General features: G+C 70.9%; 80 protein-coding genes. 34 read left to right on the top strand and 46 right to left on the bottom strand.

What is annotated here, in order from left to right:
- Positions 1-85: 85 nt before the first annotated feature.
- Positions 86-1,369 carry a geranylgeranyl reductase family protein gene (locus ACO1BR_RS30760; protein ID WP_426798372.1) on the bottom strand — a complete coding sequence of 428 codons (1,284 nt, stop codon included), beginning with the start codon at positions 1,367-1,369 and terminating at the stop codon, positions 86-88.
- A gap of 541 nt (positions 1,370-1,910) precedes the next feature.
- On the opposite strand from ACO1BR_RS30760, the gene ACO1BR_RS30755 reads away from it, so the two are divergent.
- Positions 1,911-2,813: a D-alanyl-D-alanine carboxypeptidase family protein gene (locus ACO1BR_RS30755; RefSeq protein WP_426798363.1), complete on the top strand. Its 903-nt coding sequence runs from the start codon at positions 1,911-1,913 to the stop codon at positions 2,811-2,813.
- Positions 2,814-3,144: 331 nt separating this feature from the next.
- Here ACO1BR_RS30755 and ACO1BR_RS30750 read toward each other — a convergent pair whose 3' ends face one another.
- From ACO1BR_RS30750 to ACO1BR_RS30735, 4 genes are all read right to left on the bottom strand, one after another.
- Complete coding sequence (locus ACO1BR_RS30750) at positions 3,145-3,843, bottom strand: demethylmenaquinone methyltransferase (protein ID WP_426798362.1); 699 nt, start codon at positions 3,841-3,843, stop codon at positions 3,145-3,147.
- A gap of 835 nt (positions 3,844-4,678) precedes the next feature.
- Positions 4,679-5,269: an imidazolonepropionase-like domain-containing protein gene (locus tag ACO1BR_RS30745; RefSeq protein WP_426798361.1), complete on the bottom strand. Its 591-nt coding sequence runs from the start codon at positions 5,267-5,269 to the stop codon at positions 4,679-4,681.
- 411 nt (positions 5,270-5,680) lie between these two features.
- A complete protein-coding gene (gene mqnC / locus ACO1BR_RS30740; RefSeq protein WP_426798360.1) occupies positions 5,681-6,880 on the bottom strand; it encodes a cyclic dehypoxanthinyl futalosine synthase in 1,200 nt (399 codons plus the stop codon).
- A 230-nt stretch (positions 6,881-7,110) separates the two neighbouring features.
- Positions 7,111-9,183 (bottom strand): serine/threonine-protein kinase, encoded by a 2,073-nt coding sequence (locus tag ACO1BR_RS30735; protein WP_426798359.1) that lies wholly within the window; start codon positions 9,181-9,183, stop codon positions 7,111-7,113.
- Positions 9,184-9,620: 437 nt separating this feature from the next.
- On the opposite strand from ACO1BR_RS30735, the gene ACO1BR_RS30730 reads away from it, so the two are divergent.
- Entirely contained in the window at positions 9,621-10,709 is a 1,089-nt protein-coding gene (locus ACO1BR_RS30730) for an alpha/beta hydrolase (RefSeq protein ID WP_426798358.1), read from the top strand.
- A gap of 114 nt (positions 10,710-10,823) precedes the next feature.
- Here ACO1BR_RS30730 and ACO1BR_RS30725 read toward each other — a convergent pair whose 3' ends face one another.
- Complete coding sequence (locus ACO1BR_RS30725; RefSeq protein WP_426798357.1) at positions 10,824-11,738, bottom strand: menaquinone biosynthetic enzyme MqnA/MqnD family protein; 915 nt, start codon at positions 11,736-11,738, stop codon at positions 10,824-10,826.
- Positions 11,739-11,987: 249 nt separating this feature from the next.
- Here ACO1BR_RS30725 and ACO1BR_RS30720 point away from each other — a divergent pair, with 249 nt between their 5' ends.
- The 3 genes from ACO1BR_RS30720 to ACO1BR_RS30710 all read left to right on the top strand — a co-directional run bounded on the left by ACO1BR_RS30720 (position 11,988) and on the right by ACO1BR_RS30710 (position 13,066).
- Positions 11,988-12,191 carry a cold-shock protein gene (locus ACO1BR_RS30720; RefSeq protein ID WP_003984261.1) on the top strand — a complete coding sequence of 68 codons (204 nt, stop codon included), beginning with the start codon at positions 11,988-11,990 and terminating at the stop codon, positions 12,189-12,191.
- A 413-nt stretch (positions 12,192-12,604) separates the two neighbouring features.
- Positions 12,605-12,742, top strand: a complete 138-nt coding sequence (locus ACO1BR_RS30715; protein WP_158690127.1) for a hypothetical protein — start codon at positions 12,605-12,607, stop codon at positions 12,740-12,742.
- A gap of 12 nt (positions 12,743-12,754) precedes the next feature.
- The gene (locus tag ACO1BR_RS30710) at positions 12,755-13,066 is read left to right on the top strand and encodes a hypothetical protein (protein ID WP_426798356.1); all 312 of its coding nucleotides are present in this window, start codon (positions 12,755-12,757) and stop codon (positions 13,064-13,066) included.
- Between the two features lie 5 nt (positions 13,067-13,071).
- On the opposite strand, the gene ACO1BR_RS30705 is transcribed toward ACO1BR_RS30710, so the two are convergent.
- Both ACO1BR_RS30705 and ACO1BR_RS30700 read right to left on the bottom strand, forming a co-directional pair.
- Positions 13,072-13,284 (bottom strand): DUF397 domain-containing protein, encoded by a 213-nt coding sequence (locus ACO1BR_RS30705; protein ID WP_426798355.1) that lies wholly within the window; start codon positions 13,282-13,284, stop codon positions 13,072-13,074.
- Positions 13,265-14,119: a helix-turn-helix domain-containing protein gene (locus tag ACO1BR_RS30700; RefSeq protein WP_426798354.1), complete on the bottom strand. Its 855-nt coding sequence runs from the start codon at positions 14,117-14,119 to the stop codon at positions 13,265-13,267. The genes ACO1BR_RS30705 and ACO1BR_RS30700 overlap by 20 nt, the downstream gene beginning before the upstream one ends.
- Before the next feature lie 112 nt (positions 14,120-14,231).
- Here ACO1BR_RS30700 and ACO1BR_RS30695 point away from each other — a divergent pair, with 112 nt between their 5' ends.
- Together ACO1BR_RS30695 and ACO1BR_RS30690 are read left to right on the top strand one after the other, a co-directional pair.
- Positions 14,232-14,459 (top strand): hypothetical protein, encoded by a 228-nt coding sequence (locus ACO1BR_RS30695; protein ID WP_426798353.1) that lies wholly within the window; start codon positions 14,232-14,234, stop codon positions 14,457-14,459.
- 56 nt (positions 14,460-14,515) lie between these two features.
- A complete protein-coding gene (locus ACO1BR_RS30690) occupies positions 14,516-14,836 on the top strand; it encodes an ATP-binding protein (RefSeq protein WP_426798371.1) in 321 nt (106 codons plus the stop codon).
- 93 nt (positions 14,837-14,929) lie between these two features.
- On the opposite strand, the gene ACO1BR_RS30685 is transcribed toward ACO1BR_RS30690, so the two are convergent.
- Entirely contained in the window at positions 14,930-16,852 is a 1,923-nt protein-coding gene (locus tag ACO1BR_RS30685) for an AMP-dependent synthetase/ligase (protein WP_426798352.1), read from the bottom strand.
- Between the two features lie 470 nt (positions 16,853-17,322).
- On the opposite strand from ACO1BR_RS30685, the gene ACO1BR_RS30680 reads away from it, so the two are divergent.
- Entirely contained in the window at positions 17,323-18,264 is a 942-nt protein-coding gene (locus tag ACO1BR_RS30680) for a hypothetical protein (protein WP_426798351.1), read from the top strand.
- A gap of 45 nt (positions 18,265-18,309) precedes the next feature.
- Here ACO1BR_RS30680 and ACO1BR_RS30675 read toward each other — a convergent pair whose 3' ends face one another.
- The 4 genes from ACO1BR_RS30675 to ACO1BR_RS30660 form a co-directional block, all read right to left on the bottom strand.
- The gene (locus ACO1BR_RS30675; RefSeq protein WP_426798350.1) at positions 18,310-18,993 is read right to left on the bottom strand and encodes a TetR/AcrR family transcriptional regulator; all 684 of its coding nucleotides are present in this window, start codon (positions 18,991-18,993) and stop codon (positions 18,310-18,312) included.
- Between the two features lie 272 nt (positions 18,994-19,265).
- A complete protein-coding gene (locus tag ACO1BR_RS30670) occupies positions 19,266-19,604 on the bottom strand; it encodes a hypothetical protein (protein ID WP_426798349.1) in 339 nt (112 codons plus the stop codon).
- Positions 19,605-19,677: 73 nt separating this feature from the next.
- Positions 19,678-21,945: a PQQ-binding-like beta-propeller repeat protein gene (locus ACO1BR_RS30665; RefSeq protein WP_426798348.1), complete on the bottom strand. Its 2,268-nt coding sequence runs from the start codon at positions 21,943-21,945 to the stop codon at positions 19,678-19,680.
- Positions 21,946-22,120: 175 nt separating this feature from the next.
- A complete protein-coding gene (locus ACO1BR_RS30660) occupies positions 22,121-22,348 on the bottom strand; it encodes a hypothetical protein (RefSeq protein WP_426798347.1) in 228 nt (75 codons plus the stop codon).
- 415 nt (positions 22,349-22,763) lie between these two features.
- Between ACO1BR_RS30660 and ACO1BR_RS30655 the strand changes: the two genes are divergently transcribed.
- From ACO1BR_RS30655 to ACO1BR_RS30640, 4 genes are all read left to right on the top strand, one after another.
- On the top strand, positions 22,764-23,063 hold the full coding sequence (locus ACO1BR_RS30655; protein ID WP_426798346.1) for a hypothetical protein: 300 nt from the start codon (positions 22,764-22,766) through the stop codon (positions 23,061-23,063).
- A gap of 88 nt (positions 23,064-23,151) precedes the next feature.
- Positions 23,152-23,673 (top strand): NUDIX domain-containing protein, encoded by a 522-nt coding sequence (locus ACO1BR_RS30650; protein ID WP_426798345.1) that lies wholly within the window; start codon positions 23,152-23,154, stop codon positions 23,671-23,673.
- Between the two features lie 310 nt (positions 23,674-23,983).
- Positions 23,984-24,418: a hypothetical protein gene (locus ACO1BR_RS30645; RefSeq protein WP_426798344.1), complete on the top strand. Its 435-nt coding sequence runs from the start codon at positions 23,984-23,986 to the stop codon at positions 24,416-24,418.
- 211 nt (positions 24,419-24,629) lie between these two features.
- Entirely contained in the window at positions 24,630-24,842 is a 213-nt protein-coding gene (locus ACO1BR_RS30640; protein ID WP_426798343.1) for a hypothetical protein, read from the top strand.
- 108 nt (positions 24,843-24,950) lie between these two features.
- Here ACO1BR_RS30640 and ACO1BR_RS30635 read toward each other — a convergent pair whose 3' ends face one another.
- The 5 genes from ACO1BR_RS30635 to ACO1BR_RS30615 all read right to left on the bottom strand — a co-directional run bounded on the left by ACO1BR_RS30635 (position 24,951) and on the right by ACO1BR_RS30615 (position 29,599).
- Complete coding sequence (locus ACO1BR_RS30635) at positions 24,951-26,312, bottom strand: dicarboxylate/amino acid:cation symporter (protein WP_426798342.1); 1,362 nt, start codon at positions 26,310-26,312, stop codon at positions 24,951-24,953.
- Between the two features lie 516 nt (positions 26,313-26,828).
- Positions 26,829-27,116 carry a DUF4229 domain-containing protein gene (locus ACO1BR_RS30630; RefSeq protein WP_426798341.1) on the bottom strand — a complete coding sequence of 96 codons (288 nt, stop codon included), beginning with the start codon at positions 27,114-27,116 and terminating at the stop codon, positions 26,829-26,831.
- 96 nt (positions 27,117-27,212) lie between these two features.
- The gene (locus ACO1BR_RS30625) at positions 27,213-27,737 is read right to left on the bottom strand and encodes an N-acetyltransferase family protein (protein WP_426798340.1); all 525 of its coding nucleotides are present in this window, start codon (positions 27,735-27,737) and stop codon (positions 27,213-27,215) included.
- A gap of 32 nt (positions 27,738-27,769) precedes the next feature.
- Positions 27,770-28,933: an aminofutalosine synthase MqnE gene (gene mqnE / locus ACO1BR_RS30620; RefSeq protein WP_426798370.1), complete on the bottom strand. Its 1,164-nt coding sequence runs from the start codon at positions 28,931-28,933 to the stop codon at positions 27,770-27,772.
- 207 nt (positions 28,934-29,140) lie between these two features.
- Positions 29,141-29,599, bottom strand: a complete 459-nt coding sequence (locus ACO1BR_RS30615; RefSeq protein ID WP_159503081.1) for an Lrp/AsnC family transcriptional regulator — start codon at positions 29,597-29,599, stop codon at positions 29,141-29,143.
- A gap of 121 nt (positions 29,600-29,720) precedes the next feature.
- Here ACO1BR_RS30615 and ACO1BR_RS30610 point away from each other — a divergent pair, with 121 nt between their 5' ends.
- The gene (locus tag ACO1BR_RS30610) at positions 29,721-29,858 is read left to right on the top strand and encodes a hypothetical protein (protein ID WP_201305266.1); all 138 of its coding nucleotides are present in this window, start codon (positions 29,721-29,723) and stop codon (positions 29,856-29,858) included.
- Here the strand turns inward: ACO1BR_RS30610 and ACO1BR_RS30605 are convergent.
- The gene (locus tag ACO1BR_RS30605; RefSeq protein WP_426798339.1) at positions 29,855-30,592 is read right to left on the bottom strand and encodes a UbiX family flavin prenyltransferase; all 738 of its coding nucleotides are present in this window, start codon (positions 30,590-30,592) and stop codon (positions 29,855-29,857) included. The two genes, ACO1BR_RS30610 and ACO1BR_RS30605, sit on opposite strands and share 4 nt — an antisense overlap.
- Before the next feature lie 109 nt (positions 30,593-30,701).
- Here ACO1BR_RS30605 and ACO1BR_RS30600 point away from each other — a divergent pair, with 109 nt between their 5' ends.
- From ACO1BR_RS30600 to ACO1BR_RS30590, 3 genes are read left to right on the top strand one after another with little or no spacing between them, the layout of a single operon-like run.
- Positions 30,702-31,295: a rhomboid family intramembrane serine protease gene (locus tag ACO1BR_RS30600; protein WP_426798338.1), complete on the top strand. Its 594-nt coding sequence runs from the start codon at positions 30,702-30,704 to the stop codon at positions 31,293-31,295.
- A gap of 55 nt (positions 31,296-31,350) precedes the next feature.
- A complete protein-coding gene (locus ACO1BR_RS30595) occupies positions 31,351-31,608 on the top strand; it encodes a hypothetical protein (RefSeq protein ID WP_426798337.1) in 258 nt (85 codons plus the stop codon).
- Positions 31,605-31,985, top strand: a complete 381-nt coding sequence (locus tag ACO1BR_RS30590) for a hypothetical protein (protein ID WP_426798336.1) — start codon at positions 31,605-31,607, stop codon at positions 31,983-31,985. Before ACO1BR_RS30595 ends, ACO1BR_RS30590 begins: the two co-directional genes overlap by 4 nt.
- Positions 31,986-32,153: 168 nt before the next feature.
- Here ACO1BR_RS30590 and mqnP read toward each other — a convergent pair whose 3' ends face one another.
- Positions 32,154-33,074 (bottom strand): menaquinone biosynthesis prenyltransferase MqnP, encoded by a 921-nt coding sequence (gene mqnP / locus ACO1BR_RS30585; protein ID WP_159503079.1) that lies wholly within the window; start codon positions 33,072-33,074, stop codon positions 32,154-32,156.
- 73 nt (positions 33,075-33,147) lie between these two features.
- Positions 33,148-34,602 carry a menaquinone biosynthesis decarboxylase gene (locus ACO1BR_RS30580; RefSeq protein WP_426798335.1) on the bottom strand — a complete coding sequence of 485 codons (1,455 nt, stop codon included), beginning with the start codon at positions 34,600-34,602 and terminating at the stop codon, positions 33,148-33,150.
- 87 nt (positions 34,603-34,689) lie between these two features.
- Here ACO1BR_RS30580 and ACO1BR_RS30575 point away from each other — a divergent pair, with 87 nt between their 5' ends.
- The 4 genes from ACO1BR_RS30575 to ACO1BR_RS30560 all read left to right on the top strand — a co-directional run bounded on the left by ACO1BR_RS30575 (position 34,690) and on the right by ACO1BR_RS30560 (position 38,190).
- Complete coding sequence (locus ACO1BR_RS30575; RefSeq protein WP_426798334.1) at positions 34,690-35,193, top strand: PLD nuclease N-terminal domain-containing protein; 504 nt, start codon at positions 34,690-34,692, stop codon at positions 35,191-35,193.
- A gap of 88 nt (positions 35,194-35,281) precedes the next feature.
- Positions 35,282-35,842: a nucleoside deaminase gene (locus tag ACO1BR_RS30570; protein WP_426798333.1), complete on the top strand. Its 561-nt coding sequence runs from the start codon at positions 35,282-35,284 to the stop codon at positions 35,840-35,842.
- 98 nt (positions 35,843-35,940) lie between these two features.
- Complete coding sequence (locus ACO1BR_RS30565; protein ID WP_426798332.1) at positions 35,941-36,570, top strand: DUF4291 domain-containing protein; 630 nt, start codon at positions 35,941-35,943, stop codon at positions 36,568-36,570.
- A gap of 192 nt (positions 36,571-36,762) precedes the next feature.
- Positions 36,763-38,190, top strand: coding sequence for an alkaline phosphatase family protein (locus ACO1BR_RS30560; protein ID WP_426798331.1), 1,428 nt, complete (start codon positions 36,763-36,765; stop codon positions 38,188-38,190).
- Between the two features lie 180 nt (positions 38,191-38,370).
- On the opposite strand, the gene ccsB is transcribed toward ACO1BR_RS30560, so the two are convergent.
- The 7 genes from ccsB to hemL all read right to left on the bottom strand — a co-directional run bounded on the left by ccsB (position 38,371) and on the right by hemL (position 46,199).
- On the bottom strand, positions 38,371-39,204 hold the full coding sequence (gene ccsB / locus ACO1BR_RS30555; protein ID WP_426798330.1) for a c-type cytochrome biogenesis protein CcsB: 834 nt from the start codon (positions 39,202-39,204) through the stop codon (positions 38,371-38,373).
- A gap of 248 nt (positions 39,205-39,452) precedes the next feature.
- On the bottom strand, positions 39,453-41,297 hold the full coding sequence (gene resB, locus ACO1BR_RS30550) for a cytochrome c biogenesis protein ResB (protein WP_426798329.1): 1,845 nt from the start codon (positions 41,295-41,297) through the stop codon (positions 39,453-39,455).
- A 3-nt stretch (positions 41,298-41,300) separates the two neighbouring features.
- Positions 41,301-42,062: a cytochrome c biogenesis CcdA family protein gene (locus tag ACO1BR_RS30545; RefSeq protein ID WP_426798328.1), complete on the bottom strand. Its 762-nt coding sequence runs from the start codon at positions 42,060-42,062 to the stop codon at positions 41,301-41,303.
- A gap of 4 nt (positions 42,063-42,066) precedes the next feature.
- Positions 42,067-42,681 carry a TlpA family protein disulfide reductase gene (locus ACO1BR_RS30540; protein WP_159503070.1) on the bottom strand — a complete coding sequence of 205 codons (615 nt, stop codon included), beginning with the start codon at positions 42,679-42,681 and terminating at the stop codon, positions 42,067-42,069.
- 61 nt (positions 42,682-42,742) lie between these two features.
- Positions 42,743-44,038: a hypothetical protein gene (locus ACO1BR_RS30535; RefSeq protein WP_426798327.1), complete on the bottom strand. Its 1,296-nt coding sequence runs from the start codon at positions 44,036-44,038 to the stop codon at positions 42,743-42,745.
- Between the two features lie 146 nt (positions 44,039-44,184).
- A complete protein-coding gene (locus ACO1BR_RS30530; RefSeq protein WP_426798326.1) occupies positions 44,185-44,865 on the bottom strand; it encodes a histidine phosphatase family protein in 681 nt (226 codons plus the stop codon).
- Between the two features lie 26 nt (positions 44,866-44,891).
- Positions 44,892-46,199 (bottom strand): glutamate-1-semialdehyde 2,1-aminomutase, encoded by a 1,308-nt coding sequence (gene hemL / locus ACO1BR_RS30525; RefSeq protein ID WP_426798325.1) that lies wholly within the window; start codon positions 46,197-46,199, stop codon positions 44,892-44,894.
- Positions 46,200-46,524: 325 nt separating this feature from the next.
- Here hemL and ACO1BR_RS30520 point away from each other — a divergent pair, with 325 nt between their 5' ends.
- Complete coding sequence (locus ACO1BR_RS30520) at positions 46,525-47,118, top strand: hypothetical protein (RefSeq protein ID WP_159503067.1); 594 nt, start codon at positions 46,525-46,527, stop codon at positions 47,116-47,118.
- 281 nt (positions 47,119-47,399) lie between these two features.
- On the opposite strand, the gene ACO1BR_RS30515 is transcribed toward ACO1BR_RS30520, so the two are convergent.
- A complete protein-coding gene (locus ACO1BR_RS30515) occupies positions 47,400-48,149 on the bottom strand; it encodes an SDR family NAD(P)-dependent oxidoreductase (RefSeq protein WP_426798369.1) in 750 nt (249 codons plus the stop codon).
- Between the two features lie 221 nt (positions 48,150-48,370).
- Positions 48,371-48,949 (bottom strand): cupin domain-containing protein, encoded by a 579-nt coding sequence (locus ACO1BR_RS30510; RefSeq protein ID WP_426798324.1) that lies wholly within the window; start codon positions 48,947-48,949, stop codon positions 48,371-48,373.
- A 364-nt stretch (positions 48,950-49,313) separates the two neighbouring features.
- Between ACO1BR_RS30510 and ACO1BR_RS30505 the strand changes: the two genes are divergently transcribed.
- Entirely contained in the window at positions 49,314-49,607 is a 294-nt protein-coding gene (locus ACO1BR_RS30505) for a MazG-like family protein (RefSeq protein WP_426798368.1), read from the top strand.
- Positions 49,608-49,764: 157 nt separating this feature from the next.
- Here the strand turns inward: ACO1BR_RS30505 and ACO1BR_RS30500 are convergent, their stop codons facing one another.
- The gene (locus tag ACO1BR_RS30500) at positions 49,765-50,421 is read right to left on the bottom strand and encodes a TetR family transcriptional regulator (RefSeq protein ID WP_426798323.1); all 657 of its coding nucleotides are present in this window, start codon (positions 50,419-50,421) and stop codon (positions 49,765-49,767) included.
- 102 nt (positions 50,422-50,523) lie between these two features.
- Between ACO1BR_RS30500 and ACO1BR_RS30495 the strand changes: the two genes are divergently transcribed.
- The 3 genes from ACO1BR_RS30495 (at position 50,524) to ACO1BR_RS30485 (ending at position 53,801) form a co-directional block, all read left to right on the top strand.
- The gene (locus tag ACO1BR_RS30495; RefSeq protein ID WP_426798322.1) at positions 50,524-52,167 is read left to right on the top strand and encodes an FAD-dependent oxidoreductase; all 1,644 of its coding nucleotides are present in this window, start codon (positions 50,524-50,526) and stop codon (positions 52,165-52,167) included.
- Between the two features lie 138 nt (positions 52,168-52,305).
- Positions 52,306-52,641: a YnfA family protein gene (locus tag ACO1BR_RS30490; RefSeq protein ID WP_426798321.1), complete on the top strand. Its 336-nt coding sequence runs from the start codon at positions 52,306-52,308 to the stop codon at positions 52,639-52,641.
- A gap of 371 nt (positions 52,642-53,012) precedes the next feature.
- The gene (locus ACO1BR_RS30485) at positions 53,013-53,801 is read left to right on the top strand and encodes an SDR family oxidoreductase (protein WP_426798367.1); all 789 of its coding nucleotides are present in this window, start codon (positions 53,013-53,015) and stop codon (positions 53,799-53,801) included.
- A 386-nt stretch (positions 53,802-54,187) separates the two neighbouring features.
- On the opposite strand, the gene ACO1BR_RS30480 is transcribed toward ACO1BR_RS30485, so the two are convergent.
- On the bottom strand, positions 54,188-55,381 hold the full coding sequence (locus ACO1BR_RS30480) for an RtcB family protein (RefSeq protein WP_426798320.1): 1,194 nt from the start codon (positions 55,379-55,381) through the stop codon (positions 54,188-54,190).
- A 162-nt stretch (positions 55,382-55,543) separates the two neighbouring features.
- Between ACO1BR_RS30480 and ACO1BR_RS30475 the strand changes: the two genes are divergently transcribed.
- The 3 genes from ACO1BR_RS30475 (at position 55,544) to ACO1BR_RS30465 (ending at position 58,820) form a co-directional block, all read left to right on the top strand.
- A complete protein-coding gene (locus tag ACO1BR_RS30475) occupies positions 55,544-56,413 on the top strand; it encodes a hypothetical protein (RefSeq protein ID WP_426798319.1) in 870 nt (289 codons plus the stop codon).
- Positions 56,414-56,613: 200 nt separating this feature from the next.
- Positions 56,614-57,327 carry a DUF3558 family protein gene (locus ACO1BR_RS30470; protein ID WP_426798318.1) on the top strand — a complete coding sequence of 238 codons (714 nt, stop codon included), beginning with the start codon at positions 56,614-56,616 and terminating at the stop codon, positions 57,325-57,327.
- 92 nt (positions 57,328-57,419) lie between these two features.
- Positions 57,420-58,820, top strand: coding sequence for a DUF2637 domain-containing protein (locus ACO1BR_RS30465; protein WP_426798317.1), 1,401 nt, complete (start codon positions 57,420-57,422; stop codon positions 58,818-58,820).
- 88 nt (positions 58,821-58,908) lie between these two features.
- On the opposite strand, the gene lysS is transcribed toward ACO1BR_RS30465, so the two are convergent.
- Positions 58,909-60,642, bottom strand: a complete 1,734-nt coding sequence (gene lysS / locus ACO1BR_RS30460) for a lysine--tRNA ligase (RefSeq protein WP_426798316.1) — start codon at positions 60,640-60,642, stop codon at positions 58,909-58,911.
- A 281-nt stretch (positions 60,643-60,923) separates the two neighbouring features.
- Here lysS and argS point away from each other — a divergent pair, with 281 nt between their 5' ends.
- Together argS and ACO1BR_RS30450 are read left to right on the top strand one after the other, a co-directional pair.
- On the top strand, positions 60,924-62,678 hold the full coding sequence (gene argS, locus ACO1BR_RS30455) for an arginine--tRNA ligase (RefSeq protein ID WP_426798315.1): 1,755 nt from the start codon (positions 60,924-60,926) through the stop codon (positions 62,676-62,678).
- Between the two features lie 232 nt (positions 62,679-62,910).
- Entirely contained in the window at positions 62,911-63,870 is a 960-nt protein-coding gene (locus ACO1BR_RS30450) for a CinY protein (RefSeq protein WP_426798314.1), read from the top strand.
- Between the two features lie 51 nt (positions 63,871-63,921).
- Here ACO1BR_RS30450 and hemB read toward each other — a convergent pair whose 3' ends face one another.
- The 5 genes from hemB to ACO1BR_RS30425 form a co-directional block, all read right to left on the bottom strand.
- Complete coding sequence (gene hemB, locus ACO1BR_RS30445; RefSeq protein WP_426798313.1) at positions 63,922-64,917, bottom strand: porphobilinogen synthase; 996 nt, start codon at positions 64,915-64,917, stop codon at positions 63,922-63,924.
- A gap of 146 nt (positions 64,918-65,063) precedes the next feature.
- Positions 65,064-66,713: a uroporphyrinogen-III synthase gene (locus tag ACO1BR_RS30440; protein WP_426798312.1), complete on the bottom strand. Its 1,650-nt coding sequence runs from the start codon at positions 66,711-66,713 to the stop codon at positions 65,064-65,066.
- On the bottom strand, positions 66,710-67,726 hold the full coding sequence (hemC, locus tag ACO1BR_RS30435; RefSeq protein WP_426798311.1) for a hydroxymethylbilane synthase: 1,017 nt from the start codon (positions 67,724-67,726) through the stop codon (positions 66,710-66,712). The genes ACO1BR_RS30440 and hemC overlap by 4 nt, the downstream gene beginning before the upstream one ends.
- Positions 67,723-69,120: a glutamyl-tRNA reductase gene (locus ACO1BR_RS30430; RefSeq protein WP_426798310.1), complete on the bottom strand. Its 1,398-nt coding sequence runs from the start codon at positions 69,118-69,120 to the stop codon at positions 67,723-67,725. Before ACO1BR_RS30430 ends, hemC begins: the two co-directional genes overlap by 4 nt.
- A gap of 64 nt (positions 69,121-69,184) precedes the next feature.
- Entirely contained in the window at positions 69,185-69,955 is a 771-nt protein-coding gene (locus ACO1BR_RS30425; protein WP_426798309.1) for a redox-sensing transcriptional repressor Rex, read from the bottom strand.
- A gap of 332 nt (positions 69,956-70,287) precedes the next feature.
- Here ACO1BR_RS30425 and ACO1BR_RS30420 point away from each other — a divergent pair, with 332 nt between their 5' ends.
- The 4 genes from ACO1BR_RS30420 (at position 70,288) to ACO1BR_RS30405 (ending at position 74,290) form a co-directional block, all read left to right on the top strand.
- A complete protein-coding gene (locus ACO1BR_RS30420) occupies positions 70,288-70,575 on the top strand; it encodes a glutaredoxin family protein (protein WP_426798308.1) in 288 nt (95 codons plus the stop codon).
- Positions 70,576-70,834: 259 nt separating this feature from the next.
- The gene (locus ACO1BR_RS30415; protein ID WP_426798366.1) at positions 70,835-71,704 is read left to right on the top strand and encodes an HAD family hydrolase; all 870 of its coding nucleotides are present in this window, start codon (positions 70,835-70,837) and stop codon (positions 71,702-71,704) included.
- A gap of 330 nt (positions 71,705-72,034) precedes the next feature.
- Positions 72,035-72,823, top strand: coding sequence for an ECF subfamily RNA polymerase sigma factor, BldN family (locus ACO1BR_RS30410; protein ID WP_426798307.1), 789 nt, complete (start codon positions 72,035-72,037; stop codon positions 72,821-72,823).
- A gap of 267 nt (positions 72,824-73,090) precedes the next feature.
- Complete coding sequence (locus tag ACO1BR_RS30405; protein ID WP_426798306.1) at positions 73,091-74,290, top strand: DUF5667 domain-containing protein; 1,200 nt, start codon at positions 73,091-73,093, stop codon at positions 74,288-74,290.
- 69 nt (positions 74,291-74,359) lie between these two features.
- On the opposite strand, the gene ACO1BR_RS30400 is transcribed toward ACO1BR_RS30405, so the two are convergent.
- From ACO1BR_RS30400 to ACO1BR_RS30365, 8 genes are all read right to left on the bottom strand, one after another.
- Positions 74,360-75,346, bottom strand: coding sequence for a lysophospholipid acyltransferase family protein (locus ACO1BR_RS30400; RefSeq protein ID WP_426798305.1), 987 nt, complete (start codon positions 75,344-75,346; stop codon positions 74,360-74,362).
- Between the two features lie 14 nt (positions 75,347-75,360).
- A complete protein-coding gene (locus ACO1BR_RS30395; protein WP_426798304.1) occupies positions 75,361-76,410 on the bottom strand; it encodes an NAD-dependent epimerase/dehydratase family protein in 1,050 nt (349 codons plus the stop codon).
- A 201-nt stretch (positions 76,411-76,611) separates the two neighbouring features.
- On the bottom strand, positions 76,612-76,710 hold the full coding sequence (locus tag ACO1BR_RS30390; RefSeq protein WP_003948845.1) for a 30S ribosomal protein bS22: 99 nt from the start codon (positions 76,708-76,710) through the stop codon (positions 76,612-76,614).
- A gap of 119 nt (positions 76,711-76,829) precedes the next feature.
- Positions 76,830-77,039 carry a helix-turn-helix domain-containing protein gene (locus ACO1BR_RS30385; RefSeq protein ID WP_033271009.1) on the bottom strand — a complete coding sequence of 70 codons (210 nt, stop codon included), beginning with the start codon at positions 77,037-77,039 and terminating at the stop codon, positions 76,830-76,832.
- Positions 77,040-77,167: 128 nt separating this feature from the next.
- Positions 77,168-77,983, bottom strand: a complete 816-nt coding sequence (locus ACO1BR_RS30380) for a phosphatase (RefSeq protein ID WP_426798303.1) — start codon at positions 77,981-77,983, stop codon at positions 77,168-77,170.
- A gap of 132 nt (positions 77,984-78,115) precedes the next feature.
- A complete protein-coding gene (locus ACO1BR_RS30375; protein WP_426798302.1) occupies positions 78,116-79,291 on the bottom strand; it encodes an acetoin utilization protein AcuC in 1,176 nt (391 codons plus the stop codon).
- Entirely contained in the window at positions 79,242-80,495 is a 1,254-nt protein-coding gene (locus ACO1BR_RS30370; protein ID WP_426798301.1) for an MFS transporter, read from the bottom strand. The genes ACO1BR_RS30375 and ACO1BR_RS30370 overlap by 50 nt, the downstream gene beginning before the upstream one ends.
- 154 nt (positions 80,496-80,649) lie before the next feature.
- Positions 80,650-81,300 carry an HAD family hydrolase gene (locus ACO1BR_RS30365; RefSeq protein WP_426798300.1) on the bottom strand — a complete coding sequence of 217 codons (651 nt, stop codon included), beginning with the start codon at positions 81,298-81,300 and terminating at the stop codon, positions 80,650-80,652.
- Positions 81,301-81,529 lie beyond the last annotated feature (229 nt).

Raw genomic sequence — 81,529 nt, 5'->3', positions numbered from 1 at the left:
CTCGCGAGCCGCAGCCCGGTAAGTCACTGGGCGACGGACCGCCGCCCGGGAAGCCACTGAGCGGCCGGCCGCCGCCCGCGAGACGTCACGCCTTCGGCGCGACCTTGCTCAGCCCGTTGATGATCCGGTCCATCGCGTCGCCGCCCGTCGGGTCGGTGAGGTTGGCGAGCATCTTGAGCGTGAAGCGCATCAGCAGCGGATGGGTCAGACCGCGCTGGGTGGCGATCTGCATGACCTTCGGGTTGCCGATGAGCTTCACGAACGCGCGGCCGAGGGAGTAGTAGCCGCCGTAGGTGTCCTTGAGGACCTTCGGGTAGCGGTGCAGCGCCAGCTCGCGCTGGGCGTACGTGGCACGGGCCTGCGCCTGCACGATGACCTCGGCGGCGATGGCACCGGACTCCATCGCGTACGCGATGCCCTCCCCGTTGAACGGGTTGACCAGCCCGCCCGCGTCACCGACCAGCAGCAGGCCCTTGGTGTAGTGGGGCTGGCGGTTGAAGGCCATCGGGAGGGCCGCGCCGCGGATCGGCCCGGTCATGTTCTCCGGGGTGTAACCCCACTCGGCCGGCATCGAGGCGCACCACGCCTTGAGGACCTCCCGCCAGTCCAACTCCTTGAAGGAAACCGAGGTGTTCAGCACCCCCAGCCCCACATTGGAGGTGCCGTCGCCCATACCGAAGATCCAGCCGTACCCGGGCAGCAGCCGGTCCTGGGCGCCGCGGCGGTCCCACAGCTCCAGCCAGGACTCCAGGTAGTCGTCATCGTGCCGGGGCGAGGTGAAGTACGTACGGACCGCGACGCCCATCGGCCGGTCCTCGCGCCGGTGCAGCCCCATCGCCAGCGACAGCCGGGTGGAGTTGCCGTCGGCGGCGACCACGATCGGCGCGTGGAAGGTGACCGGGACCTTCTCCTCGCCGAGCTTGGCGTGCACACCGGTGATGTGACCGGTCAGCTCGTCGACGATGGGCGCGCCCACGTTGCAGCGCTCGTAGAGCCGCGCACCGGCCTTCTGCGCCTGGCGGGCCAACTGCTCGTCGAAGTCGTCGCGCTTGCGGACCAGCCCGTAGTCCGGGAAGGAGGCGAGGTCCGGCCAGTCCAGCTGGAGCCGCGAGCCGCCGCCGATGATGCGCAGGCCCTTGTTACGCAGCCAGCCGGCCTCTTCGGAGATGTCGATGCCCATCGCGACCAGCTGCTTGGTGGCGCGCGGGGTGAGCCCGTCGCCGCAGACCTTCTCGCGCGGGAACGCGGTCTTCTCCAGCAGGAGGACGTCCAGACCCGACTTGGCGAGGTGGTAGGCGGTGGCCGAGCCGGCCGGGCCGGCACCGACGACGATCACATCCGCGCGGTGCTCCGATCGCGGCGTTGTCACGGACGCGGTGACGGTCTCGGTCTCGGACGCGCACCCGGACGCGGACTCGGACTCGGTCACGGACGCGGACTCAGACTCGGACGCGGACTCGGTCACGGCATTGTCTCCCGGAAGTCGATATCTGGATATCTGGGTGCCGACCGGCACTGGGCACATGCAGTCTATGGGGGCCTTGGTGATCGGAAACTGAAGGGTTGTCCCCTGAAGCCCGAGCCCGGCCGGACCGGTGACCGACCCGGCCAGTGCAGCCGCCGAACGGGCAGGGGCAGAACAGGCGGTCGCCGAGCGAGAAGGAGTCGCCGGGGCAGTCGCCGAACGAGCAGAGGCCGAACGAACAAGGGCCGAACGAACAAAGGCCGTAACCCGGCGAACACAGCCAACACAGCCGACACAGCCGACATGACCAACACGGCGACAAGGCAGCGACAAGGCAGCGAAAAATACCGCCCGACGGCGTGCATCCATTGCTCTGCCCCGCACGTCTCATCAGTGAGCGGCATTCTCAAGTGACCGCACTGCAGGGGTATTTGGAGCATTCACTTTGAAAATCGGCATCAAAGGCATTAAGGGCATTCGTCGCGCTTCCGCGGTCGTCGTCACCGCCGGAGCCGTCCTGACCGCCGGGGCGTTCACCTCCCAGGCACAGGCCGCCGCCCTCCCGACGCCCACGATCAACGCCCCCGGCGGGTTCGTGATGAACAACGGCACCGGGGCGACCCTCTTCAGCAAGACTGCGGACACCCGGCGCGCCACGGGGTCCACCACCAAGATCATGACGGCCCGGGTGGTGCTCGCGCAGAAGAACCTCGACCTGGATTCGAAGGTCACGATCCAGAAGGCGTACAGCGACTACATCGTCAACAACAACTGGGCCTCGTCGGCGCATCTGATCGTCGGCGACAAGGTGACGGTCCGTCAGCTCCTCTACGGGCTGATGCTCCCGTCCGGCTGCGACGCCGCGTACGCGCTGGCCGACAAGTTCGGCAGCGGCTCGACCCGGGAGGCCCGGGTGACGTCGTTCATCGGCCAGATGAACGCCACCGCCAAGAGCCTGGGGTTGAAGAACACCCACTTCGACTCGTTCGACGGCATAGGGCGTGGCAAGAACTACTCGACGCCACGCGATCTGACCAAGATCGCCAGCAGCGCGATGAAGTTCTCCACGTTCCGCACCGTCGTGGGCACCAAGTCGACGAAGCAGAAGGTCACGACGCAGAGCGGCGGCTACCGCTACATGTCGTGGACCAACACGAACAACCTGCTCAGCAGCTACAAGGGCACCATCGGCGTCAAGACCGGCTCGGGCCCGGAGGCCAAGTACTGCCTGGTGTTCGCCGCCACCCGCGGCGGCAAGACGGTCATCGGCACGGTCCTCGCCTCGTCCTCGATCGACACCCGCACCGCGGACGCGAAGAAGCTGATGGACTACGCGTTCAAGAAGTAGCCCTGAGGCTCCCGGGAGCCCCGGGGGAACCCGGCTCCCGGGAGTCGCGACACACGGGGCTCCGGGGGGACTCCCGGTAGCCCGGACAACTCAAAACCGGGGCCCGCTCGTCACGTACCTCCGGTACGCACACGAGCGGGCCCCAGCACGGTGGCGCGTCGACACACCGACACACCGGCCCGTTGACGACACCGACACACCAACGCATCGACACACTGACGCATCGACGCATCGGAACGTTTCAGAACATTGACGACGTATCGACACTTGCCGGAACAATCGGTACGTTGGCTGACGGCACGATCCGTACGTTGACGCGCCGGCCGGCGGATCAGCCAGCGGGCTTCGTCCCCCGATGGAGCGCCACGACGCCACCGGTCAGATTGCGCCAGGCGACCTTGGTCCAGCCCACCGCCTGGAGCCGCGCGGCCAGTTCGGGCTGGTTGGGCCAGGTGCGGATGGACTCCGCGAGATAGACATAGGCGTCCGGGTTGCTGCTGACCGCCCGGGCCACCGGCGGCAGCGCCCGCATCAGGTACTCGGTGTACACGGTCCGGAACGGCGCCCACGTCGGCTCGCTGAACTCGCAGATCACCACCCGCCCACCGGGTTTGGTCACGCGGTACAACTCGGCCAGCGCCGCGTCGGTGTCCTGGATGTTGCGCAGCCCGAAGGAGATCGTGACGGCGTCGAACACGTCGTCCGCAAACGGCAGCCGCGTCCCGTCCCCCGCGGCGAACGGCAGCCACGGGTGCCGCTTCTTGCCCTCGGCCAGCATCCCGACGGAGAAGTCGCACGGCACGACGTACGCACCGCGGGCCGCGAACGGCAGCGAGGAGGTGCCGGTACCGGCTGCGAGGTCGAGCACCCGCTCGGCCGGGCGAGCGGCCACCGCGCGGTCCACCTCCTTGCGCCACAGCCGCGCCTGCCCCAGGGAGAGCACGTCGTTGGTGAGGTCGTACCGTGCCGCCACGTCGTCGAACATCGCGGCGACTTCGTGCGGCTGCTTGTCCAGGGATGCTCGGGTCACCCGGCCATTGTCCACCGTGCGACGACCGCCCCCCGCACCGGGCGGCACACAGCACCCGGACCCCACCGCGCTCGCGATCCCGCCGTCGTACCGGAACCGACCCGCGCCCGCATCCCATCCTCGCACCGGACCTCGTACCGGCCCCACCCGCGCCCACGCCCACGCGATCCCACCCGCAGACCGGATCGCCCCCCGCACCGGGTGGCAGCCACGACCTGCGGGCGGCGGATGGTCGGCCGGAGGGCCGTCGGCCGGTGGACAGTCGGCCGGCGAGCAGTCGACCGGAGGCCAGACGGTGGTCGGCCAGAGGCCAGTCGAGCGGCGACCAGCGACCAGCGACCAGCGACCAGCGGACGTTCGGCCAGAGGTCAGAGCGCGGCCGTCCGGCGATCGGTCAGTCGGGTACGGCCGAACCGCGCGCACACTGCTGGCCTGGGACTGGTCGGGGACGGCCGTATGCCCCCCTCAGAACATCCGGGCGGTCCAGCGGTGCGTAGCGCATCGTGAGCGGCCGGTCCGGCCGTCCCCGCGCTTACGATCTTGCAGGGCTGAATCCCTCGCTCCGCTTCCCTTGATGCCGCCCTGACGGGCGACAAGTCGGCGCTAATGGATCCCTAACGCCCAAATGTCTGATCGCAGCTCCGCACCCTTGGCGCCTACCCCTGCACCCTTGGCGCCCACCTCCGCATTCTTGACACCCACTCGGCGCCACGGGCCGCGCTCGCCGCCTCCCTATATTCCGGCAACGATTACTTAGAGTGACTAGTTCCTTGCATTATTACACTCTGTGATGTCGGTGCGTGGTGGTTTTGTGATGTGGCTCCGTGACGCGGGGTCAGCGGCGGCGGTGGACGAGGCGGCCGGCGATGACCGTGGCGAGGCAGGTGCCGTCCGGGGCGAAGATCGCGAAGTTGGCCGGGCCCCCGGCGGTCAGGGGGCGCGGGCGGGGGCCGGGCAGTTCTTCGATGCCGGATCGCCGGACGGCCGTGCGTACCGCGGGCCGGGCGAACGGGCCGGTCAACGAGGTCGTTCCGGTCGCCAGCAGGCGTTGCAGGCCGCGGCGGGCGCTGGCGCCCCAGCGGGTCTCCGGCATGTCGAGTGCGGCCAGGGCGGCCCCGGACAGCGGCTCGCTGCCGAGTTCGGCGGCCTCGCGCGGGTCGGGGTAGTAGGCCGCCTCCAGGAGCGCGGCGCCGTCCGGTTCGTGGCGGCCCGGGGTGAGCACGCCGTCCCACTCCCGAACCCGCGCCCTCCCCCAAGCTCCCGGCTTCGCTTGAGCAGGGGGGACCCCCATGCCGTAGGCCGCCAGCAGTTCCTCGTACGGGCCGATGGCGGCCAGCCGGGCGCCGTCGACGACGACCGCGTACCCGGAGGCCGGTTCGCCGCCCTCGGCGAGCCGGACGGCGCGCACCCGGTGGAGCGTCAACACCCGTGGTCCAGCGGTCGGTTCGGGAGAAGCGTGGGGAAGCGGGGGTGCGTGTGGAGGTGGTGGAGCGCGTGGAGGTGGTTGAGCGCGTGGAAGCAGTGGAGCGCGTGGTGGCGGGGGTGCGTGTGGCGGCGGGGGTGCGTAAAGAAACGGGGGAGCGTGTGGCGGCGGATCGGCGCCGCACGGTGCGCGCCCGTTGGCCGGCCCCCGCGCCGGCGGCAAGGCCGGCGTCGCGTCGGCTCGGGGTCGGTCACGGTCGGCTCGCCTCTGCTGCGTGGCCCAGTTGGTTACGGGTTCAGTTGGTTGCTGGGACCGGTTGGTTACGGGGACCGGTTGGTTACGGGGACCGGTTGGTTACGGGGTTCAGCCGGCTACTGGGCCCAGTTGGTTGCGGGGCTCAGTTGGTTGCGGGGCTCAGTTGGTCTCGATCAGCTTCAGTTCAGGGTGGGCGGTGCCGCCCTCGATGGCCGTGGACGAGAGGTGCGAGACGACGCGGTCGTCCACCGGGTCGTTGGCCGGGTCGTCGTGGACGACCAGGTGCTCGTACGTCGTCGCGCGCTGTGCCGGGACCCGGTCCGCCTTGCGGATCAGGTCGATGATCTCCAGGCGGTTGGAACGGTGCTTGGCGCCGGCCGAGGAGACGACGTTCTCCTCCAGCATGATCGAGCCGAGGTCGTCCGCGCCGTAGTGCAGCGACAGCTGGCCGATCTCCTTGCCGGTGGTCAGCCACGAGCCCTGGATGTGCGCGACGTTGTCGAAGAAGATCCGGGCGATGGCGATCATGCGCAGGTACTCGAAGAGGGTGGCCTGCGTCTGGCCCTTCAGGTGGTTGTTCTCCGGCTGGTAGGTGTACGGGATGAAGGCGCGGAAGCCGCCCGTACGGTCCTGGACGTCGCGGATCATCCGCAGGTGCTCGATGCGCTCGGCGTTGGTCTCGCCGGTGCCCATCAGCATGGTGGAGGTGGACTCGACGCCCAGCTTGTGCGCCGTCTCCATGATCTCCAGCCAGCGCTCGCCGGACTCCTTGAGCGGCGCGATGGCCTTGCGGGGGCGGGCGGGGAGGAGTTCGGCGCCGGCGCCGGCGAAGGAGTCGAGGCCCGCGGCGTGGATCCGGGAGATGGCCTCCTCGACGGAGACCTTGGAGATCCGCGCCATGTGCTCGACCTCGGAGGCACCGAGGGAGTGGATGACCAGCTGCGGGAACGCCTTCTTGATGGCCGAGAAGTGCTCTTCGTAGTACTCGACGCCGTAGTCCGGGTGGTGGCCGCCCTGGAACATGATCTGGGTGCCGCCCAGTTCGACGGTCTCCGCGCAGCGGCGCAGGATGTCGTCGAGGTCGCGGGTCCAGCCCTTGGCGGTGTCCTTGGGGGCGGCGTAGAACGCGCAGAACTTGCAGGCCGTCACGCAGACGTTGGTGTAGTTGATGTTGCGCTCGATGATGTACGTCGCGATGTGCTCGGTGCCGGCGTAGCGGCGGCGGCGTACGGCGTCGGCGGCCTGGCCCAGCGCGTGCAGCGGCGCGGAGCGGTAGAGGTCGAGCGCCTCCTCCGGCGTGATACGGCCGCCCTGTGCGGCGCGGTCGAGTACGGACTGGAGGTCGGCGTTCTCGGTCACCGGGGCGTCCCTTTCGGAGGCGGACAGACAGCGGACAGGCAGTGGGCACGGTGAGCGCGGTGAGTGGGGCGCTCCGTACTCAAGGACTGAACCAGCGTACGCCAGGGGGCCGACAGCCTCGGGGGCGGCCGGGAGCCCCCTTCCGGCCGCCCCGCGCCACGGCCTCCGATGCCCCGCGCCACGGCCTCGGACACCCGCGCCACAGCCCCGGCCGCCCACGCGCCACCGCCTCAGCCGCTCTTCTCCAAGGTCGCCTTCGGGGTGCCGCCCCGCTTGTCGTCGGAGGTGAAGGTGAGCGCGCCGTCCTTGCCGAGGGTGTACGTCACCGTGGACGTGTTGCCCGTGCAGCCCGGCCCTTGTGTGCCGTCCGAGCTCTCCTGGAGCACCAGTCTGGTGTCGGTGGCCGAGAGCAGCTTCGCCTTCGCCCGGCAGCGCACCAGCAGCGCGTCATAGGTCGTACGGACCACGAACTCCCCTTGGTGGCCGGCCTTGATGACGCTGGTCATGGATCCGTTGGGGATGCCGTTGGCCATCGTGATGCCGCCGCTCCAGGTGCCGAGGAAGGGGTGCGGGACGTCACCGACCGCTTCGCCGGTTCCTTGGGCCGGCTCGGAGGGATGTGCCGACGCGGTGTGCCCGGGGGGCGGCTGGGTGGCGGTGGCGCCGTTGCCGCCGCCGTTCCTCAGCAGGGTGAAGACGAACCCGGCGGTCGTCGCGGCGGCCAGTGCGCCGGCCACCGACAGCACCAGCGTGCAGCTCACCCGCCGCGGCCGGTCCCTGCCGCCGACGGCACCGGCGAGCGCGATCCGCCGCTCCTTGGGGGCGGACGGCGCCGACGGGAACGGGGACGACGACGGGGGCCCGGTCGGCAGATCGGCGACGGCGGCGGCATCGGGCGCACCCGCGACGACGGCGGCATCGGAGGCGCTCGCTACGGCGGCAGCGCCGGAGGGATCCGCGCGGTCGGCAGCCACGGCGCTGTCAGCGGCACCGGAGGCGTGCGGAGTCGCCGGCGGCGCGCCGGCGGACGGCCAGGCGGACGACCAGGCGGTCTCCGGCGGTGCCGCGGACGGAGACATGGACGAAGACGCGGAGGGAGGCGTGGGGGGAGGCGTGGGCGTGGGCGGTACGGAGGGTGGGGCGGCCGGGGCCGGGGCTGGGGGCGGCGTGCCGGGGCCGCCGGGCCGGTCCGCGGGGGCCTCGGCCTCGACCTGTGCCGGCGCGTCGAAGGGGATCAGCCCGGACACCGCCCCGTACGACGGGTCCGGCGGCCCGAACGTCCCGCTGGGCACCCCTGCCGTCCCCGCCGTCCTCGGAGCCCCCGCTCCCTCTTCCCGGTCCTCCCGGTGTTCCCGAACCTCTCCCTGCTCCCGTTGCTCCCCCTGCTCCCGCTGCTCCACCTCAAGGTTCAGCAGTTCCACGGCCTGCCGGCTGACCTGCTCGACGACGGGTGCGGGCAGCCAGCCGTCGCGCACCAGCCCGGCCGCGCCGCCGATCCTGTCCCCCGCGAGCCGGGCCGCGACCCCCTCGGGGGCGGGCCGCCGCGCCGGGTCCTTGGCGAGGCAGCCGGCCACCAATTCCCTTAGTTCGCCGTAGAGTTGGGGTCCCAGTTCCGGTTCCTCGTGGACCACCTTGTAGAGCAGGGCGGCGGACGAGTCCCCGGGGAACGGGGGGACGCCGGTGGCCGCGAAGGCCAGTACCGCCCCGAGTGAGAAGACGTCGGCGGCGCCCGTCGCGCCCTTGCCCAGGATCTGCTCGGGCGCCATGTAGCCCGGTGACCCGACCGACACCCCGGTGGCCGTCAGGGAGGCGGTGCCGTCCGTCGCGCGGGCGATGCCGAAGTCGATCAACAGCGGCCCGTCCAGGGTCAGCAGGACGTTGGAGGGTTTGACGTCGCGGTGGACGAGCCCGAGGGCGTGCACCGCGGTCAGCGCCTCGGCCAGTCCGGCACCCAGGGCGCGTACGGAGTGCTCGGCCAGCGGCCCGAACGCGCCGACCGCCTGTGCCAGTGAGGGGCCCGCCGCGTAGCCGGTGGCGATCCACGGAACGGAGGCGTCCGGATCGGCGTCCAGTACGGGCGCGGTCCAGGCGGCGCCCACCCGCCGCGCCGACTCGATCTCCCGCCGGAAGCGCGCCCGGAACTGCTCGTCGGCGGCGAACTGCGCGTGCACGACCTTGACCGCGACGGTCCGGCCGCCCACGCTGCGCCCCAGGTAGACCCGCCCCATGCCGCCCGCGCCGAGCCGGCCGAGCAGCCGGTATCCGCCCAGGACCCGTGGGTCGTCCCCTGCCAGCGGCTCCATCGCGCCTCCCCCTCATGACGGCGCCCCCAGCTTATGGCCCGCGCCCTGCCCCGGACCGGAAACGCCGATGACGCACGCGAGCTCTGATCACCGAAGCCAGCACTGATCACCCACGCGAGCACTGATCACAGACGCCAGCACCGACCACCAACGCCAACACTGATCACCAACGCCAACGCCGATCACCAACTCCGCTGGCGCTCACCAACGCGAGCGATGCTCACCGACGCCAGCGGTGCTCACCGACGTCAACGCCGTACACGCCGATCACCCGCGTACACGCTTATGACCCACGTCATGCCCCGTTGCGGAAACCTTCGCCCCGTTTTCCGCATCAAACAGGACACAAGTCGGCCCTCCCGCCCGACCTTTCCGCCCCCAGCGGTCCTGCCCTGCGACAGCGCCCCACGCCGCCGCGCGACCCTCCGGAGAACGCCGTGCACCACCGCCCGCGCCCGAAGTTCCGCCGCCGGGGTCGCCGTACGTCCGAGAGCCCCCGGCCCAAGTGGCGGCTCTCCCTGCTCACCGCGTTCATCGCCATCCTGGGGCTCGGCGCGTACCCGACGGTCAAGTACATGGACGTCCTCAACGACACCGGCGAGCCGATGTCGTTCAGCCAGACCATCCCCGACGGGGTGCCCGGCCCGCCGCAGCCGGCCGCCGCCGACCCCTCCGTACGGATGCCGACCGGCCCGCGCGCGCAGTTCCGTACGGCAAGCACGCTCAGCGACGGCACGAAGATCGGCGTGACGACCCTGCGCGGGAAGAAGTCCGGCTTCACCGGCGACGTGTGGGTCTGGGCCCCGAAGGAGTACTACGAGGACCGCTACCGCAGCAGCGCGTTCCCCGTCCTGCTCGCCCTGCCGGGCAGTTACGGCTACCCGACCAACTACTGGATGGGCCCCGACCTCAAGCTCCAGCGCACCATCAGCGACCTGGTGGCCCAGGGCCGCAGCAAGCCGTTCATCGTCGCCATGCCGGTCCTCAACCCCGGCAAGCGCTACTACGACGGCAGCGACATCCCGGGGCAGCCGAAGATGGGCACCTGGATTTCCGACGATGTCCCCGACCTGGTCAAGGCCAACTTCCGGACCTTCACCTCGCGCGACGGCTGGGCGATCATGGGCTCCTCGTCGGGCGGTTTCGTCGGCCTCAAGCAGGTCCTCCAGCACCCCGACCGCTTCAAGGCGGTGATCGCCAGCGGCCCGGACACCCGCCCCGACTCCCCTCTCTGGCGCGGCCACGAGAAGGAGAAGCGGGCCAACGACCCAGAGCACCTGGCCCGGCGGCTCGCCGCCCGCCCCGGCGCCCCGGACGTCTACCTCCAGTTCCAGATCGGCACGCGGGAGGGCGGCCGGGCCAATCTGGAGCGCTTCATCCGGCAGTACGCCAAGGGGCCCGTGAAGGCGCACCTGCACGTCATCGAGGACGGCGGGCACAACGCCAAGAGCTACATCAAGGGCATGCGGGACGCGAGCCTGGAAGCCATCAGCAAGGTCCTCCGCGGCCCGACACCCTCCCCCTGAGGCCGGTGCCGCCGCGCCGGCGGTGCGGTGCGGCCGGCATACGCGGGACGCCGCCGGCCGCGGGCATCACGCCCAGCGGGCGCCACACCCGGCGGGCGCCACACCCGGCGGGCCTCACGCCCGGCGTGCCCCGGCCAGCAGCTCCACCGACACATCGGCCGGGAAGCCGGTCGTCGGGCCGACCCGGCGCGCGAACTCGGTGACACCGCGCAGCTGATCCGCTCCGAACCGGAAGTCGAGCGTGGTGAAGTACCGCTCCAGCACCGCCTCGTCGAAGTGCTCCCAGCGGGCGGCCTGCTCGGCGACCTTGCCGACCTCCTCCAGCGACAGGTCCCGCGAGGCCAGGAACGCCTCGTGCACCTTCTCGACCACCTCCGGCTCGCGCTCCAGGTAGTCCCGCCGGGCCGCCCATACGGCGAAGACGAACGGCAGCCCCGTCCAGTCCTTCCACATCTGGCCCAGGTCGTGCACGTCCAGCCCGAGCTTGGGCCCGTCGTGCAGGTTGGCGCGCAGCGCGGCGTCGCCGATCAGCACCGCGGCGTCCGCCTCCTGCATCATCAGCCCGAGGTCCGGCGGGCAGCGGTAGTACTCGGGCCGCACCCCGATCTTCTCGGCGAGCAGCAGCTGCGCGAGCCGTACGGAGGTCCGCGAGGTCGACCCGAGGGCGACCCGGGCGCCGTCCAGCTGCTCCAGCGGCTTCTGCGAGACGATCACGCAGGACATCACCGGCCCGTCGCAGCCGACCGCGAGGTCGGGGAAGGCGACGAGATCATCGGCGGCCCGCAGGAATTCGACGAGCGTGATCGGCGCGATGTCGAGTTCCCCGCGCACCAGCTGTTCGCTGAGCTTCTCCGGGGTGTCCTTTGTCAGGTCCAGGTCGAGCAGAGTGCCCGTACGCGCCAGGCCCCAGTAAAGGGGCAGGCAGTTCAGGAACTGGATGTGGCCCACTCGCGGCCGGCTGCGACGGTGGCCGGCGTCGGCTCCTGCGGGTGCGTCTGCGGGTGCGTCTCCGAAGGTTGAATTGTCCACATGCGGAGGCTAGACCCGCCCCTCTCGCCGCGGCACGGCGGGTCCAGGTATGACCTTTGACGCTCTCGGCTAAACGTGATCTTTGGCTCTTCCGCCTCAGGAGCGCATCATGCTACGCTCAGCGCAAGTTGCAGTTTGGTTTCCCTTGCAGTACAGAGCCTGCGGAGCATGTGACCCGCAGGCTTTTGTAGTTTTCAGACTTGTTTGCAGGTTCTGGAGCAGGGCAACCCTTTGGCCCAAGGAGGGCTTATGGCTACCGGAACCGTCAAGTGGTTCAACGCTGAAAAGGGCTTCGGCTTCATCGCCCAGGACGGCGGCGGCCCGGATGTCTTCGTCCACTACTCGGCGATCAACGCCTCTGGCTTCCGCTCCCTGGAGGAGAACCAGCAGGTTAACTTCGACGTCACGCAGGGTCCGAAGGGCCCGCAGGCGGAGAACGTTACGCCGGTCTGAGTTGCCCGGTCCGACCTTTAACTGTTAGGTCGACTAGTAGTACCCAAGGAGCCCCGCTCCTCCTTTCGGGAGGAGACCGGGGCTCCTGCCTTTTGCCCGCCCGCCCCTTTGCGGACGCGGCTTGAATGGCAGCTACATGAACTTTTCCCGTCGGTCGCATTGCGCCGCGAGAAACGCGGGAACAGCCCCTCTCCGGACCACCCGTCCGGAGAAAGCCAATCCTTGTCGTGGAATTAACGCCCCGGAACGATCGCTCAGGGGCGGAGCGGAGCCGGCCGTTCCGCCATGAACGGTTCACGACGAGTGCCGACAAGCCCCGGTTCGCGGCACCCCCGGAGCCCGCTCGCGGAGGAGTTCCGCCCGATCACGGAAAGTGGTCGCACGGCCACATGACACGGCCTACCGTGGGCAGAATGAGCGAGAACATGCCTCCGCAGAAGCCCTGCCCCGACTGCGGCGGCGCGGGCACCGTGGAGTGGGAGACCCCCGGCGGCCACAAGGTCACCACACAGTGCTCCGGCTGCGCCGGCACCGGAACCGTCCTGGCATAGAGGAGGCAGACCATGGCGGCCTTCAGCAGAAACGGCAAGCCGGTCGGCCTGGACGCCCAGTACGTCGGCAAACTGCCCTGCGCCGTCTGCGGGTTACGTCCGATGAAGCTGCCCGGCCGCGACGGCGGTGTCTGCATCCCCTGCTACGCGGAGGAGCGCACGGCCGCCGGGCGCCGGGCCGCGTCGGCCGGCTCCTGGGTCGCCGCGAGCTTCGTCGGCGACCCGTGCCTGGCGTGCGGCTCGCGCTCCGTCGACGCGAACGGGTGGGCGTTCTGGTGCAACTCGTGCCAGATGCAGACGGCCGTTGCCTTGCCGCCGCGTTAGGGGCGTCAGTCCCCGGAGCCCGCGGCGAGGGCGGTAACGAAGGCTCCCCAGGCGGCAGTTGAGAAGGTGAGGGCGGGGCCCTGGGGGTCCTTGCTGTCGCGGACAGGGGCGACGCCTGGGGTGCCGTCGGCCACCTCGACGCAGTCCCCGCCGGAGCCGTTGCTGTAACTACTCTTGCGCCAGCGCGCAGCACTCAAGTCAACCTGGTTGCTTGCCATTTCGATAGTCCTCTGCCGCTGCCTGGAGGATGCCCAGGGACGCCTCAGGCGGCTGTGCGGCGGCCCTGAGCAGATCGTACGACTTGCGGTACGCCGCAACGAGAGCCGGATCGTCGATGGTGTCGCCAGTGTGCAACGACTCCGTATAGAACAGCGGAGGAGCGTCGACGAAGGTCATGATCTTGGCCGTACCGACCATGAACGGATGCGGTCCGCAGTTCCACGGAAGGATCTGGACAATGATGCGTCGCCGCCGCACCAGCGCCGCGATGTGATCCAGTTGCTCGGCCATCCCCTCCGGCGGGAGGACGGGGTGGCGTAGCAACGACTCATGCAGGATCGCCCAGCACATCGGGCTCTTGTGGTCATCCTCGAACAGTCGCGCCCGCTCGATTCGGCCGTTGACCCTCTCGTCGACTTCTTCGTCAGGCGCTAGCGGGAACATCGCCAACACCATCATTCGCGCGTACGCAGGCGTCTGGAGCAGGCCGGGCACGACGGTGGGGGACCACTCTTCGATCGTCGTTGCGTGCTGCTCAGCGTCCAGGATCCGCCCGAAATAGTCCGCATGCCCCGCCCGCCGCGCCCTGCGCACATCCGCGCAGCGGCGCTCGAAGTAGCCGTCGGTCTTCAGGAGGCGGTCCACGTGGCAGGCGAGTTCGACCGGCATGCGGCGCTTGCCGTGTTCGATCTCGCTGAGGTACGTCTCACCGAAGTAGCTGCCCTCGACGGTTTCCTTGAGGGTCAACCCTGCCGCCTCCCGCTTCCAGCGCAGCTCAGCGCCATAGAAAGCGGGGACGCTCACCGATCCATCAACATCCCTGCGTGCAGGCATAGTTCACCTATCCACCATTTGCTCAGCGAGGTCGAATTCCCTTCCACGCTACGCCGCGTTGACGTCAGTCTGTGAGCAGTTCGTCACCATGCGCACAGAAGGGTCCACGCCCATGCCACACCCCACCCCCGCCCCCAACCCCTCCCCCGATGACGTGCACAAGTGTGCGGAAGGGCTCCGTGCCGCGCTCAAGGACAACGGGATCACGCTGCCGTCCCTCGGGGTCGAGTTGCCGTCGTTCGCGGGGAGTTATCCGCCGCCGCTGGTCGCGCTGGGCAACTGCAACACGACCACGGCGCGGCGGCTGGCCGAGGTGCTGCGCAAGGCGGCGGCGCGGTGACACCGCCCTGCAAGCCGCTCACCGTGGAGTTGCTTGCCGTGCCGAAGGAAGTCCCCATGCTGCGGCGCGCCCTGCGTGCGCATCTCGGCAGCTTGTGTCCCGAAGTCGAGCTGTGTGTCAGCGAGTTGCTCGGTAACGTCATTCGCCACGTCGGCGAGGGCTCCCCCGTGACCGTTCGCGTCGCCGCCCGCGCCGATGGACGTACGCGGATCGAGGTGACCGACCCCGACCCCCGGGCCGTGCCGGTGCTGCTGCGGGCGGCGCTCGACGACGAGAGCGGGCGGGGGATGGCGCTGCTGGATGCCGTGACGCTGCGGTGGGGCGTGCGGCAGGGGGAGGCGGGCAAGACGGTGTGGTGCGAGGTCGCCGATCCCTAGCGCGGGTACGGCAAAACCCCGTGCCACCTCCCCCACAGAGGTGACACGGGGTTCTAGTTTGACCTGCGGAGAGTCACAGCTCCATACCGGGGGTTACTGGCTTTCGTAAAGCTGGTCTATCTCTTTTGCGAAGTCGCGGGCGACCAGGGCGCGGCGGAGTTTGAGGGAGGGGGTCAGATGCCCGGTTTGCTCGCTGAAGTCCGCCGGGAGGACGGCGAAGCGGCGGATGGACTCCGCGCGGGAGACGAGTTTGTTGGCGTCGTCGACGGCGTGCTGGATGTCGGCGAGGAGGCGTTCGTCCCGGACGAGTTCGGTGAGCGGGGTGTCGCGTTTCCTGGTCATCTGGCGCCAGTGGGAGAGGCCGTCGGGCTCCAGGGTGATCAGCGCGGTGACGTACGGGCGGTTGTCGCCGACGACCATGCACTGGCCTACGAGGGGGTGGGAGCGGAGGCGGTCCTCCAGGGGCGCGGGGGCGACGTTCTTGCCGCCGCTGGTCACGATGATCTCCTTCTTGCGGCCGGTGATGGCGAGGTAGCCGTCGGCGTCGAGGGCGCCGATGTCGCCGGTGGGGAGCCAGCCGTCCTGGTCGGTCGCCGGGCGGGCGGCGCCCTGCTCGGCCTCCCAGTAGCCGGAGAAGACGTGGCCGCCGCGGAGCAGGATCTCGCCGTCGTCGGCGATGCGGACGGCACTGCCGGGGAGCGGCCAGCCGACCGTGCCGATGCGGGGGCGGAGGGGTGGGGTGACGGTGGCCGCGGCGGTGGTCTCCGTCAGGCCGTAGCCCTCGAAGATCTCGATGCCGGCGCCGGAGTAGAAGGCGGCGAGGCGGTGGCCCAGGGGGGAGCCGCCGCAGATCGCGTAGCGGACCCGGCCGCCGAGGGCGGACCGGATGCGGCGGTAGACCAGGGGGTCGTAGAGCTTGCGGGCGGCCCTGAGGGCGACGCCGGGGCCGGGGCCGGTGCCGTGTTCCCGGGCCTCGACCGCCTCGCCGTAGGCGCGGGCTATCCGGGCGGCGCGGTCGAACGAGGCGGCGCGGCCCATTTTCTCCGCGGTGGCGCGGCCGGTGTTGAAGACCTTCTCCAGGACGTAGGGGATGGCGAGGAGGAAGGTGGGCCGGAAGCCGGCGAGGTCGGCCAGCAGTTCGTCGGTCTGGATGCTGGGGGCGTGGCCGAGGCGGACCCGGGCGCGCAGGCAGCCGACGGCGACCATCCGGCCGAAGACGTGTGAGAGGGGCAGGAAGAGGAGGGTGGCGGCGGGCTCGTCGCTGACGGACCGGAAGACGGGGTGCAGCAGCTCGACGGCGTTGTCGACCTCGGCGAAGAAGTTGGCGTGGGTCAGGGCGCAGCCCTTGGGGCGGCCGGTGGTGCCGGAGGTGTAGATGAGGGTGGCGAGGGCGGGCGGGGTGAGGGCGGCGCGGCGCGCGTCGACGGCCTCGTCGGGGAGGTCGCGGCCCGCGTCGACGAGCTGGGCGACGGCGCCGGTGTTGAACTGCCAGAGGTTGCCGAGCGCGGGGAGGTGGGTGCGGACGGCGCTGATCAGGCGGGCCTCGTCGACGGTCTCGACGACGCAGGCGCGGGCGGCGGAGTCCTGGAGGATCCACTGCGCCTGGTAGGCGGAGGAGGTCGGGTAGATGGGGACGGTGACCAGGCCGGCGGCCCAGGCGGCGAAGTCGAGGAGGGTCCATTCGTAGGTGGTCCGCGCCATGATCGCCAGGCGGTCGCCGGGTTCCAGGCCGTGGGCGATGAGCCCTTTGGCCACGGCGCGCACTTCGGCGGCGAACTCGGCGGCGGTGATGTCGCGCCAGGTGCCGCTGGGCTGCCGGCGGGAGAGGACGGTCTCGTGCGGCGCCTCGGCGGCGTTGGTGAAGGGGATGTCGCCGAGCGAGCCGGTGCGAACGGGCGGGGCGAGCGGCGGGACGGAGACCTCGCGGACGACTCCCTCGACCAACACCCGGTGGGGCTCGACGAGTTGGGGGACGGCAGGGGCAGGTGCGGGGGGTGCACTGTCCTGGTTGAACACGAGCGGCTCCTCGTTTCTCCGGTGACGTGCGGGGGGTGGCGGGGACGCGGGGCGGGACGGACGGAGTGCCGGGCGGCAGTGGCAAATGGCGGTATCCGATTTGCGGCGGGCGGTGGTGCCGGTTCGGCCGGGAGCGCCGCGGGGCCGGGGTCCACGGGACCGGTCCCGCCGCGCCGGCCGCGTCACACCGGCGCCACCGGACCGTGAATTCCGCAGGATTCCAGCCCTCGGCCCCCTCCGACCCCCCAATGACCCGTCAGTAACCTTACTTCCGGGTAAATTTACGCCGGAGCTCCGGTGCGGCCAAGAGCCGTACACGACATCCGCACACCGCGCGCCTCGTCCTTTCGACCGGGTGAACCTTGTCCAATGTTCCGATGTGTCCGTATTGATCCGGAAATAGCTTGGAGTGCGTCGGTTTGCCGACACCACTTCACGCGCATCGCACATCGAGAAGGGTTACGAGCTCCATGAAGACCACCCGCATCTCCCCCGCCTCGCGCATCTCCCTGCGTGCCATCTGCACCGCCGCCGTGCTCGCCGGAGCCATGGCCGTCCCGGCCGCCGCGTTCGCGGGCACGCCGGGGCAGCAGGACCGGCCCGCGTCCGCCGGCGCCGCGCACTCCGCACCCCAGGCGCAGGCCAAGGGCAAGGTCAGGGCCGTCGACATCGGCGGCGGCATGGAGGCCGTGATCCACAACGGGGTCTGCGACCTCCAGGCCATCGGCAGCGGCCGGCCGTTCGCGACCCTGAGGAAGGGGCAGAGCTACACCAACGGCATCCACGTGTACTTCGACGGCCGGAACGTCAGCGCCAGGTCGCAGGGCGAGCGCACCCACGGCAAGACCAAGCCGAACCCGGCTCGTACGGTCAAGCTGTCCAACGGCGCGCAGGCCACCGTCCAGAAGGTCAACGGCAGCTACACGGCGAAGATCCAGGTCAAGAACAAGCGGATCGCCACCCTCGACTCGGCCCACCGGTCCGTCACGCACGACGGCATGCGCTACACGGTGAACCCGAAGAACGGGAAGGTGGGGGTCCAGCGCATGAAGAAGCGTCAGATGCTGCACCGGATGACGCACCGGGTGATCCACGTGCGGGCGCACCACCTCCAGAGGCCCCACTTCCAGCGGCCGGTGACGAGCTACGCGCAGACGCCCGCGGCGAGCCCCGCGCAGCCGACGGCGAACTACGCGACCTACGCGACCCCCGCGCAGATGCCGGTCACGGGCCAGACGCCGTTCGGCGGCCAGGCACAGACGCCGATGGCGGGGCAGGCGCAGGCGCCCATGGCGGGCCAGGCGCAGGCGCCGATGTACGGCGGCGGGTGGATGCACCGGTCCCGGCACGGTGCGTCGGCGGGCGCGATGGCGATGTCGTACTCGGCCGCGGGCTCCAGCGCGGGCCGCTGACGGGACGGTCGCGGGTGTGACCGACGCGGCGCCGGGGCCGGCTGCTCAGCCCCCCGGCGCCCAGCGCTCCCCGGCCATGAGGCGGCCGAGCCCCGCCCAGACGAAGTTCATCAGCGTGGCCGCGGTGTCCTTGGCCGCCGGCCGCTCCCGTTCGCCGGAGAAGCCGAGGGCCGAAGTGCCGTCGGCGGTCGGCGCGTTGGCCCACTCCGCGAGCGATTCCGCGGCGCCGACCAGGGCGTGCGCCAGGCCCGCCACCTCGCGGTCGGCCAGTTCACCGTCGCAGCCGGCCTCCTTCGCGGCGGCGCCGATCAGCACGGTGACGAACCGGACGATCTCCGCCCGCATCGCGGCCACCTCGACCGCGAACGGCTCCCCCTGCGTACGCGCCTGCTGGTGCAGCACCGCCCATCCCTCGGGGTGCTCGGCGGTGTGCGCGAAGAACCCCTTCAGCCCGCTCCACAACTGCCGGTCGGCCGCCGCGTCTGGCTCCACGGCCGCCGTGACGGCCGCCACCAGCGCCGCCGACTCGCGCCGGATGACCGCGCTGAACAGCTCCTCCTTGGAGTTCAGATAGAGGTAGACCAGGGGCTTGGAGACCCCGGCCCCTTCGGCGATCTCGTCCATCGAGGCCGCCCGGTACCCGCGCCGCGCGAACGTCCGCACCGCGGCGTCCAGCATCTGCTGTTCCCGGACCGGCCGCGGCACCCGCTTGCTCTTCGCAGCTCCCACCCTGAATACCCCTCCATCATCCGCCCCCTTTACGGCATTTACCGCAAAGTAAGTTTACGATCTTCACTCCCCGCACCCGGCAGGTCGACATGACCTTGACCATGAAGAGACGATACGTATCGTTACGTAGAGTCGGCGCACGACGCCCGGACCGCATCCCGCTCCCCACACCCCGGGAGGCCCCCGCCTGCAGCACTTCGTCGACGCCGCCCCCGGCATCCGCCTGCGGCCTGGACGGCCTCGGCATGGCACACGCGCATCTCGTCGGGCTGTCACTGGGCGGCATGCTGACCCAGATGGCGCTCGCCGACCACCCCGCCCGACTGCTCAGCGCCACCCCCATGGGCACCATCGCCCTCAGCACCCTCCCCTACACCCGGCCGGACGGCGGCACGGCGCCCGTCGCGGAGCTGCCAGGCACCGCACCCGAGGTCCTGGAGACGCGGGCCCGGCCAGTGGCGGATCTCGGCCGGGAGGCGGAGATCGCACGCCGGATCGCACACTGGCGAGTACTCGACGGTGGTCAACTCCCGTTCGGCGAGGAGCACTTCCGCATCCTGGAAGAGGATGTCCTCGCGCGCACCGGGCACCACCGCGTCGGCACCGCCCACGGTCGCGCCGACGACGGCGGGATGCCGCGGACCGGACGGCCGGCGGGGGCTGTCCGACGGTTCGGGGCGGGCGTCAGTTGCGGCCCTGGCCCGTGGCGGCGACAACGGCGTACAGGCCGTCCCTGTTGGCGACGTACACCCGGCCGTTGGCCACGACCGGCGCACCGGTGTCGCCCACAGCGGACCCGGTCCTGAAGGTCCATCGCTTACGGCCGGTGGACGCGTCGACGGCGTGGAGTGTCCCGTAGGGCTCCGCTCGGTCGCCCACGTAGACCGTGCCGTCCGCCACGGCCGGAGTCGTCGGCCTGAAGTCGCCGGAGATGCCGTAGGTCCACTTGGTCCGGCCCGTCGTCGCGTCCAGGGCGTGGAGGAGGTTGTCGCGGCCTCCGACGTAAACCGTCCCGTCGGCCACCACCGGGCACGACGGGTGGTCGTTGTCGTCCGCCTTGGTGCCTCCGCCCAGGGGGACGGCCCACCTCTTCGATCCGGTGGCCGCGTCCAGGGCGTACAGGGTCTGGTCGTTGTTGGGCACGTAGACGAGGCCCCGGTCCACGGCGGCGGTCGCCCGGAACGTATTGACGGCCTGGAACGCCCACTTCCTGGCGCCGGTGGCGGCGTCCACGGCGTAGAAAGTCCGGTCGTCGCTGCCGACGAAGACCGTCCCGTGGGCCACCGCCGCGGGGGACAGGACGAAGTCCCCCGTGGCGAACGACCATTTCTCGGTGCCGGTGGCGGCGTCCAGGGCATGCAGCGACTTGTCCAGGCTGCCGACCAGGACCAGCCTGCCGGCCACGGTGGGAGCGCAGCCGATGCCGTTGCCGGCGGTGAACGTCCAGACCACGCTGCCGCCGGTGCTCTTCACCGCGTACAGCTTGCCCTTGGCGCCCCCCACGAACAGCATTCCGCCGGCCGCCGCGAGGAACCCGTTGGGCAGCTCGGTGCCGTCCGCGGTGGCGCTCGACCGCTTCTCGCCGGTGAGCGCGTCCACGCCGTAGATCCACGCACCGTCGGCGAAATAGAGCACGCCACCGGAGAATGCGGGCCCGCGCGGGACGAGCGTGGAGGCGTAGTAGTGCCAGGGTTGGGCGCCGTGCGCCGACGTACCGGACGGAGCGTCGGCTCCCGGGCCGGTGCCGCCCGCCGCCGAGCCCGCGTCCTGCCCATCTCCCCAGGGAAACAGCGCCAGTCCGGTGACACCGGCCGTAACGACCGCTCCGAGGCCGAGCCGCAGGGCGCGGCGCCGGCCGAGGAGCGGGTCCGGTGCCGCCTCGCCGCCGGCGGCCGGCCGGTGCACGGGCTCGGGCGACGGCGCCGTCTGCGTGGGGAGGTGGTGCCGGTCGACGAACGGCCCCGGACCGGCGTCCGCGGCCGGGCCGCCCGGGGTGCGCTCGGACGGGGTGCCCTCGGTTGGCGTGCGCTCGGTCGCCGTGCGCTCGGCCGGGGGCGGCGTGTGGAGGGGCGGCGTATCGCGGGCCGGTTCGATGCCGGGCGCCTCGGCGGCGGGGGGCGGCGCCGGGTCGGCCCCGGAGGCGATGCCCGGTGCGCGCAGCGCGTCGCGGACGTCGGCCGCCGATGCCGGGCGGTCCGCGGGGTCCTTGGCCAGCAGCCGCATGACCAGGGCGTCGAGCGCCGCCGGGACGCCGGGCCGGAGTTCACCGGGCGGGGTGGGCGTCTGCTGGAGGTGGGCGGTCATCATCGACACCGGGTCCGCCGCCCTGAACGGGGTGTCGCCGGTGAGGAGTTCGTACAGCACGCAGCCGAACGCGTACAGGTCCGTACGGGCGTCGCCGCTGTGCTCCCGGAACCGCTCCGGCGCCATGTAGGCGAGGGTGCCCATGACCTTGCTGGACTTGTCGGTGGCCGCCATGAAGCGGGCGATACCGAAGTCGAGGATCTTGATGTCGCCGCCGGACGTGAGCATGAGGTTCGCCGGCTTCAGATCCCGGTGCACGATGCCCGCGTCATGGGCGGCGGCCAGCGCGGCGGCGCCCTGCACACCCCAGTCCACCGCGACCGGCACCGCCGGCGGGCCGTCCGCGCGCAGTACGGCGGCCAGGTCCCGGCCCGCCACGAACTCCATGACCAGGAACAGCGTGCCGTCGCCCGGGTCCTGGCCCATGTCGTGGACGGTGACGACCCCGCGGTGGCTGAGCCCTCCGGCCGTGCGCGCCTCGCGGAAGAACAGCTCGGCGCTCAATTCACCGCCCCGGCGGTACGGCAGCAGCTTGACCGCGACCCGGCGCCGGATCACCCGGTCCCGGCCCTCCCACACCTCCCCCATACCGCCGCGACCCACGAACGACACCAGCTCGTAGCGGTCCCCCAGAACGCGCACAGCCATCCATCCCGCGCCATGTCCGGCACCACATCCGTCGCGCCCTGGACACGGCTCATTCAACACCGGCCGGAGAGCAGGGGAAGAGCTCCCCTCCCCCTCTCACCGAGGCCGTATGGAACGGGTGCGCCCCGGCCCTTCCCCGGGCCGGGGCGCACCCGTTCCATACGGCAGGTCGGGGCTAGGCCACAGCCGCCACGGAGACCTTCTCGGGCTCGGTGTCGGTGGCGTCGGTGGCTGCGTCGGTGTCGGTGTCGGTGTCGGTGTCGGTGTCGCCGATGCGGATGCTGGTGGCGTGCGCGTAGGCGTCGCGGTCCAGGATGTTCTCGCGGGCGGAGACCAGGATCGGTATGACCGATTGGCCGGCGACGTTCGTAAAATCCCAGGGCGAACAGCCGTCGCGCCGCACGGCGTTCGTCTCCCGACGTGCACTCGTTCACCGCGGACCGCGCGTCAGCCAGCAAGCCCGGGTAGCTGTCCCGCAGGGCGGCGAACTTGCCGGCCTGATACAGCTCCCACGCGGCCCCGACCTCCATCTCAAGGAGTTCGAGCCTCAGCGGCTCCCGGCTAGCGACCAGGGAGCCGGCCAACCGCCGGGACTGCATCAGCGCGGCCCTGATGGCGGGCACTCTGCCCGACCGAGTGTCACACGACGTGGATAACGACGACAGGGGCCATCCGTCGACGAGTTCGGCCCCGACCTTCACCCTGGTTGTAGCGACTGTGTGTGACAAACACGGGTAGAGCTGGCCGTGTACACAACATCAATCGGCGTAAACTCGCCTACCAGCCACCACAGTTCGCAACTACGGGGGACTCACTCCATGCGTCGACGCCTGTCCGCAATCGCCATCACGTCCGCACTGGCCGGTGCTGCACTGCTCGCCGTACTGCCCTCACACCCCTCCGCCACAGCCACTACCGACATCAGCGTCGTGGCAGACCAGGTCAACGTCGGTGCGCTGCGCCAGCAGGCCGAACAACTGATAGCCGACGCCAAGCGCTTGGACCAGGCCGGCAACCACGCAGCAGCCGACCGCGACCGCGCCCAGGCAGCCGCCATCTACCAGCAGATCAAGGCGTACACCGACGCCGAGGGCAACAACGGCCCCGTCTGGAGCTGACCGCCCAGCACAGGCCGTACGCCCGCCTCGACACCATCGGGGCGGGCGTTGCCGTGCGGCTGTTCACCCGACCGACAGGGTCGCGGACATGGCCGACAACGAGCACGAAGAGCGCATGGCAACCCCGCGGATGGCAGCAGGCGCGCTGTTCTTCGACGGCCAGGACCAGGTCCTGTTGGTCAAGCCGTCCTACAAGCCGAAGTGGGAGATCCCCGGCGGCTACATCGAGCGCGGGGAATCACCGCTGACCACCTGCCGGCGCGAGGTCCAAGAGAAGCGGGGCAGGCTGTCACAGCACACCAGGGTGCGGACGCTCCGCCCTTCTCCGGACGGGCGCCGCACCCTGGCCGCCCCGTCCACGCGTCATCTTCGCTGGAAGTGTGTCCGGTCATCGGGCTCCCATATGCTCCGGATATGGCGGTCTACGGTTATGCGTGCGCCGATTGCGTCAACAGCGACGATGTGGAGAGGGCACTGTTCACCTCGGGTTGCTCGCAGGTCTTCGGTGACTTCGCAATCAGCGCAGAGGACCCGGGCCCCGGCTGGCGGAAACTCACGAACACCGTGCGGGCCGGCGACACCGTTCGCATCGCGGATTGGGCCCGCCTAAGCCGCGAAGCGAGGACCGCCGAGTTCGTCACCAGCACCCTCGCGGACCTCGGCGTGAAGGTAGAGGCGCTGTAAGCGACCCCAGCTCAGCTGGAAGCGACATGCGAAGACGGAGTCGCGCGAACAGCCAGCGCGCACCCACGGGTGACCACCCCTACGCCCCGGACGGTCCTGCCCATCCACGCGGGCGGTTGGGCCAAGCGACTGAACATGGCCCACGAGCGTTGGCTTCCTGCGGGTTGTCGGCAGTCTGCACGGACGGCCGCAGAAAGATACGTCTCGATCAACAGGCCGATCAGGCAAGGAGCGTCGTGAAAAGACTAGTGCAGGCGGGACTGGTCCAAGCGGGAACCCTCGCCGGGGCATGCGGTCTGGTGCTGTTCGGCACCGGAATCACGCAGGCCCAGACCCCACCGACCAACCCAGGAGGATCCCTGCTTAACGTCGCGACGGGTTCCGGCTCCCTCACGGCAATGCTGACCGGCGTGCTGTGCAACAACCGCCTGCCCGACTTCGCTTACAAGTCGCCCAAGATCAAGTCGCCGCACCCTTGCTTCGGGGGACCGATCAAGAGCGGCAACACCATCAAGAGCAACAATTTCTTCAACCACGGAAATCCGGTGAGCAGCGGCAACCCCCACAACGCGGCCGGCTCCACCAACGCCCTCAACTCCGCCAGCGGTTCCGAGACGGGCAGCAACAACAACATTTCCATCTCCAAGCTGCTCAAGCCCCTCCTTCCCTGACCTTGACCCAGCAGCGTCCGGAAAACACCTCAGACCCAGCACGCGCAACGAGCCGGGCAAGGGACGGCCGGACGCCTGTCCATGGCATCTCGCCTCAGGGCCAGGCGAGACAACCGGGTCACACGAGCAGCCGCACCCACGCACGGTCGCAATGCACCCAGCGCGGGGTGGGGCGATGCTGAAAGCCCGCATACGAGGCAAGGAGAACGCTGTGGACAGTCCGTTCCAGGCTTTGATGGCCCTGCTCACGCCGAACAACCGCTCCTGGCTGGAGGGCCGGTCCTCAGACACCCAGGAGGAGATCGCATCCTCGTGGGCGAGCCAAAGCGGGGGTGTCCAAGTCGGCGACCCGTCGAGTCTGCTGGAGAGCCCTGAGCAGCGCGCCAACCAACTGGTCAACGAGTACCGGTCCCAGCCCGCCTGACCTCCGGGACAAGGAACGGGCCCAAGTAGGGCTCGCGTCAGGCACCACACGCAGATGCGCCCCGACCGTGACATGGTCGGGGCGCATCCCTGGGTTCAGCACAGAGCGCTACGCAGCCACCGGCGCCGGCACGGATCCCTTCTCTTCCGCGCCATCGACATCGGGAGCGTCCAGGCCGACGCCCTTGGCCCCGTTGTACGCATCACGATCGAGGATTCCCTCACGCGCGGCCACCAGCAACGTGCATACGGATTGGCCAGCAACGTTCGTGGCGGTCCGCATCATGTCCAGGATCGGGTCGATGGCCATCAGCAGGCCGACGCCCTCCAGGGGGAGGCCCAGGGTGGAGAGGGTCAGGGTCAGCATGACCGTGGCGCCGGTGAGGCCGGCGGTGGCGGCGGAGCCGATGACCGAGACGAAGGCGATCAGGACGTAGTCGGCGATGCTCAGGTGGACGTTGAAGATCTGCGCGATGAAGATCGCGGCGATCGCCGGGTAGATCGAGGCGCAGCCGTCCATCTTGGTCGTCGAGCCGAACGGCACCGCGAAGGAGGCGTACTCCTTCGGCACGCCGAGGCGCTCGGTGACCTTCTGGGTGACCGGCATGGTGCCGACCGAGGAGCGGGAGACGAAGGCCAGCTGGATGGCGGGCCAGGCGCCGCGGAAGAACTGGAGCGGGTTGACCTTGGCGACGGTCGACAGCAGCAGCGGGTAGACGCCGAAGAGGACCAGCGCGCAGCCGACGTAGATGTCGACGGTGAAGGTCGCGTACTTGCCGATGAGGTTCCAGCCGTACGTCGCGATGGCGTGGCCGATGAGGCCGACGGTGCCGATCGGGGCGAGGCGGATGACCCACCACAGGGCCTTCTGGAGCAGTTCCAGGGCGGCGCGGCTGATCTTGAGGACCGGCTCGGCCTTCTCGCCGAGCTGGAGCGCCGCGATGCCGGCGACGGCCGCGATGAAGACGATCTGGAGGACGTTGAGCTGGGTGAACGGCGTGATGACGTCGGTGGGCACGATGCCGGTCAGGAAGTCGATCCAGGAGCCGGTGTGCTGGGGGAGCTTGCCGTCCTTGGGGGTCAGGCCGGTGCCCGCACCGGGGTGCGTCAGCAGGCCGATCGCCAGGCCGATGGCAACCGCGATGAGCGAGGTGGCCATGAACCACAGCAGCGTGCGGGTGGCGAGCCGGGCGGCGTTGTTGACCTGCCGCAGGTTGGTGATCGAGACCAGGATCGCGAAGAAGACCAGGGGGGCGACGGCCAGCTTGAGCAGCTGGACGAAGAGGCCGCCGATGTGCTCCAGGGTGGAGCCGAGCCAGCCGACGTCACCGCTCTTGGCGATCCAGCCGAGCAGCACGCCGAGGGCGAGGCCGGCCAGGATCTGCACCCAGAACGGGATCTTGGGTATTCGGGAGGACCTGGGTGACTGGGGCGCCTGTGCGGACGCGGGGGTCTGGGCAGACGTGGACAACGGACACACTCCGGGGACGGGTCAGGCAAGGGACGCGGGGCGTCGGGAACGGCGTGAAGGGGCGCCAGGAGGTCCGTACGAACAGGCAGGGATCTCCGGGCCGCTGGGAAGGGCGTCAGCGGCGGCGACAGGCCGCGGACAGGCAGCGGCAGAGATCGACGTGCAGGCGCTCCACGAGCGGGACGCTCATGGGTGTCGAGGGCGCGGCTGCTGTCTTCATGTCCGATACGTTAACACTTGAACTTTGAGGAACCCAAAGGGATTCTTTGGGATGCGGAGAGGCCGGGAGGCCGCCGGCCGGGCATGCAAAACGGCGCCCGGTCCGGGGAGTTGGGACTCCGCGGACCGGGCGCCGGTCGGATGCGCGGGGGCGGGACGCGCGCCGGAGTGACGCGTCTTACAGCCCGCCGCCTCGGGGAGGGGTGGTGGGGGTGGGGGGGTGGGTGGTGCCGTGCGGGCACCGTTCCGGGCCCTGTCGGCCTGGGGCCTTTCCGCCCCTGACCCGTCGGGCAGACCCTAGAGCCCGTCCTCCATGCTCTGGTTGGCCGCCAGCCGCTCCTTCTGGCGGTCCACCTTGGCCACGATCTGCTCGGACATCGCGTCCCGCTGCTTGCGCAGCAGCACGAAGCTGAGCGGCGCGGAGATCACGATGGCGAGCAGCAGCAGCCAGATGGTGTTGGAGCTGCCGACGCCGAGCGGAATGATCCGGAAGTACGCGAGCACCCACACCACGGCGAAGCAGGCGACGAACAGGCCGATGCGAAGGGCGGTGTAGCGGAGCGTGGCGAACTTGGGGCTACTCACGGACGGGACCTTCTTCTCAACGGCAACCGAAAGGGTCTGCGTCCAGTCAAGCACAGCTCCCGGGGCGATCTTCCGGGCCCCTGTCGGCGGGCCGGATCAGCCCAGCTGCCGCCACATCGTGACGTCGTCGCGGAAGTCCCCCTCGGCGATCTTGATCGCGCCGGGGACCCGGCCGACCTCCTTGTAGCCGCAGGATTCGTAGAAGCGGGGCAGGCCCGTGCCACCGCGGCAGGTCAGCCGGATGCCGGTGATCCCGTCGATCCCGCGGGCGGACTCCTCGACCGCGGCCATCAGGGCGCGGCCGGTGCCCCGGCCCTGGAGGGAGGGGTGGACCATGACCGTGTAGACCCACAGCCAGTGGGTCATCAGGCGGTGCGGATTCAGGGAGAGGAAGGCGGTGGCCACCACCCGGTCGTCCCCGTCGCGGCCTATCAGCAGGCGCTTGCGGCCCTTGGCCAGCTCCGCCAGATGCCCGAGCAGATCGGGGCGGATGTCCTCCCGCGTCACGGGCGGGACGAAGCCGACCGCACCGCCGGCGTTGCTGACGTCCGCCCACAACGCGCAGATCCCGTCGCGGACTTCCGGAGTGACGGAAGGGTCCAGGTCGAAACGCACGTTCATGACCTGGACCCTACTGCGCACCACTGACAGCGTCAGAGCCGCATCGGCTGCGGGGCCTCGCGGCGCTCCGCGTCCGGGCCCGGGTACTCGCGGATGGTCTCGTAGCGGGTGTTGCGCTCGACGGGGCGGAAGCCGGCGTCGCGGATCAGCTCCAGCAGGTCGTCGCGGGTGAGCTTGTTCGGCGTCCCGTAGTTGTCCGCGTCGTGCGTGATCTTGTACTCGACGACCGAGCCGTCCATGTCGTCCGCGCCGTGCTGGAGGGCGAGCTGGGCGGTCTGGACGCCGTGCATCACCCAGAAGACCTTGACGTGCGGGACGTTGTCGAAGAGGAGCCGGGAGACCGCGAAGGTCTTCAGCGCCTCGGCGCCGCTCGCCATGGTGGTCCGCGCCTGGAGCTTGTTGCGGACCTTGCCGTCCTGCATGTCGACGAAGTCGTGCTGGTAGCGCAGGGGGATGAAGACCTGGAACCCGCCGGTCTCGTCCTGGAGTTCACGCAGCCGCAGCACGTGGTCGACGCGGTGGCGGGGCTCCTCGATGTGCCCGTACAGCATCGTGCACGGGGTCTTGAGGCCCTTCTCGTGCGCGAGGCGGTGGATCCGCGACCAGTCCTCCCAGTGGGTGCGGTGGTCGACGATGTGCTGCCGGACCTCCCAGTCGAAGATCTCGGCGCCGCCACCGGTCAGCGACTCCAGGCCGGCGTCGATCAGCTCGTCGAGGATCTCGGAGGCGGTCAGGCCGGAGATCGTCTCGAAGTGGTGGATCTCGGTGGCGGTGAACGCCTTGAGGGAGACCTGCGGGAGGGCTTCCTTGAGCGCCTTGAGGGAGCGCGGGTAGTAGCGCCACGGCAGCGTCGGGTGCAGGCCGTTGACGATGTGCAGCTCGGTGAGGTTGTCGTTCTCCATCGCCTTGGCCAGGCGGACGGCCTCCTCGATGCGCATCGTGTACGCGTCCTTCTCGCCCGGCTTGCGCTGGAAGGAGCAGTACGCACAGGACGCGGTGCACACGTTGGTCATGTTGAGGTGGCGGTTGACGTTGAAGTGGACGGCGTCGCCGTTCTTCCGCGTCCGCACCTCATGGGCGAGCCCGCCCAGCCAGGCCAGGTCGTCGGACTCGTAGAGGGCGATGCCGTCCTCGCGGGTCAGCCGCTCCCCGGCGTGGACCTTCGCCTCCAGCTCGCGCTTGAGGCCCACATCCATCGACGCAGCCATCCGGTCGCCTCCCACTATCTGTGTGTGTCACTGGCCGTTTCGTGCGAAAAACGAGCTTCGCCGAGCCTACTCCCCCGGTTTCACGGCGGACGGAGGCCCCTTGGGGCCCGGGGACGGACCGCGCCCCGGGGCCCCGGGCGGGTGCGCCGGGCGGCGCCCCGTCCGCCGTGCACGGACGCCTGCCCGCGGCCCCGCCTACTCGACCTCTTCGGGCAGCTCGCCGACGCGGTTCTCCCACTTGGTGGAGAGCACGATCGTGGTCCGCGTACGGGAGACGCCCTTGGTGCCGGACAGCCGCCGGATGGTGCGCTCCAGCCCGTCCACGTCGCCGACCCGCACCTTGAGCATGTACGAGTCGTCGCCGGCGATGAACCAGCAGTCCTCGATCTCGGCGAGGTCCTTGAGTCGGCGGGCGACGTCCTCGTGGTCGGCCGCGTCCGACAGGGAGATGCCGACCAGGGCGGTGACGCCGAGACCGAGCGAGGCGGCGTCGACCGTCGCGCGGTAGCCGGTGATCACGCCGGCCGCTTCGAGGCGGTTGATCCGGTCCGTGACGCTGGGCCCGGAGAGGCCGACGAGCCGGCCGAGCTCCGCATAGGAGGCCCTGCCGTTCTCGCGAAGTGCCTGGATGAGCTGCCTATCCACCGCGTCCATGCCCTCTAGCCTTCCAATCTTTCCGCTTTTTTGCGTTCTGCATGTAGAATCTAAGGCATCAGGGCTTCCGGCCCTGCGATTCTCTCTACGATCAACGACGATCTTCACAGGAGTTGTCACCGTGTACTCGATCGAGATGGCCTACGCCCGCATGCGCGAGCTGCAGGACCAGGCCAATCGTTCACGTGCCGCCCAGCAGGCCGCCACCCCGCGGCCCCGGCGCCGCCTCGGCCGCGCCGTCACCTCGAAGAAGCGCTAGGGAGCGTTCGGGGCCTCCCCCTTGGAGCCACCCCGCAGCTCCCCTTCCCACCGCCGGTACAAACCGTGCGGCACCTCCGCCGCATCGAGAACCCGGCCGGCGACGAAGTCCACCAGATCCTGGATGTGCGTCGCCCCCGCATAGAACGCCGGAGAGGCGGGCAGCACCACCGCGCCCGCCTCGTCCAGCGCCACCAGAGCCCGGAGCGTCTGCCCGCTGAGCGGGGTCTCGCGCACCGCGACCACCAGCCGGCGCCGCTCCTTGAGCGTCACGCTCGCCACCCGCTGGAGCAGATCCTTCGACAGCCCCAGCGCCACCCCGGCCACACACGCCGTGCTCGCCGGGACGATCAGCATCCCCTTCGCGGGGTACGAACCCGACGACGGCCCCGCCGCCAGATCCCCGGCCGGCCAGTACCGGACCGGTGCCAGCGACTCCTCGGTGACCGGGAACGTCTCCGGCTTGCCGTCCGCCCCGCGCGCCAGCCACTCCCGCAGGTCGCTGCGCCAATGGGCGTCGCGGAAGGCGATCCCGGTCTCGTCCAGCAGGGTCAGCCGCGACGCCCGGCTGACGATGAGGTCCACCGCCTCCCCGGCCGCGAGCAGCCCCCGCACCACGGACGCGGCGAACGGCGTCCCGGACGCACCGGAGATCCCCACGACCCACGGGCGGCGGCCCGGGTCCCGCGTACCGGTGTCGGTCTGCTTGCTGATGTCGTTGTGCGGCGGCTCCACGGATCGAGCCTATCCGGCGGAACCACCGGGGCCGTCACGACCGTTCTTACCTGTGCGCCCGGACGGAGCCGGGCACGCGCCGGGACAAGCCGGGGACGAGGGGGCGGAGATGACATCACGGGCCAGGTCCGCGGCCGGCCTGATGCTGGGCTGGATCGCGCTGCTGTGGGTCCTGGAGGGCGTCGACCTCGTCAGCGGCAACGCCCTCGACAGCTTCGGCATCCAGCCCCGGGACCTCACCGGACTCGTCGACGTGGTGCCCGCCGCCTTCATCCACTTCGGCTTCGGCCATCTGGCGGCCAACACCCTCCCGCTGCTGGTGCTCGGCTTCGTCGCCGCGCTGCGCACCGGGATCCGGCGGTTCCTCGCGGTGGTGCTGCTGATCATCCTCGTCAGCGGCGTGGGCGTCTGGTTCACGGCCGCACCGCACAGCAACACCGCGGGCGCCTCCGGCGTGGTCTTCGGGCTCTTCGGCTTCCTCCTGGTGCGCGGCTTCATCGAGCGCAAACTCCTCGACGTGGGCATCGGTGTGGCCGTCGGCGCGGTCTACGGCTCCATCGTCTGGGGCGCGCTGCCGACCGACAGCGGCATCAGCTGGCAGGCGCATCTGTTCGGGCTGATCGGCGGGGTGCTGGCGGCGTTCGTCTTCCGCGAGCGCGGCCGGGCGGTGACGGCGGGGACGGCCGTCCGACCCGTCCTCTAGTACTGGGGTGTACAGGTACGTACCCGTACCACGGCAGTAGGGAAGGACTACGACGATGTCCGATGCCAACATCCGCATCCCTGAAGAGGCAAAGGAACGGCTCGCCGCCATAGCAGCCGCCGAGGGCCTGTCGCTGCGCGCCTACCTGGCCCGCCTGGCCGAGACCCTGCTCACCCCGGCCGAGCGCGCCGAACGCGCCGAGAAGGCCCGGACCCTGCTGAAGAAGTGGAACGGGTACGCCCCCACCCCGGCCGAGCAGCGGGACCTCGACGGCGAGCTCGACCGGCGCCTGGGCCAGGTGACCTGCCCGTGAGCGACGCCCTGCACATCGTTCTGGACGAGACCGCGATGGCAGCGGCCGGCCAGGGCAACCTCCTCGCTTCACGCCTCATCCACCGCGCCCACACCGAGCCGGACTGGTATCCGTACGCGCCCACATGCGCCCTGGTGGAAGCAGACCGCGCCCGGCCCGGCACAGCCGAGCACCTGGCCGCGCTGCCCGGCGTCACCGTCCTGGACCTCGACCTGCCCGCCGCCCTGGCCATGGCACGGCAGCAGACCTGGGCCGCGGCCCACTGCCAGTACGCGGCGCAACCCGCCCCCGACCGCCCCGACGGCGCGATCGTGGCCACCACCGCTCCACGGCGATGGGGAGGAGAAGCAGTCCGTGTCCTGGACCTCAACACCTGACACGTGCCGCGGCGAGCTGTGCGTCCACCCCCGGCTGATCGCCTGGCCGATCGCCAGGGACTGGCCGGAGCCCTGACCGGCGGCCGGCCGGGACAGACCGTCAGGCCGTCCCGGCCGGATCACCACTTTCGGGGTGTAGGGGCGTCAGGGTGCAAGGGCGTCAGGGCTTCAGGGCGTCAGACCGCGGACGAACAGGTCGAGCAGCGCGCAGACGAACAGCGCGATCCCGATGAAGCTGTTGACCTGGAAGAACGCCCGGTTGAGCCGCGAGGTGTCGTGCGGGCGGACGATCGCGTGCTCGTAGCAGAAGGCCGCCGCCACGATCACCAGCCCGGCCCAGAAGAAGACGCCGGCGCCGATGGCGACGCCGTACCACGCCAGCAGCGCGGTGGTGACGACATGGCACCAGCGCGCCCCCCAGAGCGCGCCCGGCACACCGAAGCGGGCCGGCACGGACATGACGCCGTTCGCCCGGTCCGCCTCGACGTCCTGGCAGGCGTAGATCAGGTCGAAACCGCCGATCCAGATGCCGACCGCGAGACCGAGGATCACCGACTCCCAGGACCACTCGCCGGTGATCGCGATCCAGGCGCCGACCGGGGCCATCGCCTGCGCCAACCCCAGGATCGCGTGCGGGAAGTTGGTGAAGCGCTTGCCGTACGGATAGACCACCATCGGGATCACGGCGACCGGCGCCAGCACCAGGCACAGCGGGTTCAGCAGCGCCGCCGCGCCCAGGAAGACGACCACGGCGACCAGCGCGCCGGTCCAGGCGGAGCGGACCGAGACCGCGCCGGTGACCAGCTCGCGGCCGGCCGTGCGCGGGTTACGGGCGTCGATCTCCCGGTCGATGATGCGGTTGACGGCCATCGCGAAGGTCCGCAGGCCGACCATGGCGACGGTGACGAGCAGCAGCCGGCCCCAGTGGACGTTCCGGTCCAGCCCGTGCATCGCGGTGAACGACGCGATGTAGGCGAAGGGCAGCGCGAAGACCGAGTGCTCGATGACGACGAGGCGGAGGAACGCCCGTACCCTGCTGTCCGGTTGTGCCGGCCCCGGGCCGCCGATGACTCCTTCTGCCGCACTCATGCCGAAACCTCGCTACGCTCGGCCCCGCATTCGCGCGGCGCGCACCTCTTGATGGTTCGCTCGCCAGGCTCGCTCACAGCCCGTACTCCTTCCAGCGGCGGTCGACCAGCGCGGCCGTCCGCGGGTCCGACTCGACCATGTCCGGCCAGCCGCCGTCTCGTGTGTAGCCCTCCTCGGGCCACTTCTTCGTCGCGTCGATGCCCGCCTTGCCGCCCCAGAACTGCTGGTACGAGGAGTGGTCGAGGTGGTCGACGGGGCCTTCGACGACGGTCAGGTCGCGGGCGTAGTCGGTGTTGCCGAGCGCCCGCCAGGAGACCTCGTGGAGGTCGTGCACATCGCAGTCCGCGTCGACCACCACGATCAGCTTGGTCAGCGACATCATGTGGGCGCCCCAGATGGCGTGCATGACCTTCTGGGCGTGCTTCGGGTACTTCTTGTCGATCGAGACGATCGCGCAGTTGTGGAAGCCGCCGGACTCCGGGAGGTGGTAGTCCACGATGTCCGGGACGATGATCTTGAGGAGCGGGAGGAAGAACCGCTCGGTCGCCCGGCCCAGCGGCCCGTCCTCGGTCGGCGGGCGGCCCACGACGATCGACTGGAGCAGCGGCCGGCGGCGCATCGTGACGCAGTCGATGGTGAGGGCGGGGAACGGTTCCTGCGGCGTGTAGAAGCCGGTGTGGTCCCCGAACGGGCCCTCCGGCAGCATCTCGCCGGGCTCCAGCCAGCCCTCGATGACGACCTCGGCGTTGGCCGGGACCTGGAGCGGGACGGTCTTGCAGTCGACCATCTCGATCCGCTTGCCCTGGAGGAAGCCCGCGAAGAGGTACTCGTCGATGTCGCCCGGCAGCGGCGCGGTCGAGGCGTACGTCACGGCCGGCGGGCAGCCGAAGGCGATGGCGACCGGCAGCTTCTCGCCGCGCTTGGCGGCGACCTGGTAGTGGTTGCGGCTGTCCTTGTGGATCTGCCAGTGCATGCCGATGGTGCGCCGGTCGTGGCGCTGGAGGCGGTAGAGGCCCAGGTTGCGGACGCCGGTCTCGGGGTGCTTGGTGTGCGTCAGGCCGAGGTTGAAGAAGGAGCCGCCGTCCTTGGGCCAGGTGAACAGCGCCGGCAGCCGCTCCAGATCGACGTCGTCGCCGGTGAGCACGACCTCCTGGACGGGGGCGTCGCCCTTGACCTTCTTCGGCGGGACGTGGGTCATGTTCGCGAGCTTGCCGAACGCCTCGCGGACGCCGACGAACCCCTGCGGCAGCTCGGGCTTGAGCAGTCCGCCGATCTTGTCGCTGATGTCCTCGTACGCCGTGAGGCCGAGCGCCTTGAGGAGCCGGCGGTCGGTGCCGTAGACGTTCATCGCCAGCGGCATCGACGAGCCCTTGACGTTCTCGAAGAGCAGGGCCGGGCCACCGGACTTCTGCACCCGGTCCACGATCTCGCCGACCTCCAGATACGGGTCGACCTCGGCCTTGATGCGCTTGAGGTCGCCCTCGCGCTCCAGGGCCCGCAGCAGGGAGCGAAGATCGTCGTAAGCCATGCGCTCCAGTATCCGGTACGCACTACCCTGTACGGGTCACCGGGCCCCGGCGGGGGCCCGCCGCCGTCCACTGGGGGACCGTCCGCAATGCTCAGGTATCTGCCGTTCCTGCTGGTGCTGGCGCTGTGGATCTACGCCTTCATCGACTGCCTCAACACCCCCGAGTCGCAGGTCCGCGGACTGCCGAAGGTGGTGTGGGTGATCGTCATCCTGCTGTTCGGCGAGGTGCTGCTCGGGCCGATCGCCTGGCTGGTGGCGGGCAAGGCGCGCTACCCGGCGCAGGGCGGCGGCAGCACACCGTCCGAATGGCACCGCAACCACGGCGCGAACGCCCGCGGGACGTGGGTGGCTCCGGACGACAACCCCGAGTTCCTGCGGTCCCTCAAGGAAGAGCCTGCGTCTTCTCAGAGCGTGAAGGACGAGGCGCTGCTGAAGGACTGGGAGGCCGACCTCCGGCGCCGCGAGGAGCAGCTCCGGCGGCAGCAGCGGAACCCGCGGGGCGCGGCGGGCACAGAGGGCGCAGAGGGCACCACCAACGGCCCGCAGGGCAAGGGCGGCCCGGAGGACACCACGCCGCCCGCGAAGGACTGACCCGCAAAGGGCCGAGCCCGGCCGCCGCCGCGGCCGTACGGCCCCGCTCCCGTTGCCGGGGCGCGGCCGGGCGAGCAGAGTGACCGGCATGAACGCAGGGGATCAGAGCCGGACGCAGGACTGGGGGCAGGACCGCGACGAGTTCCGGCTGCACGGCGGCGCCGACGGCCACGGCGACCCGACCGGGCACCCCGACCACGTCCAGGAGCAGGCCCGCGCGATGCTCGCGACCGCCGTGGCGGAGGCGAAGGCGGGACTGGCCGAGGGCGGCATCCCGATCGGGGCGGCGCTCTACGGCCCGGACGGCGCGCTGCTCGGCCGCGGCCACAACCGCCGCGTCCAGGACGGCGACCCGTCGCTGCACGCCGAGGTCGCCGCCTTCCGCGCTGCCGGCCGGCAGCGCGGCTACCGCGGCACCACGATGGTCACCACCCTCTCGCCCTGCTGGTACTGCAGCGGCCTGGTCCGCCAGTTCGGCATCTCCCGCGTCGTCATCGGCGAGGCCCGGACCTACCACGGCGGCCACGACTGGCTGGCCCGGCACGGGGTGCGGATCGTGCTGCTGGACGACCCCGAATGCACGGCGATGATGCGGGAGTTCATCCGGGCGCGGCCGGCGCTGTGGCAGGAGGACATCGGGGCCGGGTGAGTCGCCCGGTGCGGCGCCCGCTGTGGCGCCCCCTGTGGCGCCCCCTGTGGCGCGTAATCCGGTGGCCCGCGCGTCGCGCCGTCCGCCAGGATGCGGCCATGAGCACCGGCACCACCGAACCGCAGCGCCGCATCCGGGCGCTGCACACCGCCGAGACCGTCACGGTGTACCAGGCGTACGCGCCCGCCCTGGGCCTGCCCGCCGCCCGGGACGGCCGCTTCCCGGCGGCCTGGAAGCGGGACCGGATGACATGGATAAAGCCCTCTTTCCTGTGGATGATGTACCGCTGCGGCTGGGGCACGAAGGCGGACCAGGAGACGGTGCTCGCCGTCGAGATCGACCGGGCCGGTTTCGACTGGGCGCTCGGCAACGCCTGCCTGTCGCACCACGACCCCGGCGAGTATCCCGACCGGGCGGCCTGGCAGCGGGAGTTGAGGCGGTCGCCGGCGCGGGTGCAGTGGGACCCGGAGCGCGATCTGCGGCTGCGTCCGCTGCCGTATCGTTCGCTTCAGCTGGGGCTCGCGGGCGAGGCGTCGCGGCGGTACGCGGACGCCTGGACGGTCGGCATCCGGGATGTGACGGCGCTGGCGCGCGAGGTCCATGCGCTGGTGCGGGCCGGGAAGCTCGCCGCGGCCCGGGCCCTGCTCCCGGAGGAGCGGCCGTACCCGACGCCGGAGGGAACTCCGGGCGTAAGCCACGTGTCCGTGTCAATCGCCGCAAAGGCGTAATCAGAATGGTGCGCCGGCGGTCGCACGCTTCGTCATGTGACGTATGAGGCGTAGGGATGATCAGCCAACTCTGGTCTGTTCACAGCCAATTGACGCAGCGTTCAGCAACCTCCCCCTGCCCGCGAAACTGCCCCGACGTCACAGTCGGGACGGCCCACTGAGGGCTCACGCGACTCAGGGAGAGTGGCACAAATGCCCGACATGACCCGACGCAGACTCCTCGGCTCGGCGGCCGGCGCGCTCGGCGGGGCCGCCGCGCTGTCGCTGCTGCCGCCCAGCGTCCAGAAGGCCGTCGCCGCCGGCCCGCCGCGTCACGGCTCGCTCCGCGACATCGAGCACGTCGTCATGCTGATGCAGGAGAACCGTTCTTTCGACCACTACTTCGGCACCCTGCGCGGCGTCCGCGGCTTCGCGGACCCGCACGCGATCAAGCTCCCCGACGGCCGGTCCGTCTTCTACCAGCCGGACCCGCACAACCCGGACGGGTACCTGCTGCCGTTCCGCCTCAACACCCACACCTCCAGCGCCCAGGCCATCCCGTCCACCAGCCACGCCTGGTCCGTGCAGCACGAGGCGTGGAACGGCGGCAGGATGGACCGCTGGCTGCCGGCGCACCGCAAGGCCGACGGCGTCAACGGCCCGTACGTGATGGGCTACCACACCCGCCAGGACATCCCCTTCCAGTTCGCCCTCGCGGAGGCGTTCACCCTCTGCGACAACTACTTCTGCTCGGTCTTCGGCCCGACCTGGCCCAACCGGCTGTACTGGATGACCGGCACCCTCGACCCCGGCGGCACCCGGGGCGGACCGGTCCTCGACAACACCGCGCCCAGGCCGTACCGCTGGACCACGTACGCGGAGCGGCTGCAGAAGGCCGGCGTCAGCTGGAAGGTGTACCAGGAGGAGGACGACTACGGCTGCAATCTGCTCAAGCAGTTCCAGACGTTCCGGGACGCCAAGCCGGGCAGCGCGCTGTACGAGCGCGGGATGCGGCCGGGGCCGGCCGGCGCCTTCGAGGAGGACGCCCGCAACGACAAGCTGCCGGCCGTCTCCTGGATCATCCCGACCAGCTACCAGTCAGAGCACCCCGACTTCCTGCCGGCCGCCGGCGCCGACTTCGTGGCCCAGAAGATCGAGGCGATAGCCGCCAACCCCAAGGTGTGGGCCAAGACGGCCTTCATCCTCAACTACGACGAGAACGACGGCCTCTTCGACCATGTGCCGCCGCCGGTGCCGCCGAAGGGGACGAGGAACGAGTTCGTCCACGGCCTGCCGATCGGCGGCGGCTTCCGCGTTCCGTGCCTGATCGTCTCGCCCTGGACGGTGGGCGGCTGGGCGGCCGGCGACGCGTTCGACCACACCTCGGTGCTGCAGTTCCTGGAGCGTTTCACGGGTGTCGAGGAGCCCAACATCAGCGCCTGGCGGCGCGACACGTTCGGCGACCTGACCTCGGCGTTCGGGTTCCACAACCCGGCGCACCACCCGCCGCGGCTGCCGCACGACACCGCCCGGCAGCTGGCCGAGGCGAAGTGGGAGGTGGCGCATCTGCCCAAGCCGAAGCTGCCGGGGGCGGCCCAGAAGCCGCCGCAGCAGGAGCACGGCGGGCGCAAGCGCCGCTGACCACCGCCTGACCCGTCCCCCCTCCGACCGCGTCCCGACCGTCCCTTGGCCTCATCCCCGACGACCTTCCCCGACCGCATCCGTGATGTCCGTACCTACGACGGTGCCGTACGGGGCCGGCCTCGTGGTGAGGCCGTTTCCGTACGGCACCGGTGTGTCGCGGCGCGGGCCGCGGGCGGCTCAGACTCCGGCGTAGGAGTGCAGGCCGGTGACGAAGATGTTCACGCCGTAGTAGTTGAAGAGGTAGCAGGCGAAGGCGATCAGGCCCAGCCAGGCGGCCTTACGGCCCTTCCAGCCGGCGGTCGCGCGGGCGTGCAGGTAGCAGGCGTAGGCGACCCAGGTGATGAAGGACCAGACCTCCTTGGGGTCCCAGCCCCAGTAGCGGCCCCAGGCGGCCTCGGCCCAGATGGCGCCCGCGATGATGGTGAACGTCCACAGCGGGAAGATGGTGGCGTTGATGCGGTAGGAGAACTTGTCGAGCGAGGCGGCCGAGGGCAGTCGCTCCAGAACCGAGGTGGCGAAGGCGCCGGACTGCTTGCCGTCCGGGTCGGCGAGCTTGGCCTCGTGGCGGTCGCGGAAGAGGAAGAGCAGTGCGGCGACCGCGCCGAGGTACATGGCCGCGCCGGACAGGATCGCGCAGGAGACGTGGATCCACAGCCAGTACGAGTGCAGCGCGGGCACCAGCTGGTCGCTGGCGGTGTACAGGACGCTGACGGCCAGGCCCAGGTCGAGCAGGACGGTGGTGACCAGCGGCAGGCCGATCCAGCGGACGTTCTTCTTGAAGACCAGCAGGGCCAGGTAGAGGGTCACCGCGACCGCGCCGAAGGTCGTGGAGAACTCGTACATGTTGCCCCAGGGGGCGCGCTGCACGGACAGCGCGCGGGTGACCACGCCGCCCACGTGGAGCGCCCAGGCCAGGACGGTCAGCGAGATGGCGATCCGGCCGTAGAGGTCGCCCTTCTCGGTGCCGCCGTGCGCGCCGGGGCCGTCGGGGACGTCACGGGCGCCGGCCACGGCCTTGGTGATGACCTTCGGCCGCTCCAGGACGGCGGTGCCCCCCTTCTGGGCCACTTGCACGGACACCGTCGCGGCCGCCTTGGCCTCGGTGGTCAGCGCCGCGGCGGTACGGCCGACCTTGCTGCGGCTGCCGAACACCCACTCGGCCATGTGGGCCAGGAAGGCGAGGGTGTAGACAGCCATCGCCGAATAGACCAGCAGATTGCTGTTGTGGGCCAGTGTCTCGTTGGCTGCGGCAGCGAGGTTCACGCGCGCGCTCCTTCGGAGGGGTCAGCAGGATCGGCAGAGTCGGTGGGCTCCGTCGGGTCTTGGTCGGTCCGGGCGGCGGGCCCGTCCGTGGCTTCCGTATCGGGCTGCGGCACGGCGTCCGGGGCGATCGGGGCGTCGGGCGTCAGCGCCATGGCGAGGCCGGCCAGTTCCTCCGGCAGCCGGGCCGACTCGCTGCGGCCGAGGCCGGCCATCTCGACGACGGTGACGCCGTCCGCACCCTTCTCCGCGCGCACCCACACCCGGCGCCGCTGGATGAACAGCGAGGCGGCCAGGCCGACCAGGGCGGAGGCAGCGCCGGTCAGCGCGAGGCCGTTGCCGGGCTGGTGGGTGATCTTGAAGCTGGCCCAGGTCTTGATGCCGTCGAAGGTGATGGAGCCCTCGCCGTTGGGGAGCTTCATCGTGGACTCGGCCTCGATCTCCTGCGGCGACAGCGTGGCGCCGGAGTGGCTCATCATCTGCGTCGCCCGGTCCTTGGGCAGCAGCATCTTCTTGAAGATGTCGCCACTGGCGTCCTTGTACTGCTTCAGCCGCTTGGTGTCGAGCTGGTAGACGTTCTGCGGGAGCCCGGAGTCCATGCCCAGGTCGCCGTGCCAGGCGTTCACCGACAGGACGGGGAAGTCCGGCGCGGGGAACTGGGAGAACATCGAGCCGGAGTTCTTGCCGCCGAAGGTCGGGACGAACAGCGCCTGGAAGCCCAGCTGGTTGCGCTTGCCGTCCTTGGTCTCGGCGCCCGGCACCTTCACCACACCGGAGGAGGTGAAGTTCTTGGGGTCCTGCGGGAGGAACGGCACCGCGCCGTGGTAAACGACCTTGCCGCGGCCGTCCTTGACGGTGACGACCGGCGAATAGCCGTGGGAGAGCAGGTAGACCTTGTAGCCCTCGACGTCGAGCGGGGTGTTCACCTCCAGCGCCCGCTTGTGCTCCGTGCCGTCCGCGCCGGTGAAGTAGCTGATGTTGGCGCGGAAGGTGCGCGGGGTGCCCCGCTGGGGACCGGTCCGCTCGTAGGTGGCGTCGAAGGAGTTCATGGTGAAGCCGAACGGCGCCATGGTGTCGGTGTCGAAGAACGGCCCCGACTTGAAGTCGTCGTACTGGGTGAGGCTGTTGGAGAAGCCGTCGCCCTCGGTGATCAGCTTGCCGCCCTCGGACTTCCACAGGCTGCCGACCGCGAACGCCACCAGCATCACGATCAGCGCGACGTGGAAGAGAAGGTTGCCGACCTCGCGGAGGTAGCCCTTCTCGGCGGCGACCGCGGTGCCGGACCGGTGGGCCCGGAAGCGGCGCTTCCGCAGCATCCGCCCGGCCGCCTCCAGGACCTCCTCGGGCTCCGCCTCCGTACGCCACGTGGTGTACGCGGGAAGCCGGGTCAGCCGGCGCGGGGCGGCCGGCGGGCGGCCGCGCAGCTGCCCGACGAACTGCCAGCTGCGCGGCACGATGCAGCCGATCAGCGAGATGAACAGCAGGAGGTAGATCGCCGAGAACCACACCGAGCTGTAGACGTGGAACATCCCCAGCTTGTCGTAGATCTCGCCGAGGGTGGTGTGCTGGGCCTTGAACTGGTCGACCTTGACCGGGTCGATGCTGGTCTGCGGGATCAGCGAACCGGGGATCGCGCCGATCGACAGCAGGAAGAGCAGCAGCAGCGCCACCCGCATCGAGGTCAGCTGCCGCCAGAACCAGCGCACCCAGCCGATGGGGCCGAGCGAGGGGAGGCTGATGTCCTCCTGGGGAGCGGTGGAGAGCTGGGATCCGGCGGCGCCGAGATCACTGCCCGGGTCCGCGGTGGCCCCCGGCTCGCCGGTGGTGTCGGTCGTGGTGGACATCAATCAGATCCCAACGGTGGAGCTTTGCGTCCAGCTCTGGAGCTCGGACATCAGGCTGTCCCAGACGCCGGTGACGAGGAGGATGCCGAGGGCGACCATCATGCCGCCGCCGATCCGCATCACCCATACGTAGTGCCGCTTGACCCAGCCGAACGCGCCGAGCACCCGGCGGAAGGCGAGCGCCACGGCGATGAACGGCAGGCCCAGCCCCAGACAGTAGGCGACGGTCAGCAGAGCGCCGCGGGCGGCGCTGGCCTGGTAGAGGGAGAGGGTGTTGACGGCGGTGAGGGTGGGGCCCAGGCACGGTGTCCAGCCGACGCCGAAGAGCATCCCGATCACCGGCGCGCCGGCCAGCCCCATGGCGGGCTTCTTGTGGAAGCGCAGTTCGCGCTGGCCGAAGCGTTTGAGCACGCCCGCGAAGGCCAGCCCGAGCAGGATCATCAGCACGCCGAGGACGCGCGAGATGGCGTCCTTGTAGGTCTGGAGGTTCTGCCCGAAGAACCCGAAGAGGGCACCGGTGGAGACGAAGACGGCGGTGAAGCCGAGGACGAAGAGGGAGGCACCGGCCAGCATCCGGCCGCGCCGGGCCTCCGCCAGGTCGGTGCCGGTGACGCCGGTGACGTACGACATGTAGCCCGGGACCAGCGGCAGGACGCAGGGCGAGAAGAACGAGACCAGTCCGGCGAGGAGGGCGACGGGCACCGCGGCGAGCAGTGCGCCGGAGAGGACGGTCTGGTTCTGTGCGGTGGCGGCGAGCGCGATCACGCGATCACTTCTCGGCGATCAGCGGGTCGACCATCTTGCGCAGGTCGTCCTCCGCGAGCGGGCCGATCGAGCGGGCGGCGATCCGGCCCTGCTTGTCGATGGCGATCGTGGAGGGGATCGACTGCGGGTTGAGGCTGCCCTTGGGGAAGCGCAGCATCAGCCGGCCGGTCGGGTCGAACAGGCTCGGGTAGGGCAGCTGGTGCTGTTCCTCGAACTGGGTGGCCTGCGACTTCTCGGAGTCGCGGGTGTTGATCCCGATGAACTGGACGCCCTTGTCCTTGTCCTCGTTCGCGACCTTGGCGAAGTTCGGGGCCTCGGCGATGCAGGGTCCGCACCACGATCCCCAGACGTTGATGATGACGACCTTGCCCTTGTAGTCGGCCACGTCCAGCTTCTTGCCGGTGGTGGTCTCCCCGGACAGGTCGGGCGCCGGCTGCCGCTCGTCGGGCTTGACGGTGTCGACACCGTTCTTGCCCTGGACGAACCGGGTCTGCGCCGAACCGCCGGAGGCGCCGTCCCCGCAGGCGCTCAGCGTCAGCGAGGCCACCGCGGCTCCTGCGGCGAGCAGGGTGAGACGGCGACGGCTCGTGAGGCGGCGGGGGGCGCGGCTGTCACTCATGTGAAAAGTTTCGCATGGGCTGATTCCGGATCTTCCGCGCCCCCCTCGCCCCGCCACGCCCTCACCAAACGGGCATGTCAGGCTGGTTCCGCCGGTCGCTTTCGGCCTCTCCCGGCGCTTCTTGCGAGGCTCCGATCTCGGACGGCGACAGATACGTCCTCCAGCCGCCGGTCGGCTCCTCGCCGACGCCGATCTGCTGGAGCTTGCGGACTATTCGGGGGTCCTGGGCGTCTATCCAGTCGGTGAACTGCCGGAAGGACACCAGCCGCACGTCCTTGTTCCGCTCGTTGGCTATGTGCTTGAGCGCTTCCTCGACGGCGTCCATGTAGATGCCGCCGTTCCACTCCTCGAAGTGGTTGCCGATGAAGAACGGCGCACGATTGGTCTCGTAGGCCCGGCGGAATCCGGAGATGTACGCGTCGGTGGCCTGCCGGCGCCAGCCCGGGTAGTTGGCCGACGGCGCCCTGGTGGAGTTCTTCGACTGGTTGAAGAGGATGTTGTAGTCCATCGAGAGCACCTCGAAGGGCTGGCCGGGGAAGGGTATCTGCTGGAGCGGGAAGTCCCAGATCCCGTGCTTCTTCCTGGGCCACATCTGGAGGCCGCCGGGCGAACTCGCGTCGTAGCGCCAGCCCAGTTCCCGGGCCGTGGGCAGCAGGTTTTCCTGGCCGAGCAGGCAGGGCGTACGGCCGCCGACCAATTCCTTGCGGTAGTCGAAAGGCAGCGGTTCGGCCTCCTCGAAGCCGGTGTGCGTACGCCACTTGGTGACGAATTGCATCGCCTGGTCTATCTCGGCCTGCCAGTGCTCGGGCGTCCAGTGCCTGACGCTGCCGCTGCCGGAGCAGAAGTGACCGTTGAAGTGGGTGCCGACCTCGTGGCCGTCCAGCCATGCGGCGCGCACGTTGGTCAGGGTCTCCCTGATGTGCGTATCGCTGAGATAACCGATGGCGGAGGCGCCCGGCTCGTTGTTCGGCGGGAGGTAGAGGTGCTTCTTCTCCTCGGGCAGCAGATACAGCCCGGAGAGGAAGAAGGTCATGGCCGCGCCGTGGTCCTTGGCGAGCTGCCGGAACCGGGGGAAGAGGCCGTTGCCGACCTCTCCCGCCCCGTCCCAGGAGAAGATGACGAACTGCGGCGGGGTCTGTCCGGGCTCCAGCCGCTCGGGCGCACCGGGCTGATAGGGCTGCTCCCCGTAATTCGCCGTCGAACCGTCACCTATGAGCTTCGGGCGCGCCTGCACCGAGTTCTTCACCCGCTGCTTTTCCGCCCCTCCCCGGCCGGCGGTCGAGCATCCGGCGACGCCGAGCGCCGCGGCCGCGCCAACTCCCATCCCGAGCAAGCTCCGCCGACTGATCGCGCCCATACCGTCGTCCCCATCCGTGCTCGACGAACCCAATACCCATATAAACGGACATTGATGTAGAGAGCACGTCGGGGGATGAGGTTCCGCGCTAATCGCCGACTCTGGACATTTCTTTCGAATTTGACATACCGCTATATGACGGCTTCTCAGGCTCCGAAAGCCTTGCTTTTCCCCTTGACGGGTTTGGCGCCGGCCAGCAGGTGGGAGGGAACCAGGTCGCGCGCCGGCTCGCTGTACCCCACCGAGATGATCTTGTCGCCGTGGAACGTGAACGACGTCAGCGAGGCCAGCGTGCACTGCCGCCTCCGCGGGTCGTGCCACAGCCGGCGCCGCTCGGCGAAGCTGCGCACGATCCAGATCGGCAGCTGGTGGCTGACCGCCACCGCCTCGTGCCCGCGGGCCGCGTCCCGCGCCGCCTCGAGCGCCGCCATCATCCGGACGACCTGCTCGATGTACGGCTCGCCCCACGACGGGCGGAACGGGTTCGTCAGGTACTTCCAGTTGCCCGGCTTCTTCAGCGCGCCGTCGCCCACCCCGAAGGTCTTGCCCTCGAAGACGTTGGCCGCCTCGATCAGCCGCTCGTCGGTCGCCGTGGCCAGCCCGCGCACCCCGGCGATCGGCGCCGCCGTCTCCTGCGCACGCTCCAGCGGCGAGGCCACCACATGGGTGATGTCCCGCTCCGCGAGGTGCTCGGCGACCCGGTCGGCCATCTTCCGCCCAAGATCGGAGAGGTGGTAGCCGGGGCGGCGCCCGTAGAGCACGCCCTCGGGGTTGTGCACCTCGCCGTGCCGCATCAGATGCACGACGGTGATGTCCTGGCTGCTCATGTCACCCATCTCCCGGTCCGCCTCCCTCACGCCGTCGCCTCGGCCGCGGCCCGTGCGGCGGCCGGCAGCGCGGCCGCGATCCGCTCGACGGCCGCGGCGTCGTGCGCGGTCGACACGAACCAGGACTCGAACGCGGACGGCGGGAGGTAGACGCCCTGCGCCAGCATCGCGTGGAAGAAGGCGGTGAAGCGGAACGACTCCTGCGCCCTGGCCGCGTCGTAGTCGGTGACCTCGGTATCGGTGAAGAAGACCGAGAACATGTTCCCGGCGACCTGGAGCCGGTGGGCCACGCCCTCCTTGGCCAGCGCCGCGGTGACCAGACCCCGCACCTCCGCCGAGACCGCGTCGACCTTCTCGTACGCGGCGTCGTCCAGCAGCCGCAGCTGCGCGACGCCCGCGGCGGTGGCGACCGGGTTCCCGGACAGGGTGCCCGCCTGGTAGACGGGGCCGGCCGGCGCCAGATGCGCCATCACATCGGCGCGCCCGCCGAACGCCGCGGCCGGGAAGCCGCCGCCCATGACCTTTCCGAAGGTCATCAGATCCGGACGTACCCCATCAATTCCGTACCAGCCGGCCTTGCTGACCCGGAAGCCGGTCATGACCTCGTCGGAGATGTAGAGCGCGCCGTTCTCCGAGCACAGGTCCGCAAGCCCCTGGTTGAAGCCGGGCAGCGGCGGCACGACACCCATGTTGCCCGGCGACGCCTCGGTGATGACACAGGCGATCTCGCCCGGGTGCGCGGCGAACGCGGCGCGCACCGCCTCGATGTCGTTGTACGGCAGCACGATGGTGTCGCCGGCCTGCGCGCCGGTGACGCCCGGGGTGTCCGGCAGCCCGAAGGTCGCCACGCCCGAACCGGCCGCGGCCAGCAGCGCGTCGACGTGCCCGTGGTAGCAGCCGGCGAACTTGACCACCTTCGCCCGGCCGGTGAACCCGCGCGCCAGCCGGATCGCCGACATGGTCGCCTCGGTGCCACTGGAGACCAGCCGCACCTGCTCGACCGGCGCGATCCGCGCCACGATCTCCTCTGCCAGCTCGACCTCGCCGGCGCCGGGCGTCCCGAAGGACGTACCGCGGGCGACCGCCTCCTGGACCGCGGCGATCACCTCGGGGTGCGAGTGACCGAGGATCATCGGCCCCCACGAGCACACCAGGTCGACATATTCCCGGCCATCGGCATCGGTGAGGTACGGACCAGTACCGGACACCATGAACCGGGGCGTACCGCCCACGGCCCGGAACGCCCGCACCGGAGAATTCACGCCGCCGGGCGTCACGACGGACGCGCGGTCGAACAGCGACTGCGAAACAGGAGCTTCATACGGAAAAGACACAGTGATCCTGACCTGCACAAACGGTGGGAGGGCGGCGGCGCGCGGACACGGCCCGGCGGACAGCGGTACGGGAATCGGCACACGGAACACCGTCCGGCACCACTTGATTCCCACTTGGTTTCTTTTTCGTTCCTCTCGCTCGCGACCGGGCGTCAGCCCCCGCGCGTCTGCGAAACTGGGGCGTCGTACGAGTAAGTCACGCAAGCAATGGTCTCAGAGGCGCACGGGGGCGTGCGGCCGGGCGTTTCACGCGCCGGTGACGGGGGAGGTCTCTGAGACGATGATCGGGTTGCGCGGCTGGGGCTGCGAGTGGTCGGGTGGAGATATGCATCGCGGTGGCGAACTGGGCGAGGGAACCAATGACCGGGGTCCCGAGCGCGCCCAGCGCGGCCGTCACCGGCGCGAGGGGACCGAGGACATCACGGACGACCGGCGCGAGAACACCGAAAGCATTACGGGCGGGGAAACCAGGGGCGCGCGCATGGGGGTGACGTACAAGTACTTCGGCGCCCCCAATGGCGCCACGGCCGCCCGCGTCCCGATCTCCATGCGCCCCGAGGAACTCGGCGGCGACGAGCTCGGCATGGGCGGCATGTTCTCCAAGATCAAGCCGGAGACGATGGCCGCCATGGTCCTCACCGGTATAGAGGGCATACCGCTCCATAAGGTTCCCCCGCTGGAGCTGGTCGTCCTCCACCCCGACTACGCCGTCGTGAAGCTCCCCATGACCGTGGTCGACCCGCTGCGCGGTGTCGGCGAGGAGTCGGTGGGCGCGGCCGCCTTCATCTGGTCCACCGTCCCCGACCGCGGCGGCCCGCGCGACGCGTTCAGCGTCTACCAGCTGCTGCACGAGTGGCAGGACTTCAGCCACCGGCTGCACGAGGCGGGCCACCAGGCTTACTGCCTGGTGTGGCCCTGACGTGCCGCGTGGCCCTGACGTGCGGCCCCGCGCACGCGGTGTGGCTCCGGTAGGCGGTGGGGACTGACGCACGGCCCGGGGGCTGCCGTCTTTGGGCTCCCGCGGGCATTCGGGCTCCCGCGGGCGTGAGCGGTCGGGCGGCGTGGGCCGGCGGGCGCTACGGAGGAGCGCGCCGGGCGTCGTCGTCCGGCGCGCAGGGCGGTGTGCAGAGCAGCACGTAGACGGCGTCACCATGGGGGGCGCCGTCATCACATAGGGCGGCGTCACCACGTACGGCGGCGTCACCACGTAGGGCGGGCCGAGACGCCGCCGTCCACGACGAGGTCATGGCCGGTGATCCAGGAGGCCATCGGCGAGGCGAGGAAGACGCAGGCGTCGCCGACGTCCTCGGGCCGCCCCAACCGCCCGGTGGGCGCGGCCTGTTGCCAGCGGCGCACCCCCTCGGGCCAGTCGTCGGCGAGGCCGGGCCGCGCGATCAGCCCCGGCGAGACGCTGTTGACGCGGATCCCGTACGGCCCGTACTCCAGCGCCGCCGCCCGCGCGTGCATCACCACCGCCGCCTTCGAGGCGCAGTAGTGGGCATGCCGCGGTGCCGGGCGGTCCGCCTCGATGGAGGCGATATGGGTCACCGAACCGCCGCCGCCCGCGCGCATCACCGCCGCGGCGGCCTGGGTGCAGGCGAACACGCTGTGCACGTTGGGGTCCGCCACGGCCCGCCAGTCGGCCAGCGACATCCCCGCCAGTTCCTGAGTGGGCTGCACCCCGGCGTTGTTCACCAGCCCGGTCAGCCGCCCCCGCCACCCGGCCGCCTCCGTGACCAGCCGGTGGCACTCCTCCTCCACGGCCAGGTCGGCCCCCAGCGCCAGCGCGCGCCCGCCGGCCCGCTCGATCCCCTCGACCAGCGCCAGCGCGGCCTCGTCGCCCGTCCTGTAATGCACCACGACGTCCGCGCCGGCAGCCGCGAACCGCAGCGCGATCCCCCGCCCGACACCGCCCGCGGCTCCGGTGACGAGCACGACCTGCCCGGCCAGATCGGGGAGCTGGCGACGATCGGGGAGACGGCGAGGATCGGGGAGTTCGGGAGCAGCCGCCTCTGCCCCGGCGTTCGGCCGACCAGGGGCCGTCGGCTCTGTCGTGGTCGGCTCCGTCACGGTCGGCTCTGTCGTGGTCGGCTCCGTCGTGGTCGGCTCCGTCGTGGTCGGCTCCGTCACGGTCGGCTCCGTCACGGTCGGCTCCGTCACGGTCGGCTCCGTCACGGTCGGCTCAGCGCCCCGATCCGGGCCGTCTCCTGGGGGAACCGCGCGGCCAGCCACCCCGCGTCTCCGTGCTCGTAGTCCTCGGCGGTGTAGCCGGGCGCCATGGTGCAGCCGAAGAGCGTCCAGGCGCCGCCCGCGGCGACCTCGGCCGCCATCCAGGTGCCGGCCGGGACCGTGAACTGCACGTGCTGGCCGCCGAGCACGTCCGGCCCGAGGACGACCGTACGGGCCACGGCTCCGGAACCACCGCCCCCGCTGCCGGCGCTGGCATCGGCGGCAGCGGCCTCCACGGCCGGCGTACGGTCGGCCTCGGACAGCAGGAGCAGGGCGAGCGGGTCGCCCCGGTAGAAGTGCCAGATCTCGTCGGCCGGCAGTCGGTGCAGCGCCGAGAAGACGCCCGGCTCGGCGGTCAGCAGCATGACGATCGCCGTCCCCTCGGGCCGTCCGTCGGGCCGCTGGGGTCCGGCCCACGTACGGCGGTACCAGCCGCCCTCACGGGGCAGCGGTGTCAGCCCGTAGCACTCGATCAGTTCCCGGGGGAACCGCTCCCGGGGCATCGCGGGGTGCTCGTCCATCGGCCCGGCCGCCTCCCACTCGTCCGCCGTTCCGGCGCCGCCGGTCCTCGCCTCACCCGTTCCGGCAGCGCTGGTCGTCGCCTCACCCTAGGGGCGAGGGGCGTGCAGAACGGGGAACGGGCGGCAGAATCGGGCCATGTCTGCTGCCGCTCCTTCCGGTTCCGGGTCGTCCGGAGCCTCGCGTTCCCGGTCGTCCGGAGCTTCCGGTTCCGGCCCGTCGGGAGCCGTCGCTTCCGGGTCGTCCGGGGTTGCCAGTCCCGGGTCGTCCGGAGCCGCCGGTGCCGTCGTTCCCGACGCCGCGGCCGGCGCCGGCGCTTCCGGCGCCCTCGACGGGGCCGCGCTCTGGGAGACCGTCGACGGGCTCGTGCGCTGGCTCGACCGGGAAAGTCCGCTGCCGCCGGAGCAGGAGCGGCTGCTGCGGATCCTGAAGCTGTCCGAGGAGGCGGGCGAGGTAGCCCAGGCGGTCATCGGGGCCGTCGGCCAGAACCCGCGCAAGGGGCACAGCCACACCTGGGACGACGTCCACAGCGAGCTGTGCGATGTCATCGTCACGGCGATGGTGGCCCTGCGCACCCTGACGCCCGACGCGCGGCGGGTATTCGAGACGAATCTGACGCGGGTCGCGGGGCGGGTGCCGGGGCCCACGACCCCGGCCTGAGACCGGTTCCCGGGATCGGCGGCGGGGACCGGTTCCCGAAGTCGGCCACGGGAGCCGGCTGTTGAGGTCGGCGGTGGGGGCCGGTTCCCGAGGTCGGCGGGGGGCCGCCCGCCGGAATCCGCCCGCCGGGATCACACGCTCCGCCCCTGACGGACTGTCAGGGGATATCGGCGGTGAGATAGCGCTGGATCGTGGGGGCCAGCCAGGCAACGAGTTCGTCATGGCTGAAGTCGACGGCCGGCGGGACGTGCAGGACATAGCGGCACAGCGCCATGCCCAGGATCTGCGACCCGATCAGGGCGGCGCGGGCCGGCGCCTCCTCCGGCACCGTGCAGACCGCGTCGAGCAGCGGTCGCACCTGTTCGGCGAAGACCTGCCGCATGCGCTCCGCGCCCGCCTCATTGGTGACGCCGACGCGCATCATCCCGGTCAGCGTCTCGTCGCTCTCCCAGAGCTCGATGAAGTGGCGCACGAGCCGGGCGGCCCGCTCCTCGGGCGGCACCGCCATGAGGTCCGGGGCGCGCAGATCGATCTCCGAGGCGGCGGCGAAGAGGCCCTCCTTGTTGCCGTAGTAGCGCATCACCATCGACGGATCGATGCCGGCGTCCCGCGCGATGGCGCGGATCGTGGCGCGGTCATAGCCGTCGGCGGCGAAGCGGTCGCGGGCGGCGGCGAGGATCGCGGCGCGGGTGGCCGCGGAGCGTCGCGGGCGCGGATGCCGCCCGGCGTCGGGGGCCGAGGCGGCGAGGGGGGGTGGGTCGAGGTCCACGTCAGGGGTGATCGCGGGCCTGCCGGAGGGTGCGCTTTCAGGCATATCAACAACTGTAGGCCAACGGCTGTTGACATGCCAGACGTGGGCGCCCTACGCTTGCCAACAAGCGTTGACCAACATGTGTTGGCAAAGGAGGCGGCAGTCATGGATGCCCTCAACCGCAAGCCCGAAGACAGCAGCACCCACCGCAGCAGCGACACCGACACCGCGGCGGCGACCGCACGCCGCGCGGGCGCCGCCGCCGACGGCCGGGACGCGGATGTCCTCGTCGTCGGCGCCGGCCCGACGGGGCTGCTGCTCGCCGGAGACCTCGCCGAGGCCGGCCTCGACGTCACGCTCCTGGAGCGCCGCGACGACGCCACCAGCAATCTCAGCCGCGCCCTCGCCGTGCACGCCCGCTCACTGGAGCAGCTGGACGCCCGCGGACTCGCCGATGAGCTGGTCGCCGGCGGCCACCGGCTCACCGGCCTCCAGATGTTCGGTGACGCGGTGCTCGCCCCGGGCCGGCTCCCGTCCCGCTTCCCCTTCGTTCTGATCACCCCGCAGTACGAGGTCGAGCGGCTGCTGGAGCGGCGCGCCCGGCAGGCCGGCGTCACCTTCCAATACGGGTCCGAGGTGCTGGGTCTCGACCAGGACACGTCCGGGGTGACGGTCCGGTTCCGCACGGCGGAGGGCATCGGCAGCTCCCGGGCCTCCTATGCGGTCGGCACCGACGGCGGGCGCAGCACCGTCCGGGAGGCCATCGGCCTGCCCTTCCCCGGCAAGGCGGTGATCCGCTCCGTGGTGCTCGCCGATGTGCGGCTGGCCCAGGAGCCCGACTCCGCCTTCTCCATCAACGCCACCCGTGACGCCTTCGGCCTGATCGGCTCGTTCGGCGACGGCTGGTACCGCGCCATCGGCTGGAACCGCCATGCCCAGCAGGACGACGACGCCCCCGTGGATCTCGCCGAGGTCCGCGAGGTCACCCGCCTCGCCTTCGGCACCGACTTCGGTATGCACGAGGCCCGTTGGGTCTCGCGCTTCCGCAGCGACGAGCGCCAGGCTCCGGCCTACCGCGTCGGCCGGGTCTTCCTCGCCGGTGACGCCGCGCACATCCACTCCCCGGCCGGCGGCCAGGGGATGAACGTCGGCCTTCAGGACGCCGCCAACCTCAGCTGGAAGCTGGCGGCGGTGCTGAAGGGCCACTCCCCCGACAGCCTGCTGGACAGCTATCAGGCCGAGCGCCATCCGGTCGGCACACAGGTGCTGCGCAGCAGCGGCGCGATCATCCGCCTCGCGCTGGTGCAGTCCGCGGCGGGCCGGGCCGCCCGCGGGCTCGCCGCTCAGCTCATCAACCGCCTGCCGCCGCTGTCCCGCCGCGCGATCGGCAATGTCTCCGGCATCGATGTCGCCTATCGGGCCGAGCGCGGCGCGCACGCGCTCGCCGGCCGCCGGGCCCCGGACGTCCGACTGGCCGGCGGCAGTCGCCTCTACGAGCTGCTCCGCCAGGGCACGTTCGTCCTGATCGCTCCCGGGGACGAAGCTCTGGCAGCCGCGGCGGACGCGGGCACCAGCCCCGTTCCCCCCGTCGACCGGGTCGTCACCGCCTCGTGGCGGAGCGACCGCCGCACCGCCCTGCTGGTGCGCCCAGACGGCTATATCGCCTGGGCCACCGACGCCACCGCCCCCGCCGAGCGTGCCGCGTCGCTCCGTACCGCCCTCGCCCGCTGGACCGGCGCGCTGGCCGGCCCCGCTCCAGCGGACGCGGTACGCCCCGCCGGGCGAATACAGCCGGAGCCTCTCGGCTGAGGCCCGCGCCGCCGCCTGCCGGCGGCCCGCGCCGACCGGGACCAGCCAGGCCCGCCGGCACCGGGGCCGGCCGGCGCCCGGCGGACGGCCCGTGCCCCCGTCCCGGCCCCGGGCGCTGCTTTCCCTACGCTGAGTCCCATGCTCATCGCCCGTTCCGCAGCCCTGTTCGTCGTCGCCGCGCTCTTCGAGATCGGCGGTGCCTGGCTCGTCTGGCAGGGGGTGCGGGAGCACAAGGGCTGGGCGTGGATCGGGGCAGGAGTGATCGCCCTCGGGGTGTACGGCTTCGTGGCCACGCTCCAGCCGGACGCGCATTTCGGCCGCATCCTCGCCGCGTACGGAGGGGTGTTCGTCGCCGGATCGCTGGCCTGGGGCATGGTCGCGGACGGCTACCGCCCCGACCGGTGGGACGTCATCGGGGCGCTGATCTGCCTCGCCGGCATGACCGTGATCATGTACGCCCCACGGGGGGGCTGAGCCAGCGCCCGTCCCATGGGTCAGCGCCTGGCCGATGGGGCAAGGCCCGTCCCATGAGGCCAGGGCCCGTCCCATGGGGCAGGGCCTGGCCCGGCACCGCTCGGGCGCGACCGAGCGCCCCCGCACACCACCCGTCCCGCTCCCCGGGCGCACCACCACCCACCGGTCCCCCTCAACGGCCCTGCCGCCACTGCATATCCTGGCCACACACGACGCGCACCAGCCACACGAGCCACCTGAGACACATGAGCCACACCCCTCATGCCGACCGCACCGCTCCTACCGGCCGCGCCACGACGTACCAGCACCAGCGTCAGCACCACCGCGTACCACTCGTGCACCACCCCGCACCGTTCGCAAGGGAGAGCGTCATGACCGCCGAAGCCGCAGCTGCCAACGCCGACACCGCCGACGTCCGTACCGCCGTCGTCACCGGAGCGAGCAGCGGCATCGGCGCCGCGACCGCACGGGCCCTGGCCGCCGCCGGCTACCGCGTCGTGCTCACCGCCCGCCGCAAGGACCGCATCGAGGCACTCGCCGCCGAGCTGCCGCATGCCGAGGCGTACGCGCTCGACGTGACCGACCGGGCCGCCGTCGACGCCTTCGCCCACTCGCTCGACCGTTTCCCCTCCATCGACGTGCTGGTCAACAACGCCGGCGGCGCGCTCGGCGCCGAGCCGGTCGCCACCGGCGACCCCGCCGACTGGCGCGCGATGTACGAGGTCAACGTGCTCGGCGTCCTCCACATGACGCAGGCGCTGCTTCCCGCGCTGACCGCGTCGGGCGAGGGCACCGTGGTCGTCCTCTCGTCCACCGCCGGGCACGGCACATACGAGGGTGGCGGCGGATATGTCGCCGCCAAGCACGGCGCCCATGTCATCGCCGAGACGCTCCGGCTGGAGCTGTGCGGCCAGCCGGTACGCGTCATCGAGGTCGCGCCCGGGATGGTCAAGACGGAGGAGTTCGCCAGCACCCGGTTCCGCGGCGACAACACCAAGGCCGCGAAGGTCTACGAGGGTGTGGCCGAGCCGCTCAGCGCGGAGGACGTCGCCGACACCGTCGCCTGGGCGATCACCCGCCCACCGCACGTCAACATCGACCTCCTGGTGGTCCGCCCGCGCGCCCAGGCGTCCAACACCAAGGTCCACCGCACCAGTTGAGGACCGGCGAGCCGGCGGCCCGGCCCACCACGGGCAGCGGTCCGTAGCCCCCACCCCGGGAGCTCGGGCCCGCTGCCCGGCCCCGCCCCCATCCCCGGCATCGCTCCCCACTCCTGCCTACGTCCTCGCCCTCGCCCTCGCCCTCGCCCCAGGGACTCCCAGCCGAACACCGACCGGGAGCCGAACACCGACCAGAAGCATGGGTGCCACGCCCAAGAACGGAACACCACCCAAGAACGGGATTGCGGCGCCCGGGAACGGGAGGGGACGCCCAGCAACGGGACTACCGCGCCCGGGAACGAGAACGGGGCTGCGACGCCCCGAAAGCCGGGGGCGGCAGCCCCGAAGCCGGGGGCGGCGCCCAACGCGCCACACCCGCGCACCGCTCAACCCTTCACGCACACCACCTGCTTGAGCTTGGCGACGACCTCCACCAGGTCCCGCTGCTGCTCCATGACCTTCTCGATCGGCTTGTAGGCGCCGGGGATCTCGTCGACCACCCCGGAGTCCTTACGGCACTCCACGCCCCGCGTCTGCTCCTCCAGATCGCGGGTGGAGAACCGCTTCTTGGCGGCGTTCCGGCTCATCTTGCGGCCGGCGCCGTGCGAGGCGGAGTTGAAGGACGCGGGGTTCCCGAGGCCCTTGACGATGTACGAACCGGTGCCCATCGAGCCCGGGATGATCCCGTATTCGCCGCTGCCCGCCCGGATCGCGCCCTTACGGGTCACCAGCAGGTCCATGCCCTCGTAGCGCTCCTCGGCCACGTAGTTGTGGTGGCAGGAGATCACCGGGTCGAAGACCGGTCGGGCCTTGTGGAACTCCTTGCGGACGACGTCCTGGAAGAGGGCCATCATCACTTCGCGGTTGTGCTTGGCGTATTCCTGCGCCCAGAACAGGTCGTTGCGGTACGCGGCCATCTGCGGGGTGTCCGCGATGAAGACGGCCAGGTCCCGGTCGACCAGCCCCTGGTTGTGCGGCAGCTTCCGAGCCTGCTCGATGTGGAAATCGGCCAGTTCCTTGCCGATGTTCCGGGAGCCGGAATGCAGCATCAGCCACACGGAGCCGTTCTCGTCGAGACAGAACTCGATGAAGTGGTTCCCGGACCCGAGCGAGCCCATCTGCTTGGCGGCCCGCTCCTGGCGGAACCTGACGGCTTCCGCGACCCCGTCGAAACGGGCCCAGAAGTCGCTCCAGCCCGCCGTCGGCACGCCGTGGATGCGGCCCGGGTCGACCGGCTCGTCGTGCATCCCGCGGCCCACCGGGATCGCCTGCTCGATCTTGGACCGCAGCCGGGACAGGTCGCCAGGGAGATCATTGGCCGTGAGCGAGGTCCTGACGGCGCTCATTCCGCAGCCGATGTCGACGCCGACCGCGGCCGGGCAGACCGCACCGCGCATCGCGATGACCGAGCCGACGGTGGCCCCCTTGCCGAAGTGCACATCCGGCATCACGGCCAGGCCCTTGATCCACGGCAGCGTGGCGACATTGCGCAGCTGCTGCATCGCGACACCCTCGACCGTGGCCGGATCGGTCCACATCCGGATCGGCACCTGGGCGCCGGGCACTTCGGTGTACGACATATCTAACTCATTCCCCCGAAAATCCGAAAAACGCAAAAGCCGGACAATGCATCCGATCATGGACGCCGGACCGGCATTTGCGGCAAGACGTGCGGTAGACATTGTGTCCACTCGCCGCCATCCGGCGGCAACCGCATTTCCGCAGGGAAGGAGCCGCGAACGATGCCGCGCAAATCGTTCGTCCCCGGTGCCGCGCTGCTGGTCACCGCGGCACTGGCCGCCGGCCTCACCGGCTGCACCAGCGGCTCCGCCACCGGCACCGGCGGCAGCGACGGCAAGGGCAGTGGCGCCACCGCGTCCGCCCAGTCCGCCCAGCCCGGCCGCTACCAGACCCTCCCGGAAGCCTGCGGCCTGCCCTCGCGCAACACCGTGCGCGCCATGCTGCCCGGCGACGACCAGCCGCTGTCGCAGGCCGACGCCGCGAAGATCTACGCCGGCCGGGCCGACATCACCTACGACACCGACCGCCGCGTCGGCTGCCAGTGGACCCGCGAGACCAGCGAGGGCACCCGCCATCTGACCCTCGACATCCAGCGCGTGGTCTCGTACAACGCCGCGGTCAGCGACGACGACCGGGCGCAGGAGATCTACACCGGCAAGCAGCAGGCCGCGAAGATCCCGGCCGGCAGCTCCAGCTCCCCCTCGGCCGACGCCAGCCCCAAGGACGCCCCCACGAACCAGCCCTCGGACCAGTCCACGGACAAGGGCGCCGACGCTGGCGGCAAGAAGGCGAACGGGGGCGCCGCCGCACCGTCCGCCACCCCGTCCGACCCCGGCGCCACCCCCGGCAGCCCGCTCGCCCCGCGCGAGCTCGAAAACCTCGGCGACGCGGCGTTCCTCAACGACAAACTGGTCACCACGGACTCCGGAGTGCACCGCGACGTCACTGTGGTTTTTCGCACGTCGAACGTCATCGTGACGATCACCTACGACCAGTGGTCCGTGGACAAGACGAAGCTGCCGGAAAGCCAGGAACTGCAGGACAAGGCCCGTTCACTGGCCGGCGAGCTGGCCGACCACCTCGGCGAATAGCGCCGTAAGTGGCGATGGTCCCGAACGGGTAATTACAGTCAACTATGCCCGAATTGCCCTCTTGTGCCAATCGCCACGAAACGGCCACCTCCCTCGCTCCGCCGCGTACCGTGCCCTCTAGCCCCGCCCCACCCGAGGCAGGGGCACCCGGCTCCACAAGGGTCCGTGTCGACTCCACGACGACGAACAGCGAAGGAACCATGCACCGTTCAGCCAAGCGACTCGCCAGCCTTCTCACCTGCGCAGCAGTACCGGTGCTGCTCGTCGCCGGCTGCTCCGGCTCGTCGAGCGACAAGAGCTCCGGTGACAGCACTCCCTCCGGCTCGTCCAGCAGCGCCGGCAACCCGTCGCCGACCGTCGCCGCGGCGAAGTACAAGAAGCTGCCGAACCCGTGCCTGGCGTTCACCAAGGACACCATCAACAAGTTGCTGCCCAAGGTGAAGGACGCGGCCGGCGACCAGGCCAAGTCCACCGACGCCACCGCCCGCGGCGCCTGCTCCTGGTCCAGCTCGGACGACCAGGGCGTCGACGGCACCCAGTTCCGCTGGCTGGACGTCGCCTACCAGCGCTACGACTCCGCCGCGGGCATCGGCTCCGGCGAGAAGCGCGCCACGGACTTCTACACCAAGCAGGTCGCCGACGCGAAGGGCACCCAGGGCGCCAAGAAGGTCGCCGCGGCGCCGGTCGCCGGCACCGGCGACGCCGCCACCGCCGTCGCCTACGACATCTCGAAGGACGGCAACGACTTCAAGAACACGACGATCGTGGCCCGCAGCGCCAACATCGTCGTCACCGTCAACTACAACGGCGCGGGCATGGCCGGCGCCGACACCCCCGACGGCACCGACCTCCTCAAGCTCGTCCAGGCCGCCGCCAAGGAGGCCGTCGCGGCCGGGGCCAAGGCCAACGCCTGACCCGAGCGCTCGTCCCGGCCCTCCCCGGCCCGGCGTGAACGGGTGTGCAACGCTATGCGCGCCAATTCGCCGAGTCCGGGGAGGGACCGCGGGTGTCCGCGACACAGACCGCCCAGTTGACCCGCACGCACCGCGTCCTGATAGGCGTGGTGATCGCCGGGGCAGCCCTGATCGCGGCCATCGGCTTCACCGGCTCCTACGCCGCGGTGCGCGCACTGGCCGAGAAGAAGGGCTTCGGCGCCTTCGCAGTCGTCTTCCCGATAGGCATCGACGCCGGGATCGTGGTCCTGCTGGCCCTGGACCTGCTGCTCACCTGGATCCGCATCCCCTTCCCGCTGCTGCGCCAGACGGCCTGGCTGCTGACCGCCGCGACCATCGCGTTCAACGGGGCCGCGGCCTGGCCCGACGCGCTGGGCGTCGGCATGCACGCGGTGATCCCGCTGCTCTTCGTCGTCGCCGTCGAGGCCGCCCGGCACGCCGTCGGCCGCATTGCCGACATCACCGCCGACAAGCACATGGAGGGCGTCCGGCTCACCCGCTGGCTGCTCGCCTTCCCCTCCACCTTCCGGCTGTGGCGCCGGATGAAGCTGTGGGAGCTGCGCTCCTACGACCAGGTCATCCAGCTCGAACAGGACCGCCTCGTCTACCAGGCACGGCTGCGCGCCCGCTACGGACGCGCCTGGCGCCGCCGGGCCCCCGTCGAGTCGCTGATGCCGCTGCGGCTGGCCCGGTACGGCGTACCGCTCGCGCAGACGGCGCCGGCGGGGCTGGCGGCGGCCGGGATCGCGCTGCCGGCGCCCGTACGGGACGAGAGGGTCGGCGACGCCGCCCAGGACGGTGCCGCCGAAGCCGTACCGGACGCGCCCGGGCCTGCGGTGGACGTTCCGCGGCCCGCGGTGGAAGCCGCCCGCGTACCGGAACCCGCGCCCGTACCGGAATCAGCGTCCGCGCCCGTGGCAGCACCCGATCCGGGGCCCGCTCCCGAGGCGGAGTACGAACTCCCCGCTGCCGCGCCCCAGTTGACCGTTCCCGTGGGGCCGGGGCGCAGCCGTCCGCTGGGGAGTGCGGGGGCCGGTCTGCCCGGCGCCCGCACCGACGGCGGCCCGCGGGCGGTCGCGGAGACCGCCCCGCAGGGCGTACCCGGCGGCCGCCCCGACTTCCCCGATCCCGCCGACGTCCCAGACGCCCCACACATCCCAGACGTCCCGGACATCGCCGAGACCTCCGCTATCCCGGATATCCCGGATATCCCGGATATCCCGGATATCCCGGACGACGCTCCGCGCGACGAGAAGTACTTCGCCGCGTTCCGCGAGTACGTGGCGGAGAAGAACGACTTCCCGGACTCCCGGCAGTTCGGCCGCTATCTGCTGGAGTTCTACGGGTACACGGGCCGGGACGGCGGGCCGCTCAGCGAGCGCTATCTGCGCGGCTTCGTCCGGGAGTTCCGGGCCCGCATCCGCATGGAGCTGGAGGCCGAGTACATCCCGTAGAGCCGGCCTCCACCCGGGAAACGGACCGGGGCCGGCCCGGGGTGTGTCTCCCCGGGCCGGCCCCGATCGCGGGCGGTGCGCCGCGCGCTCAGCCGGCCAGCAGCTTCCGCACCCGGTCGGCGCCCACCGCCAGCAGCAGCGTGGGCAGCCGCGGCCCGGTGTCGCGGCCGACCAGGAGGTTGTAGAGCAGGGCGAAGAACGCGCGCTGGGCGGCCTTCAGCTCCGGGGTCGGCTTGGCGTCCGGCGTGAGGCCCGCCTGGACCTTCGGGACGCCGTAGACCAGGGTGGTCAGACCGTCCAGCGACCAGTGGTCGTCCAGCCCGTCGAGCAGCAGCCGCAGCGAACCGCGGGCCTGCTCGTCCAGGGTGGCCAGCAGCTCCGCGTCGGGCTCGTCGCGGACGATGGTGCGCTGGTCGGCGGGGACCTGGGTGGTGATCCAGTACTCGGCCTTGTCGAGCCGCGGCCGGGTCTCGTCCAGGGACGTGACCGGGTTCTCCGGGTCGAGGTCGCTCAGGATGCGCAGGGTCTGCTCGTCATGGCCCGCGGTGATGTCCATGACGGACGCCAGCGTGCGGTACGGCAGCGGGCGCGGCGTGCGCGGCAGTTCGCCGGCGGCGGTGCCGATGGCCCGGGTGTAGGCCGCGGCGTCCGCGGGCTGCGCGGTGCCCTCCGCGACCTTGGCCGCCAGCTTGTCCCACTCGTCGTAGAGCCGCTGGATCTCCTGGTCGAAGGCGATCTTGAAGGACTGGTTGGGCTTGCGGCGGGCGTACAGCCAGCGCAGCAGCGGCGCCTCCATGATCTTCAGCGCGTCGCCCGGGGTGGGCACCCCGCCCTTGGACGACGACATCTTGGCCATGCCGCTGATGCCGACGAAGGCGTACATCGGGCCGATCGGCTGGTCGGCGCCGAACACCTCGCGGACGATCCGGCCGCCGACGACGAACGACGAGCCGGGCGAGGAGTGGTCGACACCGGACGGCTCGAAGACCACGCCCTCATAGGCCCAGCGCATCGGCCAGTCGACCTTCCAGACCAGCTTGCCGTGGTCGAACTCGCGCAGCACCACGGTCTCGGAGTGGCCGCAGGCGGTGCACTCGTAGGCCAGCTCGGTGGTCTCGTCGTCGTACGAGGTGACCGTGGTCAGGTCCTTCTCGCAGACCGTGCAGTACGGCTTGTACGGGAAGTAGCCCGCACCGCCCGCGCTGCCGTCGTCCTCGCCGGCCGCGCCGGAGCCCTCGGCGGCCTCCAGCTCGGCCGCATCCATGGCGGCCTCCGGCTTCTGCTGCTTCTTCGGCTTGCCGGTGGCCTTGTCCTTGGTGCGGTAGCGGTCCAGGACGGCGTCGATGTCGGTGCGGTGCTTCATCGCGTGCAGCACCTGCTCGCGGTAGGCACCGGAGGTGTACATCTCGGTCTGGCTGACGCCGCGGTACTCGATCCCCAGCTCTGCCAGGGCCTCCTCCATGGCCGCCCTGAAGTGCTCGGCCCAGCTGCCGTACGGGCTGCCGGGCGGGGCCGGCACGGACGTCAGCGGCTTGCCGATGTGCTCCGCCCAGGACGGGTCGATGCCGGCCGGGACCTTGCGGTAGCGGTCGAAGTCGTCCCAGCTGAGGACGTGCACGCACACGTGCCCGCGGCGGCGGATCTCGTCCGCGACCAGATGCGGGGTCATGACCTCGCGGAGGTTGCCCAGGTGGATCGGGCCGGAGGGGCTCAGGCCCGAGGCGACGACGACCGGTTTGCCGGGGGCGCGGCGCTCCGCCTCGGCAATGACCTCGTCCGCGAACCTGGAGACCCAGTCGGTCTCGGTGCTCTGCTGAGCCACGATCGGCCCTTCCTCTTCCTGGTGCTTTTCCGCTGCGCTGTGGTGCGCCGTCCGGCCCCGCGGTGCCGGGGCCCGTCCGATGGGTCACGGCCGGACGGCCCCTGGGCCGCGACACGGCGTCGATGAGCCTGGACGCACAGAAGCCTGACAGAGCCATTGTCCCAGACACCCGCCGGACGGAAATTCAGTGGTAGTGCCGTGGGATACTCGGTGGCAAACCCTTTCCCCGGCAACGACTCCTCCTACGGCAACGACTCCTCCTAGAAGAGAGTGCTCTCTCCATGGCCTCGGTCCCTTCCCTCGCAGCTACGGTCAACCAGCGCGTCGCGGACGCCCTCTCGGCAGCCCTGCCGGAGGCCGGCGCCGCGGACCCGCTGCTGCGACGCAGCGACCGGGCCGACTTCCAGGCCAACGGCATGCTCGCGCTGGCCAAGAAGCTGAAGGGCAACCCGCGGGAGCTGGCCGCCAAGGTCGTCGACACGATCGGCGCCGACGGCCTCCTCAAGGAGGTCGAGGTCTCCGGCCCCGGGTTCCTCAACATCACCGTCGCCGACGCGGCGATCGTCAGGACCCTCGCCGCGCGCGCCGCCGACGACCGGCTGGGCGTGCCGCGCAAGGACACCCCGGGCACGACCGTCGTCGACTACGCGCAGCCGAACGTCGCCAAGGAGATGCACGTCGGCCACCTGCGGTCGGCGGTGATCGGCGACGCGCTGCGCAACATGCTGGACTTCACCGGCGAGAAGACGATCGGCCGCCACCACATCGGCGACTGGGGCACGCAGTTCGGCATGCTCATCCAGTACCTGATCGAGAACCCGGACCAGCTGGCCCCGGCCGCCGACACCGACGGCGAGCAGGCGATGAGCAACCTGAACCGGGTCTACAAGGCGTCGCGCGCGGTCTTCGACTCCGACGAGGAGTTCAAGGAGCGGGCCCGCAAGCGGGTCGTCGCGCTGCAGTCCGGCGACCGGGAGACGCGCGACCTGTGGCAGCGGTTCGTGGACGAGTCGAAGATCTACTTCTACTCGGTCTTCGAGAAGCTGGACATGGAGATCCGCGACGAGGAGATCGTCGGCGAGTCCGCGTACAACGACATGATGGCCGAGACGGCCCGGATGCTGGAGGAGGCGGGCGTCGCCGTCCGCTCCGAAGGCGCGCTCGTGGTCTTCTTCGACGACATCAAGGGCAAGGACGACAAGCCGGTCCCGCTGATCGTGCAGAAGGCGGACGGCGGTTTCGGGTACGCGGCCAGCGACCTGTCGGCGATCCGCAACCGCGTCGCCGACCTGGGCGCGACGACGCTGCTGTACGTCGTGGACGTCCGCCAGTCGCTGCACTTCCGGATGGTCTTCGAGACGGCCCGCCGGGCGGGCTGGCTGAACGACCAGGTCACCGCCCACAACATGGGCTACGGCACGGTCCTCGGCGCGGACGGCAAGCCGTTCAAGACGCGTGCGGGCGAGACGGTACGGCTGGAGGACCTGCTCGACGAGGCGGCGCAGCGCGCCGCCGAGGTGGTGCGCGAGAAGGCGCAGGACCTCACCGAGGACGAGATCCGGGAGCGGGCCGCTCAGGTCGGCATCGGCGCGGTGAAGTACGCGGACCTGTCGACGTCGCCGAGCCGGGACTACAAGTTCGACCTGGACCAGATGGTGTCCCTCAACGGCGACACGTCCGTCTACCTCCAGTACGCCTACGCCCGTATCCAGTCGATCCTGCGCAAGGCCGGCGAGACGAAGCCGGTCGCGCACCCGGAGCTGGCGCTCGCCCCGGCGGAGCGGGCGCTGGGCCTGCACGTGGACGCGTTCGGCGACACCGTCGCCGAGGCGGCGGCGGAGTACGCACCGCACAAGCTCGCCGCGTACCTCTACCAACTCGCCTCGCTGTACACGACCTTCTACGACCAGTGCCCGGTCCTGAAGGCGGACACCCCGGAGCAGGTGGAGAACCGCCTCTTCCTGTGCGACCTGACCGCCCGCACGCTGCACCAGGGCATGGCACTGCTGGGGATCCGGACGCCCGAGCGCCTGTAAGGACCTGGCCCGGCCCCAGGGCCGCACGCACGAGTCCCTCGCACCCCTGGCCGGGCGGCGTTCACCGCATCCGCCCCGGCCCGCCGGCCAGCCCGGAACACCCTCCCGACCTGGCCGTTTAAACTTGGACGTCGGCCCGGGGCGGGCATGGGGAACCACGGAACCAAGAGGGCTGCACGTGCGGGGGCGTAACACGACGAGGCGCAGGCTGCCTGCTTTCCTGGCAACGGCCGTGGTCACTCCCGCTCTGCTGCTGGCGACCGCCGGGCCCGCCGACGCCTTCGGGACGGTCAACGCGTTCGGGCAGCACGCGGAGCACGAGCGGATCACCCGGGCGGCGCTGGCCTGCGCTCCGGGGGTCCCTTCCGACGGCTCCTGCTTCGAGCCGCGCTCCCTCGATCAACTCGCCGGGCACAGATGGACGTTCGGCGCGGTCGGCGCGCCGGACTCGGACGAGACCCTCGACTCCGCCGCGCACTGCGACAACGCGGACTATCTGGACGCGAGGGGCTATCCGCGGAGCCGGCGGCAGGCCACCGAGGCGCTGCGCGGCTGCATCGCCCACCTGCAAGCGCGCTTCCGACAGGGGATCGCGGCGGCCGGCGGCACGCTCGATGCCCGGGGCCGCGTCACGGCCTCGGAGACGCGGCTGCGGAGCGACTGCACCTTCACGCTCGGCCTGGGCGGCCGGGCCAAGTGCGAGGCCGTGGAGGGGTTCGGCCGCGCCCTGCACGGAGTCCAGGACTTCTACGCGCACAGCAACTGGACGGATCGCAGCGACCCGTCCCGCCCGGTCGGCCCGGCCAATCCCCCGGGCCTGGGCCGCTCCGCGCCGTCACCGCTGCTGGATCTCGCCGTGCCCCGGCCTCCCCAGCCATGGGCGATTCCACGGAGCCTGACGACGGGCTGCTTCTCACTCCTGGTCGGCGCCTGTTCCCGGCGCGTCACGCACGCCGACCTCAACAAGGACGAAGGGTCCATCGACCCGGTCTCGGGCGCGACCAGCGCTCCCGGCACCGTACGCGGCCAAGCCGCGGGGAACTTCGATCGGGCGGTGCACGGCGCCATCACCGAATCCCGCCGCCAGTGGCGGGAGTTCCGCACCGCGCTCCTCCAGCGGTACGGCAAGCGGCGCGGTGCCCGCCTCGTCTGCGTCATCACGCATGACGACCCGGTCCGCGACTGCGCCTGACACCTCCTGCGGAACGTGCCGGCGCGGTCGCGGAACCGCCGTCGGCGCCGGCTAGTCGCGCAGCCGCCGCGCGACCTCCGTCGCCCAGTACGTGAGGATCATGTCGGCACCGGCCCGCTTGATGCCGGTCAGGGACTCCAGGATCGCCTTGTCGCGGTCGATCCAGCCCTTCTCGGCGGCGGCCTCGACCATCGCGTACTCGCCGGAGACCTGGTACGCGGCGACCGGTACGTCCACCGCGTCCGCGATCTTCGCCAGTACGTCGAGGTAGGGCAGCGCCGGCTTGACCATCACCATGTCGGCGCCCTCCTCCAGGTCGAGCGCCAGCTCGCGCAGCGACTCGCGGAGGTTGGCGGGGTCCTGCTGGTAGGTCTTGCGGTCGCCCACCAGCGACGATCCCACCGCCTCGCGGAACGGGCCGAAGAACGCCGAGGAATACTTCGCGGTGTAGGCGAGGATCGAGACGTCCTCATGGCCGGTCTGGTCCAGCGCGTCCCGGACGACACCGACCTGACCGTCCATCATGCCGCTGGGGCCCACGACATGGACGCCCGCGTCGGCCTGGACCTGGGCCATCTCGGCGTACCGGTCCAGGGTCGCGTCGTTGTCGACCCGGCCCGCGGCGTCCAGCACCCCGCAGTGCCCGTGATCGGTGTACTCGTCCAGGCACAGGTCCGACATGATGACGAGGTCGTCGCCGACCTCCGCCCGTACGTCCCGGATGGCGAGCTGGAGGATGCCGTCGGGGTCCGTGCCCGCCGTACCGGCCGCGTCCTTGTTCGCGTCGTCCGGCACGCCGAACAGCATGATTCCGGCGACCCCGGCCTCGACCGCCTCGACGGCGGCCTTGCGCAGGGTGTCGCGGGTGTGCTGGACGACGCCCGGCATCGCGGCGAGGGGCACCGGCTCGGCGATGCCCTCCCGTACGAACGCCGGCAGGATGAGGTCGGCCGGATGCAGGCGGTACTCGGCGACCATCCGCCGCATGGCGGGGGTGGTGCGCAGCCGTCGCGGTCGCGCGCCCGGGAAGCTTCCGTACTTCGTCATGCCACCCACGCTACGCCCGCCCCGCACCCGCCTTTGCCGACGTGGCGTCGGCCGGCCGGGCCGCACAACCCCGGGTCCGGGGCACCCCGGACAAGCGGAAGGGCGCCCCGGAAAGAGGCGCCCTTCAGAGCTGTACGTACCGCCGGTCAGCTACGGGCCCGCCGGCGCGAGCCGGGCCGCCGCTCGCTGGGGCGGGTGACCGGGTCCCCGGCCTCGACCGCCGCGTCGCGCCGGGCCGCGCCGAAGTCCGCGAGGGCTTCGGCCAGCTTGTGGACCGACGGCTCGGGCGACATCACGTCGACGCGCAGCCCGTGCTCCTCGGCGGTCTTGGCGGTGGCCGGGCCGATACAGGCGATCACGGTCACGTTGTGCGGCTTGCCGGCGATGCCGACGAGGTTCCGCACGGTCGACGAGGACGTGAACAGGACCGCGTCGAAGCCGCCGCCCTTGATCGCCTCGCGGGTCTCGGCCGGCGGCGGCGAGGCGCGCACGGTCCGGTAGGCGGTGACGTCGTCGACCTCCCAGCCCAACTCGATCAGGCCGGCCACCAGCGTCTCGGTGGCGATGTCGGCGCGCGGCAGGAACACCCGGTCGATCGGGTCGAAGACCGGGTCGTAGGGCGGCCAGTCCTCCAGCAGCCCGGCCGCGGACTGCTCGCCGCCGGGCACCAGGTCCGGCTTCACGCCGAAGGCGACCAGCGCCTTGGCGGTCTGCTCGCCGACCGCGGCGACCTTGATCCCGGCGAACGCGCGGGCGTCGAGCCCGTACTCCTCGAACTTCTCCCGGACGGCCTTGACGGCGTTGACCGAGGTGAAGGCGATCCACTCGTAGCGGCCGGTGACCAGGCCCTTGACCGCGCGCTCCATCTGCTGCGGGGTGCGCGGCGGTTCGACGGCGATGGTCGGGACCTCGTGCGGCACCGCGCCGTACGCGACGAGCTGGTCGGAGAGCGACGCGGCCTGCTCCTTGGTCCGCGGTACGAGCACCCGCCAGCCGAACAGCGGCTTGTTCTCGAACCACGAGAGCTGGTCCCGCTGCGCTGCCGCGCAGCGCTCACCGACCACGGCTATGACCGGCTGCCCGCCGTCCGGCGACGGCAGCACCTTGGCGGCCTTCAGCACCTGGGCGACGGACCCGAGGGTCGCCGTCCAGGTGCGCTGCCGGGTGGTGGTGCCGGCGACCGTGACGGTCAGCGGGGTGTCCGGCTTGCGGCCGGCGGCCACCAACTCGCCGGCGGCGGCGGCCACCGAGTCGAGGGTGGTGGAGACCACCGCGGTGGCGTCGCTGGTGCCCAGCTCGGCCCAGCAGCGGTCGTCGGCGCTGCGGGCGTCGATGAAGCGCACGTCGGTGCCCTGGGCGTCGCGCAGCGGCACACCGGCGTACGCGGGCACGCCGACCGCGGCGGCCACGCCGGGCACCACCTCGAAGACGATCCCCTCAGCGGCGCACGCCAGCATCTCCTCGGCGACATAGCCGTCGAGCCCGGGATCCCCGGTCACCGCTCGCACGACCCGCTTGCCCGCGCGGGCGGCCGCCATGACAAGATTGGCGGTGTCCCTAAGGGTGGGGATGTCGGCGGGGATTGACGCCTCGTCAGGTGACGCCTGCAGTGGCGTGTCCACCTGTGCGCGTGCGTGCACGCGCACGACGTCCAGGGCCTGCGGGTCGGCGATGAGTACGTCCGCGGAGGCCAGCGCCTCCACAGCACGCAACGTCAGCAGTCCCGGGTCTCCCGGCCCGGCACCCAGGAAGGTGACCTGACCGGAGGCGGAGTGGTTTGGGACGGTGGGGTTCAAAGTGCTCGCTCCCCCATAAGACCGGCCGCACCCTTTGCGAGCATCTCGGCGGCGAGTTCCCGGCCCATGGTGAGCGGGACCGATTCGTCGTCAAGAGAGGCAGGTACGTGCCCGGTGGTGGACAGCTGCACCGCCGCGCTGCCGTCGGTCGTGCCGACGACACCGCGCAGGTGCATTTCGGTGACAGCCTGCTCGTCAGCCTTGGGGCCTCCCCTGCTCGAGCACAGCCGAGAGCTTGGGGAAAGGTCGGCCAGTGCCGCCACGGGAGCGGAACAGCCGGCCTCCAGGGCGGCGAGCAGGGAACGCTCGGCGGTCACGGCGGCCCGGGTGACCGGGTCGTCGAGCTCGGCGAGCGCGGCGATGAGGTCCGCTCGGTCGGCGGCGCACTCGATCGCCAGTGCCCCCTGGCCGGGGGCGGGCAAAACCATGTCGGGCGACAGCAGCTGCGTCGCCACGTCGATCCGGCCGATCCGGGTGAGTCCGGCGGCGGCCAGGACGACCGCGTCCAGCTCCCCCTTCTCGACGAAGCCGATCCGGGTGTCGATGTTCCCGCGTATCGGGACGGTCTCGATGCGCTTGCCCAGCGCCCTGGCCCAGGCGTTGAGCTGCGACATCCTCCTGGGGGACCCGGTCCCCACGCGCGCGCCGTCCGGGAGTTCTTCGAACCGGAGCCCGTCCCGGGCGATCAGCGCGTCGCGGGGGTCCTCGCGCACGGGTATGGCCGCCAGGACCAGGTCCTCGGGCTGTGCCGTCGGCAGGTCCTTGAGCGAGTGGACCGCGAAGTCGATCTCGCCGGCGAGCAGCGCGTCGCGCAGCGCGGAGACGAAGACGCCGCTGCCGCCGATCTGCGCGAGGTGCTCACGGGAGGTGTCACCGTAGGTGGTGATCTCGACGAGCTCGACGGGGCGACCCGTCAACTCGCGCACCGTCTCGGCGACCTGACCGGACTGGGCCATGGCGAGCTTGCTCCGCCGCGTCCCCAGTCTCAGGGCCTTCATCGTGCTGTCAGTCATGCCCGCTCCCGTGCTGCGTCGTGCCGGTCGGCACGTGTGTCGGCCCTGCTGACGGCGGCGACCGTCTGGGGGTCGAGGTCGAAGAGTTCCCGCAGCGCGTCCGCGTATCCGGCGCCGCCGGGCTCGCTGGCGAGCTGCTTGACCCGCACGGTGGGCGCGTGCAGGAGCTTGTCGACGACCCGGCGGACGGTCTGGGTGATCTCCGCGCGCTGCTTGTCGTCCAGGTCGGGAAGCCTGCCGTCGAGCCGGGCGATCTCGCTGCTGACGACGTCCGCCGCCATGGTGCGCAGGGCGACCACGGTGGGGGTGATGTGCGCGGCGCGCTGCGCGGCGCCGAAGGCGGCGACCTCGTCGGAGACGATGCCGCGCACCTTGTCCACGTCGGCCGCCATGGGCCCCGCCGACGGCGTCGGCTGGTCCGACCCGGTGGCGGACGCGTCGGCCAGCGTCTCGATGTCGACGAGGTGCGCGCCCTCGATCCGGTGCACCGCGGCGTCGATGTCGCGCGGCATGGCCAGGTCGAGCAGGTACACATCGCTGTCGCGTCCGCGGACCGCGGTCTCGACCTGGGCGCCGGTCAGCAGCAGCCCGGCCGCCCCGGTGCAGGAGACCACGATGTCGGCGACCGCGAGCTCGTGGTCGACACAGGACATCGCCGCCGCGCGGGCGGTCAGCCCGGTGCCGGCGCCCGGTCCGCCCGGCTCGGTGAGGATCTGCACGAGCCGCTCGGCGCGCGCCACCGTGCGGTTGGCCACGACGAGCTCGCCGACGCCGTTCCGTACGAGGGTGGTGGCGGCCAGCGAGGACATCGAGCCGGCGCCGATCACCAGCGCCCGCCGGCCGCGCGCCCACCGCGCGACATCGGCGCCGCCGGCGAGCTGTTCCAGGCCGAAGGTGACCAGCGACTGGCCGGCCTTGTCGATCCCGGTCTCGCTGTGCGCGCGCTTGCCGACCCGCAGGGCCTGCTGGAAGAGGTCGTTGAGCAGCCGCCCGGCGGTGTGCTGCTCCTGGGCGACGGCCAGCGCGTCCTTGATCTGGCCGAGGATCTGGCCCTCGCCGACCACCATCGAGTCCAGGCCGCAGGCCACCGAGAAGAGGTGGTGGACGGCGCGGTCCTCGTAGTGGACGTAGAGATAAGGGGTCAGCTCCTCCAGGCCGACGCCGCTGTGGCGGGCCAGGAGGGTGGACAGCTCGGCGACACCGGCGTGGAACTTGTCCACGTCGGCGTAGAGCTCGATGCGGTTGCAGGTGGAGAGCACCGCGGACTCGGTGGCCGGCTCGGCCGACACCGCGTCCTGGAGCAGCTTGCCGCGCGCCTCAGGGGCGAGCGCCGCCCTCTCCAGCACGCTCACCGGCGCGCTGCGATGGCTCAGCCCGACGACGAGAAGGCTCATGCTCGCACCTCACTCCGCGAGGCACGGCGGACGCACGGGGTGCGCCGTCCGGTGGTGGGCTCGTTCATGCCGGCATCACGGCGGGGACGTCCCCGTCAGGTCCCTTGCGGTCGGCCGCGACGGCGCCGGCGTCGGCCACCGGGGCCGGCGCCGCGCTCTCGTGACCGGTCTCCTCGCCCGCCTTGCGCTGCTCGTGGAAGGCGAGGATCTGCAGCTCTATCGACAGGTCGACCTTGCGGACGTCCACCCCGTCCGGGACGGTCAGCACGGTCGGCGCGAAGTTGAGGATCGAGGTGACCCCGGCGGCGACCAGCCGGTCACAGACCTGCTGGGCCGCGCCCGCCGGCGTCGCGATGACGCCGATCGACACGCCGTTGTCCTCGATGATGTGCTCCAGCTCATCGGTGTGCTGGACCGCGATACCCGCGACCGGCTTGCCGGCCATGGCCGGGTCGGCGTCGATCAGCGCGGCGACCCGGAAGCCGCGGGAGGCGAACCCGCCGTAGTTGGCGAGCGCGGCGCCGAGATTACCGATACCGACGATGACGACCGGCCAGTCCTGGGTCAGGCCGAGCTCCCGCGAGATCTGGTAGACGAGGTACTCCACGTCGTACCCGACGCCCCGGGTCCCGTAGGAGCCGAGGTAGGAGAAGTCCTTGCGCAGCTTCGCGGAGTTGACCCCCGCCGCGGCCGCGAGCTCCTCGGACGAGACCGTGGGGACCGAGCGCTCGGAGAGCGCGGTCAGTGCGCGCAGATACAGCGGTAGCCGGGCGACGGTGGCCTCGGGGATGCCTCGGCTTCGGGTCGCCGGTCGGTGAGTTCGGCCAGTTGCCACGGTGCTCCTGCGGGTAGAGCGGGGCTGCAGGCGGCCGCGAGAAACCCGACCGCCCCGTCTTCTGCAGGCTATGTCTTTGTGAACGCGTGCACAAAGATAGTGTCCGCTTTGTCCGGCCAAAGTGATAGGGGTCACGCGGCTTTTACAGGCATTCGCGGAACCAACTCCCACGTCACACCGTTCACTCGCGCCACCGGCATTCCGCGGCAGCACCGACGGGAGCACGCGCCCTCACTCCTCACCGCCATACCCCCGGAAACCTATAAATCGCCCATCGATGATAATCGACCGGCCGTCCCGGCGGCACCGCTGCGAACCGGCACAATGGCCCCATGGCTCCCCTGTTCGGCTCAATCGGCCGCGCCCCCCGCAAGAACCCCGCCGACCGGATGGTCACCCTCATCGGAAAGCCGGGCTGCCATCTGTGCGACGACGCGCAGGCGGTGATCGAGAAGGTCTGCGCGGAGACCGGCGCGTCCTGGGAGAAGAAGGACATCACCGAGGACGCCGAGCTGCACCACAAGTACTGGGAACAGATTCCGGTCGTCCTCGTCGACGGCGCCCAGCACGACTTCTGGCGGGTGGACCCCCAGCGGCTGCGCACCGCACTGGGCGCCTGAGCGCCCCACACCCCCGCGAAGCCCCGTACGGACCCTGTACGGCCCGCGGAAAACGGCCCCGCGGGTTGGCCGTAACGCATCCGTCGGCAGGCCAGGGGTCGCCTGACACGCGCCCGTAACCGGCTGCACCGAACAAACTGGCTACGCTAGCCGCATGGCCCGCCCGTCGCCCGCCCACCGCCCCGCCAAAAGTCCCGCCGGAGCGCACTTCTCAGCGGGATGGTTCACCCGCCGCAGACGACCCGCCACCGCACGCAGCGTGCTGGCCGGCGAGGCCGCGGCCGAGGCCGCCCGGAAGTCCTCCCAGGAGGCGCCACCGGAGGAGGTCGCCCCGGCCGAGCCCGAGTTCCCGGTCGCCGGGGACGAGGCGGCCGCCGCCTTCTTCGACCTCGACAACACCGTCATGCAGGGCGCCGCGCTCTACCACTTCGGCCGCGGCCTGTACAAACGGCACTTCTTCCACAAGCGCGACCTGGCCCGCTTCGCCTGGCAGCAGATCTACTTCCGGCTGGCCGGCGAGAACTCCGAGCACATGGCGGACGTCCGCAACAGCGCCCTGTCCATCGTCCAGGGCCACCGCGTCGCCGAGCTGATGTCCATCGGCGAGGAGATCTACGACGAGTACATGGCCGAGCGCGTCTGGCCCGGCACCCGCGCGCTCGCCCAGGCCCACCTCGACGCCGGCCAGAAGGTCTGGCTGGTCACCGCCGCCCCCGTGGAGACCGCGACGATCATCGCCCGCCGGCTGGGCCTGACCGGCGCCCTCGGCACCGTCGCCGAGTCGGTGGGCGGGGTCTACACGGGCAAGCTGGTGGGCGAGCCGCTGCACGGCCCGGCCAAGGCCGAGGCGGTCCGCGCGCTGGCCGCCGCCGAGGGCCTGGAGCTGTCCCACTGCGCCGCCTACAGCGACTCCGCCAACGACATCCCGATGCTGTCGCTGGTCGGCCACCCCTACGCGATCAATCCCGACACCCGACTGCGCAAGCACGCCCGGGAGCAGGGGTGGCGGCTGCGCGACTACCGAACGGGGCGCAAGGCCGTCAGGATCGGCATCCCGGCGGCCGCCGGTGTGGGTGCCCTCGCGGGCGGCGCGGCGGCCGCGGTCGCGCTCCAGCGCCGCCGCCGCTGACCAGCACTGATCACCGGGCGACGCGGCGGGCCAACCGCACTCCCTACCCCCGCCGCCGCCCCGTCAGTCCCTTTCCTGCCGGTTAGCCACAACACGCCTTCCAACCAGGCAGATTGCGCTCCCTTCCGATCAGTAGTTGCTCAATATTCGATACTTGATCCGCCACCAACCGGACACGGAACGTAAGTAATCGATGATTTGAGCAACTGGGTGTAGCGCTGCCTGTACGAAGCGTTATTCTCCTCAGACGCAATCCGGAACCCACACGTCCCTACGACGAGTGAACGGTCCCGCACTGCACGTGATGGAAGCTCTGCCTCTGGGAGTCCCGTGTACCCACACGTCGGGGTTGACGCCTCGGGCCTGGCTACGCTGCGTACGACGCTCGTCGACCACCTGCGCAGTTTTGTCCCCACCGCGTACGCCGTCCCCGCATTCGCCTCAGCCATCCCCGCCGGCCCCTGCTACGCCCTGGCCGACGGGAGCGCTGCGGTCGGCAAGGCCGCTACCGCCGGCAGAACCCGCCGCGCCGGCACCGGTGCGGCCACCGCGCGGCGCCCCGCCGACAGCGACAGCCGCCGCATGATGGACCTCGTCGAACGCGCCCAGGCCGGCGAGGCCGACGCCTTCGGCCGCCTCTACGACCAGTACGCCGACACGGTCTACCGCTACATCTACTACCGGGTCGGGGGCCGCGCCACGGCCGAGGACCTCACCAGCGAGACCTTCCTGCGCGCCCTGCGCCGCATCGGCACGTTCACCTGGCAGGGGCGCGACTTCGGCGCCTGGCTGGTGACCATCGCCCGCAACCTCGTCGCCGACCACTTCAAGTCCTCCCGCTTCCGCCTGGAAGTCACCACCGGAGAGATGCTCGACGCCAACGAGGTCGAGCGCAGCCCCGAGGACTCGGTCCTCGAATCGCTCTCCAACGCCGCCCTGCTGGAGGCGGTACGCAAGCTCAACCCCCAGCAGCAGGAATGCGTCACCCTTCGCTTCCTGCAGGGCCTCTCGGTCGCCGAGACCGCCCGCGTCATGGGCAAGAACGAGGGCGCGATCAAGACCCTCCAGTACCGGGCCGTCCGCACCCTGGCGCGGCTCCTCCCCGAAGACGCCCGCTGACCCCCAGCACCCCTCCGCCACCCCCAACACCCCCTCAACCGCTCACCGTTGGTGACCGGTCATGCCCGGTCGGTCAGATCATCGTGAGTGCGTAACCCGAGTGCCGAGCCGCTCGTTGTGCGGAATGCAGGCTCCAAGCGGTCACGCCATGTCCGCCGCCCCTCACTCGATCGAGTGGCCCGGACAAGGCGTGCAACCATCCGGCCCGTCTGGATAGTCCAAGCCAGTCCGGGGAGCCGAGCGGGATGACGAGAGGAGGTGCCGCCCGTGATCGCGAATGTCTCCGTGCACCGGCGGGCCAACGCCTTCGCCCAGGCCCTGGACGAGCAGGAGCTCAAGGGCGCGGCGACCGAGGACCAGGTCGACAATCCGGCGCAGGTGCCGGGAGAAGCACGGCTGTTGGCGGTCGCCGACGGCCTCGGGGAGCTCCCGAGGCCGGAAATGGCCGCCGAGGTCAAGACTGTCCAGCGCGCCCAGCTCATCGCAGCGATGGAGGCCGCCTTCGCCGAAGGCGCCACGTCCGGCGACGCCCGGGTGCCCGAGCAACGCGAACGGGGGGGCACGCACCGCGCCGGCAAAGCGATCGGCCGGCTGCGCCCGCGCTCCCGTCTGTCCAAGGGGCTGGCAGCGGGCGGACTGACGGTCGGCGTGGCCGCCGGAGCCTTCAGCGGCGTCGCCGCGGCCAGCACCGACGCCCTTCCCGGCGACTCGCTCTACGGCCTCAAGCGCGGCATGGAGGACCTCCGGCTCACCCTTGCCGACGACGACTCCGACCGCGGGCAGCTCTATCTCGACCAGGCTTCCACCCGCATGCTGGAAGCCCGTCGCCTGATGGAGCGCGGCCGGGCGGCCAGCCTCGACCACGAAGCGCTCGGCGAGGTCCGCAAGGCCCTCTCCGGCGTCCGGCACGACGCGGGCGAAGGCCACCGCCTGCTGCACGCCGCGTACGAGCGCAACGGCTCGCTCGGCCCCATCCAGGCGCTGAACTCCTTCACCCGGTCGCACCGCCACACCTGGACGCAGCTGCGCGACAAGCTCCCGGTGCAGCTCATGGACGTGCGCGACCAGGTCAGTTCGGTCTTCGCCGCCATAGACGACGAGGTCGGCCCGCTGCTGCCGTCGGGCCCGGACAGCCGCAGTCACCACCGCGGCACATCCGCCGGCGGGGGCACCGCGGCCGGCGGGGACAGCCGCCCGTCGCCGCAGAACGGCGATACGGGCACCGAGGCCCAGGGCAGCGGCTCCCAGCCGCCCCGCCCGTCGGCGTCGCCCTCCCAGGAGCACGAGGGCCTGCTCGGCGGCAATACGGGCGGTCTGCTCAACCCACCCGGCAAGGGCGGCAGTCCGTCCCCGCACGACGGCAGCCATGGCAAGGACGCCATCGGCCGGCCCGACGTCACCCTCCCGCCGCTGCTGCCAGGGCTGCTTCCCGGTCTGGGCATCGACGGCGAGGAGTCGCCCAGGTAGCACCCCGTACGGCCCGTACGGCACCCGTACGGCAGCTGCCGCGCGCTCGGTGTTCTTCCGGTCCTTCCCTCAGAAGAACACCGAGCGCCGCTGCACCAGCAGCTTGTAGAGGGTGTGCTGGATCGTCTCCCGGACCTGGTCGGTCAGGTTGAACATCAGCATCGGATCGTCCGCGGCCTCGGGCGGAAAGCCGTCCGTCGCGATGGGCTCGCCGAACTGGATCGTCCACTTCGTCGGCAGCGGCACCGCCCCCAGCGGCCCCAGCCACGGGAACGTCGGCGTGACGGGGAAATACGGCAGCCCCAGCACCCGCGCCAGCGTCTTGGCGTTCCCGATCATCGGGTAGATCTCCTCCGCGCCCACGATGGAGCACGGCACGATCGGCACCCCGGCTTTCAGCGCCGTCGAGACGAAGCCGCCCCGCCCGAAGCGCTGGAGCTTGTAGCGGTCCGCGAAGGGCTTGCCGATGCCCTTGAAGCCCTCCGGCATCACCCCGACGATCTCGCCGCGCTCCAGCAGCCGCTGGGCGTCCTCGGCACAGGCGAGGGTGTGCCCGGCCTTGCGCGCCAGCTCGTTTATCACCGGCAGCACGAACACCAAGTCGGCCGCCAGCAGCCGCAGATGGCGCGTCGCCGGGTGGTTGTCGTGCACCGCGACCTGGAGCATCAGGCCGTCCAGCGGCAGCGTCCCGGAGTGGTTGGCGACGACCAGCGCGCCGCCCTCGGACGGGATGTTCTCCAGGCCCTTCACCTCGACCCGGAAGTACTTCTCGTAGAACGGCCGCAGCAACGACATCAGGACCTGGTCGGTCAGCTCCTTGTCGTAGCCGAAGTCGTCGACCTCGTAGTCGCCGGTGATCCGCCGGCGCAGGAAGTTCAGCCCGCCCGCGATCCGTTCGTCCAGAGTGCGGCCGGTGCTCGGCGGCGGGGGTGCCGCCGACTCCGGATCCGTGCGCGCTTCCGGTACGGGCGCCAGCGCCGTACCGCGCCCGGCCCGCCTGGCCTTCCGGCGCGCCCGGGGTTCCTCGCCGAAGGGAATGACCTTGGCGTCCGCCATCGTGGGTGAACTCCTCACTGGGTCGGGCCACCGCGTGCGGTCAGCACGCCGGCGAGCCGGTCGACGGTGCGGGCGAGGGACTCGGGCGGCAGCAGCCCGGGTCCGCGGCTGCGGGCGAATTCCGCGAAGGTCTCCGCCGTCGTGTACTGCGGGTGGAACCCCAGTGTCTCGCGCATCTGCGAGGTCTCGACGACCCGTCCGTGCGTGAGCATCCGGATCTGTTCCGGGGAGAAGTCCGTGATGCCGATGGACCGCAGCGCCGTACCGGCCCAGGTCACCGTCGGCAGGAACAGCGGCAGCGTGGGCCGCCCCAGCCGCCGGGAGGTCTGCGAGAGCAGCAGGACGCCGTCGCCGGCGATGTTGAAGGTGCCGCTGTTGAGCGTGCCCCGGCGCGGCGCCGCGGCGGCGATCCGCAGCACCTCGATCGCGTCCTCCTCGTGGACGAACTGGAGCCGGGGGTCGTAGCCGAGGACGGTCGGCAGCACGGGCAGCGAGAAGTACTCGGCGAGCGGGGAGTCCGCACACGGGCCGAGGATGTTGGCGAAGCGCAGCACGCACACCGCCACGTCGGGCCGGCGCCGGGCGAAGCCGCGTACGTACCCCTCGACTTCGACGGTGTCCTTGGCGAAGCCGCCGCTGGGCAGCGACTTGGGTGGGGTGTTCTCGGTGAAGACGGCCGGGTCGCGGGGTGCGGAGCCGTAGACGCTGGTGCTGGACTTGATGACCACGCGCTGGACGTTCGGGGACTTCTGGCAGGCGCCGAGCAGCTGCATGGTCCCGATGACGTTGGTCTCCTTGACGGAGGCCCGGCTGCCGCGGCTGCCCAGGGGCGTGCCGTTGATGTCCATGTGGACGACGGTGTCGACGCCGGTCTCCGCCAGGACCCTGGCGATCGCCGGATGCCGGATATCGGCCTTGAGGAATTCGGCACCGCCCAGATGGTGCTCCGGTGGCACGGCGTCGACCCCGATCACCCGGTCGACGTCGGGATCACGCTGGATCCTGCGGACGAACCGGCCCCCCAGCTGCCGTGCGGCTCCCGTGACGAGCACGACGTTGCCCAAGATCAGCCCTCCTTCCCACAGCGGCTGCCAGCCGAGCCGAGCTGTCCGGCTCACGCTAGCCGGTCGGTGTTGCGCGGTGATGACCGCACGATGCCCGTAACGACATTTGCGTACGACCACCGTCCATACGGCCCACACAAGCGCCGCGGCCCCTTATCGCCCAGAGGCGATAAGGGGCCGCGAAATCGCGATCAGCGTCGCTTACTTCTTGTTACGACGCTGAACACGGGTGCGCTTGAGCAGCTTGCGGTGCTTCTTCTTGGCCATCCGCTTGCGCCGCTTCTTGATAACAGAGCCCACGACTACCCTCGCTCACTTCGAATCACTCGGTGCGGGGCGTCCGAGCCCACACTACCTACATCGGGCCAGCCTACCCGGCGCCGGGCGTACGGCGTAATCCGAGGGTCTCCAAAGGCCCGTCAGGCCGATTCCACCCCCACGAACGACTCACGGAGATAGTCGTGGACCGCCTGCTCCGGCACCCGGAAGGACCGCCCCACGCGGATCGCGGGCAGATGACCGCTGTGCACCAGGCGGTACACGGTCATCTTCGACACTCGCATCACCGTGGCGACTTCCGCCACTGTCAAAAACACAACCTCGTTCAGAGGCTTCTGGTCCGCAGCCATCACACACCTGCACCTTCCGCATAAGACGGTCACCGGCTTCCCCTCCGGTGACTCTTCGTCGCCATGCGTTCACTCCCCAGATTAGGGGCGGGTGATGCGAGTGGGGAAGAGGAGCAGCGACCGACCGCCTACCGGGACAGACGTGCCCGATCCAGTACATACCGCGTCAGGGGGCGATAGTGAACAGCCTCTACCCCGTCATCGAGCGGCACCACCGCCGACACCCGCCCCTCCGCCTGCCCGACGAACAGCGCCGGGTCGTCGGTGTCCGCCAGACCGATGGCCTCGATACCCAGCTGACCTGCCCCACAGACCCAGCCGTGGTCCCCGATGACCAGGGCGGGAAGCGGTTCCGCGGCCGCCGCCGCGGCATCGAGAGCGGTCCGTACGGGGAGCGGGGAATGGGTGTGCGCGCCCCCGGTACCGGCCGCGCCCCGCACGCCGGTTTCGCGCATCACCGCGACTCCCCGTACGTAATCGAGGACCCCGGTGCGTACGCCGAACTGGGTCGCTATGTCGACACGGTGGCCATACGCAGGGGTGAGGACAGGGCAGCCCGCCGACGAGAGGGCGTCTGCAAGCGCGGCGTAGAACTCCAGCAGCCGGTGCGGATGCCCGGTGCCGAGCAGCACCGGCACCCGTCGGCGGGCCGCCACGCCGACCCGGTCCGCGAAACGGTCCAGCCCCGCGATCGTACGATCTGGATCGATCACATCAGGGCCTGAAGTGTGCGCGGGATCGACCGAAATCCCGCACTCCTGTCCCATCAGTCGCAGAACTTCACCGAATGCCCAGTCCCCTTCCGGATCGAGCCCCAGCAATACCCGGGGATCGCGCGCCGAGAAGAGCCGATAGCGCCGCAGACTCTTCTCCCGCACGGTCGCGATCGTCCCCGCGAGCCGCGCCTCGATCAGGTGCGCCCGCAGCGCACCGGTGCCCAACACGGGCCCCATGCTGACCCGTTGACCGGGGGGCCAATGCCCTAACCGACGGGTAGTCACACATCTGGGGGCACCGGCGCCGGACGGCACCGGGGACCGCGCCGCAAAGGCCCGCCGCCCGTACCCGGCGCCGCCCTACGGCAGCAGCCCGTGCGCCGGGAACACCGCCCGGCGGGTGGCCAGCACCGCCTGGTCCAGCCGGTCGGCCGGGTCGTAACCGCCCTCGGCGAAGTCCCGCCAGGAGGGCGTCCGCCCGTCCGTCATCCGCTGCGGCGCCAACTGCCGCGTCCTGCGGAACACTTCGTGCCGCCAGGCCGGCGGCACCATCGAGGTCGGGTCGATCGGCCGGCCCGCCGCGATCGCCGTCAGATGCGTCCAGCTGCGCGGCACCACGTCCACGACCTCGTAGCCGCCGCCACCGAGCGCGACCCAGCGGCCGTCCGCATGCTCGTGGGCCAGCGCATGGCAGGACTCGGCCACCGCGCGCTGCGCGTCCAGGCTCACCGCGAGATGCGCGAGCGGGTCCTCGAAGTGGGTGTCCGCGCCGTGCTGGGTGACCAGCGCCTGCGGCCGGAACGCCGTCAGCAGCTCGGGCACCACCGCGTGGAAGGCCCGCAGCCAGCCCGCGTCGCCCGTGCCGGCCGGCAGCGCCACGTTCACCGCGCTGCCCTCCGCGCCCTGCCCGCCGGTCTCCTCCGGCCAGCCGGTCTGCGGGAACAGCGTCCGCGGATGCTCGTGCAGCGAGATCGTCAGCACCCGCGGGTCTTCCCAGAACGCCGCCTGGACGCCGTCGCCGTGGTGCACGTCCACATCCACGTACGCCACCCGTTCGGCCCCCAGCTCCAGCAGCCGGGCGACCGCCAGCGCCGCGTCGTTGTAGATGCAGAAGCCGGACGCGCCGCCCGGCATCGCATGGTGCAACCCGCCGGCGAAGTTCACCGCGTGCAGCACGTCACCGCGCCAGACCGCCTCCGCGGCCCCCACCGACTGCCCGGCGATCAGCGCCGACGCCTCGTGCATCCCCGCGAACGCCGGGTCGTCCGGCGTCCCCAGCCCGTACGCGCCATCCGCGGAATCGGGGTCGGCGGAGGCCCGGCGGACCGCCTCGATGTAGTCCTCGCGGTGCACCAGCCGCAGCGTGGAATCCCCGGCCGGCTTGGCCGCGACCACCTCCAGCGGCCCGCGGTCGAGCTCGTACGCCTCCACCAGACGCATGGTCAGGGCGAGCCGGACGGGGTCCATCGGGTGCCCCGGCCCGAAGTCATAGCCCGTTACCGCCTCGTCCCACATCAGCTGTGCGCGACCGCTCATGGTCGTCACCGTATCGGGCCGGAGCAGACCCGAACGAGCGGGCATGGACCAACGTCACCAGGACCAGCGTCATCGGCACCAGCATCGCCCCGCGATAGCTCCATGCGTCGCCGAGCGCGCCCACCAGCGGGGAGCCGATCAGAAAGCCCACATAGTTGAAGATGTTCAGCCGCGCGACGGTCGTGTCCGAAGCCCCCGGGCCGTGCTGCTCGAAGGCGTGCCGCCCCGCCGCGGCGAACGTCTGCGGCACGATCACACACAGCCCGAGCCCCAGCAGTGTGAACCCCGCCATCCCCACCCACGCCCCGGGCGCCGCCGCCACCACCGCGAAGCCGGCCGCCGCCACCACCGCCCCGGTCCGCACCACCGCAACCGGCCCGAAGCGCCGTACCCCCAGGTCCCCGACGGTCCGTCCCAGCAGCGTCGTCACCATGTAGACGTTGTACGGCACGGTCGCCAGCTGCTCCGAGCTGCCCAGGACGTCCTGCAGATACTTCGCGCTCCAGTTGGAGACCGTCGAGTCCCCGATGTACGCGAACGCCATCACCAGGCACAGCGGCAGCAGCAGCCGCATGGCGACCGGCGTCCCCGCCTTCGCCCCCGCCGCGCCCCCGGTCGCCGCCCGCTCGTCGCCGTCCACGAACCACCGGCCCACGACCAGCGCCAGCGGTACCAGGAGAGCCACCACCGGCCCGTACAGCAGCGCCAGCGACAACGTCCAGTGCGCGCCCGCCCACGCCAGCGAGGCGCCCACGATCCCGCCCAGGCTGTACGCGGCGTGGAAGCCGAGCATGATGCTCCGCCCGTACGCCCGCTGGAGGCTCACCCCGAGCATGTTCATCGACGCGTCCAGGGCGCCCACCGACAGCCCGAACACCCCGAGCGCGGCGGCCACTTGCGCCACGGAACCGACCGAGCCGACGGCCAGCAACGCCAGGCACACCACCGGCTGCGCACACCGCAGCACCACACTGGGCCGCACCCGCTTGACCAGGTGCTCGGTACCGACGCTGCCGGCCCCGGCGAGCACCGGAACCGCCGCCAGGAAGACCGGCAGCAGCCCGTCCGAGATCCCGTACCGCACCTGGATCGCCGGTATTCGGGTCACCAGCAGGGCGAACACCACACCCTGGACGCAGAAGCTGAGGGCAAGCGAGACCCGGCCGTGCCGCAGCCGCGCTCCTGGTGCCTGTGGGTCCGTCATGGCCGGTCAGCCTAGAACTCCCGGCTACCACTGGGTAGATGGATCACGCGACCAATTCCCACTGACATACGAAAGGTCAGCAACCGCTCATCCGGACGACATCCCCTCGTCCCTTCCTTCATCCAGCCGGCCTCCCCTCATACGGACGACATCCCTACAGCAACAACCGGGGCAGTTCCGCCATATCGGTGAACAGCGCGGTGGCACCGGCCCCCGCCAGCTCCTCCGCCGGCGTCATCGCGGTGAACCCGTACACATCCATCCCCGCAGCCACCGCCGCCCGCACCCCCAGCGGGCTGTCCTCGACCACCGCACACCGGCCCGGCTCGACGCCCATCTCCTGGGCTGCGTGCAGAAACAGATCGGGCGCCGGCTTCCCCCGCCCGACATCCTGCGACGAGAAGATCCGGCCCTCTCCGAACCGGTCGAACAGCCCGGTCTTCGTCAGCGCCACCCGAATCCGCTCATGGCTCCCGGACGACCCGACGCAGTACGGCACGCCGTCCGCGGCGAGCTTTTCCAGCACCGTCCCCACAGCCGGCACGGCCGTCAGCCGCCGACGGAACTCCTCGAAAACCCGCGTATGAAAGCCGATCTCGAAGTCCTCCGGCAGCGGCCGGCCGCTCCTCTCCCGCACCACGTCGCGCACCCGCTGCACGGATCCCCCCATGAAGTCGCGCAATGACTCCTCGTACGTGGTCGGGTGGCCCAACTCCGTCAGACAGGCGGCAAGGATCTGATTCGAGATCGGCTCGCTGTCCACAAGGACACCGTCATTATCGAAAATGATCAGGCCATAGCGCATGCCTTCGAGCGTACCTACCTCTGACCGCCGTACTGAAAGGTGCACGGGAACAACACGGCGCACGGGCACAACGCAAAAAAGCCCCGCCGGGAACCGAAGTTCCCAACGGGGCTTGCCACACAGGGCTTTCCCACCATCAGGGCTTACCCTCAAACGCAGAAAGGCCCCGCACCATACGGTGCGGGGCCTCCCCACAAAGATTGTTCGGCGGCGTCCTACTCTCCCACAG

The organism is Streptomyces sp. YGL11-2, assembly GCF_050054615.1.
GTDB lineage: Bacteria > Actinomycetota > Actinomycetes > Streptomycetales > Streptomycetaceae > Streptomyces.
This window is presented reverse-complemented; position numbering and strand designations above follow the sequence as displayed.

Excerpts from the sequence above, each read along its gene's own strand:
- ACO1BR_RS30375 (WP_426798302.1), bottom strand. The coding sequence starts at position 79,291 with ATGAGCGGTCGCGCACAGCTGATGTGGGACGAGGCGGTAACGGGCTAT.
- ACO1BR_RS30510 (WP_426798324.1), bottom strand. The coding sequence starts at position 48,949 with ATGGACGAGCACCCCGCGATGCCCCGGGAGCGGTTCCCCCGGGAACTG.
- ACO1BR_RS30570 (WP_426798333.1), top strand. The coding sequence starts at position 35,282 with ATGAACGCAGGGGATCAGAGCCGGACGCAGGACTGGGGGCAGGACCGC.
- ACO1BR_RS30690 (WP_426798371.1), top strand. The coding sequence starts at position 14,516 with ATGCTGCGGCGCGCCCTGCGTGCGCATCTCGGCAGCTTGTGTCCCGAA.
- ACO1BR_RS30720 (WP_003984261.1), top strand. The coding sequence starts at position 11,988 with ATGGCTACCGGAACCGTCAAGTGGTTCAACGCTGAAAAGGGCTTCGGC.
- ACO1BR_RS30430 (WP_426798310.1), bottom strand. The coding sequence starts at position 69,120 with ATGAGCCTTCTCGTCGTCGGGCTGAGCCATCGCAGCGCGCCGGTGAGC.
- ACO1BR_RS30485 (WP_426798367.1), top strand. The coding sequence starts at position 53,013 with ATGACCGCCGAAGCCGCAGCTGCCAACGCCGACACCGCCGACGTCCGT.
- ACO1BR_RS30655 (WP_426798346.1), top strand. The coding sequence starts at position 22,764 with ATGCGTCGACGCCTGTCCGCAATCGCCATCACGTCCGCACTGGCCGGT.
- ACO1BR_RS30695 (WP_426798353.1), top strand. The coding sequence starts at position 14,232 with ATGCCACACCCCACCCCCGCCCCCAACCCCTCCCCCGATGACGTGCAC.
- ACO1BR_RS30490 (WP_426798321.1), top strand. The coding sequence starts at position 52,306 with ATGCTCATCGCCCGTTCCGCAGCCCTGTTCGTCGTCGCCGCGCTCTTC.
- ACO1BR_RS30400 (WP_426798305.1), bottom strand. The coding sequence starts at position 75,346 with ATGGCGGACGCCAAGGTCATTCCCTTCGGCGAGGAACCCCGGGCGCGC.
- ACO1BR_RS30705 (WP_426798355.1), bottom strand. The coding sequence starts at position 13,284 with ATGGCAAGCAACCAGGTTGACTTGAGTGCTGCGCGCTGGCGCAAGAGT.
- ACO1BR_RS30530 (WP_426798326.1), bottom strand. The coding sequence starts at position 44,865 with ATGAGCAGCCAGGACATCACCGTCGTGCATCTGATGCGGCACGGCGAG.
- ACO1BR_RS30625 (WP_426798340.1), bottom strand. The coding sequence starts at position 27,737 with ATGAACGTGCGTTTCGACCTGGACCCTTCCGTCACTCCGGAAGTCCGC.
- ACO1BR_RS30475 (WP_426798319.1), top strand. The coding sequence starts at position 55,544 with ATGCCGCGCAAATCGTTCGTCCCCGGTGCCGCGCTGCTGGTCACCGCG.
- ACO1BR_RS30495 (WP_426798322.1), top strand. The coding sequence starts at position 50,524 with ATGGATGCCCTCAACCGCAAGCCCGAAGACAGCAGCACCCACCGCAGC.
- hemC (WP_426798311.1), bottom strand. The coding sequence starts at position 67,726 with ATGACTGACAGCACGATGAAGGCCCTGAGACTGGGGACGCGGCGGAGC.
- ACO1BR_RS30480 (WP_426798320.1), bottom strand. The coding sequence starts at position 55,381 with ATGTCGTACACCGAAGTGCCCGGCGCCCAGGTGCCGATCCGGATGTGG.
- hemB (WP_426798313.1), bottom strand. The coding sequence starts at position 64,917 with ATGACGAAGTACGGAAGCTTCCCGGGCGCGCGACCGCGACGGCTGCGC.
- ACO1BR_RS30735 (WP_426798359.1), bottom strand. The coding sequence starts at position 9,183 with ATGGAGCCGCTGGCAGGGGACGACCCACGGGTCCTGGGCGGATACCGG.
- mqnP (WP_159503079.1), bottom strand. The coding sequence starts at position 33,074 with ATGAGTGCGGCAGAAGGAGTCATCGGCGGCCCGGGGCCGGCACAACCG.
- ACO1BR_RS30575 (WP_426798334.1), top strand. The coding sequence starts at position 34,690 with ATGCTCAGGTATCTGCCGTTCCTGCTGGTGCTGGCGCTGTGGATCTAC.
- ACO1BR_RS30600 (WP_426798338.1), top strand. The coding sequence starts at position 30,702 with ATGACATCACGGGCCAGGTCCGCGGCCGGCCTGATGCTGGGCTGGATC.
- ACO1BR_RS30565 (WP_426798332.1), top strand. The coding sequence starts at position 35,941 with ATGAGCACCGGCACCACCGAACCGCAGCGCCGCATCCGGGCGCTGCAC.
- ACO1BR_RS30560 (WP_426798331.1), top strand. The coding sequence starts at position 36,763 with ATGCCCGACATGACCCGACGCAGACTCCTCGGCTCGGCGGCCGGCGCG.
- ACO1BR_RS30595 (WP_426798337.1), top strand. The coding sequence starts at position 31,351 with ATGTCCGATGCCAACATCCGCATCCCTGAAGAGGCAAAGGAACGGCTC.
- ACO1BR_RS30420 (WP_426798308.1), top strand. The coding sequence starts at position 70,288 with ATGGCTCCCCTGTTCGGCTCAATCGGCCGCGCCCCCCGCAAGAACCCC.
- ACO1BR_RS30615 (WP_159503081.1), bottom strand. The coding sequence starts at position 29,599 with ATGGACGCGGTGGATAGGCAGCTCATCCAGGCACTTCGCGAGAACGGC.
- ACO1BR_RS30500 (WP_426798323.1), bottom strand. The coding sequence starts at position 50,421 with ATGCCTGAAAGCGCACCCTCCGGCAGGCCCGCGATCACCCCTGACGTG.
- ACO1BR_RS30365 (WP_426798300.1), bottom strand. The coding sequence starts at position 81,300 with ATGCGCTATGGCCTGATCATTTTCGATAATGACGGTGTCCTTGTGGAC.
- ACO1BR_RS30370 (WP_426798301.1), bottom strand. The coding sequence starts at position 80,495 with ATGACGGACCCACAGGCACCAGGAGCGCGGCTGCGGCACGGCCGGGTC.
- ACO1BR_RS30520 (WP_159503067.1), top strand. The coding sequence starts at position 46,525 with ATGCATCGCGGTGGCGAACTGGGCGAGGGAACCAATGACCGGGGTCCC.
- ACO1BR_RS30665 (WP_426798348.1), bottom strand. The coding sequence starts at position 21,945 with ATGGCTGTGCGCGTTCTGGGGGACCGCTACGAGCTGGTGTCGTTCGTG.
- ACO1BR_RS30700 (WP_426798354.1), bottom strand. The coding sequence starts at position 14,119 with ATGCCTGCACGCAGGGATGTTGATGGATCGGTGAGCGTCCCCGCTTTC.
- ACO1BR_RS30540 (WP_159503070.1), bottom strand. The coding sequence starts at position 42,681 with ATGAGTGACAGCCGCGCCCCCCGCCGCCTCACGAGCCGTCGCCGTCTC.
- ACO1BR_RS30715 (WP_158690127.1), top strand. The coding sequence starts at position 12,605 with ATGAGCGAGAACATGCCTCCGCAGAAGCCCTGCCCCGACTGCGGCGGC.
- ACO1BR_RS30650 (WP_426798345.1), top strand. The coding sequence starts at position 23,152 with ATGGCCGACAACGAGCACGAAGAGCGCATGGCAACCCCGCGGATGGCA.
- ACO1BR_RS30710 (WP_426798356.1), top strand. The coding sequence starts at position 12,755 with ATGGCGGCCTTCAGCAGAAACGGCAAGCCGGTCGGCCTGGACGCCCAG.
- resB (WP_426798329.1), bottom strand. The coding sequence starts at position 41,297 with ATGTCCACCACGACCGACACCACCGGCGAGCCGGGGGCCACCGCGGAC.
- ACO1BR_RS30680 (WP_426798351.1), top strand. The coding sequence starts at position 17,323 with ATGAAGACCACCCGCATCTCCCCCGCCTCGCGCATCTCCCTGCGTGCC.
- ACO1BR_RS30470 (WP_426798318.1), top strand. The coding sequence starts at position 56,614 with ATGCACCGTTCAGCCAAGCGACTCGCCAGCCTTCTCACCTGCGCAGCA.
- ACO1BR_RS30535 (WP_426798327.1), bottom strand. The coding sequence starts at position 44,038 with ATGGGCGCGATCAGTCGGCGGAGCTTGCTCGGGATGGGAGTTGGCGCG.
- mqnE (WP_426798370.1), bottom strand. The coding sequence starts at position 28,933 with ATGGATGTGGGCCTCAAGCGCGAGCTGGAGGCGAAGGTCCACGCCGGG.
- ACO1BR_RS30385 (WP_033271009.1), bottom strand. The coding sequence starts at position 77,039 with ATGGCTGCGGACCAGAAGCCTCTGAACGAGGTTGTGTTTTTGACAGTG.
- argS (WP_426798315.1), top strand. The coding sequence starts at position 60,924 with ATGGCCTCGGTCCCTTCCCTCGCAGCTACGGTCAACCAGCGCGTCGCG.
- ACO1BR_RS30580 (WP_426798335.1), bottom strand. The coding sequence starts at position 34,602 with ATGGCTTACGACGATCTTCGCTCCCTGCTGCGGGCCCTGGAGCGCGAG.